The following is a 111,892-nucleotide window of genomic DNA, read 5'->3' as shown; positions in this document are numbered from 1 at the left end:
CAATCAGGCGCTTGCGGCTTGCACCCAGCAGGATGGGGCAGCCGAGACCGTGCAACAGCGCAAGGCCGTTGATCAGCGCGAGATTGTCCGACAGCGATTTGCCAAAGCCGATGCCGGGATCGACGATGATCCGCGACCGGTCGACCCCGCCCGCGACGACCGCCGCAATCCGCGCCTCCAGCCAGTCGAACACCTCGACCAGCACATCGTGATAGCCCACCCCGCCATGGCCGCCCTTGGCCGGATCGGGCGAATGCATCAGCACGACTGGGCAGCCCGCCTTCGCCACCACCTCCAGCGCGCGATCGTCCCACAAAAGCGCGGCGACATCGTTGACGATCGCCGCCCCTGCGCCCAGCGCCGCCTCCATCACCGCCGCCTTGCGCGTGTCGATCGAAACGAGCGTTCCGCTGCGCGCGAGGCGTTCGATCACCGGCACGACACGCGCGATCTCATCGCCTTCCCACACCGTCGCGGCCCCGGGCCGGGTCGATTCGCCGCCAACGTCGATCAGCGCGGCACCGGCCTCCGCCATCGCCACACCCGCACTGGCGGCGGCGGCCGGATCGTCATGCACCGCACCGCCGTCCGAAAAACTGTCGGGCGTCACGTTGAGGATGCCCGCGACCAGCGGCTGGTCAAAGCGCAACGTCCGCTCGCCCAGCACCAGCGGCGGGCGCGGCGCGGTGATCGCGGCGTGGAGCGAGGCAGCGCGCTCGTCGCGCAGCAACGGGCCAAGCTCGGCCACGGGCACGGTGCGCCGCCGCCCCCCCTCGATCACTTCATAAGCGGAGAACCACAGCATCCCGCCCGCCAGCCGCGCGACCTCGCCGTCGCGATCAACCGGGGTGTCGACGAACTGGATCGGGCGGAGGTGGAGGGTCATGGTACGTCACCCCGGACTTGTTCCGGGGTCCACCGTGGTGCCATCCCCGCGCGATGTTCTTTGCGGCACCGTGGATGCCGGAACAAGTCCGGCATGACGGTTTGCGCTTAAGGCTGCGTCGCCAGCAGATAGGTCTGGCGCAGCACGTCGATCGGTTTCAGCCCCTCGGGCGTTTCATAATGCCAGAAGGTCCAGCCGTTGCACGCAGGTGCATTCTGCAGCGTCGAGCCCAATTTGTGGATCGAGCCGACCGCGCCGCATACGCTTTCCAGGCTGCCATCGGCGCGCACCAGCGCGCGGTGCTTGCGCTTGGCATCGCACAGCACATGGCCGGCCGTCAGATACCCATTTTCGACCAGCACACCGAACGCGACCTTCGGTGCGGCCTTGGGGCTTTGCATCGTCTTCAGCGACGATTCGTCGAGCGGCAGCGCCGCAGCGATGCGTTCGCGCGCGGCGGCGATATAGTCGTCCTCGCGCTCGATCCCGATCCAGCGCCGCCCGAGACGCTTGGCCACCGCACCGGTCGTGCCGGTGCCGAAGAACGGATCGAGCACCACGTCGCCGGGCTTGGTGCAGGCAAGCAGGATGCGATAGATCAGCGCCTCGGGCTTCTGCGTCGGATGAACCTTGACCCCGTCCTTCTTCAACCGCTCCTGCCCGCCGCACACCGGAAATTCCCAGTCGCTGCGCATCTGCAATTCGTCGTTCAGCGTCTTCATGCTGCGATAGTTGAAGGTGTATTTGGCCTTTTCGCCCATCGACGCCCAGATCAGCGTCTCATGCGCGTTGGTGAAGCGCGTGCCCTTGAAATTGGGCATCGGATTGGCCTTGCGCCACACAATGTCGTTGAGGATCCAATAGCCGAGATCCTGGATCGCAGCACCGACCTTGAAGATGTTGTGATAGCTGCCGATCACCCAGATCGCGCCATTGTCCTTCAGGATGCGCTTGGCCTCGACCAGCCATTCGCGCGTGAACTTGTCATAGGCGCTGAGCGAATCGAACTTGTCCCATGCGTCGGTCACCGCATCGACATGGCTGCCATCGGGCCGCGACAGATCACCGCCGAGCTGCAAATTGTACGGCGGATCGGCGAAGATCAGATCGACCGATTTGGCCGGCAGCGCGCGCATCGCGGCGATGCAATCCCCCTGCAGGATCTGGTCGAGCGGCAGCTCGGCCATCGGCGCGCGTGGCCCCGTGTCGGGCTTCGTCCCGACCCTGATCTTTTCCAAAACGCCCATCATGCCCGCCTTTATTCGCTGTCGCGCGCATCCCTGCGAATGTGGGGACTCCCGTCAAGCGAACATTGGTTAACGAAAACCTCTGCCAAATCGTTAACAAGACGGAACATTTCGGGAAGCTGGCCAGATGTTGAGTCCAGAGTTATCCACAGGCCCAACCGCTGGGGTGTCGCCGCGAGGACTCACTTGCTAGAAAAAAGATGGCCCCGGAACGAATTCGGGGCCGCGATCACACCAACAACGTTTCGCGCGCGCGATACGCCGCCGCGACGGGTGCAAAGCTGCGGCGGTGGAGCGGGCACGGCCCATGCTCGCGCAGCGCGCGCAAATGGTCGGGCGCGCCATAGCCCTTGTTGCTGTGCCAGCCATAATGCGGATGCGCGTCGGCATGCGCGAGCATGATCGTGTCGCGCGTGTGCTTGGCGATGATCGAGGCGGCGGCGATCGACAGGCTGATCGAATCGCCCTTCACGATCGGCGTCGCGGCAAAGCCCCATTTGGGCAAGCGATTGCCATCCACCAGCACATGCCCCGGCGCACAGCCGAGCGCCTCCACCGCCAGCGTCATCGCCTTCATCGTCGCCCAATAGATGTTGAGCGTGTCGATTTCCTCGGCCTCGACAATGCCGATTCCCACGATCGCGCAGGCGCGCAACCGGTCATGCAGGCGCGCGCGGTCGGCATGGGCGAGCTTCTTCGAATCGTCGATCCCGCGCGGGATGCCTTTGGGCGGCAGGATAACGGCAGCCGCCACTACCGGCCCGGCCAGCGGCCCGCGCCCGGCCTCATCCACCCCAGCGACGGGCGCAAGGCAGAGCTTTTCGTGTTTCAGGCTAGGCATTGCGCAAGCGCCATGGCGGATAGCGGCGGTTCTCGCCAGCCTGGTAGAGGCACACCGCATTGCCCGCCGGATCGCGCAGCCGCGCTTCGCGCCAGCCCCAGGGCTGGTCGGTCGGCGGCTGATCGAACACCAGCCCCGCCGCCTGCAAGCGCGCGACCTCGGCGTCGAGATCGGTGCATTCGAAAAACACCGTCGGTTCCGCGTACTGCTCGATCGAAAGCGTTGCGCCGCCGGGTGCTTCGAAGCGCGCATAATGCGCGTCCTCGGTGGCAACGATCTGGGTGAGGCCGAGCGTGCGGTAGAAATCGCACGAGGCGGCATAATCGGCCAGGCCGAGCGTGATCTGATTGAGCCGCCGCTCGGGCCCGAGATCCAGCCGGACGTTCTGATGCCCCATCGGCCCATGTCCACCGCCAAGGCCGGGGGCCTCGTGGAGCGCGAGGCGAACGAACTGGCGCGCGCCAGCAACCGCTGCGGTTAGCGACTGCCCCTTTGCCAGCAAGGTCGCGATCGCCGAGGCGAGCGTGCACCCGGTGCCGTGCGTGCTGCGGGTTTCGATCCGCGCGGCAGACCAGGACGCGACCTCGCCTTGGGGGCCGATCAAGCGATCAACGATCTCGTCCCCTTCGCCATGCCCGCCTTTGATGAGCAAAAATCCCTCTCCCAGCGGGAGAGGGAAGGGGCCCGCGCCAAAGGCGTGGGAAGGGTGAGGGTCCGCCGCAGCGTCCACATCACCCTCACCCTTCCGCCGCTCCGCGGCTCCCTCCCTCTCCCGCTGGGAGAGGGATTTTTGCAGTGCCTCCAATTCCGGCAAATTCGGCGTCACCACGGTAGCAATCCGCATCAGCCGCTCGAACGCCGCAATCGTATCGGCGTCGGCCAGCACATCACCGCTGGTCGCGACCATCACCGGATCGAACACCACCGGGGCGTCGATCTTCTCCAGCACATCCGCCACCGCATGTGCCGTCTCGGCCGACCCGATCATCCCAATCTTCACCGCATCGATCCCAATGTCCGGCACACACGATTCGATCTGCGCGATCACCATTTCGGTCGGCACCGGCAGCACCGCCTGCACGCCCAGCGTATTCTGCGCGGTGATCGCGGTGATCGCGGTCATCGCGTGGCCGCCGAGCATCGTCACGGTCTTGATATCGGCCTGGATGCCAGCACCGCCACCCGAATCCGAGCCTGCGATGATCAGGATGCGCGCGACAAAGCGCCCCTCCCGCTGGCGGGAGGGGTTGGGGGAGGGGCTGTCTTGGTCGGGAAGGTTCGTCACATGCCCTCCCCTAACCCCTCCCGCGAGCGGGAGGGGAATTAAACCGGCGCACGGTGCTCGCCGGGTGGCGCGCCAGCGCGTCATCGACGCGCGCAGGACGGTCCATCAATTCGCCGCGGCAATTGGGGCAGCGATCATCGAGCGCCTCGGCGCATTCGGCGCAGAAGGTGCATTCGAACGAGCAAATGAACGCGCCCGCTTCATCGGCGGGCAAGTCCACGCCGCAGCGTTCGCAATCGGGGCGCATTTCGAGCATCAGCCGGCCGCCACGCGCATGGCGTCGCAAATGCGATCGACCACCGCCTCGACCTGCGCCGGGTCATCGCCCTCGGCCATCACGCGGATAACGGGCTCGGTGCCAGACGGGCGGATCACGAGCCGCCCCTTGCCCTTCAGTTCAGCCTCAGCCTCGGCGATCACCGCCTTCACCGCCTCGGCTTCCAGCGGCTTGCCACCTGCGAACCGCACATTCTTCAGCAATTGCGGCAATGGCTCAAAGCGGTGCAGCAGCTCGCTCGCCGGTGCGCCTGCCCATACCAGTTCGGCGAGGATCTGCAGCGCCGCGACCAGGCCGTCACCGGTCGTCGCATAATCGGACAGGATGATATGCCCCGATTGCTCACCACCGACATTATAGCCCTGCGCGCGCATCGCCTCGAGCACATGGCGATCACCGACCGCGGTCCGGACCAGGCCAATGCCTTGCGCGGCGAGGTGCCGCTCAAGCCCGAGGTTGGACATGACCGTCGCGACCAGGCCGCCATTCTTCAACCGCCCGCTGCGCGCCCAGCCACTGGCGATCGTCGCCATCAACTGGTCGCCATCGACGACATGCCCCTTTTCGTCGACCACGATCAGCCGGTCGGCATCGCCGTCGAGCGCGATGCCGAGCTGCGCGCCGCTCGCCACCACCGTCTCGCACAAGGTCTGCGGCGCGGTCGAGCCGACGCCGTCATTGATGTTCCGGCCATTGGGCGTCACGCCGATCGCAACGACATCGGCCCCCAATTCCCACAAGGCAGTCGGCGCCACGCGATACGCCGCGCCATTGGCGCAATCGACGACGATACGCATGCCGTCGAGCCGCAGATTTTCGGGAAAGGTCGATTTGGCGAAATGGATATATCGACCCTGCGCGTCGTCCACGCGCCGCGCGCGGCCGATTTCGGCAGCGGGCGACAGCGCGATCTCACCATCGATCAACGCCTCGATCGCCGTTTCGTCAGCATCGGACAGCTTATAGCCATCGGGACCGAACAATTTGATGCCATTGTCGAAGAACGGATTGTGGCTGGCGGAAATCATCACGCCGAGATCGGCGCGCATCGACTGGGTCAGCATCGCCACCGCCGGCGTCGGCATCGGGCCCAAGAGCACAACGTCCATACCAACGCTGGTGAAGCCCGCCACCATCGCCGATTCGAGCATATAACCCGACAGGCGCGTGTCCTTGCCGATCACCACGCGGTGCTTGTGGTCGCCGCGGCGGAAATGCGCGCCGGCTGCCATGCCGACCTGCATTGCCATCGCCGCGGTCATCGGGGCTTTGTTGGTCAGACCACGAATCCCATCGGTGCCGAAATATTTTCTTGCCATCAGCCCTCATCCATTGGGTTATGCCCGTATCTTCAGAGGTGCCTGATAGCGCCGCTTACGGATAAGGGCGAGTATGTCTGCAACGTTGAATAGCCCGTCGACACGGATCCTCGTGTCGCTGGGCGCTGGATTACTCCTTGGCATCGCTTTTGCCACCTGGCTGCCGGCGGCGGTGCCCGGAGCGACCGCAGTGGCGCAACCGATCGGCTCGGCCTGGCTCAACGCGCTGCAAATGACGGTGATTCCGCTGGTCTTCTCGCTTTTGGTCACCGGCATCGCGTCGACCGCCGAGGCGGCACGCAGCGGCGCAGTCGCGGCGCGCGCGATCAGCATCATTCTGGTGGTGATGGTCAGCAGCGCGGTCGCGGCGGCGCTGCTGACCCCGCTGTTCCTCGGCCTGGTGCCGATGCCCGCCGCCTCTGCCGCCGCCTTGCGCGGCGCGCTGGTGAATGTCGGCCCGCCCGGCGCGGTGCCGCCGCTCGGTGAGTTTCTGGCGGGCATGGTGCCCAATAACGTCATCGCCGCCGCCGCCAATGGCGGCTTCCTGTCGCTGATTCTGTTCGCGTTGATCTTCGCCTTTGCCCTGACCCGCATCGACGCCACGGGCCGCACCGCGTTGCTGACCTTCTTTTCGGCGATCCGCGACGCGATGCTGGTGATGATCGGCTGGATCATCTGGATCGCGCCGATCGGCGTGTTTGCACTCGCCCTGACGGTCGCCGCCAAGACGGGTACGGCGGCGGTCGGCGCGCTGTTCCACTATATCGTGACGGTGTCCTCGGTCGGAATCGTGGTCAGCCTGTTTGCGGTGCCCGTTGCCGTCTGGGGTGGCGGCATCGCGCTGGGGCGGTTCGTACGCGCTTCGCTGCCGGTGCTGGCGGTCGCGCTCAGCACGCAATCCTCGCTCGCCAGCTTGCCCGCGATGCTGCGCAGTTCGGAGGAAATGGACGTGCCGGTCGCCACCTCGGGCGTGGTGCTGCCGCTTGCCGTTGCGATGATGCGCGCGACCGGCCCGGCGATGAACCTGGCGGTCGCCATCTATGTCGCGGCATGGTTCGGCGTGCCGCTGACCTTCGCGACGCTCGCCGCCGCCACCGTGGTCGCCGTGCTCACCTCGCTTGGCTCGGTCAGCTTGCCCGGGCAAATCAGCTTCATTAGCGCAATCGCGCCGATCGCGGTGACCCTCGGCGTGCCCGTCGCCCCGCTTGGGCTGCTGGTCGCGGTCGAGACGATGCCGGATATTTTCCGAACCCTTGGGAACGTCATCTTCGATCTGGCGGTTACGCTGACCGTGGCAGCGCGGGGTGACAAGGTCCCGCTTTCCGCCGCCGACACCTTGCTGCAGGAACACCACTCATGAAATATCGCACGCTTGGGCCCGATCTCACGGTTTCCGCGCTTGGCCTCGGCTGCATGCCGATGGCGGGCGTCGGTGCCAATATGTACGGCGCTGCGAACGAAGCCGAGAGCATCGCCACCATCCACCGCGCGATCGAGCTGGGCGTGACGCTGTTCGACACCGCCGAAGTCTACGGCCCGCTCATCAACGAGGAACTGGTCGGCCGCGCCATCCGCGGCAAGCGCGACCGCCTGGTGATCGCGACCAAATTCGGCTTCCGCTTTGGCGACGATGGCAAGGTATCTGGCGTCGACAGCACCCCCGCCAACATCCGCCGCGCGTGCGAAGGCTCGCTCCAGCGGCTCGGCATCGACACGATCGACCTGTTCTACCAGCACCGCGTCGATCCGAACGTGCCGATCGAAGACACCGTCGGCGCGATGGCCGAGCTGGTGCGCGAGGGCAAGTTGCGCTTCCTCGGCCTGTCCGAAGCGAGCGCCGCCACGCTGCGCAAAGCTGCGGCAGTGCATCCGATCGCGGCGCTGCAATCCGAATATTCGCTGTGGGAGCGCGATATCGAGGAAGAGATCCTGCCCACGTGCCGCGAGCTCGGCACCGGTTTCGTGCCCTACAGCCCGCTCGGGCGCGGTTTCCTGACGGGTCAGATCACGTCGCGCGATGACCTGCCCGAGGGCGATTATCGCCGCAACGACCCGCGCTATTCGGAAGAGAATTTCGCGGAAAACCTCAAGATCGTCGATGTCGTCAAGCGGATCGCCGCCGCCCACGGCGTCAGCGGCGCGCAGGTCGCGCTCGCCTGGTTGCTGGCACAAGGCGACGATGTCGTGCCGATCCCGGGTTCCAAGCGCCGCGCGACGCTCGAGGACAGCATGGCGGCAGTGGAGGTCAGCTTAACCGCCGAAGACCTGACCGCGCTCGATCGCGCCGCGCCGCGCGGCGGCACGGCGGGGCCGCGTTATGGCGGCCCGATGATGAAGATGGTCCGGCTCTAGCGATAGACCCAGTGCCACAGCCCCACCGCCACCCCGGCGATGGGAAGGTGCGCCCAGGTCGCGGCCAGCCAGATCACCACCCCGCCCGCAAGATCATGCGGGCGGAAGCCGCCGAAGCGCGCGCGCCCCCGCGCGATGGCGAGGAACGGCCAATAGCTCGTCTTGCGCTCCCAATCGCGCCACAGCTCGGGTTGCAGCGCTTCCTTCTTGCGGTCCTGCAACGCCGCGCCAACCAGCGAGAGCACGATAATCGCCACCGCGACGATGATGTTGGCGGCGATCGGATAGACCGCGATGTGGCACAGCCCCCACAAAGCGAACGCCCACAGCATCGGGTGGCGGGTGATGCTGAACACCCCGCGCGCCGTGGCGGGCGCGGCGGCAACCGGTGGCCCGGGCAACGCGGGATTGCCGAGCAGCGATCCCATCAGCAGCACGCTCGCCAGCAGCATCACCAGCGTGACAGGGCCCCAAATCCCCTCGCCCACCGCCCATAGCGGCGCGGTGGCGGGGGCGGCACGATAGGCATGGGCCAGCCAGCCGAGCGTGGCGAAGGCGACCAGCGCGTAGATCCCCATGAACCCATTCGCACCGACCGCCTTGACGATCGGGCTGCGCAGCGGATGCGACAGCAGGAAATGCGTCCCCACAAACGCCACCGCTGCCGCGGCCACCTGTTCCAGACCGTCCACTCGCGCTTCTCCCCGCTTATTTGACTCCGTTCATCCACTTCTTCAGCGGCCACGACAAGAGCAACAGCAGCACGCCGAGCCCGATCGCCACTTCAGCGATCGTCGTGAACACGCCGACATAGGTGTCGAGGCTGACCTTGAGGTTGGTCACCTGGCCGCCGACCGTGTCGACGCTGGCGAATTGGGCGATCACGCCCGCCACATATTGCGCGACCGAGATCGACAGGAACCACACCCCCATCATCAAGCCGACCACGCGCGCGATCGACAATTTGGTGATCATTGAGAGACCAACCGGCGAGATGCACAATTCCGCCAGCGAATGGATCACATAAAGCCCGGCCAGCCACCACAGGCCGACCTTGAAGTCCGGCCCGACGAAGCGCGTGCCCAGCACCAGGAACAGGAAGCCCGCACCCACACCCATCAGCGCGATCGCGAACTTGAGCGGGATCGACGGCTCCAGATTGCGCTTGGCCAGCGCCCCCCACAACACGCTCATCACCGGCGCCAGCAGCATGATCGCGATCGAGTTGAAATTCTGCGTCTGCGGTGCGGACAGCGAGAACAGCCCGAACACGCTGAGGTTGGTGTTGCGGTCGGCGAACAGCGTCAGGCTCGATCCGGCCTGCTCGAACAGCGTCCAGAAGATCACGTTGAAGGTGACCAGCACCATCGCCGCCATCATCATCTGGAATTCGGTGCGGTTGCCCGCGAACCACGACCAGAGGATGATGCCCGGAACCGAAACGAGGAAGGTGCCGAACAGCAATTTGCCCATCACCGACAGCGATTCGAGATAGCCGATAAAGCCCGATCCCGCGACCGGCGGCTCGGCCGCCATCAGATTGACGAACAACAGATAGAAGACCGGCACCGCCAGCAACGCGCAGCAATAGATGAGCAGCGCCGGGTCGCGGCCGGTGCGCGCCGGCGGATTGCCGACATCGCTCAGCCGCCCGCCATGGAAGCTGATCATCGCCCACGACACCAGCATCACCACGCCGGCAAAACCAAGGCCGATCGGCCAGCCGAACATGTCGGCCAGGATCGGACAGAGGATCTGCCCGAGGAACGAGCCGGTGTTGATCCCCATATAGAAAATCGTGAAACCCGAATCGCGGCGGCGGTCGCCCTGCGCATAGAGTTCGCCGACCATCGTCGAGATATTCGGCTTGAAGAAGCCGTTGCCCATCGAGATGAGCGACAAGGCGATCAGCAGCACCATCGTCAGCACCGGGTCGCGATCGGCACCATCGCTATAATGGCCAGCCGCCACGCTGCGCGCGACGCTGCCATCGGCGGCGAGCAGCGCCAGGCTGCCATCGTCATTGCCGCGGATCTTCAGCTTGCGGGTGCCATCGACGACGTAGCGCGCTTCCTTGGGGTCGCTGCTCGGCGCATCGCGGAAACGCTCGACCACGACCTCATACCGCTGACCGTCGATCACCGCATAAGGCTTGGCCGGTTGCCCACCGAAGGCGAGCGTGAAATAGCCGATCGCCATGATCAGCGCGCCGAAGCGCACCGCGCGTTTCGATCCGAGATATTGGTCCGCCAGGAACCCGCCGACCAGCGGGGTGAGATAGACCAAGGCGGTATAGCCGCCATAAAGCCCGGTCGAGGCGCGATCGCCGAGCACGAAATGCTTGGTCAGGTAAATGGTGAGCAGCGCGCGCATGCCATAATAGCCGAAACGCTCCCACATTTCGGTGCCGAACAGCCAGAACAGCGGCTTGGGGTGGCCGAACCACGTTTTCCCATCGGCCGGATTCACATGCGAAATATCCGGCTCTCGCGGGGTATCCGCGGTCGGGGTGTCCACCATGTACGAAAGCTCCCTGAGATGCGTGGCGCCTGTATGGTCGGCCCCATTGGTTACCGCAGAGACTAACGCCAATCGCGGGTGTGTAAATATGCGAGCGTCGCGGCTATGGCACAGCCATGCTCAACGACCGCACCACTCCGCTCTCACTCCTCGCCACCCGCCGCTCGGGCCGCCCGCGCGATCTGGTCGCGCCCGGCCCCGATGCAGCGCAGCTCGACCAGATCCTGGAAATCGCCGCGCGCACGCCCGATCATGGCAAGATCGCCCCGTGGCGCTTCGTTGTGGTGGGGCCCGAACAGCGCGACACGCTCGCCACGGTGATCACCACCGCCTATCGCGCCGAACGCCCGCAGGCCGCCGCGACCGAGATCGCCGCGCTCGAACAGTTCGCGCAGCAGGCCCCCACGCTCGTCGTCCTGCTCTTCTCGCCGCGCACCGCCAGCCATATTCCTTTGTGGGAGCAGGAACTGTCGGTCGGTGCGGTCGGCATGAACCTGCTGCACGCCACGCATGCGCTGGGGTTTGCCGGCGGCTGGCTGACCGGCTGGCCGAGCTATTCGGACGCGGTGCGCGATGCGTTCGGCGCGGAGCCGGAACGGATCGCCGGATTCTTCTTTCTCGGCACGCCCGGCCGCCCGCTGGAAGAACGCCCCCGCCCCGATCTGAGCGCCATCATCACAAAGTGGGAGGGGTGAAGCACTGGACAAAAACGTCGCTTGCTGTATTAGGGTAGCATGACAGCCCTGAACAGCGAAGACAGCCCGGTCTACATCAAGCTGCGCGGCACCATTTCCGCGGCGATCCTGCGCGGGGACTTTCGCGCCGGCGACCAGCTTCCCTCGGTCCGCGCGCTTGCCGCCGAACATGGCGCCAACCCGCTGACCGTCGCCAAGGCCTATCAAAGCTTCCAGGACGATGGCTATGTCGAGGTGCGCCGCGGCGTCGGCATGTTCGTGCTGCCCGGCGCCGCCGAAAAGCTCCGCGCGGCCGAGCGCGAGCATTTCGTCAAGACCAGCTGGCCGCGCATCGCCGCGCATATCGATCTACTCGGGCTCGATGCCGCAGATCTGCTGGAGCGCGAAAAGGCCTGAGCGCCCACACTCCCTCCGTTCGCCCTGAGCCTGTCGAAGGGCACCTCTCCCCGCGCGAACGCTGCGCCTGTGGAGAGCGGGGCTTCGACAAGCTCAGCCCGAACGGATGAGGGGGAGTGCCCCGAACGGACCAGTGCGTTCGTCCGGACGGATCGGGGCCACCGCCTCGTCGGCTACGCCTCCACCACCCCCAGCGCCGCCACCTCCTCCGCGCTCAGCGCAATCCCGAACATCATGCTCAGCCGCATCCGGTAGACGCGCGGATCGGTGATCGTCGCTTGCGTTTCCTCGCCCCCGGCGCGGCGGCGGTAGCGCGCGTCGGTCAGCGACGCCAGGCCATTGGGCAGCACGACGCTGACCACGCCCATCTGGCGAAAACGACTTTCGGGCGCAGTCGACGTCCAATGGTTGCTGAGCGCGAGATCGACGGGATGCACCGGCACCGCCGCGAAGCTATATTGCGGTTGAAACCCGCTGCCGGTGCCGCGTCCATCGGTGGTCGCGGGGTCGCCGTCGCGCAGCAGCATCCAGCCATGTGCGTCACTCTGCTCGAGCCGGAAGGTCGCTCCATCGGGCGCGGTCACTTCTGCCCCGGCGATCAGCGGCATTGGCGGGGTATAGCTGCCGCCGAATCCGGCATCGGCAATCCATGTTTCCTCGCCGAGCGTGACGAGGCTGAAGGTGTGCGTCAGCGGCGGCACATCGCTCGCCCCCAGCCAGACCCGCGCGAGCACCGGGCTCGCGACGAAGCCCAACGCCGCCAGCGCATCGAGGAACAGCCGGTTATGCTCGAAACAATAGCCGCCGCGCCCCGCGGTCACCAATTTGGCGAACACCGAGTCACTGTCGATCGCGATCCCGCGCCCGAGCAGCACGTCGAGATTCTCGAACGGGATCGCCAGCCGGTGCGCGCGCTGCAGCGCCGCCAGACCGTAGGAATCGACGGTCGGGCGTGCTGGCAGGCGGATACGGGCGAGATAGGCGTCGAGATCGAAAGCAGCGTCGCTCATGCGGCAAATGCCTCGGCTGTGACCGAATAGAGCACATCCGCCTTTGCCATCGCCGCCGCCTTCAGCCCCAGCGCCTCGGGCACGATCTGCGCGACATAGAAGCGCGCGGCCGCCACCTTCATGCTGAGGTAAGCGCGGTCGCCCTCGGCGGTGGCGGCGATCCGGCCCGACCGCTCCATCAGCCAGCCGCACACCGCGACCGACAGCATCGTCAGGAAGGGATAGCTCGCGGCCAATTTGTCATCGGCCGACAGCCCCGCCATGCCGCGCCCAATCTCGTCGCACGTGTCGATCAGCGTGCGCAGCGCCACATCCTCGGCCTCGGCGCGCATATCGGCGATCAGGCGGGCGAACACCCCGCCATTGTCGAGCCCGAGCTTGCGCCCGACCAGATCGGCCGCCTGGATACCGTTGGTGCCTTCATAGATCGGGGTGATGCGCGCATCGCGGAAGAACTGCGCCGCGCCCGTCTCCTCGATATAACCCATGCCGCCATGCACCTGGATACCGAGGCTGGCGACTTCATTGCCGATGTCGGTGCCATGCGCCTTGGCGAGTGGGGTGAGGATATCGAGCCGCTCCTGCCCGCCCGCTTGGCCCAGCGTGGCGCGGTCGACCTGCGACGCGGCATAATAGACCAAGGCGCGCGCTGCCTGGGTCTGCGCCTTCATGCGCAGCAGCATGCGGCGCACATCGGGGTGCTCGACGATCTTGACCGGCTCGGCGTTGCCCGATCCGGCACGCGGCGATTGCACGCGATCGAGCGCATAGCCGACCGCCGCCTGCGTCGCCGCTTCCGCCACCTGCACGCCCTGCAAACCCACGTTGAGCCGGGCATTGTTCATCATCGTGAACATCGCGCGAATCCCGCCAAACTCGCCGCCGATCAGCTCGCCGATGCAGTCATCGTTGTCGCCAAAGCTCAGCACGCAAGTCGGCGAGGCGTGCAGCCCCATCTTATGCTCGATCGAAACGACGCGGACATCGTTGAAGGCCCCCGGCGTGCCATCGGCGTTCAGCCGATATTTGGGCACCAGGAACAAGGAAATCCCCTTGGTCCCGGCAGGCGCGCCCGGCGTGCGCGCGAGCACGAGGTGGACGATATTGGGGGCCATGTCATGGTCGCCGAACGAGATGTAGATTTTGGTGCCCTTGATGCTCCATTTGCCATCGCCGAGCGGCTTGGCCTGGGTGCGTAAAGCTCCGACGTCGGAGCCCGCCTGCGGCTCGGTCAAGTTCATCGTGCCGGTCCATTCCCCGGTGGCCAGGTGCGGCAGATACTGCGCCTGCTGTGCGGGGCTGCCATGATGCGCCAGCGCCTCGATCGCGCCGACCGTCAGCGTCGGGGCAAGCGCAAAGCCCATATTGGCGCTGCCGAGCGTATCGAGCACCGCGGTCTGGATCGCAAAGGGCAGGCCCTGCCCGCCGAATTCCTCTGGCACGCCGATCGTGCCCCAGCCACCCTCGACATAATCGTGATAGGCTTTCACGAAGCCCTCGGGCATCACCACGCCGTCGGGCGTCCATTTCGCCCCGACGGTGTCGCCCGTGCGCAGCAGCGGGGCCCATTCGCCTGCCGCGAGTTGCCCGACGCCCTCGAGCACGGCATCGACGACATCGTCGCTGGCGGCGGCGAAGCGCTCGGTCGCGGCGAGATCGGCAATGCCGACGACATGATCGAGCACGAAGCGCTGATCGGCGGTGGCGGGGGTGAACATCGAGCATCCTCTTATGCAACAGGCTTTGCCCGGCTATAGCCCGCGATGATGACCACGCCAAACCCGCCTTTTGCGACGCAGACCTTACGCTACGGCCCGGCTGCCATCGCCACCGCCGCCGCGCTGATCGCTGAGGGCCAGCCGGTCGCGATCCCGACCGAGACGGTCTACGGCCTCGCCGCCGACGCCACCGATTCGCACGCCGTCGCGCGGATCTACGCGGCGAAAGGGCGACCGAGCTTCAACCCGCTGATCGTGCATGTGCTCGATCTCGCAGCCGCGCAGGCGATCGCCACGTTCGATGAGACTGCGCTGGCGCTCGCGTCGGCGTTCTGGCCGGGGCCGCTGACTTTGGTGCTGCCGCTCCGCGCCGATGCCGGGATTGCCGCGCTGGTGACAGCCGGCCTGCCGACGATCGCGCTGCGCGTCCCGGCGCACCGCGCGATGCGCGCGCTGCTCGCCGCCACCGGAAAACCGCTCGCCGCGCCCTCGGCCAATGCCAGCGGCGCGATCAGCCCCACCCGCGCGGAGCATGTCGTCGCTAGCCTTGGCGGGCGTATCCCGCTGGTGGTGGACGACGGCGCGACCGAAGCGGGTCTGGAATCGACGATCGTGCTGGGACGCGAAGTCCTGCGCCCGGGGCCGATCACGGCGGAGGCGCTGGCGAGGGTTCTCGGAACCCTACCCACCCCGGACCACCACCCCGGCGAACGCCGGGGCCCAGAAGAGACGGCGGCAGCAGCGTGCGCAACGCCCGATAATGCCCCTTCCGTAGCTGGGCCCCGGCCTTCGCCGGGGTGGAAGGAAGGGGAAAGCCGCGAGATCACCGCCCCCGGCCAGCTCGCCAGCCATTACGCGCCGCGCAAGCCGCTCCGCCTGAACGCGACGAAAGCCGCTTCTGACGAATATCTCATCGGCTTCGGCCCCGCCGTCGGCATCGAGTCGCTCTCCCCCTCCGCCAATCTGACAGAAGCTGCCGCCAACCTGTTCGACGCACTCCACCGCGCCGACGCCAGCGACCGCGCGCGCATCGCAATCGCGCCGATTCCGAGCGAGGGCATCGGCACCGCCATCAACGACCGCCTGGGCCGCGCAGCGCATCGGGATTAGCCGAGCACTCTTTACGATTGCGAAACGATATCTATGATCGCGCGGACACAGTGGGGGGGCGCGCGATGAGCAACACGCAACGGGGTCTGGCGGAACTGATCGGCACTTTCTGGCTGGTGTTCGGTGGCTGCGGCAGCGCCATCCTCGCGGCCGGGTTTCCCACGCTCGGCATTGGGTTCGTTGGCGTGTCGCTTGCCTTCGGGCTGACCGTGCTGACGATGGCCTATTCGATCGGCCACATTTCAGGCTGTCACCTCAATCCGGCGGTAACGGTCGGATTGTGGGCTGGCGGGCGCTTCCCCGCCAAGGACATCCCGCTCTACGTCATTGCGCAAGTGGTCGGCGCGTGTCTGGCGGCATTGTTGTTGTGCGTGGTGGCCAGCGGCAAGGCCGGGTTCGATCCCGTCGCGAGCGGATTCGCCGCCAACGGCTTCGGCGATCATTCGCCCGGCGGCTATTCGCTGCTGGCCGGGCTTGTCATCGAAGTGGTGCTGACCTTCTTCTTTCTGCTCGTCATCATGGGATCGACCGATACGCGCGCGCCCGCCGGTTTCGCGCCGATTGCGATCGGCCTCGCGCTCACGCTGATCCACTTGATCAGCATTCCGGTCACCAACACCTCGGTCAACCCCGCGCGCAGCACCGGCCCGGCGCTGATCGTCGGCGGCTGGGCGCTGCAGCAGCTATGGCTGTTCTGGCTGGCACCGCTGGTCGGCGGCGCGTTTGGCGGCTTGGCCTATAAGGCGCTGGGTGCGGACTCGAAGACCAAACCGCCCATCTCTGGCGAGGCGCTCTAAGCCGCGACCGCCTTGGACCGCGCAGCGAAGCTCTTGCGCAGCTTGGCCAGCTTGGGCGGGATCACCGCCAGGCAATAGGGGTTCCGCTGGCCTTCGCCTTCCCAATATTGCTGGTGATAGTCCTCGGCCGGATACCATTCGCTCATCGGCTCGATCGTGGTGACGATCGGTGCAGGCCAGTCCGCCGCCGCACGCGCTTTGGCCGCCTCAGCCTCGGCGCGCTGCGCGTCATCCGCCGGGAAGATCGCCGAGCGATATTGCGTGCCGACGTCATTGCCCTGGCGGTTGAGCTGCGTCGGATCATGCGTTGCAAAGAACATGGCGAGAATGTCGCCGTAAGACACCTGATCGGTATCGAAGGTCACGCGGATCGCCTCGGCATGACCGGTATCGCCGCCGCACACCTGCTTATAGGTTGGGTTGGGCACGCTGCCGCCGATATAGCCGCTCTCGACGCGCTCGACGCCGATCACATCCTTGAACACCGCCTCGGTGCACCAGAAACATCCGCCTGCCAGGGTTGCGACTTCGCTTGCCATCATTCGCTCCTCGTTTAGGGCTGCAAGATAGGGACGCGGGGCCCGGACAAAAAGAGCGAGGGTAGAATGCTGGACGGATCGGTGCTGGTAACGGGCGGTGCGGGCTATATTGGCAGCCATGCGGTCTTGGCGTTGCTCGATGCGGGGCACCGCGTGGTGGTGTATGACAATCTCAGCACCGGCTTTGACTGGCTGGTCGACCCCCGTGCGACGCTGGTGCGCGGCGAGATCGAGGACGATGCGCACGTCCGCGCGACGATGCGCGACCATCAGGTTCAAGCGGTGATGCACTTTGCCGGATCGATCATCGTGCCCGAATCGGTCAGCAATCCGCTCAAATATTATCGCAACAACACCGTCGCCAGCCGCGCGCTGATCGAAAGCGCGGTCGTCTCGGGCGTCAAGCACTTCATCTTTTCCTCGACCGCCGCGACCTATGGCACGCCGGTACGCGTGCCGATCGCCGAGAGCGACCCGACCGTGCCGATCAACCCCTATGGCACTTCCAAGCTGATGACCGAAGCGATGCTGCGCGATGTCGCCGCCGCCCACCCGATCAACTATGCCGCCTTGCGCTATTTCAACGTCGCCGGGGCCGATCCGCAGCAGCGCGCCGGCCAATCGACCATCGGCGCCACCCACCTCATCAAGATCGCGGTCGAGGCGGCGCTGGGCAAGCGCGAGACGGTCGGGGTTTACGGCACCGATTATGACACGCCCGATGGCACTGGAGTGCGCGACTATATCCATGTCAGCGATCTGGCGGCCGCGCATGTCGCAGCACTCGACCTGCTGATCGCAGACCCCGCCAAGAGCCACACGCTCAATGCGGGCTATGGCAAGGGCTTCTCTGTGCTCGAAGTGCTCGACGCGGTCGACCGCGTCACCAACCACAAACTCAACCGCGTCATTGAGGGTCGCCGCGCGGGCGATGCGGGTGAACTGGTTGCCGACAATCGCGCGATCCTGGCAACGCTCGACTGGACGCCCCAGCGTGCCGATCTCGATCTCATCGTGCGCGATGCGCTGGCGTGGGAGCGCAAGCTGAGCGAACGCTAGATCGCCCGCGCGCACCTACGAATTTTTGGGGGTAGTCGCGTGCCCGTCCCCGACTTAGGCCAAGGTATGGAGATGCCGGGGAAAGACGCCTGTTGGGCGCTCACCGAAAAGGAAAAGCAGACGCTCCGCCTGATCGTGCGCGGTCACGACGCGAAGTCGGTCGCGCGCAGCCTTGGCCTGTCGGTGCATACGATCAACGAACGCCTGCGCGATGCGCGGCGGAAGATGGCGGTTTCGAGCAGCCGTGAGGCCGCGCGGCTGTTGCTCGACGCCGAAGGCGGCGCGGGGTTAGCGCACCCCGATTTCTTAGGGGACGCGCGAATCAGGGACGACGCGATCGACTCCCTCGACGATCAGGACGGCACGCCGGTGGTCGGCGCGGGGCGCACCTACCGCCCCTCCTCACGTCTGATCGGAGTCGTTCTCATGACGCTTGTCCTGTCCCTCCTGGCGCTGGTCGCGCTGCCGCAGAGCCCCACGACCGCGCCGCCAACCGCGACCACCGCACCGGCAAATGCAGAGGCGGTGGCGGCGGCGCTCAACTGGCTCGACCTTGTCGATCAGTATGACTGGGACGCAAGCTATCGCGGCACCGGCCCGGCGTTCCGCAAGCTCAACACGTTGCAGGTCTGGTCGCGGACGTCGCAGCGCGTTCGCGTGCCGCTTGGCGCGGTGATCTCGCGGGGAGTCGTCAGTGCGGAGGAGGTCCCGGCACCGCCGGCCGGCTATACGATGGTCAAGTTCCGCACCAGCTTCGCCAACAAGGCCGACGCGATCGAAACGGTCACGCTCGATCGCGTCGATGGCCGCTGGCAGATCGTTGGGGTGACGATCGGCTGAGCCCAGAGCCTGGGCGCTTGGTGCGCTCCCCCCTCCCGAACACGGGAGGGGGACGCCGCATCAGATCGCCTTGCTGATCCCGAACAGGAAGCCGCGGCGCGCGCCGAATTGCGGCGCGCCCACGCCGACGCCCGACCCGTCGCGGATTTCATACACGCGGTCGGCCACGTTGATGATGTCGGCGCGGATCGTCACGCCCGGGCCCTTGAACTCATGGCTCGCGGTCAGGTTGAACACGGCATAGGGCGTCAGCTTGCCGCCATTGGGCACGTCGCCATCCTTGCGCAGGCCCGAGCCGTAAATCATGCTGCCGCCCACGCGGCTGTCGCGCAGAAAGCCCTGATCGAACCGGTACGACACGCCCGCCGACCCGGTATAGGTCTGGTCGTGGTCGAGATAGATGTAGTTCTTGGCAATATAAGCGAGGTCATCGGGCGAGAAATTGAACTGGCCCGAGGCGATCGAAAACCCTTTGGCCTTGGCGTAAGAGAAATTGGCATAGGCCAGCAACGGGCCATGCTGATACGAAATATTGCCTTCGATCCCGTCGATCCGCCCGCGCGCATAATTGAACGGCGTCAGGATGATCGGCGCGCCGAACTGGCCTTCATCGACCAGATTCTTCGAACGCCGGTGATACGCGTCGATGCCGAGCGTGAACCGCCCGATCTTCTGTTCGGCACCGATGTCGAAATAGTCCTGCCGCTCGGCAAAGGGCACGGTGGCGAGCGGGGTGTTGACGCCATCGTCGCCGGGCGCCTGCGCGCTGGTAAAGCGGTATTTGAGCACGCTGGTGGTGGCGACGTTCGAGAACGGCGCAGGCGAGAAATAGCGCGCGTAGCCGGCATGAAGCGTGAGCCCCTTTGACGGTGTGAGCACGGCATTGATGCGCGGCGAGAACTGCGATTCGGAACGATAGCCGTCATAATGATCGAAGCGGCCGCCGAAATTGACGATCAGCGGCTCGGCGATCTTCCATTCGTCCTGCAGATAGACGCTATAGGTCATCTCGGTCTTGGCACCATTGTCGACGACCGTGATCGGCTGGCCGATTTGCGCGCCCGTGCCATCCACCGGGAACACCTGGCTCGAGGTCTGGCTGTTGCTGCGGTCGCGCGACACGATCACGCCGCCGCGCAGGGTGTGCGCATCGCTGGCGCGGTAGACGCCTTCGACTTGGCCGCCAAAGGTGAAGTCCTGCTTGAACGCCTTTTGCGCGATGCCGTTGAACAGCAATTCGCCGAGCGTGTCGGGCGTGTAGCGCAAGCTGGAATAGCGCGCGAACAGCGATGCCTGCAGCGTGACGGGTCCGGCATCGTGCAACAGGCTGGCGAGACCGAAGGCGGTGCGCTCGTGCTGCCGCTCATCGAGGGTGTCGCTGAGGAAATTGCTGACGCCGCCGACAGTATAGCCCTTGCTGGGCGTCAGGCCGCGCGGATTGGGAATCTGGAAGCTCTGGTCGGAATAGCCGCCCATGAACGACACGCGATTATTCTCGTTCAGCGTGTGGTCGACATAGACGAAGCCCTGATATTGGTTGGTCTCGTCATGCAGCGGGGTGCGGCCACCATCGACCGCCTCGATCCCGATATTGCTGTGCTTGTAGCTGCCGGTGACGAAATAATTGGTTTTGCCCGTTGAGCCGCCATAATCGAAGCTCGGCTGGATCGTGTCGTTGGTGCCACCATAAAGCGACACTTCGCCGCCATTTTTGAAGCCATTCTTGGTGGTGATGTCGATGATGCCCGCCGTACGCAGCCCATATTGCGCGGGCAGCGCGCCGGTGCGCAGATCGAACCGTTCGACCAGCCGCGGGCTCAGCGTCTGCCCGAATACGGCGACGCCTTCGGGCAGGATCGTGCCGTTGATGCGATATTGCAGGTTGTTATGGTCATCCCGCACGTGGAACTGGCCGCCGCCGTCCTGCACGACGCCCGGCAATTGCAGCAGGATCTGGTTGAGCTGCTGATTGTCCCCGCCGGGCAAAGCGCGGATCGTTTCGCTGGTGATGGTGTAGGTCGTCGCACCGAGGCTGGGCTGGATCGACGCGCGCGCGGCATCCAACCGCCCCGTCACGACGATATCCGGTCCGCTGTTGGTCTTGTCGGTCGCGGCACCCGGCGCATCCGCCGTCGCAGCCGGAGCGGCTACCGAATCGGCATAAGCGGTGGCGGGCACGAAAAACAGCAAAGCGGCGCTGGACAACAAGGTGGCTCGAAACATGCGGGGGACGGCCTTTCAGAGAACGATGCTGCAGCGCGATAGATGTTATGTAATACTATATCAAGACCAATTCGTCGTCTCCCGGAAACGATTCGGCCATGCAGGCGGGTGCGCCGGGCAAGATTGCTGGGCGATGAATGGAACGGCAGGTTTACGGCCGCCGAGCGCGGGTGTCCGCCCCCAATTTGCGGCCCAGCGCCCACCAGCCCAGCGCCCAAATCGTACCGAACACCCAACCGCCAACGACGTCGCTCGGCCAATGCACATGCAGATAGAGACGGCTGACCCCGATCAGCATCACCAGCACTGCCGTTGCCGCGAGAATATAGACACGCGCGGCGTGGCCATGCACCGTCTGCACCAGCAGCAACGCCAAGGTGAGGTAGACGATCGCGCTGTTGGCGGCATGGCCGCTCGGGAAGCTGGCCGAAGACACCGCAACGAGCCGTTCGTCGAGCGGCGGTCGCACCCGCGCCACCAGTCCCTTGATCAGCGTCACCACCATCGACCCCGACGCCGTTCCCACAACCACCAGCGCAAGCGTTACCCAGCGCCGCTGCACCGCGAGGAACCCGCCCGCCAGCACCACCGCCAGCAACAGCACCGTGCCGCCGCCCAGCGCCGTTATATCCACCATCATCTGGGTCATCATTGTCGCTCCCTGCGGGTGGAACGCCGCAGCTTGGCTTTGGGTCGCAGAGCGCCGTCAATCGCGCAGGACGAGCGCTTCGTCGAGATAGTCGAGCAGCGCGCGCACGCGCGGCGCAAGCCGGTCCTGCGCCGAATACAGCGCATGGATATCCTCGCCGTCGCCCGGATTATAAGCGGCCAACACTTCGACCAACCGCCCGCTTTGCAGGTCGCCCGCGACGTGAAACCGCGAGAGGCGCGCAATCCCGCCGCCGGCCACCGCCATCAAACGGACGACATCGCCCGAATTGCCGAGAAAGGCACTTTCAACCGCGCGATGCACCACGCGCTGCCCAAGCCGAAACGGCCAACCATCGATCGATCGCCGAAAACTGAACTGCAAGCAGCGATGCGCATCGAGATCGTCTGGCGTTTGCGGCATGCCATAATGCGCGAGATAGGACGGGCTGGCGACCAGCAGCATCTTGCTGTGCCCAAGTTTCTTCGCGCGCAACCGGGTGTCGCGCAGCGGCCCGATCCGGATCGCGATGTCGGCGCGTTCCTCCACCAGATCGACGAGTGCATCCGACAAAGCGAGATCGACCAGGACATGCGGATAGCGCGCCGTGAAGGCGGGCAGCAGCGGCAACAGGCACTGCGTTCCGAACGGCACCGATGCGTTGACGCGCAACGTTCCGCGCGGCTCCTGCGTCTCGCGCCCCAGCCCGCTTTCCACCTCAGCCATGTCGGCGACCAGTCGCGCCATGCGCTCGCGATAGCGTTCGCCTTGGGCGGTCAAGGCCAGCGAGCGTGTCGTCCGTCGCAGCAGCACGACCCCCCAGCCGCGCCTCCAGCCGCGCGACGCTGCGGCTGACCGCAGACGGCGTCAGACGCAGCTCTTTGGCCGCAGCCGCCAGGCTGCCCGCGCGCGCCGCCGCCAGGAAAATCTCGATATCGCCAAGCCGATTGTCCATCGGCTTTCATGATATCGAATCACTTCTGAAATGTAATCCTGCCTTCTAATCACGAATGGCCGGTCGCCTTATCTTCGCAGCCTCCAAGACAGCGCGAGGAAATTACGATGGACCTGCAACTGAACGGCAAAACCGCGATCGTAACGGGATCGACCGCCGGCATAGGCTTGGCGATCGCCAAACGGCTGGCGGCCGAAGGCGTCGAGGTCATCGTCAGCGGCCGCGATCAGGCCAAGCTCGATGCTGCCGTCACCGAAGTCGCCGCGCTCGGCACGGTGCGCGGCGTGCTCGCCGATGTCGCTACTGCCGAAGGGGCGGCCACGCTGATCGCCGCCGCGCCCGATGTCGATATTCTTGTCAACAATCTCGGCATTTACGAGGCCAAGCCCTTCGTCGAGGTGAGCGATGCGGAATGGCATCGCTTTTTCGAGGTCAATGTGGTCAGCGGCATCCGCCTTGCCCGGCAGTATTTCCCGCGCATGCTGGCGCGCGATTGGGGCCGCGTGATCTTCATCGCCAGCGAAAGCGGCCTGCTGCCCCCGGCCGAGATGATCCATTACGGCATGACCAAAACCGCGCAATTGTCGATTGCGCGCGGCCTGGCCGAGCAAACGCGCGGCACCGGGGTTACCGTGAACTCGGTGCTGCCGGGGCCGACCCGGTCGGAAGGGATCGTCGATTTCATCCAGTCGGTGGTCGAGAATAAGGACGCCTCGGCTGCCGAGCAGGAGGTCGAGTTCTTCGAAAAGCTGCGCCCGCTTTCGTTGATCCGCCGCTTGATCGAGGCCGACGAAATCGGCTCGATCGTGACCTATCTCGCCAGCCCGCTCGCCGCCGTCACCAACGGCGCGGCGATCCGCGCCGAGGGCGGGATCATTCCGACGATCGCCTAATGTCCAGCCCCGCTGCCGCCGGCGCTTTACCGTCGGCAGCGCGGGCAGCGGTGCGAGGAACGGCGACCGATCGCTGGGAATGGTGGGCCCGTCGGGACTCGAACCCGAGACCTACAGATTAAAAGTCCGTTGCTCTACCAACTGAGCTACGGGCCCACTCGGCGCTTGCGTTAGGAGCGCGTTCGGGCGCGGTCAACCCAGGGGTGCACGCTTGTGCAACCGCGCATGCAACTGGCGGATGCTCAGACCCGTCACCGGATCGCGCCAATCGGGGGCGATCGTGCGGAGCGGATCCAGCACGAAGCCGCGCTCCCGAAAGGCGATATGCGGCACGGTGAGCGCTGCCGTTCCCCACGAACCGCCCGACCACAGCACGATGTCGAGGTCGATCACCCGCGCGCCCCAGCGTGCCCCCCGCCGCCGCCCGAACGCGCGCTCGATCGCCTTCAGCCGCGCGAGCATCGCGGGCGGCGCGAGCGGGCTCTCCAGCAAGACCGCGGCATTGGCGAAGCGCCGGATCGAGGGCCCGAGCGGCGCGCTGGCGATGATCGGCGAGACCGCGACCACGCCCTCCAAAGCGGCGATCGCCGCGCGCACTTCGGCGACCGGGCCGCCATGGCGGCCGCGCCGGTTGGAGCCGAGCGCGATGGCATAGGTTGAGCTTTGCACCGAAACACGCCTATCGCACCTTGATGAACTTCGCACCCAGCCCCATCCCACAAACCGAACCCCCACGCGATTGCCCGCGCTGCCCGCGCCTCGTCGCCCTGCGCGAAAGCCTGCAGGCCGAGCATCCCGATTGGTGGAACGGCCCCGTCACCGCCTTTGGCGATCCCGCCGCCTGGCTCGGCATTATCGGCCTCGCGCCCGCACAATATGGCGCGAATCGCACCGGCCGCCCGTTCACCGGGGATCGCTCCGCGCCCTTGCTGTTCGGCACGCTCGCCAAATTCGGCCTCGCCAGCGGCGAGTATGAAGGCAAGCCCGACGATACGCTGGCGCTCGACGGCGCGATGATCCTCGACGCGGTCAAATGCCTGCCGCCCGAGAACAAGCCGACGCCCGAGGAAATCCGCACCTGCCGCCCCTTCCTGGAGGGGCAGGCGGCGGCCCTCCCGCACGCGCGCATCTTCGTCGCACTGGGCCAGACCGCGCATCAATCCGCGGTCAAGATGCTCGGCGGCAAGCTGCCCAAATGCCGCTTCGGCCACCTCGCCGAACACCGCATGCCCGATGGCCGCATCCTGATCGATAGCTATCACTGTTCCAGCTACAATCAGAATACCGGACGGCTGACGACCGAGATGTTCGAAGCAGTGTTCGCGCGGGCGCTCGAACTGCGGGACTCGCAGTAACGGCGTTTTGGGGTTAGGATGCCGCGTTCTGAACGGAGGCTTCCAATGCGGATTGTCCCTTTGATGGTGTTGGCACCCATGATGATCGCGGCTGCGCCCGACGCCAAAACGGCCGCGATCAAGCCGATGTGTCAACATTACGGTGCCATCGTGGCTGGTGGCCTCATGCCCACCGCCAGCATTCGCCCGCTCGGGCAAGAACCGCCCGCGCAGCAAATCGCGGCGGTGCTGCGCACGGTCGATGGCTGCCAGAAACCGTTGGTCGTGCGCGCCGAAGTGGGGACGCCGCGCCGCTGAAACCTTTCAGCCGAGGAAATTGCTCAGCACATCGGGGTGGAACGCCCAGCCGGCAAAGCCGCACACCCCCATGAACAGGCCGAAGCTGCCGAACACCCAACCGGCCACCAGCAACCATAAACTCTCGGCCAGCGCCGCGACCGCCGCCATGGAAATGGCGGTGGCGATCAGTGCCTCGCTGGCGTCAAACTGGTCGTCATGGACGTTGAGCGCGTCGTACCGATCGGCAAAGCCCTGCGCCTGCCTGGCGAGCACCGGCACTTCGGCGCGATATTTGGCGATGTCGCGGTCAAGACCGGCGATCGCGCTGGCCGCTGCCTCCCGCGCGGCGGGGGTGGTGGAGAGCACCACCAACTCGGCGCGCGCGGTTTCGTTGATGTGGATCTTGGTCTTGGTCGCTTGATACTGCGCCCAGTGATCGACCGAATCGGCTTTGGCCTGCGCCATGTTCTGGACGATGTTGCCGTCCTTGATGTTGCCCAGCCCCATGAACACCGACAGGATGACAACGGTCATCGCCACCCAGCGGTTGAGCCGCTTGTCCTTGGCTTCGGCGCTGACTTCGATTTCCATGAGGCAGGTCCTGACGCAAAAGCCTGTTTAGCAAGCCGTTCATTTCGAGCGTAGTCGAAAAACCTGGCACAGCGCTCGCCGCCTGTTTCTCGACTAGGCTCGAAACGAACGGAAGCGGGGGCGCGGCACCGCGCGATAACGGCGTACTGCTCCCTCAGATATCCTGCACCAACCGCCCATACAGCTCGGGCCGCCGGTCGCGGAAGAAGCCGAAGGCGGCGCGGTGGCGCTTGATGCGGTCGAGGTCGAGCGTGGCGGTGATCACGCCGGTTTCCTCGCGGCCCAGTTCGGCCAGGATGTCGCCGCGCTCATCGGTGATGAAGCTGGTGCCGTAGAAGGTCTGGCCATGCTCCACGCCAATGCGGTTGGCGGCAACCACGGGCACGACGTTGGACACCGCATGCCCAACCATCGCGCGGCGCCACAGCCGCGCGGTGTCGAGTGAGGTGTCATGCGGCTCGCTGCCGATCGCGGTCGGGAAGAACAACACTTGCGACCCCATCAGCATCAGCGCGCGCGCGGTTTCGGGATACCATTGGTCCCAGCAAATGCCGACGCCCAGCGTCGTCGCATCTGGCCCCGGCCACACCTTGAAGCCGGTATTGCCCGGCCGGAAATAGAATTTCTCCTCATAGCCCGGCCCATCGGGAATGTGGCTCTTGCGATACACGCCCTGCACCGCGCCATCGGGCCCGATCATCGCCAGCGAATTGTAATGGTGCGGGCCATCGGCCTCGAAGAAGCTGGTCGGGATCGTCACGCCCAGCTCGCGCGCGAGGCTCTGCATCGCCAGCACCGCCTTATGCTCGCCCACCGGTTTGGCGGTCGCGAACAGCCCTTCATCCTCGACCCGGCAAAAATATTCGCCCTCGAACAATTCGGGCGGCAGGATCACCTGCGCGCCCTTGCCCGCCGCCTCGCGCACGAGTTCGGAGACATGGGCGATGTTGGCGTCCAGATCGGACGTGAAGGCGAGCTGCAGCGCGGCGACGGTGATTTCGGTCATGCCGCGCCATATAGGGGAGCGCGCCGCCGGGTGCCACTGGCCAAACGCACCGCCGTCCTCGCTTCCATGCCCGCGACCTGTTAGCCCCTCGGCCATGCCAAACCCGCCCCACGGTCGCCCCGACGATACGCCCCCCGCGAGCATCCTGGCAGCACTCGGCCCCGGCCTGGTCACGGGTGCCGCCGATGACGATCCCAGCGGCATCGCCACCTACAGTCAGGTTGGCGCGCAATTCGGCTATGGCCTCGCCTGGACGATGCTGTTCAGTTACCCGCTGATGGCGGTGACGCAGGAGATCGCGGCGCGAATCGGCCTCGTCACCGGCGTCGGCATCGCGCAGAATCTGCGACGGCATTATTCTCACCAAGTGCTGCGCGCGGTCGTGCTGCTGCTGGTCATCGCCAATATCATCAACCTCGGGGCCGATCTGGGCGCGATGGGCGCGGCGTTGCGGCTGCTGCTCGGTGGGCCAGAGCAGCTTTATACGATCGGCTTCGGCATCATCTGCATCGCGCTCGAAACCTTCCTCAGTTACCCGCGCTACGCTTCGATCCTGAAATGGGCGACGCTGTCGCTGTTCGCCTATGTCGCGGTGGTGTTTGCGGCCCAGGTGCCATGGTCGGTCGCGCTGACCAGCACAGTGCTGCCCAAAATGACCTGGGATGCCGATCATGCGATGGCGCTGGTGGCGATCCTCGGCACCACCATCTCGCCTTATCTGTTCTTCTGGCAAAGCGGGCAGGAGGTGGAGGAAATGCACCGCCGGGGGGCCAAGCCGCTGTGCATCACCCCGCGCGCGGCCGGCCCCGAGCTCGCGCGCATCCGCAAGGACACGATCATCGGCATGGGCTTTTCCAACCTGATCGCGATCTTCATCATCTTCGCCACCGCCGCCACGCTCCACGCCCACGGCGTGACCGACATCAAGACCTCGTCGCAAGCAGCCGAAGCGCTGCGCCCGATCGCGGGCGTGTTCACTTTCGCGCTGTTCGCCGCCGGGATCATCGCGACGGGCATGCTCGCGGTGCCGGTGCTGGCGGGGTCGGCGGCGTATGGCGTGTCGGAAATGTTCGGCTGGACCACCGGCCTGCGCCGCAAACCGCGCGAGGCCGGTGCCTTTTACGCGACCATTGCGGCTGCCACTTTGGGCGGGGTCGCGCTCAACTTCACCGCGATCGACCCGATCAAGGCGCTCTATTGGAGTGCGGTCGTCAACGGCGTGCTCGCTGCACCGCTGATGGCGGTGATGATGCTGATCGCCACCAACCGCCGCATCATGGGCCGCCTGACGCTGCCCTGGGGGATGGTCGTGGTCGGCTGGCTCGCCACCGCCGTAATGGCGGTGGCGTCGCTGGCGTTTTTCGTGCTGCAATAAGGGCAGGCGGCAGGTTCACGCCTGCCCCACTCCCGTTCGGGCTGAGCCTGTCGAAGCCCTGCTCTCCACCGGCGCAGCGGTCGCGCGGGGAGAGGTGCCCTTCGACAGGCTCAGGGCGAACGGAGACGCGCTTACGCCGGCACTTGCTGCGAAATGCAGTGGAAGCTCCCGCCCCCGGTCAGGATCGCGTCGGCGCGCAGTCCCACCGCCGTGCGATCCGGGAACAGCGCCTGCACCGCCGCCACCGCTGCCGCATCATGGGGCGCGCCGTACAGCGGCACCACCACGGCGGCATTGCCTATATAGAAGTTCATATAGCTGGCGGGCACGATCTCGTCGTCGCGCAGCACCCGGCCGGGTGACGGGATCCGCACCACCGTAACGCCCTCCTTGGCGGCAGCCGCCTGGGCGGCGCGTTGATAGACGAGCCAATTGGGATCATTCTCCGCCGCTTCGGAGATGACCAGCACGCCCGGCGCGACGAAGCGCGCGAGGTTATCGACATGCCCGTCGGTATGATCGTGCATCAGCCCGTCGCCCAGCCACAGCACGTCGACCAGCCCGAGATCGTCGCGCAGGCGCTGCTCGATCTCGCTCTTGGTCAAGGACGGGTTGCGATTGGGGTTGAGCAGGCACTGCTCGGTCGTCACCACCAGCCCGGTGCCATCGCCATCGATCGCGCCGCCTTCCAGCACCCAGTCGCAGCTTTCGACCGGCAGTTTCTTGCGCGCCGCCAGCCGCCGCCCGATATCGTCGTCGCCCGGCAGATCATATTTGCCGCCCCAGCCGTTAAAGCCGAAATCGCGCGCGCTGCCATCCGACAGCACAATCGGGCCGGTGTCACGCAGCCAGATGTCGCCGAACGGCTCGACCACGATCGTCGCCACATCGCCCGCCAGCCGCTCGGCCGCCACCGCCGCCGCATCATTGGCAACGACCAGCAGCACGCGCTCGCCGCGTCCCCCGGCATGGACCGCGCGCGCGAACGCCGCCACTTCTTCCTGCGCGGGTTCGAGATCGGCTTCCCACAATTCGGGATGGCTCGGGAAACCGATCCAGACGGCTTTGTGCGGGGCCCATTCGGCGGGCGGCAAGGGACGGGTCATGCTTTACTTTCCTGCGGTGGCGCGGCTCTTGTCACGAATCGCGCGGAATTCGGCGGCCTTGTACCAGTTCGGCCAATCCGAACCATCCGCCAGCGCACGCCCCAGCCCATAATAAAGCTGGACGTCCTCGACCGCGCCCGACCAGTCCCATGCCGGATTATATTCGTCCTGCGGCTTGTGATAGCGATGCTCGATATAATCGAGCGTCGCGGCATGCCCCGCCGCCTCGCCGCCAACGCGCAGATCCTCGCCCGATTTGCCATAGAACATCGGCACGCCGAGCTTGGCGAAGCTGAAATGGTCGGAACGGAAATAGCTGCCGCGCTCGGGATTGGGTTCGGGCTTGACCACCCGGCCCTGCGCCTCGACCAGCGCCTTCATGCGGTCTTCCAGCTCGGATTTGCCCGCGCCCGTCACCACGAAATCCTTCGCGCGGCCAACGGTGTTAAGCCCGTCCATATTCACGCCGCCAACGGTCTGCGCGATCGGGTAGATCGGGTGCTGCGCATAATAACGCGACCCCAGCAGCCCGCATTCCTCGCAGGTGACCGACAGGAACACGAGCGAGCGCCGCGCCGGCCCTGCCTTGGCATTGGCCTCGGCCAGCGCGACCAGCCCGGCGACCCCGCTCGCATTGTCGAGCGCGCCATTGCAAATGTCATCGCCATTGACCGCATCGCAATGGCCGAGATGGTCCCAATGCGCGGTGTAATAGACATAGTCGTTGGGTGCCGTCGTACCGGCCAAGATGCCGATCACATTCTTCGATGCCTGCCGCTTGATCGCGTTGTCGAACGACACCGAGGCGGTGACGCCCAGCGGAACCGCCTTGAAGCCCTTGACCTTGGCCGCCGCGTTCAGCGCATCGAAATCCTGGCCCGCGCTCGCGAACAGCTCGCGCGCCTTGGCCAATTGCATCCAGCCGATCGCCTGGCTCTGGTCGGCATGGTCGCCCGCTTCGTCCAGCTCCAGTTGCGGCCCGGTCCAGCTCGATTGCACCACACCCCAGCCATAAGCCGCAGGTGCCGTCTCGTGCACGATGATCGCAGCCGCAGCCCCGTGGCGCGCAGCTTCTTCGAACTTGTAGGGCCAGCGGCCATAATAGGTCATCGCGCGCCCCTCGAAGAGGCCCTGGTTGGTTGGCGTCTGCCAGTCGGGATCGTTGACCAGGATCAGGACGGTCTTGCCCTTCACATCGACGCCCGCATAATCATCCCAGCCGCGCTCGGGCGCGGTGATGCCGTAACCGACGAATACGACCGGGCTGTCCTTGATCGCGATCCTTGGCGTCACGCGATAGGTGGCGATCACAACATCGCTGCGATAGGCGAGGCTGACCGGGGCCTTGCCGCCAGTGAAATTGAGCGGCGTCACATTCTTCGCGGTCAGTTCGACCAGCGGGACATCCTGAAACCACCCGCCATTGTTGCCGGGCTTGAGCCCCGCCGCCTTGAAGCGCTCGACAATATAGTCGGTCGCCTTGGTCTCCCCCGCCGTGGTCGGCTTGCGGCCTTCAAACGCATCGGAGGAGAGCGTCTTGGTCACGTCCTTCAGTGTCTCGACGCTGATCGCGGGCGGTGCCGCGTCACGGGCCCACACGGGGTTTGCCGCTGTCAGCAAACCAAGAGTGAGGGCAAGGGTCGGTATCGCGCGCATCGGCCATCATCCTGTCGCTAGGGTGGCCACCTTTTGGCAGGCGCAGTGCGCGTGCGCAACCAAGCGCGGTGCCGCGTTGCATCGCCCCTAAAAGTGCGTATCACTCTGCAAAAAGGGGAAAAGCATGAACCGATATCTGCTGGGGACCGCGCTGGCCGTTTGCCTCGCCACACCGTTGCTGCCCGCCATCGCCGCCGCCCCCTCCCCCGTCAGCGATGCGGCGACGCGCTTCGGCGCGCGCGAAGACATTCAGCAGGTCAGCCTTTCGCCCAGCGGCACGGCGATCGCCTATATCGCGGCCATTGAAGGGCACGGTGCCGGCTTGTTCGTGGTGTCGGTCGCCGACGGAGTGCCAAAGCCCATACTCGCGTCCAGCGGCAATCCCGACCGGCTGACCGCCTGCAAATGGTCGACCGACACGCGGCTGATCTGCGGGATCTACATGATCCTCGACACCGGGCTGACCCATGGCGGCTTCAATGGCTATACCCGCCTCGTCGCGGTCGACAGCGATGGCAAGAATTTGAAGGTGCTCAGCGCGCGGACCAATGAGCGGTCGCTCGGGGTCGCCTTTGGCGGGGGCGACGTGATCGACTGGAATGGCGGCGCACCCGGCACGGTGCTGGTCACGCGCAGCTATGTGCCGGAAGCAACCACCGGATCGCTGATCGCAGAGAGTCGCGAAGGTGTGGGCGTCGACCGGATCGACACCGTCTCGCTGCGGCGCGCAAACGTCGAGCCACCCAATGACGATGCCGTCGATTATATCAGCGACGGGTACGGTGCCGTCCGCATCATGGGCAAGCGCCTCAAGCTCAACACCGGCTATAACAGCGATACGATCCTCTATTCGTATCGCAAGTCCGGCGACCGCACCTGGCTGCCGCTCGGCACACTCAAAACGACGGGCGGCGTGCTGTCGGGCTTCAATCCTTATGCGGTCGATCGCGACCACAACCTTGTCTACGGCTTCGACACCAAGGATGGGCGCAGAGCGCTGTACACGATCGCGCTCGACGGCAGCCTGACGCGCACGTTGGTGGTCGACCGCCCTGATGTCGATATCGACGACGTGATCCGCATCGGACGCCAGAACCGCGTGGTCGGCGCAAGCTTCGTCACCGACAAGCGGCAAAGCCTTTTCTTCGACCCTGAGCTGAAAAAGCTGGCCGCCTCGCTGTCGCGCGCCTTACCCGGCCTGCCGCTGGTCACGTTCGTCGATGCCAGCGCCGACGAAAGCAAGCTGCTGCTGTTCGCGGGCAGCGACGTCGATCCTGGCCATTACTATCTGTACGACAAGACGACGCGCCACCTAGCCGAGGCCTTTCCCGCGCGCGCCGCGCTCGCCAAGACCACACTCGCCAGCGTCAAATCGATCACTTTCACCGCCGCCGACGGCACCCAGATTCCGGCCTATCTTACGCTGCCACCCGGCAGCACGGGCAAGAACCTGCCAACGATCGTGATGCCGCACGGTGGCCCCGAAGCGCGCGACGAATGGAACTTCGACTGGCTGTCGCAATTCTTCGCCAATCGCGGCTATGCCGTGCTCCAGCCCAATTATCGCGGGTCGACCGGCTACGGCATCGCCTGGTTCAAGGAAAATGGCTTCAAATCGTGGCGCACCGCGATCGGCGACGTCAACGATAGCGGCCGCTGGCTGATCAAGCAGGGCATTGCCGATCCTGCCAAGCTGGCAATCGTCGGCTGGTCCTATGGCGGCTACGCCGCGCTACAATCGGCGGTGCTCGACCCAAGCCTGTTCAAGGCGATCGTCGCCGTCGCGCCCGTTACCGATCTGGAGACGCTGCGGCAGGAGTGGCACGATTATACCGACTTTACCGAACAGGATGCGCGGATCGGCAAGGGGCCGCATGTTCGCGAAGGCTCCCCGGCGCAAAATGCAGCGCGGATCACCGCGCCCGTGCTGCTGTTCCACGGCGACCGCGACCAGAATGTCGGCATCGGCGAATCACGGCTAATGGCGAGTCGCCTGAAAGCAGCGGGCAAGTCGGTCGAGCTGGTCGAGTTCCACGCGCTCGACCACCAGCTCAACGACAGCAATGCGCGCGCCAAAATGCTCGACAAGGCAGACGGCTTCCTGCGCTCCACCCTGGCGCTGCCGCCCGCAAACTGAAAAGGGCGGCCCGTTGCCGGGCCGCCCTTTTACAGTCTCGATCAGGATCGAACGATCAGCGCGAATAGAATTCGACGACCAGGTTCGGTTCCATCTTCACCGGATAGGGCACTTCGTCGAGCGTCGGAACGCGCGTGAAGGTGACCTTGGCCGCGCCGTCCGGAGCGACATAATCGGGAATTTCGCGCTCGGCGAGCTGCTGCGCTTCGAGCACCAGCGCCATTTCCTTGGCCTTGGTGCCGAGCGTGATCTCGTCACCGACGAAGCAGCGACGCGATGCGATGTTGCACTTCACACCGTTGACGCGGACATGGCCGTGCGAAACGAGCTGACGCGCAGCCCACACGGTCGGCGCGAACTTGGCGCGATAGACGATCATGTCGAGACGCTGCTCGAGCAGGCCGATCAGATTCTGGCCGGTATCGCCCTTCATGCGTGCGGCTTCGGTGTAGCAAGCGCGGAACTGCTTCTCGGTCACGTCGCCATAATAGCCCTTGAGCTTCTGCTTGGCGCGCAGCTGGATGCCGAAGTCGCTGACCTTGCCCTTGCGGCGCTGGCCGTGCTGGCCGGGGCCGTATTCACGCTTGTTGACGGGCGATTTGGGGCGACCCCAAATATTCTCGCCCATGCGGCGATCGAGCTTGTACTTTGCGGATGAACGCTTCGACATGAGATATTCCTTGGCAAATGCTTCGTGACAAGACCGCCTGCCTGCGCCTGCGATCGATACCCGGTATCGCTCTATCCGAACCTGTAAGGGATGCGGGCAGGGCCACCACTTCACCGGGGTGTGGGGCCAAATGCGAAGGCGGGCGGTTAGCGGCACCGGTCGCATGAGTCAAGCTGGACAGGCGCGCCGCGGCTCGCCAAGGGGGAGCGCATGACGAACGCGATCCTCCCCGGCCCCGCTTGCACCAATATGGCGGAGGTCCGCGCCGGCGTCGACCATGTCGACCGCGCGCTGATCGCGCTGCTCGCCCAGCGCTTTGCCTATATGGACGCAGCGGCGCGGATCAAACCCGAACGCGGCGCAGTGCGTGACGAGGGGCGCAAGGCGCAAGTCATCGCCAATGCCTGCGCCGAGGCGCGCGCCGCAGGGATTCCCGAGAGCGTCATCGCCGATCTGTGGGAACGCCTGGTCGAGGCGTCGATCGCCTATGAACTGGTGGCGTTCGATCGGCGCTGACGGGCCACACCGCTCAAAGCACCCGGCACGTTCATCAGCGAACCGGCGATCGGAATGCCAATCGCCCTCCGTTCCCGAGTTTTAACGTCCCAAAACGCCAGCCATATGTTCGCTGCCGGCCGCATCGCGCTCCCATTCCTCTGCCGTTTTACAGATGCTGGCGCGCACGCGCGACGTGGTTGTCGGCTCCGAACGGCAAATTTTGCGCGGCTTGGGCGGCTTGCCGGGCTTTGCCGTCGGCGTAGGAGTCGACGACGTTCCCTCAGCGGAGGTTTGCGCAAGCACCGGGGACGCAACAAGCGCGATGGCAGCGATCATCGAGGCAGAACGGACCAGCATGAAGATCTCCGACGTGAGCGATGCGCCGGTGTAACCAGCCCGCAAGATGCCGTCAAAGCAGAATAATCTGTGCCGCGCGCTTACCTTCCCCGCGGCTGTTTCCCTGCCAGCGCGCTGAGGACGCCGCGCACGGTGCGCACTTCCTGCGCCGACCAGCCGGGCTTGGTCAGCAAGGTGCGCAAGGTGCGCCGCGTCACCGGCGTGCGTTCGGGCGGGAAGAAGAAATCGGTCTCGGCGAGCATCGCATCCAGTTGTGCGATCATCCCGTCCAGCTCTTCCTGCAATGCCGGCGGCGGCAGATCGACGTGCGGCGGGCTCGCCAGGCGTTCGGCCTTCGACCATTCATAGGCGATGAGGATCACCGCTTGGGCCAGGTTGAGCGAGCCGAATTCCGGGTTGATCGGCACGGTGATGATGGTCCGCGCCAGCGCGATATCGTCGGTTTCCAGCCCCGAACGCTCCGGCCCGAACAAAATCGCCGATCGGCCCGGACCGGCATGGATCGCGCGCGCCGCCCCCTCGGGCGTTACCACCGGCTTGGTCACGCCGCGTTTGCGCACCGTGGTCGCATAGACATGCGCGCAGTCGGCCACGGCCTCGGACACGGTTTCGAACACCTGCGCCTCTTCCAGCACGACATCGGCACCGCTCGCGGCGGGGCCTGCGCTGGGGTTGGGCCAGCCGTCGCGCGGGGACACCAGCCGCATCTCGACCAGCCCGAAATTGAGCATGGCGCGCGCGGCCTTGCCGATATTTTCACCAAGCTGTGGGCGGACGAGAACGAGCACGGGCGGTGGAATGATCGCAGGCGTGCTCACCCCTTGCCGACCTCGCTCACCGTACCGGCAAATTCCTCGAAATCGCGGGCTTCGCGGAAATCCTTATAAACGCTGGCAAAGCGAATATAGGCGACCGAATCGAGGCCCTTCAGCCCCTCCATCACCATTTCCCCGATCTTGCCCGAGCGCACTTCATTTTCGCCCAGCGTCTCGAGCTGGCGCTGAATGCCCGATACCAGCTTTTCGAGCTGCGCCGCCTCGATCGGGCGCTTGCGCGCAGCGATCGAGACCGACCGCAACAGCTTCTCACGATCGAACGGCTCGCGTTTGAAACCGCCGCCCGCATCCTCGCTCTTCAACACCGTCAATTCGCGCAGTTGAATGCGCTCGAACGTGGTGAAACGCGCGCCGCAGGCCTCGCATTGCCGCCGTCGCCGGATTGCGCCCGCATCTTCGGTCGGCCGCGAATCCTTTACCTGGCTGTCTTCATGGCCGCAGAACGGACAACGCAAATCACACCCCTTCCGGATAGATCGGGAAGCGCGCGCACAAAGCCAGCACGCGCTCACGCACATTGGCCTCGACCTGCGCATCGCCCTGCTCACCATTCTTGCGCAAACCATCCAGCACATCGGCGACCATATTGCCGATCTCGCGGAATTCGGCCGGACCAAAGCCGCGCGTCGTGCCCGCCGGGCTGCCGACGCGGATGCCGCTGGTCTTGGTGGGCGGCAGCGGATCGTTGGGGATGCCGTTCTTGTTGCAGGTGATGCCGGCGCGTTCCAGCGCTTCATCGGCATCCTTGCCGGTCACGCCGAGCGGGGTGAGGTCGATCAAAGCAAGATGCGTGTCGGTGCCGCCCGAAACGACTTCAGCACCGCGCTCCTTGAGCGTTGCCGCCAGCACCTTGGCATTTTCGATCACCGCGGCGATGTAGCTCTTATACCCCGGCTGCAGCGCCTCGCCGAAGGCGACCGCCTTCGCCGCGATCACGTGCATCAGCGGGCCGCCCTGCAGGCCCGGGAACACCGCCGAGTTGAGCTTCTTGCCCAGCGCCTCATCATCGCTGAGGATCATGCCGCCACGGGGCCCGCGCAGCGTCTTGTGCGTGGTGGTGGTGGCGATGTGCGCGTGCGGGAAGGGCGAGGGGTGCAGGCCCGCCGCGACCAGCCCGGCGAAATGCGCCATGTCGACCATGAAATAGGCACCGACCTCATCGGCAATCGCGCGGAACTTGGCGAAGTCGATTGCACGCGGATAAGCCGAGCCGCCCGCGATGATGAGCTTTGGCTGGTGCTCACGCGCCAGCTTCGCCACTTCGTCGAAATCGATCAAATGCGTGATCGGATCGACGCCGTACTGCACGGCATTGAACCACTTGCCCGACATCGCGGCGCGCGCGCCGTGCGTCAGGTGACCACCGGCATCGAGACTCATGCCCAGGATCGTCTCGCCCGGCTTGACCAGCGCCAGCAGCACTGCGCCATTGGCCTGCGCGCCCGAATGCGGCTGGACGTTGGCATAGGAACAGCCGAACAACTGCTTGGCGCGCTCGAGCGCCAGCGTCTCGACTTCGTCCGACGGGTGGCAGCCCTGATAATAACGCTTGCCCGGATAGCCTTCGGCATATTTGTTGGTGAAGACGCTGCCCTGCGCCTGCAGCACCGCCTTCGACACGATGTTTTCGCTCGCGATCAACTCGATCTGCGTCTGCTCGCGCGTCAACTCATGGCTGATCCCGCCGAACACCGCGGGGTCCGCTTCGGCCAGGCCGCGCGTGAAAAAGCCGTCGGGCTGGACGTCGTGAAGCTCTGTTGGATTGGTGCTCATGCCGGATTCCCACTCGTAACTGGCGCAAAGGACGGTGCGCCGAGCTTTTCGACGCGTGATTGATGGCGGCCACCGGCGAAATCGGTGGTCAGGAACGCGGTGACACAGGCCTTGGCCATATCCTCACCCGTCAGCCGCGCGCCGAGCGCGACGACATTGGCATCATTATGCTCGCGCGCAAGGGCGGCGGAGAGCGGTTCGGACACCAGCGCACAGCGCATCGCGAGATGGCGATTGACCGCGATCGAAATGCCGATGCCCGATCCGCACAGGGCAACGCCGCGCTCGGCGGCACCGGAAGCCACGGCCTCGGCCAGTTTGAAGCCGAAATCGGGATAATCGACGCGCGCATCGCTGTCCGGGCCGAGATCGAGCACGTCATGCCCCTCGGCGGCGAGCCATGCGGCAAGCGTGGCCTTTAACGCAAAGGCGGCGTGATCGGAGGCGATGGCGATGCGCAAAGCGGGCGCGCTCCCAAAAGGTGAAGCGGAATGGCGTGCCCTTAGCCAAGCCCGCGCGCGATTGCCACACCCAAGCGCACGTACCGACACAGCAATCGCACGCCGATATTGCCGTGGACCGCGCGCCAAGCTAGGCACTGCCCCCGTGACCGATCACCCGCTCGACGCTCCGGCCCCATCCGGCACGACCTCGCCAGAGGCGGCGGCGCGTGCGCGGCTGGTGGACGCGCTGGTGCGCACCGGCGAGGAGGACCGCGCCGCTTTTCGCGATCTCTATGCGCTCACCTCGGCGAAACTATTTGGCGTCTGCTACCGTATCTGCGGCGAAAGGCAGGCAGCGGAAGACGTGTTGCACGATGTGTATCTGACGATTTGGCGGCGCGCCGGTGCCTATGACCCGCTCCGCGCCAGCCCGATCACGTGGCTCGCCACGATCGCTCGCAACCGCGCGATCGACTGGCAGCGCGCGCAGAAGATCCGTCGCGCCACGCCGATCGAGGATGCGCCGCCGGTGATCGACACGGCCCCGCTGGCGAGCGAGACGATGTTGCAGGACGAAGCCAGCGACCTGTTGTACGGTTGCCTGCAAGGGCTGGAGGCGCGCCAGCGCGACGCGATCCGCACCGCCTTTTTCGACGGCGTAACCTATGCCGAGCTGGCCGAGCGCCAGTCGATCCCACTTGGCACGATGAAGAGCTGGGTGCGGCGCGGCCTCGCCAAATTGAAGGAGTGCCTTGAGGGATGAGCGACCTGCCCCCTCCTGAAGGCGTCGGCCCCGATGGTCTCGACGAAGCGCCGGACATGACGGCGGCTGAACTCGCGCTCGGTGTGCTGGATGGCGAGGAGCGCGCGGTCGCGCTCCGCCGCGTCCTCGCCGACCCCGATTTCGCGCGCGAGGTCGAGCGCTGGCGCGGGCATTTGGCACCGTGGTTCGACCAATGGCCCGCGATCAAAGCCCCCGATATTCTCGCACGCATTGAGCGCTCGCTCGATCAGGCACCGGCAGCACCGGTTGCAAGCCTGATCGCCAAGCCGCGCCCGCGGAGCGCGATCTGGCCCGGCGTGGCCGCCCTGTCGAGCATTGCGGCAGCGGCGTTGCTCATCGTGCTGGTCACCCGCCCGCTCGCGCCCCTATCGCCGCCGCAGCCCGCACCGTCAGTCGCGCCGCTCGCCCCCACGCTGGTCGCCTCGATCACGCCGGAGGGCAAAGGCACGCCGGTCACGGCGGTCTATGACAAGACTGCGGGGACGATCCGCTTGACCGAGGCGAGCCTGACCAGTGCCGACCATAGCGCGGAATTGTGGGTGATCCCGGCCGACGGCACGCCGCATTCGCTGGGGGTCTTGCGCACCCGGGGGGCGACCGCGCTGACGCTGCGCCCCGAAAACCGGCAGCGTATTGCGGCGGGCGCGGTGCTTGCCGTTACGGTCGAACCGGTCGGCGGGTCGCCGACTGGCCTGCCAACCGGCCCTGTCGTCGCCAAAGGCATTCTTTCGCGCGTCTGAGTGCATCCATCGAGCGGGCTGCCCCGTATCTCCGCCGCGTCCATGCCGGGCGCACCCGCAGGAGAAACGCTTATGACCCGCATCTTCCATACCGCGATCGCCGCCGCTGCCGTCGCGATGAGCGCAGGATCGCTCGCTTCCGCCCAGACCAACCCGATGGTCGGCGGTGCCGCCATGTATCCGACCAAGAACATCATCGAAAATGCCGTCAATTCGAAGGACCACACCACGCTGGTCGCCGCCGTCAAGGCCGCTGACCTGGTCGAGACGCTGTCTGGTCCAGGTCCGTTCACCGTCTTCGCCCCGACCAACGCCGCCTTCGCCAAGCTGCCCAAGGGCACGGTCGCGACCTTGCTGAAGCCGGAAAACAAGCCGACGCTGACCGCCGTGCTGACCTATCATGTCGTCCCCGGCCGGGTGACCGCCGCCGACATCGCTGCCGCCGCGCAGGCGCATGGCGGCAAGGCCACCTATACCACCGTCCAGGGCGGAACGCTGACCTTCGCCAAAGCCGGGCGCGGTTGGAGCATCACCGACGCCAAGGGCCATACCGGGCGGATCACCATCGCCAATGTGATGCAGTCCAACGGTGTGATCCATGTCATCGACACCGTGATGCTGCCGTAAAAATTCTGTGCAGCGTCGCATCCCGGCGCTGAGTTCGCGCGTATAATAGACTGTCCCCGTTCCGCAGGGGACACAAAGACCGCTCGCCGGGTCCCCTCCTTTGCGGCGAGTGGTTGCAAAAACAGACCTGCCGACGCCCCCCGCGTCGGCAGGTCCTTTTCATTTCGCCACAAGCGCGTCATGGAAGCGTCACCGGATCGTCGTAACGCACGGCTGCCGCCTGCGTCTTTTCCACAACGCGATGTCCGGCCGGAGAAGCTTGCCATGGCCCTTGCCATTCGACCGCCTCAGGATCGCCCCCGCAAGACCGCTGCAAAGAATCGCGCGGTTCGAAGCGCCGTGCATCAGCACAAACATCTCTCCAAGCAAGGGCTGCTCGAACGCGCCTTCACCTTCGCCTTTCGCGGCCTGGTCTATGCCCAGATCTGGGAAGATCCGGCGGTCGACATGGAAGCGCTGGCGATCACGCCGGATTCGCATGTCGTCACGATCGCCTCGGGCGGGTGCAACGTGCTGAGCTATCTCACCGCCAATCCGCGTGCGATCACCGCGGTCGACCTCAACACCGCGCACATCGCCCTCAACAAGCTGAAGCTGGTCGCGGCGCGGCATCTGCCGGATTACGATGCCTTTCACCGCTTCTTCGCCCAGGCCAATAGCCGCGCCAACGTGCTCGCCTATCGCACCTATATCCGCCCGCATCTCGACGAGACGACGCTGGCATATTGGGAAGGCCGCGACATCATCGGTCGGCGGCGGATCAGCGGTTTTGCCAAGAACGTCTACAAGCGCGGCCTGCTCGGCAATTTCATCGGCGTGGCGCATCTGCTCGCGCGGTTGAACGGGGTGAACCCCAAGATCCTGCTCAAGGCGCAGTCGATCGAGGAACAGCGCGAGATTTTCGACCGCGAATTCGCGCCCTTCTTCGACAAGGGCTTCGTCAAGTGGATCACCGACCAGCCCGCCTCGCTGTTCGGCCTCGGCATTCCGCCCGCGCAATATGAAGCGCTGGCCGGTGACGAGAAGATGGCGGTGGTGCTGCGCGAACGGCTCGAAAAGCTCGCTTGCGATTTCGACATCAAGGACAATTATTTCGCGTGGCAGGCCTTTGGCCGCGGCTATGGCCAGGGGCCGTCGGCACCGTTGCCGCCCTATCTCCAGCGCGAGCATTATGACGAAATCGTCGCTCGGGCATCGCGCATCGAGGTACGTCACACCAACTTTACCGATTATCTGCGCACGCACAGCGATGCCTCGCTCGACCGCTATATCCTGCTCGACGCGCAGGATTGGATGACCGACGAACAGTTGACCGATTTGTGGAGCGAAATCACCCGCACCGCCAAGCCCGGCGCGCGCGTGCTGTTCCGCACGGCGGGCGAGCCCAGCATCCTGCCCGGTCGCGTGCCCGATGCGATCCTGGGCAAATGGACGTACCGCGCCGAGGAGTCGCTCGATTACACCAAGCGCGACCGCTCCTCGATTTACGGCGGCGTTCATCTCTACGTGCTCGGATGAACGCAGCCTCGATCGACACGGGCCATGCCGGACATATGGATGCGATCTATCGGTCGCAGCGCCATATCTATGATCTGACCCGCAAATATTATCTGCTCGGGCGCGATGCGCTGATCGACGGCATCGCCCCGCCGCCCGGCGGCAGCGTGCTGGAAATCGGCTGCGGCACCGGGCGCAACTTGATCGCGGCGGCCCGGCGTTGGCCCGATGCGCGTTTCTACGGCATCGATATTTCGGAAGCGATGCTGCAGACGGCGCGCGCCAAGGTCGCCAAGGCAGGCCTTTCCGACCGGATCGTGCTCGCGCAAGGCGATGCCACCGCCTTCAACGCCGAGACGCTGTTCGGCACCGCGACCTTCGACCGCATCTTCCAGAGCTATACGCTGTCGATGATCCCCGGCTGGCATGAAGCGATCCGCGAAGCCGCGGTCAAACTCGCCCCGGCAGGGCGCCTCGATGTGGTCGATTTCGGGCAGCAGGAGGGATTGCCGGGCGCGTTCAAGACGCTGCTGTTCGCGTGGCTGGCAAAGTTCGACGTGGCACCGCGTGCCGCCTTGCAGCCGGCCTTGATCGAAATTGCCAGCGAGATTGGCGGCACGCCGCAATTTACCGCTTTATATCGCGGCTATGCCTGGTCGGGGCGCATCACCAGAGGTGCCGCCTGACACCGCCACCCCTGCCGCGCTGGCTGGGCCTGGCGGGGCTGCTACCGCAAATCGCCGTCGCTGCCGTGGTGCTCAGTGGTGACACCGCGCATCGCTTCAATGCGCTCGCGCTCGGCTATGCGTATGCAGCGATCATCCTCAGCTTTCTGGGTGGGATATGGTGGGGCATCGGTGCCAGCCACGCAAACCCGCCCGAATGGCTGTGGGTCGCTGCCGTCACGCCCTCGTTGATCGCCCTCGCCTCCGCCGTGCCATGGGCGCTGGGCGATCCGTGGCCGGGCCCGTCGCTGCTCGTTCTGGGCGTCGCGCTGATCGCGGCGCTCGCGGTCGACATCGCGCTGAACCGGCGCAAGCTGACGCCGCCGTGGTGGATGGGCCTGCGCCTTCCGTTATCGCTCGGGCTCGGCGGGCTGACGCTCCTGCTCGGGCTGTTCTAAACGGCAGGCGGTGGCCGCGCGCACGGCAGCAGGCCCGCGCGCGGCACCGAAAATTAGTGGTGAAACACCAGCCACAGCAGCAGAATGACCGGGATTGGAACACCCAGCAGCCACAAGATACACCCTTTACCCATGATACCGTCTCCCTGATGTGGGGGGCGTAACGGGTCAGCGGCGTCGCGGTTCCCGGTCGGGCGTCAGGCCGCCTTGCGCAATTCCAGGCGGCTCCAGATTTCGACCAGCGCCCCGGTCAGCTCGCGCATCATCGCTTCGTCATGCGCGGGGCCCGGGGTGAAGCGCAGCCGCTCGGTGCCGCGCGGCACGGTCGGGTAATTGATCGGCTGCACATACACGCCATATTCGGCGAGCAAGATGTCGCTGATTTTCTTGGCCTTGACCGGATCGCCCACCATCAGCGGCACGATGTGCGTGGTCGAGTTCATCACCGGCAAACCGGCCTCGGCGAACAGCGTCTTCAGCATCGTGGCGGCGGCTTGCTGGCCGTCGCGCTCGACGCTCGATGCCTTCAAATGCCGCACGCTCGCCAGCGCACCCGCCACCAGCACCGGCGACAAGGAGGTGGTGAAGATGAAGCCCGGCGCATAAGAGCGGATCACGTCGATGATCGTCTGGTCGGCGCTGATATAGCCGCCCATCACGCCGATCGCCTTGCCGAGCGTGCCCTCGATGATGGTCAGCCGATGCGCCACGCCATCGCGGTCCGAAATGCCGCCGCCGCGCGGGCCGTACATGCCGACCGCATGGACTTCGTCGAGATAGGTCAACGCATGATATGTATCGGCCAGATCGCAAATCTCGGCGATCGGCGACACGTCGCCATCCATCGAATAGACGCTTTCGAAGGCAATCAGCTTGGGTGCCGCCGGATCGGCCGCTGCGAGCAGTTGCTCGAGATGCGCCAGGTCGTTGTGACGGAAGACGTGCTTTTCGCAGCCCGAATTGCGGATGCCCGCGATCATCGAGGCATGGTTGAGTTCGTCCGAGAAGATGATGCAACCCGGCAGCACCTTGGCCAGCGTCGCCAGCGTGGCCTCGTTCGAGACATAGCCGCTGGTGAACAGCAATGCGCCTTCCTTGCCATGCAGATCGGCCAGTTCGCCTTCCAGATCGACATGATAATGCGTGTTGCCGCCGATATTGCGCGTGCCGCCTGAACCGGCACCGACATCGTGCAGCGCAAATTCCATCGCCGCGATCACATCCGGGTGCTGGCCCATCGCCAGATAATCGTTCGAACACCACACCGTGATCGGCTTGGGGCCGTTATGCCCGGCAAAACACCGCGCATTGGGGAAGGCCCCTTTGTTGCGCAGGATGTCGATAAAGACGCGATAACGCCCTTCGACATGCAGGCGGTCGATCGCCTGCGCGAAAATCCGGGAGTAATCGACCCCGGGATGCGGTGAGTCTACGTCCATATCCGGCCCCTACGCCTGCATCCCGCCGATTTCCAGTGACTTTCCCCGATCTAAGTGATGTTACGTATCACTCACAGAGCATCAAGTCGCGTGAGGCCGAAACCGGCGAGCGCCGGGGCCAGCCGATCGATTCCCGCGTCACGCGCGGTGAACACCGCCCGCCCCTCGCCCGGGCTATCCGGCCAGCTCTGCCCCTCGGTCAGATGCGCAATCCGCCGCGCGATTCCGGCGCTGCCATCGACGAAGCGCACCGGATGCGGTGCCGCCGCCGCCAGTTCGTCCACCACCAGCGGAAAATGCGTGCAGGCATTGACGATCGTATCGATGCGCGCGCCGCCCTTTTGCCCGAACAGCCCGTCCAGGATCGCGGCATAGCGTGCTGGATCGGTGGGTGCCCCGTGCAATTTGGCTTCGGCGAGTGCCACCAGCTCGGCCGAACCGTGGCGCAACACCGTGCAATCCCCGGCAAAGCGCGCGGCCAGATCATCGACATAAGGCTGGCGCACCGTGGCGTCGGTGCCGAGCACGCCGATCACGCGCGTCTGGCTGAGCAGCGCGGCGGGCTTGATCGCGGGCACGGTGCCGACCACCGGCAGATCGAGCGCCTCGCGTACCGTGGCCAGCGCAATCGTCGAGGCTGTGTTGCACGCGATCACGATCAGGCGCGGCTGATAGCGTTCGGCAAGCCGCCCGAGCAACGCGGGCACGCGCGCGGCGATCTCGCGCTCGGTCTTGGTCCCATAGGGAAAGCCCGCCGAATCCGCGACATAGACCACCGGCATCTGCGGCAGCCGCGCCCGCGCCGCGCCGAGCACCGACAAGCCGCCAACCCCGGAATCAAAAAACAACACGGGTCGCTGATCCATAACGCCCCCATAACGCGATCAGCGCATTTGACAAAACCGGCTTGATGGAGATTGTGGCGACGGGCCGTGTGCACGCTATGTTCACATCGACCAAAGGGGGATTTCACGTGCCGACCGACTATCTCTGGCAAGCACCAGCGGCGGCGCTGGTGCTCGGCTATCTGCTCGGGTCGATTCCGTTCGGGGTGCTGCTCACGCGCATGGCGGGCGCGGGCGACCTGCGCCAGATCGGGTCGGGCAATATCGGCGCGACCAACGTGCTGCGCACCGGGCGCAAGGGGCTGGCGGCGGCGACGCTGCTGCTCGATGCGGCGAAGGGCTTCGTCGCGGTGTGGATCGCCGATCACTATCTGGGCGAAACCGGTGTGGTTGCGGCGGCGGCGGTGTTCCTTGGCCACCTCTATCCGGTGTGGCTGCGCTTCCGTGGCGGCAAGGGCGTGGCCACGCTGCTCGGCGTGGTGCTGGCGCTGCATTGGCCGATTGGCCTGGTTTACGCGGTGGTGTGGATCGCGATGCTGGCGCTGCTGCGCATTTCCTCGTTTGCCGGCATGACGGCGGCGGTGACCGCGCCACTCAGCGCGGCCTTTCTCGGTCGGTTCGACCTGGTCCTGCTGCTGCTCGCGCTCGCTTTGCTCGTGCTGTGGAAGCACCGCGAGAATATCGATCGCCTGATCAGCGGCACCGAACCGCGCGTCGGCCGGAAACATGGCTGAAGCGGCGGATCACGCGCGCCGGGCAATCGCCCGCTTGCGCCTGATCCGTACCGCGCAGATCGGCCCGGTCACCTACGCCCAATTGATCACGCGCTTCGGCAGTGCCGAGGCCGCGCTCGACGCCGTGCCGCAACTCGCCGCGCGCGGCGGCGGGAAGCCGCCAGTGCTGGCACCGGTCGCGCTGGCCGAGCGCGAACTGGCGCTGGTGGCGCGACTCGGTGCGCGCCATCTGTTCCTTGACGACCCCGATTATCCGGCCTTGCTCGCTGAACTCGACGATGCGCCACCGGCCCTGATCGTGCGCGGGCAGACCGATCTGCTCGCGCGGCTTTCGATTGCGATGGTCGGCGCGCGCAATGCTTCCGCAGCGGCATGCCGCTTCGCGCGGCAGCTTGCCGCCGAACTCGGGCGCGAGGAGGTGAGCGTCGTCTCAGGCCTGGCGCGCGGCATCGACACCGCCGCGCATGTCGGATCGATCGAGACGGGGACGATCGCCGTGATCGCGGGGGGCATCGACGTCGTCTATCCCCCGGAGAACGCCGCGCTACAGGAGCGGATCGCCAGCGACGGCTTGCTCATCGCCGAGCAACCGCCCGGCACCGAGCCGCGCGCGCGCCACTTTCCCTATCGCAACCGCATCATCGCCGGGCTTTCGCTTGGCACCGTGGTGGTCGAGGCCGCGCCCAAATCGGGGTCGCTGATCACTGCGCGCCTTGCCGCCGAACTGGGCCGCGAGGTGATGGCGGTGCCGGGCAGCCCGCTCGATCCGCGTGCGCAAGGGTGCAACGGACTGATTCGCGACGGTGCGACGCTGGTGCAATCCGCCGCCGATGTGCTGGAAACGGTGAGCCCGATCGACCAGCGCATGGTCCGCACCAGCCGCGACGGCTTCCGCGCGCCTCCGCCCGAAGATGCGAGCGACGCCGAACGCCGCGACGTGTGCGATCTGCTCGGCCCGGTGCCCGTGGCGATCGACGAACTGATCCGCCAATCCGGCCATTCCCCCGCGATCGTGCAGACGGTGCTGCTCGAACTGGAACTGGCCGGGCGGTTGGAACGGCACGCCGGAGGGCGGGTGGCGTTGGTGTAAGCGCGTCGGCGGCTATTTTGCCGACACTGGTGGCTGCGAATCGGTTGGCAAAGTCAGCATCCGCGTCAACGCCTTCGGCATGGCAGCGCGCGCTTCGGTCTGTTTCGGCCGCCAGACAGTCTCCGCAACGAACTGCGGCGCATACCCCGGTGCCGACGGAACGGCATAGCTTTTGCCGATCGTGCCCGGCGCGTTCGGCACTTGCGGCAACGGCGTGTTACCCTGCGCCTTGAGGCCTGCCTGCATCTCCGACAGGCCGCCGCTGCACAGGATTTCGTCATTGGGGCGCAGCGCCGCCGTCGCCGCCTCGATCGACAGCGAGATTGTCCCGAGCTTCATCCGCTCGGCGCGCGGCAATGTCTTGATGTACGCGACCAATGCCGGGTTTTGTGCGGACAATTGCTCACGCCGGTGGCCCGCAGCGGTCACATCGGCGCATTTCGGCCCGTCGATCACGGTCAAATCCAGGCTGTACAGAAACATCATCGCTGCGGTCTGTTGCAGGCCCGCCCCGGTCTGCGGCGGCAATGATGCCCCCATGCGCCACAGGTCGTTCATATAGGCATAAGAGATAAGGAAGCCGGCACCGTCATAGATGCGCTTCTGTTCCCAGTTCATGTCGAGCAGAGTCTGTGGCGCGCTACGCTCGGAATGGAGCCGCGCGGCGAGCCGGGTCCAGTCGCGCTGGCCGAACATCGCGTCGAGCGCGCTGGCGTCGGTCGGCATCGGCTTCCCCGGAAGCGCCATGGTCGGGGCCAGGGCCGCGCGCAGCGTCGCCCCGTCCTGTTGCGGCGGGACGACCTGCTGCGCGGCTGCCGGGAGCGCCACGCCGAGAGAAATGCTCGCGACGAAAAGCGTCGCCAGCGTTTGGGATCGGGCCATCTCGCGCACTCCGCTTCATCCTCGCCGGGGCGCTTACCCCACTTGCGCGAGGGCGAGAAGGGCGGATAGGGCGAAACCCCGCCCAGGAGTGCTGCCTCTGCCCCGCTTGACGAGCCGCCCCAGACCCCGCCACCCTCGCGCGTACACGTAAGGACCTCGATCACCCCATGCAGCTTGTCATCGTCGAATCGCCCGCCAAGGCGAAGACCATCGAGAAATATCTGGGCAGCGATTACCGCGTCCTCGCCTCCTACGGCCATGTCCGCGACTTGCCGCCCAAGGATGGCTCGGTCGATCCCGAGGACGGGTTCGCGATGGAATGGGAAAATTACGCCGACAAGGCCAAGCAGTTGAAGGCGATCACCGATCTCGCCAAGACCGCCGACCGCCTGATCCTCGCGACCGACCCTGACCGCGAGGGCGAGGCGATCAGCTGGCACGTGCAGGAAGTGCTCCGCAACCGCAAGGCACTGCCCAAGGACGTGCAGCGCGTCACCTTCAACGCCATCACCAAGGCGACGGTGACCGAGGCGATGCAGCATCCGCGCGAGCTCGATACCGATTTGATCGACGCCTATCGCGCGCGCCGTGCGCTCGACTATCTCGTCGGCTTCACGCTCTCGCCGGTGCTGTGGCGCAAGCTGCCCGGTGCCAAGTCGGCGGGCCGTGTACAATCGGTCGCGCTGCGCCTGATCGTCAGCCGTGAGCGCGAGATCGAGGCGTTCCGCCCGCAGGAATATTGGTCGGTCGCCGCCGACATGGAGCATGATGGCACGCCGTTCCAGGCGCGGCTCGTGCAGTTCGAGGGCAAGAAGCTCGATCGCCTGTCGATCGGCGAGGAAGGCACCGCCAAGCGCGCCAAGGCCGCGGTCGAAAGCGGGCTGTTTACCGTCCAGACCGTCGAGGTGAAGCCCGCGACGCGCAACCCGCCACCGCCCTTCACCACCTCCACCCTACAGCAGGAGGCCTCGCGCAAGCTCGGCTTCTCCGCCGACCACACGATGCGGATCGCGCAGGGCCTCTATGAGGACGGCGCGATCACCTACATGCGGACCGATGGCGTGCAGATGGATTCGAGCGCGATCTCGGCCGCGCGCCATGCCGTCGCCGATCGCTATGATGCAAGCTACGTCCCCGACAAGCCGCGCGTCTACCAGACCAAGGCCAAGAACGCGCAGGAAGCGCATGAGGCGATCCGCCCGACCGATTTCAGCAAGGATAAGGCGGGCGGCGGCGACCATGCGCGGCTGTACGATCTGATCTGGAAGCGCGCGCTCGCCAGCCAGATGGCGTCGGCCCGGCTGGAGCGCACCACGGTCGAGCTGGCCGACGGCACGGGCGACACGGCACTGCGCGCCACCGGCCAGGTGATGCTCTTCCCCGGCTATCTCGCGCTGTACGAGGAAGGGTCGGACGACACGCAGGATGAAGACGCCAAGCGCCTGCCGCGCCTGCGCGAGGGCGATGCCCCGGCCAAATTGGGCGTCACCGCCGAACAGCATTTCACCCAGCCGCCGCCGCGCTTCTCGGAAGCGTCGCTGGTCAAGCGCCTCGAAGAACTGGGCATCGGGCGCCCGTCGACCTATGCCTCGATCATCAAGACGCTGAAGGACCGCGCCTATGTCCGCGTCGAGAAGAACCGCTTCTTCGCCGAGGAATCGGGCCGGTTGGTGACGGCGTTCCTCGAACGCTTCTTCGAGAAATATGTCGGCTATGATTTTACCGCCGGGCTCGAGGATGAGCTTGACGAAGTGTCGGGCGGCCGCGCGCAGTGGCAAGCCGTGCTCGAAGCCTTTTGGAAGGACTTCAAGCCGCGCACGGCGCAAGTGATGGAGCAAAAGCCGTCCGAAGTGACCGCCGAGCTCGATAAGTTCCTCGAACCCTATCTCTTCCCGGCCAAGGCCGATGGCAGCGATCCGCGGCTATGCCCGCTGTGCCACAAGGGCCAGCTCGCTTTGCGCGGCGGCAAGTTCGGCGCGTTCGTCGCCTGCTCCAACTATCCCGAATGCAAATATACCCGCCGCTTCGGCCAGCCCGGCGGCGAAGGCGAAGCCGACGCCACGCCCGAGACGCTCGGCAATGACCCGGAAAGCGGCTTGCCGGTCGAGCGCAAGTCGGGGCGGTTCGGCCCCTATATCCAAATCGGAGAGGGCGAGACGCGCAAGATGGCGTCGATCCCGAAAGATATTGGCGAGCTCGATCTCGAATGGGCGTTGAAACTGCTGTCGCTGCCGCGCACCATCGGCACGCACCCCGAAACCGGCGAACCCATCACGGCGGCCATCGGTCGCTATGGCCCGTATCTGAAGCATGCGGGCAAATATGCGCGGCTTAGCTCGACGGCGGATGTGTTCGAAACGGGCATGAACGCGGCGGTGGTGAAGCTGGCGGAAGCCGCCGCAGGCGGCGGGCGGCCGCAACGGGGGGCTCAGGCCCCGCTCAAGGTGCTGGGCCTGCATCCGCGTACCGAGGCCGAGATCAAGCTGATGGAGGGCCGCTACGGGGCCTATGTCACCGATGGCACGACCAATGCGACCTTGCCCAAATCGATCGAAAAGGATGCACTGACGCTCGAAGAGGCCGCGCAATTGATCGACGCGCGCGCAGCCGCGGCACCGCCCGCCAAGGGCAAGAAGAAGGCAGCGGCCAAAAAGCCCGCCGCAAAGACGGCTGCAAAGAAGCCTGCGGCCAAGAAACCGGCCGCGAAAAAGGCGGCACCCAAAAAGGCGGTCGCCGCAGAGTAATGGATCAGGCGGCGCGGCGCTGGGTGGACACCAGGAACGCCCGCGCCGCCGCCTGGGCCGTTGCGATTTCGCGCGCGGTCATGTCCTCGGCAATGTCGCGGCGGCAATCCTTGGCGATCTCGCTCCCCGCGACCGCGGCCAGGTTGAACCATTTGTGCGCCTCGATCAGGTCGACGCCGATCCCGGCGGAACCACTCGAATAGACCATGCCAAGGTCGAAACACGCATCGGCGTCCCCGCGCGCCGCGTCGGCGATTCGGCTGTCGATCAGGAACTGCGCATTCTTCAGGCTGCTGCCCATGCTCTTAACCCCCGTTAACCATCCCTACCGGCAACACCTTGCCGGATTGGGGTCAACAAAAGGTTAACGGCCATTAGGCATGATCGGCGGGCGGAATCGCGAGGTTATCGATCAGCCGGGTCGTGCCGATCCGCGCCGCTGCCAGCAAACGCCGCTCGCGGCTGGGGTCGGTCGCTGTGGCCAGCGTCGCGGCATCGACCAGTTCGACATAATCGACCGAGAATCCAGCGGTTACCAAGGCGTCGCGCGCGATTGCCAGCGCGCCTTCGGGATCATCGCCCCGCGCAATCGCCTTGGCCGCCACGCCGAGCGCGCGCGGCAAGGCCACCGCTGCCGCCCGCTGCGCCTCGTCCAGATAGATGTTGCGTGACGACAGCGCGAGCCCGTCATCATCGCGCTGCGTCGGCACGCCCTGGATCTCGATCCCGAAATCGAGATCGGCAACCATCCGCCGAATCACCGCGAGCTGCTGAAAATCCTTTTCGCCGAACAAGGCGATGTCGGGCCGGACTTGGTTGAACAATTTCGCGACGACCGTCGCCACCCCGTCGAAATGGCCGGGCCGCGATGCGCCATCGAGCCCCTCGCTCACCCCCGCCACCGAAATCGTGGTGGCGAACGCGTCGGGATACATCACCTCGACCGGCGGCATCCACAACAGGTCACAGCCCGCCTCGGTCAACAGCCGCGCATCCGCCGTCTCGCGCCGGGGATAGCGCGACAGGTCCTCATTCGGGCCGAATTGCCGTGGGTTGACGAAGATCGACGCCACCACCTTGCGGCCCGGCCGCTTCGCCGCCTCGATCAACGCGAGGTGCCCGGAATGCAGCGCCCCCATCGTCGGCACGAGCGCAATGCTCGCGCCTCCGCTGCGGAAATCGGCGATCCCAGAACGGAGCGCTTCGAGGGAACGGATGGTTTGCACGGATGTGTGGCCTTCGGTAAGGACGGGCGCGCCTTCTATGAGGCGTGATCCAACCGGACAAGACGGGAAGCAAACACGTTGGCGACTGCTGCGCGAAAGCCACACATTATAGTCTTCGCCAATGAAAAGGGCGGCACAGGCAAGTCGACCACCGCGGTGCATGTCGCGATCGCGCTGGCGGCGCGCGGCGCGCAGGTGTCGGCGCTCGATCTCGACCATCGCCAGCGCACGATGGGGCGTTATTTCGACAATCGTACCGCGACGATCAAGCGCACCGGTCGCGACTTGCCGATCCCGCGCCACACCACCCATGACGGCGAAAGCCTGGCACGCTTCACCGAAAGCTTCGATGCGCTGGCCGAGGGTGCGGACTTTCTGGTGATCGACACGCCCGGCCGCGATGATCGCTTCGCGCGCATGGCCTCCGCCCGCGCCGATACGCTGGTTACGCCGATGAACGACAGCTTCGTCGATTTCGATCTGATCGGCCAGGTCGATCCCGAAAGCTACAAGGTCACCCGCCCGAGCTTTTATGCCGAAATGATCTGGGAAGCGCGCAAGGCGCGCGCCAAGGCCGACGGCTCGACGATCGACTGGGTGGTGCTGCGCAACCGCGTCCAGCATATCGAGGCGCGCAACATGCGCCGTGTGTCCGAAGCGCTCGACCAGCTCGCCAAGCGCGTTGGCTTCCGCATCGTGCCGGGCCTTGGCGAACGCGTCATCTACCGCGAACTGTTCCCCAACGGCCTGACCATGCTCGATTCGGGCGAATTCGGTGCCATGGGGCTGGCGCACGTCGCCGCACGCCAGGAGTTGCGCGAGATGATGGGCGCGCTTGCGCTGCCGGAACCGGTCCCGCCGCTGTTCGCATAATGGGCAAGCTTCTTTTCTTTGCGGCGGTCCTGCTCGGTGGCTGGTGGCTGCTGCGCGCGCGACCGAAACCGACGCTGCGGCTCGACGAAGCCGAAGCGCGCGCCGTGCTCGGGGTGGCGGCCGATGCCGATGCGGCGGCGATTCGCGCGGCGCATCGGCGCTTGGTCGGCGCGGTCCATCCCGACCGAGGGGGCTCGGCCGATCTCACCCGGCGGATCAACGCCGCGCGCGATCTGCTGCTCCGACCCTAGACATTGAACTTTCGCGGGTTTCACCGATTAGGCACGCATCCAACCAACAGGAGCTACCATGACGCACCGTTTCGACCCGACGTCCCTGCGCGAATATGACATCCGCGGCATCGTCGGAAAAACGCTCGGCACCGCCGACGCCGACGTGATCGGTCGCGGTTTCGGCACGCGCGTGCGCCGCGCGGGCGGCACCCGTGTCGCGGTCGGCTATGACGGTCGCTTGTCCTCGCCCGAGCTTGAAGCGGCTTTGGTCGGCGGCCTCACCGCCGTCGGCGTGAATGTCGTGCGGATCGGCATGGGGCCGACGCCGATGCTCTATTATGCCGAGGCCACCCTAGAAGTGGATGGCGGCATCGAGATAACCGGCAGCCACAATCCCGCCGAGTATAATGGCTTCAAGATGGTGCTGCAGCACAAGCCGTTTTTCGGCGCCGACATTCAGGACTTGGGCCGCATGGCAGCGGAAGGCGATTGGGATGTCGTCGCCGATGAAGCCGACCGTGGCACCGTCTCCACCGCCGACATCGAGGACGATTATGTCGGTCGCCTCGTCGCGGGCTATGCCGGGGGCAGCTACAAGATCGGCTGGGACGCGGGCAATGGCGTGTCGGGCCCGATCATCGAGAAGCTGGTCAAGCTCCTGCCGGGTGAGCATCATTTGCTGTTCACCGATGTCGACGGCAATTTTCCCAACCATCATCCCGATCCTACCGATGAAAAGAACCTGACCGACCTGAAGCGGCTCGTCGCCGAGAAGCAGCTCGATTTCGGACTGGCTTTCGATGGCGATGGCGACCGGATCGGCGCGATCGACGGGCAAGGCCGCGTGATCTGGGGCGACCAGATTCTGTCCATTTTGGCCGAACCTGTGCTGAAGGAACTGCCTGGTGCGACGATCATCGCCGATGTGAAGGCCTCGCAAATGCTGTTCGACCGCGTGAGCGAGCTCGGCGGCACGCCGCTGATGTGGAAGACCGGCCACAGCCTGATCAAGATGAAGATGAAGGAAACCGACAGCCCGCTGGCGGGCGAGATGAGCGGCCACATCTTCTTCGCGCACGAATTTTACGGGTTCGACGACGCGCATTATGCCGCCGTCCGCCTGATCCGCGCAGCCCACATGATCGGCAAATCGATCACCGATTTGCGCGGCGCGATGCCGGCCCTGGTCAACACCCCCGAAATGCGCTTCCAAGTCGATGAAAGCCGCAAGTTCGCGGTGGTCGAGGAAGTGCTCGACCGGCTCGAAGCGGCTGGTGCCGACGTCAACCGCACCGATGGTGCCCGCGTCAACACCCCCGACGGCTGGTGGCTGCTGCGCGCCTCCAATACCCAGGACGTGCTCGTCGCGCGCGCCGAGGCGAAGGATCAGGCCGGGCTCGATCGGTTGCTCGGGATGATCGACGACCAGCTCGCATTGAGCGGCCTCGTCCGTGGGGAGCAGGCGGCGCACTGAGACAGTTGGTTCGCGCAGAGGCGCGGAGGACGCAGAGAAGAGGGTTTTCACGCGAAGGCGCGAAGCCACGAAGAGGGATTTTCCGCGAAGCGGTTTATCCACCCACTTGTCCGGCGCGTGCCGCCAGACACAGGGCGACTTCGCGCCTTCGCGCCTTCGCGCCTTCGCGTGAAAAATCCTTCTTCTCCTTCTCCGCGTCCTCTGCGCCTCCGCGCGAACAAACCCGTCTTCTTCGCTCGCAATCCGCAGCAGAACACGCCACCTAGTCCCAATGCCCCCGCCCGCCCCCCAGATCATCCGCGTCATCGACCTTGAAACCACCGGCGAGGCCCCGCCCGTCCACGGCGTGTGCGAAATCGGCTGGCAGGACGTCGCGCTCGGCCCCGATGGCCGGTGGGAAATCCACGGCGAGGGCGGCGCGCGGCTCGTTAATCCCGGTCGCCCGATCCCGCCGCTGACGCAAACGATCCATCATATCCTCGACGAACAGGTCGCCGATGCGCCGTTCTGGCATGATGTCGCGCGCGCGGTACTCGATCCCTATCCCAAGCGTGTCGCGCTCGCCGCGCATCGCTCGATCTATGAAGAGAAATTCTGCAGCCCGGCGCTGACGCGCAATGCTCCGTGGATCTGCACCTGGAAATGCGCGTTGCGGCTATGGCCCGACAGCCCGACCTTCTCCAACCAGATGCTGCGCTACTGGCGCAAGCCCGAGGGGCTGATCCACGAACGCGGCCTGCCAGCGCACCGCGCCTTTCCCGATGCCTATGTCACCGCCTTCCACTTGCGCGACATGCTCAACGCGGTCGGCATCGACCAGTTGCTCGCTTGGTCGAGCCTGCCCGGTTTGCTGCCGCGCGTGCGTCAGGGTCCAGATCGCGGCAAGGAATGGAGCGAGGCGAGCGACGAAACCATCGCCACCATGCTCGAAGATCGCGACGAGGATGTCCGCTTCACCGCCGAAACCGAACGCGCGCGCCGCCGCGCAGCCTAACCGCTTGATCTAAGTCAACACGCAGTCACTGGTATTCCCGGCACCGCGTGCTTAGGGCAGCCGCTATGTTCGAACGCATCGTGCTGGGATTTGGTGTTAGCGAAGGGCGCATGCAGCGCTTTTTGCTGGCCTGCATGGGGCTGGGCTTCGCGGCGCTGGTTGCAGTGGGCATTGCGGCGGGCTGGTCGACCGCGCGCAACGAAGGCCATACGCGCGATGTCAACCACACCTATGAAGTCGAACTCGCGATCGACCGTGCGCGCATCCTGATTGAACAAAGCGAAACCTCGCGCCGCGGCTTCGTGCTGACGGGCGAGCACGTGTATCTCGACACCTATCGCACCAGCATGGTGGCCTTGCCCACGCTGTTGACGCGGATCGCGACGCTGACGCGCGACAATCCCCGCCAGCAACGCACGATCGCGAGCTTACGTCAGATGATCGCTGAGCTGGCGGAACAGCGCGAGCGCACGATTGCGGTAACGCTGCGGGGTGACCAGGTCGCTGCGCGAACGCTGTTCAGGGAAGAAACCAGCGCACGCCGGATGCGCGCCGTTCGAAAACTGGCGGATGCCATGGTCGCCGAGGAGCAACGCTTGCTCGCCATCCGCGATGCCGAGCAGCAGGCCAGCGTCCGCGTCTTTTATGCGACGCTCGCGCTCGCCGGGCTGTTGCTGGTGCTGGTCGCCTTGGTCTCGCTGCTGACCGTACGACGCTACACCCGCGATCTCGCCGCGTCGCGCGACAGCTTGCGCGATTTCGCCGATACGCTGGAGGATCTGGTCAACGAACGCACCGCCGACCTGACTCGCGCCAATGACGAGATTCAGCGTTTCGCCTATATCGTCAGCCACGATCTGCGCAGCCCGCTGGTCAATGTGATGGGCTTTACCGCCGAACTGGAAAGCGCAACCGCCACAATCGGCGCATTGATCGATCGCGCCGAGGCGCGCGCGCCCGACATCGTCACGCCGGACGACCGCCTCGCCGCGCGCGAGGATTTGCCCGAGGCGATCAAGTTCATCCGCACCTCGACGCAGAAAATGGACCGGCTGATCAACGCCATCCTGAAATTGTCGCGCGAAGGGCGGCGCGTCATCGCGCCCGAGCCGCTCGACCTCGACACGATGGTCGATACGATCGGCGCGAGCCTGACCCAGCAACTCGACCATCGCGGCGCGACGCTCACGATCGCGCGCCCGCTCCCAGCGATCGTCAGCGACCGCCTTGCGATCGAGCAGATCCTGTCTAACCTGATCGAAAACGCGGTGAAATATCTCAGCCCCGATCGTGCGGGGCAGATCACGGTGCGCGGTCGGCGCGAGGGGCAGCGCGTTACGATCGAGGTCGAGGACAATGGCCGCGGCATCGCCGCCAGCGATCATCAACGCGTGTTCGACCTGTTCCGCCGCTCGGGCAACCAGGACCAACCGGGCGAAGGAATCGGTCTGGCCCATGTCCGTGCCTTGGCGTATCGCTTGGGCGGCGTGATCGAAATGGCGTCGGAACTGGGCCAGGGCACCACCTTCCGGCTCAACCTGCCGGCCAAGCTCGACACGACCAACGCCGATACGCGGGAAAGCGGAACATGAACGACCACCAGAGCGTCAGCATCATCATGATCGAGGATGATGAAGGCCATGCGCGCCTGATCGAAAAGAACATCCGCCGTGCGGGCATCCTCAACCACATCACCCATTTCACCGACGGCACCACCGCGCTCGACTATCTGTTCAACGCGGCCGCCGGACCGCAGCGCAACGGCCCGGCGCTGGTGCTGCTCGATCTCAACCTGCCCGACATGAGCGGGACCGATATTCTGGCCAAGATCAAGGCCGCCGACGGCCCGCTGCGCCGCACGCCCGTCGTGGTGCTGACGACGACCGACGACAAGGTCGAGATTCAGCGCTGCTACGATCTTGGTTGCAACGTCTACATCACCAAACCGGTCAATTACGAAAGCTTCGCCCAGGCGATCCGCCAGCTTGGCTTGTTCCTGTCGGTGATTCAGGTCCCCGAGACCGAGGGGTGAACCGAACCGCCCCACCTGCGGTCCTGTATATCGATGACGATGCGGGGTTGCGGCGGCTCGCCGCCCGCACGCTCGCGCGGCACGGCTATGCGGTGACGGTTGCCGAAGGCGGCGCAGAGGGCGTCGCGCTGGCGCGCAGCCAGCCCTTCGACCTGATCGCCGTCGACCATTATATGCCCGGCATGGACGGGCTGGAAACGCTCGAGCAGCTCCACACGCTGCCGGTGATGCCGCCGGTGGTCTATGTCACCGGTTCCGAGGAAGGCCGCATCGCGGTGGCCGCGCTGAAGGCCGGGGCCGCCGATTATGTGGTGAAGACCGTCGGCGTCGATTTCTTCGATTTGCTCGCCAGCGCCTTCGCGCAGGTGCTCGAACGCGCCGCGCTCGAACGCGGCAAGGCCGCCGCCGAGGACCAGCTCCGCGCTAGCAACGCCCGGCTCGAGGCGCTGCTGCGCGAGGTCAACCACCGCGTCGCCAACAGCCTGCAACTCGTCTCGGCGATGGTGCGGATGCAGGCGACCGCGCTCGACGATGACAATGCGCGCCTCGCGCTCGAAGACACGCAGCGCCGCATTACCGCGATCGCGCAAGTCCACCGCCGCCTCTATACCAGCAACGATGTCGAGCAGGTCGACATGCGCGAATATCTCGGTGCGCTGGTCGATGAACTGGGCGAGACCTGGTCGACCCCGGCCGCGCCGCGCACGCTACGCCTCGCCGCCGAGCCGATCCGCCTGTCGACCGATCGCGCGGTGTCGCTCGGCGTGATCGTCACCGAACTGGTCAGCAACGCCTGCAAATATGCTTATCCCACTAATGGCGGCGAAGTGCGCGTATCGCTCCACGGCGATGGCGATGCGCATTTCCGGCTGGAGGTCGAAGATGACGGCATCGGCATGGTCGCCGACGCCGCGCCGCGCGGCACCGGCGTCGGCACCAAACTGATCCGCGCGATGGCGCAGAGCCTGCAGACCATCATCGAATATGACACCAGCGCGCGCAGCGGCGTCCGCGCGACGCTGCGCGCCGCGCTCGACTGAGGTCGCTCAGCGCCGCTTACGGAATTTGTAGACGAACTGGTCGGTATGGCCGCGAATGGCGGGGTCAAAGACATTGCCGCTATGGTCGTCGGCGGGGTTGCGCAACACGTCGCTTTCACCGACGAATTCGAAACCGGCCTTGACAACTTCGGCCTTTACCGCAGCAGGGTCGATCCGGTGTTTGGTGGACGTGCCAGTGATGCCCGTGCCCGCCGCGTCGGCATGGTCGATCACGATATAGCTGCCACCCGGCTTCAGCGCTTTCAGCACTTCGGCATTAAACTGGTCGAGCGCGGCTTCGCCGCCATTATTGGCGATGTCGTGATAATTCTGGACTGTCCACACAAGGTCCACGGGTTCCGAGGCCGCGACAATCCCCGACGTCAGCACCTTCGCGGTGAGGTTGGGCAGATGGCGCGCGTCGAGCGCCGCTTCCGCCTTGGCGGCACGGTCTGCGGCCGCCGCCGGCCAAATGGCATAGACATGCCCGGCCTTGCCAACGACGCCTGTGAAGATGCGCGTCCAATAACCGCCACCAGGCAGGAAATCGATCACCTCGTCGCCCGGTCCGACGCCAGAAAAGGCCAGCACCTCGGCGGCCTTGCGCCGCGCGTCATCGCCCGCCTGATCGGCGCGCTCGGCATTGGCGAGCCCGGCGGCGACGGCCCGTTGCGTCTCTTTCGGCGAATGCTTGGAGGCGGGCTCAACCGCTGCCACTGCGGCCGTGGCAACCAGCGCCGTCATCGCCAACCCTGTCAAAACACCGCGCATGCTGTTTCCCCTCACCGTTTGCGCAAAGCTACGCCAACAGCCCACCCCGAGTCACGCGAAAGCGCGGTGCCGCGCTTACTCCGGACCGTCCCGGTCGGTGACGACACCGGACCAGCCGCCGCCCATCGCCTGATAGAGCTGGACGCGCGCCGCCAACGCATCGCTGCGCGTCTGGATCAGCGCCAATTGCGCGCCGAGCAACCCGCGTTGCGCATCGAGCTGTTCGAGATAGGGGGAATAGCCTTCGCGGTAGCGATTCGTCGCCAAGCGCAACCCCTCGGCGAGCGCAGCGCGTTGCCGCTCGCCCAGCGCGACTTGCTCGTCCAAGCGCCGCACCGCCGCTAGCGCATCCTCGACATCGCGAAACGCCGCCAAAGCGACGCGGCGATAGGCGAACGCCGCCTGATCGCGCTGCGCACCCGCCGCGTCAGCCTGCGCCGTCAAGCGCCCGCCCTGGAAGAGCGGGGCAAGGATGCTCCCCCCCGCCGACCAGACCGTGATCGGATTGGCGAGCAGCGTCGAGAACACCACCCCCGCCGACCCGCTCAGCCGCAATTGCGGCAGAAACCGCTTGCGCGCCGCCGCCAGCGAACTGTCGCTCGCGGCGAGTTGATATTCGGCCTGCGCGACATCGGGGCGGCGGCGCAGCAGCTCCGAAGGGAGACCATCGGGCACTGGCGGTGCCGCCAGTCGATCGAGCGCCGCGCCACGCGCGGTCGCCGCCGGCAGCGCGCCGGTCAGCACGCTCAGCGCATCCTCGGCGCGCGCAATCGCCAACTGGATTTGCGGCACGATCTGCGCGGTCGCGTCATATTCGGCCTGCGCCTGTTGCAGCTCGAGCTTCGGCGAATAGCCGTGATCGACCCGCGACCGCGCGATCCGCAGCGATTCCGCGCGCGCCGCCAGGGTCGATCGCGCGACCTCGAGGCGGGCATCTAACCCGCGCAGCGTGAGATATCCGCTGGCCGTCGCCCCCGCGATCGACAAGCGTACCGCATCACGCGCCGCCGCGCTCGCCAGATAGGCATCGCGCGCGGCCGAGCGCTGATCGGCCAGGCGGCCAAACAGATCGACCTCATAGGCAGCTTGCACCTTCGGTTCCCCGGCCGTCTGCTTCTCCGGCTGGCCAAACGCATCGACCTCGCGCGTGCGCGCACCGCTGAGACTGGCATCGAGCGTCGGCAGCATCTGGGACCGGGCGACCGCGACATTGGCGCGCGCCTCGCGCACGCGTGCCACCGCAACGCCGATGTCGGGATTGTTGGCCAGCGCGCGCTCGACCAGATCGGTCAGCACCGGATCGCCAAAACCCTGCCACCATGCCTGATCGAGCGGCGCGACCGCGTCCGTCTCGGTGCGCCACGCCGGTGCCGGGGCAAGCGGTGCCACCGCCGCCGTCTTCACCGTCGGCCCGGCACAGGCCGAGAGCGACAGGGCCAGCAGCACCGCTGCGCGGCGGCTCATCGCCGGGGCGTCCCGTCGGTATCGATGCTGACGACGACCGACATGCCCGGCCGCAACCGCGCCGCCAGCGCCTGTCCCGGATCGATCGCCACGCGCACCGCAATCCGCTGCGCCACCTTGACGAAATTGCCGGTGGCATTGTCGGGCTTCAACACCGAAAATTCCGATCCTGCCGCCGGGGACAGGCTTTCGACATGGCCGGTGAGGCTCGCATTGCCCAGCGCATCGACACGGAATGTGGCGCGTTGGCCGGGCACCATGCGATGCGTCTGCGCTTCCTTGAAATTGGCGACGACCCATACGCTGTGCGGCACCAGGAACAGCAATTGCGTGCCCGCCGTGACATAGGCACCCTGGCGCACGCCGATTTCGGACACTTGCCCGTCGGTCGGCGCGCGGATGATGGTGTTGTCGAGGTCGATCTGCGCGAGCCGCAATTGCGCCTTGGCGGCATCGACCGCCGCTTCCAGCCCGCTCCGCCCGACCGCGACCGTGCGGACATCCTGCGTACCGATCGCCCGACCGGCCTGCGCCTGCTGCACCGCTGCGCGCGCCGCCAGCAGGGTCGCGCGGGTCTGGTCGAACTCACGGGTCGAGATCGATCCGTCGGCAACCAGCGCCTGCGCGCGCTTCATGTCGGCCTCGGCGCGCGTCAATTGCGCCTTCGCATTCTCGATCCCGGCGTCCTGGCTCAGGATCGCGACTTCGCGCGACCGCCGCGCTTGCGCGGAATTGGCCAGCGCCGCTTCCTGCGCCGCGACATTGGCCTGCGCCTGCGCCACGCGGGCGCGATAAATGCGCTCGTCGATCGTCGCCAGTACCTGCCCCGCCTTCACCTCGGCGAAATCCTGCACCGGCACGCTCATCACATAGCCGCTCACCTGCGGGCTGATGATCGTCACGCGGCCGCGCACATAGGCGTTGTCGGTCTCCTCGGCCCAGCCCGCAAACGGCGGCAATTGCCATGCATAGAGGATGATGACGATCGCCAGCACCGCCAGCGCCACGATGGTGATGGTCGCCGGGCGCGATTTGACCGGCGGGGCCCAGCCGCGCGGGGCCGCGACTTGCGGATCGGGGGTGGCGGGGGTCGGTGTCGGTGGTGGAGTGTCGCTCATCTCATTGCCCCTGGTGACCCTGAGCTGCCTGGATCTGTCTTTGTTGCAACAGCAGAATCGGTGATATCTCGCCGCGCCGCCGGATCGACCAGCGGATCGCATAACCCCACACCGCCGTCAGCGCGGCCAACACGCCGACCAGCAGGAAGACGTCGTTAAACGCCAGAATATTGGCCTCGCGCGCCACCTGTTGCGCCAGCAGCGCGGCCCCTTCGGCGCTGCGCAAGGCCGGGTCGCCAACCACCCCGGCAACCCGGCCCGCCCCGGCGCGCAGCCGCGCCGCAACCAGCGGGTCGGTCGCCACGATATGCTGCACCAGCGTGTTCGAATGAAATTTCTCGCGTATCACCTGAAAGGTCGACAGCAATGCCGTGCCGACCAGCCCGCCGACGCTCTGGCTAAGGCTGAACAGCACGACGAAGCTGACGAAATTGCGTCCCCCGGCGAGCAAGGTGCGCGCGATCCCGATCACCATCGCTTGCCCGAGGAACAGCAGCGAGGCGAAGCCGATCATCGCCTGGCTGAGATACAGGTTGCTCGGTCGAGTGAGGTTGGTCGCATCCGAATCCATGAACGCCGCGATCGCCACCAGCACGACCGCAATCGTGATCGGCCGCGTCACGTTGTGCGGATCGAACGTGAACACCGCCACCGCCAACCCGGCGATCGACGCGACCACGACGATCAGATTGAGCGTCACCATCTGATCATTGATCAGCCCGACCGCGTTGAGCAGCCCGACCGACCCGAACGCCTGTTCCGACAACAATACGCGCACCGAGGCCGCAATCGCCATCAGCCGCAGCATCTCGCGCGTGCCGAGCCAGCGCGTGTTGATCAGCGGGCTGGCGCGGTGATGCTCGACGATCAGCGCCGCCGCGACCAGCGCGACGCTCGCCGCCAGAGCCCAGCCCATCCAGGCGCGCTCGGTCCACCATTCGATCCGCCCCTCGGACAGCACCGCGATCAGCAACCACAATCCGGGGGCCAGCAAGGCGAAGGTGAGGAAGTCGAGCGGCTCGAACGCCTTGCTGCGCTCGCTCGGCGGCAAGGGCAGCGCCATCACCGCCGCCAGCGTGGCCAGTGCGAGGGCCAGTTCGAACCAATACAAATGGTGCCAATCGCCCGATTCGAGCAACCGCGGCGACAGCGCGCGCGCCAGCGGCATCGCCAGTTGCGGGATGCTGATGCCCATCATCACCCCGGTCAGGCGGCGTGCAGCGGGCATCGATTGCATCAGATACAGCAGCGTCAGCGTCGACAGGCCGCTCGCGGCGATCCCGCTCATCGCGCGCACCGCAACCGAGGTCCAGAAACCATGGACGAACAAATGCATCAGCGTGGTCGCGGCATAGGCCAGCAGCATGTAGCGAATGAACGGCTGCAGGCCGAATTGCTGGCGATATTTCACCAGCAGCAAATTCGCGGTGACGTTGGTCATGTAATAGGCCGCCGTCAGCCACGCGCTCTCATTGGTGTTGAGCCCGAGCGTGCCTTGCGCGAAGTTGAGGTTGACCTGGACCAGCGCATTGCCAAGCCCGCCGGTAATGCCGATCAGGCATCCGACCGCGAAATAGCCGATATGGCGCGACAGCGGATGTTCCGGATTGGCGGGCGAGCCGGGCAGCGTCGGGCGCTCATTGGGTTTGAAGACGTATTCCGCCACGTCTCGTCTTGCTCCCTGCCCGATCGCTCGCTCAAACACCCGCCGCACGGCGCGGGTTCCGCCTCTCAAACGTCCAGATTGGCGACGCTCAGCGCGTTCTCCTGGATGAATTCGCGCCGCGGCTCGACCACATCGCCCATCAGCCGCGTGAAGATCTCGTCGGCGACATCGGCCTGTTCGATCTCGACGCGCAGCATCGAGCGGTTCTGCGGGTCGAGCGTGGTTTCCCACAATTGCTCCGCATTCATTTCGCCCAGGCCCTTATAGCGCTGGATCGCGAGCCCCTTGCGCCCCGCCGCCAGAATCGCCTCGAGCAATTGCGATGGCCGCGCGACCATCGTGCTGCCCTTCGCCGGGGCGACCGTTGCCTGCGCTACGGGTTCCTCGTCGGCCGCATCCGCTGCGGCATCGGCTTCGGCCTGGACCGCCGCTGCGGCCTTGCTCGACACGATCCGCGCGGTCTGTTCGTAGGCCTCTTGCTGCTCGACCGCGAGCGCATGGAGCTTGCGCGCCTCGGCCGAGCCCAGGAACGCGCCCTCGATCGTGTGGCGATCGGTCACGCCGCGCCACACGCGCTCGACATGGAAGCCGCTATCGTCGGCAAGCCGCGCCGACCAGCGCGCCTCAGGGTCGCCGGCATCGAGCCCGCGCACCACTTGCACCACCACCGCACGCCGCGCCTCGGGGTCGAGCGCCGGATCGAGCGCACCACCCATCGCCAGCGCCTCGACGATCGTCGGCTCATAGCGCCGCGGCACATAGCGCATCAGCGTGCGCATCCGCCGCGCATGGTCGACGAGCGAGCGCAGATCGGCACCCGAGCGCGATCCGCCAGCACTTTCCAGCACCGTGCTCGACACGCCATTCTCGACCAGATATTCGTCGAGCGCGTTATCGTCCTTGAGGTACACCTCGGAGCGCCCGCGCGTCGCCTTATACAGCGGCGGCTGCGCGATATAGAGGTGCCCGTTGGTGATGATGTCGGGCATCTGGCGATAGAAGAAGGTCAGCAACAGCGTGCGGATATGCGCGCCGTCCACGTCTGCGTCGGTCATGATGACGATCTTGTGGTAGCGCAGCTTTTCCACGTTGAAATCGTCGCGGCCGATGCCGGTGCCCATCGCCTGGATCAGCGTGCCGATTTCCTTGGACGACAGCATCCGGTCGAAGCGCGCGCGCTCGACGTTCAGGATCTTGCCGCGCAGCGGGAGGATCGCCTGGAAATGCCGGTCGCGGCCCTGCTTGGCCGAACCGCCAGCCGAATCGCCCTCGACCAGGAACAGTTCGGACTTGGCCGGATCGCGCTCCTGGCAATCCGCCAGCTTGCCCGGCAGCGAGGCGATGTCCATCACGCCCTTGCGCCGCGTCAGCTCGCGCGCCTTCTTGGCGGCTTCGCGGGCGGCGGCGGCATCGATGATCTTGGCGACGATCGCCTTGCCATGCGCCGGATTCTCCTCGAGCCATTCGGCGAGCTTGTCGGCCATCAGGCTTTCGAGCGGCTGGCGCACTTCGGACGAGACGAGCTTGTCCTTGGTCTGGCTGCTGAACTTCGGGTCGGGCAGCTTGACCGAAACGATCGCGGTCAACCCCTCGCGCATGTCGTCGCCGGTCAGCGTGACCTTCTCCTTCTTCAGGAGCCCCGACTTCTCGGCATAATTGTTGAGCGTGCGCGTCATCGCCGCGCGGAACGCCGCCATGTGCGTACCGCCGTCGCGCTGCGGGATGTTGTTGGTGAAGGCGAGGACGTTCTCGTAATAGGAGTCGTTCCACTCCAGCGCGACGTCGATCGTCACGTCGTCGCGCGTGCCCGCGATCGCCACCGGCTCGGGCATCAGCGGGATCTTGTTGCGATCGAGATATTTCACGAACGCAGCGATGCCGCCCTCATAATAAAGCTCGACCGTCTTCACCTCTTCGTGGCGCGCATCGTTGAGATACAGCCGCACGCCCGAATTGAGGAACGCCAGCTCGCGATAGCGATGCTCGAGTTTGTCGAAATCGAATTCGGTGATCTTGAAGGTGGCCGGGCTCGGGAAGAACGTAACGCGCGTGCCCTTGCGCCCCGGCGCGGGGCCGACGACCTTGAGCGGCGCCACCGCATCCCCGAACGCGAAGCGCATGTAATGCTCCTGCCCGTCGCGCCAGATCGTCAGATCGAGCCATTCGGACAGCGCATTCACCACCGACACGCCGACGCCGTGCAGACCGCCCGACACCTTGTATGCGTTATCGTCGGACGTGTTCTCGAACTTACCACCGGCATGGAGCTGGGTCATGATGACCTCGGCTGCCGAAACGCCTTCCTCGGTGTGGATGCCGGTCGGAATGCCGCGGCCATTGTCCTCGACCGACACCGATCCATCGGCGTTCAGCGTAATGTCGATCCGGTCGCAATGCCCGGCCAGAGCCTCGTCGATCGCATTGTCCGACACCTCGAACACCATGTGGTGGAGGCCGGAGCCATCGTCGGTATCGCCGATATACATGCCGGGGCGTTTGCGCACCGCGTCAAGGCCTTTGAGCACCTTGATCGAGTCCGCGCCATAATCGTTGGTATTGGGGTCTTCTGCCATGCCAAGCCTATAGGGTCGCGGGCACGAAAACGGAAGCAAAATGGCGCTTCCCGGCCCGGGACGCGCAGAGCCCCGGGCCGGATACGGCTATTTTTCGGTAATGAAGGGCAATTGCCCGCTCCCGGCGCTATAGGTCGGCAGCTTGCCGTCCCATTTCTCGATCGCGCGCTGGCGCAGGATCGCGGGGTTGGCGCGCAACGCATCGCCTTCGATCTGCGAGGCCTTGGCCTTGCCCTCGGCATCGGCAATGCGCGCATCGGCATTGGCCTTGACCGTCGCCACGTTGGCCTGCGCCGCAAGCGCCGCCTGTTCATTGGCGATCTTGGTGTTGATCTGGCTCAGCACTTGGTCGGGCACGCGGATGTTCGACGCCCAATAGAGCTGCTCGACATGCAGCCCGACCGGCTCAAAATAGCGCGCGACATCGCGCTGCACTGCCGACAGCAACGCCGCCTTTTTGGGCCCGTAAATCTCCTCGATCCCCAGCCCGGCCGCTTCCTCGTTCAACGCGCTGCGCACCGCATTGCGCAGCGGCCCGGCGACGATCCCGGCCATGTCGATCCGGTATTTCTGGAACAGGATCGGCGCCTTCACCGGATCGACGCGATACGCGACCGACACGTCCGCCGACAGGTTGAGCCCGTTGCGATCCTGGAACGGAAATTCCTCATCGCTCTGGCTCTGCTCGGTCGAGGATTTGGTCCAGGCATAGGTCGAGGTGTAGATCGGATATTCATAGATGTTGGTGCCGACCGGCGTGAAATACCAGCCCACGCCCAGCGCATGGTCGGACACGCCCGCCGAACTGCCGAAATTGCTCACCTTGATGCCGACATGCCCCGGCTCGACCCGGCTGCACGAACTCATCGGCACGATCGCAATCAGCGGGATCACCAGCAGCGGCACGAAACGAACGAACTTAGTCATGGTCCTTGTCCAGCAAGAGGAGAGTGAATTCGCGCGTCAGCGCGGTGACCGACAGAAAGCCTGCCACCAAAGCAACGAGCGCGATCACCGCGGCCGCGGCATCCGCCGCGTCGCTGTGCAAATTGAACAGCGTCGGGATGACGAACGCGAAACAGGCCAGCTCGCACACGAGCAGCCCTGCGCAGCGCAAGCCGAAGCCGACGAGCCACAGATCCAGCGATTTCATGAAAGAGCTTTGCCCCGGAACGCCCCCGATAGGATGCCGGGGCCGCAGCGCTTCATCGGAAGCGCAAGGGGGAATATCTGCCTGTTACGGGTGCGACACAATGGCAATCGGGATGCACGGCGTGCAATCGTGGATGCGGCGGGTGCAGGGTGTGTCAACGCGCCCACTAAAGGCAATAGTTCAAATATTTAGTAGAGACCTCGTCCGATCCGCTGCTATGGTCGGCAATGATATGGTCTGGGGGCAGGCCGCAAATTTGGGGGTATGAATGCGAAACCGTGGAACGTGGCTGTGCTCGGTTGCGATTCTCTGCCTGTCTGGATGCGGCGGCAGCGACGGCGGTCCGCAAAGCGCCGGAAGTACACCCGCTACGCCTGCCCCACCGCCAACCAATGCGTCGCTTACGAATCTTCAATACAGTCAGTCCTTCGTGAATGACGCCGCATCGGCAACGGTCGCGCTCGATCTCACGACAAAAACCGGACTTTCGGGCAGCAGCAGCGGAAGCACGCTGACGATCAGTTACGATGCCAAAAGCCAAGGCTATACGGTGTCGGTGGATGGCCGCAGCCAGACCTTCACGCCAGCGGATATTAAGGCCGATTCCACCAACGCCCAGACCGAAACCCTGTATCAGAAGACCGACGGCACCAACCGCGATTATCTGACGCTGGTGAAGGTCCCCTTCACCAGCACTCAGGCCACACAATATGTCGGTTTGGGCTTCTGGCAGCGCAATGTCGTGACCGGCACGCGCCAGGACACAAATTACGCGACCTTCACTTATGGTTTGCCAAGCGACGCCGCCGCCGTGCCGCGCACCGGTACCGCCGCCTTTCGTATCGATGCGTTCGGCTTCGTATCGAAGCCCGGGCAAGAACCGCTTTCGTTTCAAGGGCAGGGAACGTTCAGCGTGGATTTCGCGGCGGGTGTGTTTTCAGCGCAAACCTACAATACCGAAACGGGGTTGGTCACCGGTCACGGAATCGTGGGGGGCGGCATCGACTTGATCGCGGCCGGGCACCTCACCTCGGGCAACGGTTTTTCCGGCAACGCCTTGTATGAGGGGCAATATGGCAGCGCGGGCGGCACGCTGAACGGTCGCTTCTACGGTCCAACGGCCCAGGAATTGGGGGCAAGCTTCAACGGCCAGGGCACCGATGGATTCGCCGTCGCCGGTTCCTTCACCGGCCAGCGCGATACAAGCGCGACAGTGGCCAACCTCACATTGACGAACCTAACGCAGCCGCAGCTCTTCTACACGCAGTTCGGCTATGGCTTGGTCGGCCAGCTGAATCAGCAAAACGCTGAAACCTTTACCTATTCTCCGCCGACCTCAGACCTAAATGGTGGTCAGTTCACCCTCGCCGACAAGGTTGCGAGCAGCAAGGCGAACTTCACCACCTACCGCAAGACCTTCACCGGTTCCTTCGAAAGTCAGGACGTAACGCTCGAACTGTACAAACCCGGCGCGCAAAATAGCGAGCTGGCGCTGACCTATGCCAGCTTCGGCCACTGGGCCACCAAGACGCGCTTCGGGGTCGGCACGGCACCGGTCGATCAATATTTTGCCTACGGGCTTTCGACCCCCGCGCGGCTGCTGTCGGGCAAAACCGGCACGGGCCATTATGCTGGCGTTGTATACGGCACCGCTGCGGCAACTGCGGCGCGCTACGATGTGAAGGGTTCGTCGCAATTCGACGTGGATTTCAGCAAGCAAAGCTATTCGGGCGCACTGGCAATGACCGGCACCCCGACCAATGGCGGCACTGCGGTCGACTTTGGAAGCTTCGATTTCGCCGGGAAACTGGGCTATTCCGCAACAAGCACCGCTAACATCACGCGCAGTGGTGTGGCGGTTGGCCAGATCAGCCCGCAATTCTACGGGCCGGACGGCGAGGAAATTGCCGGACCGTTCTCGTTGCAGAGCCCGGCGAACAGCGCCGCCGGTTATGCCACCATCACCGGCGTGGCGGCAGCCAAGCGGCAGTGATGGCTGGCTTGACGCTGGCGCTCGCAGCGCCAGCGGCGGTGGCGGTGGCCGGTCAGACCGCGCCGCCCACGACCCATTTGCAGGACTTATCCGCGATCGACGTCTTCGGCCTCGCCGACCGCGCGCGCGCAGCCGGCCGGATCGACGATGCCACCGGCTTCTATGACGCGCTGGCGCATGATCCCAACGCCGATGTCCGCGCGGAAGCACGGTTTCGCAAAGGGATGATGCTTGCCGATCTTCGGCGCTACCGCGAGGCGGCGCTTGCCTTCCGTGCCGTGCTTGACGAACAACCCAAAGCCGCGCGTGCGCGGCTCGAGCTGGCGCGCATGCTGGCCGCGCTTGGTGACGAACGCGCTGCCCGCCGCGAACTCCGCCAGGCGCAAGCCACGGGCCTGCCGGGCTCAGTTGCCGCAGCGGTAGGACAGTTCGATCAAATCCTGCGCTCCCACAAGCGCTTCGGCGGGTCGTTCGAACTGGCGCTGGCACCCGACTCCAACGTCAATCGTGCAACGCAGGTGCGGACGCTCGATACCATCATCGCGCCGCTGACGCTCTCGAACGACGCCCGCGCGCAATCTGGCGTCGGGCTACGCCTGGCTGGACAAGGGTATGCCCGCCTCGGTTTAGCGGATGGCCTCGCACTGGTTCCACGCCTCTCCACGCTGGCAAATCTATACCGCGCATCCCAGTTTAACGACATTTCCGGAACTGCGTTGATCGGCTTCGAATGGCAGCGTCAGAAAGACCGGTTCAGCCCGTCCATTGGCCGAACATGGCGCTGGTATGGCGGCGCGCTCTACGCGCACACAGATGCGGTATCGCTCGACTGGCTGCACATCCTCGGTCGCCGTGCGCAATTGGTCGTCAGCGGGAGCGCAAGCAAGGCGACGTACCGGCGCAATGATCTGCAAGACGGCGCGATCGGCGATCTTAACGTGTCGATTGAACGCGCTTTGTCAGCCAAAGCTGGCGCAAGCATCGGCGTTTCGATCACACGGCAAACCGCCCGTGATCCGGGATACGCCACGAAAGCGGCAGGCGTTTCAGCGCTCGGCTGGCGCGAACTCGGCCAGACGACCGTGTTCGTTTCGGGAGGATTGCGGCGAACCGAGGGCGATGCCGCCCTCTTCCTGTTCGGCGACCGGCGCCGCGAATGGTTGATGACAGCACGCGCAGGGGCAACCTTCCGGCAACTTAAAATCGGTGCTTTCTCCCCTTATATTCGGGTCAGCTATGAGCGGAATGCCTCCAGCTTGCAGCTTTACCAATACGCACGCACCGCCAGCGAAGTCGGCATCACTCGCGCGTTCTGAACCGTCGGTATGCGCCACCAATTCTGTCCTACAAGCGCCGCCTTTGCTATACCGGCCCTGTGCTTTGACAAAACCGCTCCCGCCCAGCTCCACACCACATCCCAAGCGTTTTTACCCTAACTTTCCCCTAACCTTCCGCCGCTCACCTCACCCGCCCGCCCCAAGCGTCAGCCGCACCGCCGCCGCATCAAGCTCCGCAAACAACGCGGGCTCGGTGCCGGTCATCCACACTTGCCCCGTCCCCGCCAGCCGCTCGAACAGCGCGGCGCGGCGCACGGGATCGAGATGCGCGGCCACTTCGTCGAGCAGCAGGATCGGTGGCGCGCCGGTGCGTTCCGCCACCAGCCCGGCATGGGCGAGGATCAGCCCAAGCAGCAGCGCCTTCTGTTCGCCGGTCGAGCACAAGGCCGCCGCTTGCCCCTTGCCGAGATGCGTCACCGCCAGATCGCTGCGATGCGGCCCGACCAGCGCGCGGCCCGCCGCCGCATCGCGCGCGCGGCTCTGCGCCAGGTCGGTGGCGAGCGTCGCGCCACCGCCGGTCCACCCTTCGAGGCGAAGCCCGGCGCGCGCAAACGGCCCTTCGGGCTGATCGGCCAGCCGTTCGCCAAGTGACGCCACCGTTGCGCGCCGTGCCGCGTCGATCGCCGCGCCGTGTTCGGCCATTTGCGCCTCCAGCGCGGCCAACCAGTCGCGGTCGGGCGGGCCCTCCTCCCCCAGCAGACGGTTGCGCGCGCGCATCGCCGCTTCGTAGCGATTGGCATGGACGGCGTGACCGGGGCTGAGCGCCAGCGTCAGCCGGTCGAGAAAACGCCGCCGCTCGCCCGCCGGCTCGACGAACAGCCGGTCCATCGCCGGGGTCAGCCACAGCACCGTCAGCCACTCCGCCAGCGCCGTCGCCGCCACCGCCGCGCCTTGCACGCGCACGATCCGGCGTTCGGGCGCGGCGGCTTGGGTCCCCGTAGCGATCGCCACGTCGCCGACCAGCTCCGCTGCCACGCCGAAGCCGCCGCGCCCGCTTTGCCGCGCCATTTCGCCGAGACTCGCGCGGCGCAAACCCCGCCCCGGTGCCAGCAGCGACACGGCTTCGAGCACATTGGTCTTGCCCGCGCCATTTTCGCCGGTCAGCACGACAAAGCCCGGCCCCGGCGCGATCGCCAGATCGGCATGGTTGCGGAAATCGGTCAGGACCAGGCGCGTCAGCATCGCATCCGCTCTACCCTGTCGCACAGCTTTCGCAATTTCCGCGCAGCTTTCAGGAACCAAGGCGGCGCTGATGCGCTGCCGCGCCGAAGGAGACCGTCGATGCGCTTGCCCCTGATCACCCCCGCCGACCTGACCGAGCAGCAAAAGCCGCTTTATGAGGATATGAAGGCGGGCATCGCCTCCAATTTCAACGTGTTCAAGACGGTCGATGCCGATGGCGCGCTGATCGGCCCGTGGAATCCCTGGCTACATGAACCCGTGATCGGCAAGGCGGTGTGGGAGCTGACCAAGGCGATGACCGCGCAAGCGACGCTCGACGACAAGCCGCGCCAGATCGCCATTCTGGTGTGCGGCGCGCATTTCGATGCCGCTTACGAGATCTATGCGCATATCGCGGTGGCAGAGCACGAGCAGATGTCGCCGCAGCGGCTGTCGGAGCTGTGCGCCAACATCAAGCCGCGCGACCTCTCGGCGCAAGAAAGCGTCGCCTATGATGTCGCTTTCGCGCTGGTCAATGGCGGCGTCCTGCCCGAGCCGTGCTACCGCCTCGCGGTCGACACGTTCGGCCAGCATGGCACCAATGAACTGATCTATCTGGTCGGGCTGTATGCACTGGTGTCGATGACGCTCAACGGCTTCAACGTGCCGGTGCCCGAGCGCGAATAACGTCGATTTTTCTTAAAGAGCGATCCCCGAACGTCCGTTCGGGCAGAGCCTGTCGAAGCCCCGCCCCCGGTCAAGCGAGCCCATCGCCTGCGGCGGAGCCCTTTGACAGGCTCAGGGCGAACGGGGATGGGGAACGAGTCGTTTGAACGAGATCGTGACCGAATCAGGCGGCAGCCGGGGCCGCGTCCGCGCGCCGCTGGCTGAGGTAGGAGGCCATTTCCGGCCCCAGCTCGCGCTGCGCCTTCAGATAGGCGGTCGGCGTCGCGATCCCCAAGCGCGCGCGCGCCGTATCGATCGGCTCCGCCAGCAGCGCCTCATAATCCTCGCCCGAAAGCCACTGCGCGCGGCGGCCATGGCGATAGCCTTCCCACACCGCGCGGGCGAACAGCGTGTTGCCGGTCGCCTTCAAACTCTTCAGCGCCGCTGCCACCGCGATGAACGCCCAGCCGAGCCCGCCGACCTGCGCATAACTGAACGCGACCAAGCACGCCTCGCCCAGCGATTCGTCGGCTTTATAGCCGGTCAGCACATGCCAGATGTCATGCGTGTCGCGCACACGGCGGCCGAACCACGCATAGGGATGCTGGACCTGATCTTCGCTGATCACCTTGCTGACCGCGACCAGCCCGTCGGCGGAATAGCCCGTCGTCTCGAGGAAATGGCGATAGGCGGCACCAACCGTGCCGGGCGCGAAGCGCGCAACGAACGCCGGATCGGAGAAGCGCGCCGCCAGCTCGACTTGCTCCGAAGCGAGCCGCCCGCCCTGCGTGGTCGCGATCAGCCGCGCATAGTTCATTGGCGCATTGCCGACGTTCAGCGCGCGCATGATGCGGAACACTTGTGTCGTGTCATCGCCATTGGCGAGCAGCTTGCGAATGGCGTCGAACGCCGTACGCCAGTCGCGACGCCCGGTCGTACCCGGAAAAGGCGGAAGCTTGGCCATCGATTCGATCCTTGCTGACACGAGTGTCAATAAAGAATGACGGGCTGCGCGTCAATGCAGACTCATATTAGGTGCCGTATCCACTCTACGAGGCCGAGCGCAGCCGCCGCGAGCGCAAAAAATAACATAGCAACACCGACGCCTTCGATCAGAGCGGACAGGTAAAATGCAACGACCTTATGTCGAAAAGCTCTAAGGATGTTCCACAGGGAAAGGTAACCGTAAAATCGGTAACCCGTCGGCTCACGAGTTACAAAGTACGCCCCCACCGGTATGATCGGCAGCCAAAGCGCCGTCACAAAATATAGCTTCAAATATGCAGCCCCAAAGTCCGGCTCTCTTAGCCATCCGTACAGACCAAACCCGAACCCATTCATCCTGTAGAGAGGAGGCGCACTCTCTATTGGACTGACAAAATCCAGCCACGTCTTCGATACCGGATGAGATTGAGGCACGGGTGGTCTTAGAGAATCAAAGCGACCAGCCCAAACGTTTCGCGACCGCTCAGATTCTCGCGGCCCCTCCATATCAAACCCGCATCGGCATCAGCACATACAAAGCGGCCGATTTGTCATTCTCGCGGATCAGCGTCGGTGCGGCGGCGTCGGCCAGATGCACTTCGATCGTGTCGCCCTGAAGCTGGCCGAGAATATCGAGCAAATAGCGGCTGTTGAAGCCGATCTCGAAGCCCATCGAGGTATATTCGCCCGGCACTTCTTCCGCCGCCGTGCCGTTTTCGGGGCTGGTCACCGACAGGATGATCTTGTCACGGTCGAGCGCCATCTTCACCGCGCGCGTCTTTTCGGTCGCGATCGTGCTGACGCGGTCAACGCCCTCTTCGAAGCTGCGCGGATCGATCTTGAGGATCTTGTCATTGCCCGTCGGGATGACGCGCGAATAATCGGGAAAGGTGCCGTCGATCAGCTTGGATGTGAGCAGCGCCTGGCCCAGATCGAAGCGGATCTTGGTCGCCGACATCGACACGCCGACCGACCCATCGACTTCGTCGAGCAGCTTGCGCAGTTCGGCCACGCACTTCCGCGGAATGATGATGTCAGGCATACCCTCGGCCCCTTCCGGGCGCGGCATGGTGATGCGCGCCAGACGGTGGCCGTCGGTGGCGGCAGCCTTCAGCACCGGCAGCGGGTCTTCCGACACGTGCCAGAAAATGCCGTTCAGATAATAGCGCGTTTCCTCGGTCGAAATCGCGAAGCGCGTCTTGTCGATGATCTGCTTGAGCGTCTCGGCGGGCAGTTCGAACGACACTGGCAGTTCGCCCTCGGCGATCACCGGGAAATCGTCGCGCGGCAGCGTGCCGAGCTGGAATTTGGCGCGCCCGGCCATGATCGTCAGCTTGCCGTCAGCGGCGGCGAGCGAAACCTGGCTGCCTTCGGGCAGCTTGCGGCAAATGTCGAACAGCGTGTGCGCCGACACCGTGGTCGACCCCGGCTGATCAACTGCGGCCGCGACCGTCTCGTTGATTTGCAAGTCCAGGTCGGTCGCCATCAGCTTGAGGCCGCCCTCGGCGGTCGCCTCGATCAGCACGTTGGAGAGGATCGGAATGGTGTTGCGCCGTTCCACCACCGATTGGACGTGGCTCAAGCCCTTCAACAGAGTCGCCCGTTCGATCGTCGCCTTCATGTCGTTCCCCCGGGCCCAACGCCCACTTCACTCCCGCCGGACGCGCACGCGTCGGGGGCAATTCGCCGTGTCTCTTTCCTTAAACATAAAAGGGGCCGGGGCAAGCGCCCCGACCCCCGTTTTACGCCTGCAAACAGGCAGCTTGCATCAGAAGCGGACACCCAGCCCGGCAACGACCTGATGACGGTCGGTGTCGACGCTGAAATTGTTGGTGTTGCCGCCATTGGCATATTCCAGCCGCGCATCGCCATAGTTGGAATAGCGATATTCGAGCTTGGCATAGGTGGTGCGGCCGATCTTCTGCTCGACACCCGCGCCAACGCGGTAGCCATCGAGGTTATAGTGCGCCCCGGTTGTGGTGGTGCCGTTGTTCGCGGTCAGATCGAGGCGATCATTGGTGTAACCACCCTTGGCGTAGATCAACGTCTTCGGCGCGACGACATAACCGATGCGGGCACCGGCATACAGATCGCGGCCCTGCTTGACGCGGCCATAGCCGAGCGCGGCGGCGCTGGTCGGCGCGTTGCTGACATCGCCGGTCGAGCCGGTAACTTCGCCTTCGGCACCGATCACGAAGCGGTTGAGCGCCACGTCATAGCCGAAATCGCCACCATAGGTCAGGCCGTCGGCCTTGCGATCGCTGCTGATGCTGGAATTGGGACCGCGGCCCGGCTGCAGCTTGTCATAGCCGAGGATGACGCCGACGCGCGGGCCGGTGAAGGTCGCGTCGTCGCGCGCCGGCGGTGGGCCGTCCTGAGCGAAGGCGGGGGCGGCCAGGCCGAGGCCGAAAGCGGCGGCGGTGGCGGTGAGGGCTAGCTTACGCATTGGGGTAACTCCGTTGGTACATCCCACTGATACTGTGTGGGGAACCCTCAAATAGGCAGCCCGGCCGAGAGTTGCATGAACCTCAGACAACGAGGAAAACCGTTGCTTTTGCGTCACACGGGGTTGAAAGGCAGGCCATGGATTCCAACGCCCAGATGCCGCCACGAAAGGGCCGCGATTTCATCGCCCGCCACGGCGAAACGGTGTTCAATGTGGTCGGGCGGTTGCAGGGCGACCATGCTCACACCCCGCTGACCCGCGCCGGTTTTGCCCAGGCCGAGGAAATGGGGCGGGCGCTGCGGAAAAATCTCGGGACCAAACCGGCACTGACGCTATGGGCCTCCCCCACCGGACGCGCGCTGCAGACGCTCGCGGTGATCGCCGAGCATCTCGACCTCGACTGGCACAAGGCGCAGACCGATTCGCGGCTGGTCGAAATCGAGACAGGCGCTTGGGGCGGGCGCTATTATGCCGATCTGGCCGCCGAGGGCGCGCGCGTGGTCGATCGGACGGCGGGGCTGCTGTTTCCAGCGCCCGATGGCGAAACCTATCCCGAGATTGCGGCGCGCGTATCAGGCTGGCTGGCGGACACGGCCGATGACGACGGCGACCGGCTCGTCATCATGCACGGCATTTCCAGCCGGGTGCTGCGCGGGGTGATGACGGGCGCGGCGGACGTGCCCGGTTTCGACGCCCCCGCCGCGCCGGGATTGCCACAAGGGTCGGTGGTGATGATCGATCGCGGGATCGAAAGCGTGGTGCATCTCGGCCTCGGGCACGCGCCTGCATGATGCGGCGGGTGGCGGTTTTGCTGGTCCTGCTCGCCGCTCCTGCCGCCGCACGCGAATCGCTCGGCGTGTTCGATCGCTGGGGGGCCTTTACCGATCCGTCTCCGCTGCGCTGCTACGCGATTGCCGCCCCGGCGCAGTCGGGCGGGGCGTCCGCCTGGCGACCGTTCGCCAGCATCGCCACCTGGCCGGGGCAAGGCGTGCGCAACCAGCTCCACATCCGTCTCAGCCGCGAACGCAACCCGCAATCGCGCGTCACGCTGTCGGTGGGCGAGCGGCGCTTCGATCTGGTCGCGGGCAATGCCGATGCCTGGGCCCCCGATGCGCGCACCGACGCCACGATCGTCACCGCGATTCGCTCCAGTCGCAGCATGAGTGTCGAGACGCTCGCCAAAAGCGGCGCGCCGTTCGCCGATGTCTATGCGCTGCGCGGGGCCGCCACCGCGATCGACGCAGCGTCGCTGGGGTGCCTCAGGCGCTGATATAGCCGCGCAAGCCCGCGACCAGATGATCGAAGGTCGCGCGGATCCTGGCAACGCTGCGCAGATCCTCATGCGTGACGACCCAGGTTTCCAGCGCCACCGCCACGGTATCGGGCAACACCCGCACCAGCTCGGGGTCGCGCATGGCCAGCCCGATCTGGCAAAAGCCTATCCCCAAGCCCGCGCGAATCGCCGCAAGCTGGGCGAGGTCATGATCGCTGCGAAAGCCGAAGCGCTCGAGATCGATCGGCCAGCCTTGCGCGCGCATTCCGCGCAGGATGGCATTGTCATGCTCGACGCCGATGATGCGATGCTGCGCGAGCTCGGCAATGCTGTGCGGCACGCCGTGTTCGGCCAGATAGTCGCGCCGTGCATGCAGGCCGAGCGGCACATCGCCGATGCGCTGCGCAACCAGCGCCTCCTGCGTCGGGCGGACCATGCGCACCGCGATATCCGCCTCGCGGCGCAGGACGTCTTCGTTGCGATTGGTCGGCGACAAGTCGATCATCAGCCCTGGATGCGCGCGCTGTAACCCCGCGAGGATCGGCGGCAGCACTTCGACCGCGATGATCTCGCTCGCCGAAATGCGCACGCGCCCGGCGACCTCGGCCGAAACGCTCGCTGCACGGACGAAGGCGGCGGCGGCATGGTCCATCGCCTCGGCATGGCCGGCCACGGCCCGCCCGGCCTCGGTCGGTTGCAGGCCACCGGGCGTGCGGGTGAACAGCGCTGCCCCCGTCGCCACCTCCAGTTCGGCAATCCGTCGCCGCACCGTCGGCTGCGCAATGTCGAGCAGCCGCGCCGCCCCCGACAGGCTCCCCGTCCGCAGCACGGCGAGAAAGGCGCGCTGGCGTTCCCAGTCGATCGAGTCGATGCTCATCCTTTTTGTATAGGCTGCCTGCCAGTTCCTGACAATTTTCGACACCCGCTCGTGCGCGTATCTCAGGGGCATCGCAACAGGAGGCGCAGATGACCGACAAAACGGCTTTGATCTTGGGTGCCAATGGCGGCGTCGGTGGGGAAACCGCGCGGGCGCTGGTCGCGCAGGGCTGGCAAGTCCGCGCGCTGACACGGACACCACGAGCGCCGCAGCAGGGCTTTAGCTGGATCGACGGCGATGCGCTGGACGCCGCTGCGGTGTTGAATGCAGCGCGCGGCGTCGATGCGATCGTCCATGCCGTCAACCCGCCCGGCTATCGCAACTGGAACACGCTGGTATTGCCGATGCTCGACAACAGCATCGCCGCCGCCGAGGCTGTCGGCGCGCGGCTCGCTTTGCCGGGGACGATCTACAATTACGACGTTCGCACCATCACCGTCGCCAAGGTCGATTCACCGCAGCAGCCGGTGACGCGCAAAGGCGCGATCCGCGTCGCGATGGAGCAGCGCATCGAAGCCGCCTGCCGCCGCGGAATGCGTGGCCTCATCCTGCGCGCGGGCGATTATTTCGGCCCGCGCCCCGGCGGCAGCTGGCTGTCGCAGGGCATGGTCACGCCGGGCAAGCCGGTGCGATCGATCCTCTATCCCGGTGACCGCGGAGTCGGGCATAGCTGGGCCTATCTGCCCGATGTCGGCGAAACCTTCGCCCGCCTGCTTGAGCGCGACGCCACGCTGCCCGCCTTCGCGCGCTTTCATTTCGCGGGCTATTACGATCCTGACGGCACGCTCTTCCCCGATGCGATCCGCCATGCTGTCGGCGACCCCGCGCTGCCGCTGCGGCGGATGCCCTGGGCGCTGCTCCCGCTGATCGCGCCGTTCAACGCGACGATGCGCGAATTGATCGAGATGCGCCCCTTCTGGCGCCACCCGCTCGCGCTCGACAATCGCGACTTGGTGGCGACGCTGGGCGCGGAACCGCACACCCCACTCGACCAGGCAATGGCCACGACGCTGCACGCGCTGGGCTGCTTGCCGCACGAAAACCGGCGGGAGTAGAAAAAGCGGGCATTTTAGCCTATGTGCCCCGGATGCAGACAGCTCCAGCCCTCTCCATGCCCATTCCGGGGCATATCGATCCCGTACCCGTGCCACGCGCGCTGGTGCCGCGCAGCGACGGGCGAATCGATTTGCTCGGCCTGTCCAAGGCCGATCTGCGGATGGCGCTGGAGACCTCGCAGCTCGACCCCAAACAGGCGAAATTGCGCGCCAAGCAATTGTGGCACTGGATCTACAATCGCGGCGTCACCGATTTTGCGCTGATGACCGACATTTCCAAGGCGATGCAGCCGTGGCTGGAACAGCGTTTCACGATCAGCCGCCCGCAAGTGGTCGAAGCGCAAGTGTCGACCGACGGCACGCGCAAATGGCTGCTGCGCACCGATGACGGCAATGATTATGAGATGGTGTTCATCCCCGACGCCGATCGCGGCACGCTGTGCGTGTCGAGCCAGGTCGGCTGCACGCTCAACTGCCGCTTCTGCCACACCGGCACGATGCGGCTGGTGCGCAACCTGACGCCGGGCGAGATCGTCGGCCAGGTGATGCTCGCGCGCGATGCGCTGGGCGAATGGCCGAGCCAGCCCGAGGGGCGGATGCTCACCAACATCGTGATGATGGGCATGGGCGAGCCGCTCTACAATTTCGACAATGTCCGCGATGGCCTGAAGATCGTGATGGATGGCGACGGCATCGGCCTGTCGCGCCGCCGCATCACGCTGTCGACCAGCGGCGTGGTGCCGCTGATGGCGCGCGCGGGCGAGGAAATCTCGGTCAACCTCGCCGTGTCGCTCCACGCCGTCACCAACGAGATCCGCGACGAGATCGTGCCGATCAACCGCAAATATAAGCTCGAGCAGGTGTTGCAGGCGTGCGCCGATTATCCGGGCGCCAACAATGCGCGGCGCATCACTTTCGAATATGTCATGCTGAAGGACAAGAATGACAGCGACGCCGATGCGCGCGAGCTGGTGCGCCTGCTGAAGAAATATGATCTGCCCGCCAAGGTGAACCTGATCCCGTTCAACCCCTGGCCCGGCGCGCCCTATGAATGTTCGACGCCCGAGCGGATCAAAGCCTTCTCCAACATCGTGTTCGATGCCGGCATCAGCGCACCGGTGCGCACCCCGCGCGGCCGTGACATCGATGCCGCCTGCGGGCAGTTGAAGACCGCGAGCGAAAAGAAGACGCGCGCCGAACTCGACCGGCTGGCCGAGGAAAAGCAGGCGGCGCTGGGCTGACCGCCCTGTGTTCCTGCGAAGGCGGGAGCACAGCGGCACCTTGTCTGCCTTCGCCGCGCGCGCCACAAGTCGCGACGGCGGAATGTGCGGCACGGTGGATGCCGGGACAAAGCCCGGCATGACGGAAGCACCGTGGATCTGACGACAATCGGCTTATCGGCAGGGGCTGGCATTCTGGGTGGCGCGATGAACGCGCTGGCGGGTGGCGGCACCTTCGCCACGCTGCCCGCGCTGATCGCGCTCGGCCTGCCCGCCAACACCGCCAACGCCACCTCCAACCTCGCTTTGCTGCCGGGGGCTGCGACCAGCGCCTGGGCGTTTCGCGACGAATTGCAGCCGATCGGCGGCGTCCGCATCCGCTTGCTCGCCGCGATCACCTTTGGCGGCGGGCTGGCCGGCAGCGCGCTGCTGTGGGCAACGCCGACGCATGTGTTCGACTTGCTGATCCCGTGGCTGCTGCTGTTCGCCTTCGTCGTCATCACCTTCGGCAAGCGCGCCGCCGATGCGTTGCACAGCCGCGTCACCATCACGCCGCATGTGCTGATCGTCGTGCAGGCGGCGCTCGGCATTTACGGCGGCTATTTCGGCGGCGGGGTCGGGTTGATGACCACCGCCGTCTATGGCCTGCTTGCAAACGTCTCGCCGCGCGCCCTGTTCGCGCCGCGCACCTTGATGCTGGCGATCGCCAATGCCGCGGCCGCGATCGTGTTCATCGCGGCCGGGCTGATCGCCTGGGCCGCGTGTCTGCCGATGCTGGTCGGCGCGGTCCTTGGCGGCTGGATCGGCGCGCATATCGGCAAGCGCTTGCCACACGGCGTGGTGCGCATCTGGACCTTGTTCGTCACCGGCGCGACCACTTTGGTGTTTTTCTGGCGCGCCTATTTCTGAAGCGCGAGCAAGGCCGCGACGATCTTGCCGTCATCCTGCTCGTCGATGGTCGCTTTATAGGCGCCGCGCATCTTGGTCACTTCGGCCTGCCATTGCTCGGGCTTGAGCTTGGGCTGCGCGAGGATCAAATCGGGCGAATGGCACGCCGTGCAGTTGACCGTCACGATGTCGGCGCTGGCGGGCAGCGTCACCGTCTCATCGGGCAAAGTGATGCTTTGCGAGGTCAGCGCGATCGGCGCGCCCGTGCCGCCACCGCGCAGCGACTCGGGCGTGGCATAGCGTTCGCACCCCGCCAGCAGCGCGACCGCCGCCAGCGCAACGATCGTTCCAAGCCGCCGCATCATGCCTGCGTTACCTTCATCGTCTCGATGCTGTTGCGCATATAGCCGCCGGGGTTCCAGATCGGATCAAAGCGTTGCGTTGCGCCGCTGGTGTTGGTGGTGCGCACCGCCACCGTCTGCGCGCCCGGCGGCACTGACGCCGCCCAGCGCCGGAAACCATAGCGCCCCGCATCGTGCCCAAGCTGCGCCGCGTGCCAGCTCTTGCCGCCATCGATCGACCACTCGACCTTGGCCACGCCCGCATCCCCGCCCAGCGCGATCCCGCGCACGCCGCCCGCATCGGCGCGGGTGAAGAAGGCGCGCGGCAGCATCCGTCCGATCGGGACGGTCGGGAAGTCCTTGGCCCCAGGCACCACGCTCGCACGCGGCGTCGCCGGGATGCGATAGGCCTTGTCCATCCAATAGCCGGTATCGGGCGCCGAGAGCACAGTGATGCGGTCGAGCGCCTTGACCCAATAGGTCGAGAACCAGCCCGGCACGATCAGCCGCAGTGGAAAGCCGTTGAGCAAGGGCAATTGCGTGCCGTTCATACCATACGCCACGATCACCTCGTCGGCGCGCGCATGGTCGATCGTCAGCGACTTGGCGAACCACGGCGCATCACCCGGCGGACGGTCGAGCCCGGCAAACTGCACTTGCACCGCCCCCGGCGCGACGCCCGCACGCTCCAGCAAGTCGCGCAAGCGCACGCCGGTCCACAGCGCATTGCCGATCGCGCCATTGCCCCATTGCGCGCCGGGCACGCGCGGGCCGAACAGCCCCCGTGAATTGCCCGAGCACTGATTGACCGCCGCGATCTCGACTTGCGGCAGCGCCTGCACTTGCTTGAGGCTTAGCGACAAAGGCCGATTGACCGCGCCACCGACCTGCAACCGGAAGGCGTCGACATCGACCGACAACGGAATGTCGGCATAATGCCAGCGCACGAAGAAGCGATCGTTGGGGGTGAAGGTCGATGCGCCCAATTCCCCGTCAAACGCCGCCATCGGGGTTTCGAGCAGCGGCGCGCGCGCGCGCTGCAGGATCATGCCGCGCTTGCCCGGAAAGGCATCGGTCAGCGGACGGCGGCCATCCCCTTGCGAAAACCCAAGATCGACCAGCAACTGCGCCCAGAGCGGGCTGCTCGCCAGCGCCCCCGCGCCGAGCGTCAGCGCACTGCGCCGCGCGATCGGCTGGCGCAGCCACTCAGCCATGCGGCACCGCAATCGGCGCAAAGCGCGCGACTTGCTGCCCGACCAGCGAGAGCTGCTCGATCACGGCGGGATCGCTCGCGCCGCCCTCGGCATCGAATTTGGTCAATTGCGTGTTGACTGCGGCGGCGAACGGCGTCGGCCAGCCGCGCAGCGCATGAACGATCGAGCGCAGTGCCGCGATCGTGCTGCCCGTCGCCTGCCAGCCATAGGCCGTCGCGATCAGCCCGACCGGCATGTCGGCCAGATACGGGCGATGCGGATCGCGCGCGGTTTCCTCCAGCAAATCGAGCGCATTCTTGACCACGCCCGAAATGCTGCCGTGATAGCCGGGCGAGGCGATGATCAGCGCCGACGCCTGCCGCACGGTGTCGACGAAGTCGCGTTCCTGCGCGGTGCGCGTCGTCGCCTTCGGGTCATAAAGCGGGAGCTGCGCCATATCGGCCCCGCCGAACATGCGCGTGCGAAACCCCTCGCGCGCCGCCGCCTCCAGCGCGATCGCCAGCGCGCGCTCGGTCGAGGAGACGCCGCCGATCGTGCCGCCAATCCCGACGACAAGGGGCAGATCGGACGCGGAATCGGCCATCGGGGACATCTTTCGGATCAGGACGGCACGCGGCCGCGGTCCGCGTTCGATAGCGCTCGCGCGCGCCGGGCTCAATCGCGAACTCGCGCGCCGAGCGCTGCCCCTCGCGCGCTGCGCGCCACACTGCTACATCCGACACCGATGCGTGACCCTTGCTTGCACGATCTGTTTTATATGAATAACACACGCTTTCGGTGTAGCGGGATCTAGTCCATGCGTTCCTATCCCTTCGATCCGGCCGATCGGCCGCAGCGCGCGGACGATGCGCTCGAACTGACCGGCGGTATGCCGCCGCCCGAACGCCCTGCGCCGCGCGGTGACCCGCTCGATGGCGATGAGGACGCGTATGGCGCAGAGGGATATGCGGCCGACCTGTCGACGATACAGCGGCCCAGCCGGCTGCGCTGGGTCATGCGCGGGATCGCGGCGCTGATCGTATTGTTCGTGTTCGCGGTCGGCTGGCTTGCGGTGACGGCACCTTTGTCGAAATCGCTGCAACCGCCGACCCCGCCGAGCATCACGCTGCTCGCCGATGACGGCACGCCGATCGCGCGGCGCGGTGCGATTCTGGGCGCGCCGGTCGATGCCGCCAAGCTGCCCAAAAACGTGACCAACGCCTTCCTCGCAATCGAGGATCGGCGCTTCCGCACGCATTGGGGGATCGATCCGCGCGGCATCACCCGCGCCTTCTTCCACAACATCACCTCCAAGGGGCGCGATCAGGGCGGCAGCACGATCACGCAGCAGCTCGCCAAGAACGCCTTTCTCGATTCGGATCGCACCGCCGCGCGCAAAATCCGCGAAGTGATGATCGCCTTCTGGCTGGAGGCGTGGCTGACCAAGGACCAGATCCTGTCGCGCTATCTGTCCAACGTCTATTTCGGCGACAACGTTTATGGCCTGCGCGCCGCCGCGCGGCATTATTTCGGGCGGACGCCGGAAAATCTGTCGATCGGCCAGGCGGCGATGCTGGCCGGGCTGGTCAAGGCCCCGTCCAAGCTCGCCCCCACCATCAATTTGAAGGGCGCGCGCGATCGAGCCGCCCTGGTCGTCGCGGCGATGGTCGATGCCGGTTTCCTCGATAAAGCCGACGCCGCTGAAGTCCGTCCAGCGCGACCGATTGCCGATCATACCCAGGTGCTGCCCAACGGCACCTATTTCGCCGATTGGGTGCTGCCCGAGGCGCGCGACCGGGCGGGCGAGATCGCGACCGAGACGACCGTGCAGACCACGCTCGACCGCCGCCTGCAACGCGCCGCCGAACATGCAGTGCGGCGTGCGGGCTTGCGCCAGGCACAAGTCGCCTTGGTCGCGATGCGCCCCGATGGCCGCGTCGTCGCGATGGTCGGCGGCAAATCCTATGCCGACAGCCCGTTCAACCGCGCGACGCAGGCCCAGCGCCAGCCGGGCTCCGCCTTCAAGCTGTTCGTCTATCTGGCCGCCATGCGCCACGGCATGACGCCGGATTCGGTGATCGACGACAAGCCCGTCACCATCGCCAATTGGTCGCCCAAGAACGCCGATGGCCGCTATCTCGGGCCGATTACGCTGCGCCAGGCGTTTGCGCGCTCGTCCAACGTAGCGGCGGCACGGATCACCCAACAAGTCGGCGTCGCCAATGTCATCCAGGCGGCGCGCGATCTTGGCGTCACCTCGCCCATCCCCAATGAAGCGACGATCGCGCTCGGAACGTCGAGCATGTCGCTGCTCGAACTGACCTCGGCCTATGCCGCGATCCTGGCCGAGCGTTATCCGGTCCACGCGCACGGGCTAGAGGCCGCTCCGGCGGAGCACGGCATCATGGCTGCGCTGACCGATCGCACGCGCGCGCTCGACGGCACGATCCATGACGAGATGCTCGATTTGCTCTCCGCCTCGGCCGAAACCGGCACCGGGCGCGCCGCGGCTTTGTCGGTCAAAACCTATGGCAAGACCGGCACCACGCAGGACAGCCGCGATGCCTTGTTCGTCGGCTTCGCCAATGGCCTCGTGGTCGGCGTTTGGGTCGGCAATGACGACAACACCCCCAATGCCGGGCTTTCCGGTGGCGGCATTCCGGCGCGGGTGTGGCGCGACTTCATGCAGACCGCGCTTGGCGTCGGCCCCGCCGCCGCGCCCGAGCCGGTCGAAGAGGTCGATCCCGATGCGGGCAATTCGCTGGGCGACGCGCTCGAAAACTTCCTCGATCCCAGCACGATTCCGCCGGTCGAGGGTGAAATTCCGGGCGTCGGGCGGATCCGCTTGCGCAATGGTGAAATCGACTTCGCGCCCAGCCGCCCCGACCGGCGCGACCGCCGCCGCGACGCCCCCGAAGACCGCGCGCCGCGCCGCGACCAGAGCGATCCGAGCGACGGCCAATAGCGCCGGTTGACGCCGGGCAAACGCACCCGCATTGCTAGGCGATGCGCTTCTTCTCCGACAACGCCGCCCCCGTCCATCCAAGCGTCATGGCCGCCATGGCCGACGCCAATGTGCTCGACACCGCCTATGACGGCGACGGCTGGAGCAAACAGCTCGACGCGCGCTTTTCGGACCTGTTCGAAACCCCGGTGCGCGCCTTGTGGGTGCCCTCGGGCACCGCGGCCAATTGCCTCGCGCTCGCCGCTCTGTGCCCGCCCCACGGTGCGATCGTGTGCCACCGCGACGCGCATATCCAGAATGACGAAGCCGGCGCGCCCGAATTCTACACGCACGGCGCCAAATTGCTGCTGGCCGAGGGCGAGGGTGCCAAGCTGGCGCCCGAGACGATCGCCGCCGTGCTCGATGCGACGCGCAACGACGTGCACCAGGTGCAACCGCATGCCATCTCGATCACCAACGCCACCGAATATGGGCTGGTCTATTCCCCCAATGACGTCGCCGCGATTGGCCATCTCGCGCGCGAACGCGGGCTCGGCCTGCATATGGATGGCGCGCGCTTCGCCAATGCCGTCGCGCATCTCGGCTGCGCGCCCGCCGACGTGACATGGCGTGCCGGGGTCGATGCGTTGAGCTTCGGCTTCGTCAAGAATGGCGGGATGAGCGCCGAGGCGCTGATCTTCTTCAAGCCAGAGCTTGCCGCCGCGACGCTCTATCGCCGCAAGCGCGCCGGGCTCCTGCTGTCCAAGGGCCGCTATCTCGCCGCGCAACTGCTGGCGATGCTCGACGGCAATCTGTGGCTCGATCTGGCCCGGGGTGCCAATGCCGGGGCGGCCTTGCTGGCGCAGGCCGCAGGGGATCGCCTGGTCAATCCGGTCGAGGCGAACGAAGTGTTCCTGCGCGTCACCGCCGCCGAAGCCGAGAAACTGCGCGCGCTCGGTTTCGATTTCTATGATTGGGGTCCCGGCGAAGCGCGGCTGGTGATTTCGTGGAACCAGCGGCCCGAGGACATCCGCCCGCTGGCCGACGCGATCGCAACGCTTTGAGCGACGCGCCGCCCCCCAATTCCAGCCGCCTCGCGATCCTGATCCCCTTCGGCATCGTCACGCTGATCTGGGGATCGACCTGGCTGGTCATTCGCGGGCAATTGGGCGTGGTCCCGCCAAGCTGGTCGGTCACCTATCGCTTCCTCGTCGCGGGCCTCGTGATGCTCGGCTATGCCACGCTGCGGGGAGAACGCATCCGGCTCGATGGGCGCGGCTGGGGCTTTGCCGCCTTGCTCGGGCTGATGCAATTCTGCCTCAACTTCAACTTCGTCTATCGCGCCGAGGCGCATATCGCCTCCGGGCTGGTGGCGGTGGTGTTCGCGCTGATGCTGCTGCCCAACGCCTTGTTCGGGCGGATTTTCCTCGGCCAGCGGCTCGGGCGGCAATTGCTTGTCGGGGTCGGCGTGGCGATGATCGGGGTCACCTTGCTGTTCCTGCGCGAGATAAGGATCGATCCGCATGGCCCCGGCGAAGTGCTGACCGGGATCGGCTTCACCACGCTTGCCATCTTCTCCGCCTCGACCGCCAATGTCATGCAGGGCACACGCACCGCGCGCGCCTATCCGATGATCCCGATGCTGGGCGTGGCGATGTTGCTCGGCGCAGGCTTCGATGCCACCTTTGCCTGGGTGACGACCGGGCCACCGGTGATCGAGCCGACTTTGCCCTATCTCGCCGCCACGCTCTATCTCGGCGTGTTCGCCTCGGCGATCGCCTTCCCGCTCTATTTCGGCGTGATCCGCGTGATCGGCCCGGCCAAGGCGGCCTATTCGGGCGTGCTCGTCCCCGTCATCGCCATGTGCCTGTCGACGCTGTTCGAGGGCTATCGCTGGTCGCCGCTCACCGGCGCGGGCGCGGCCTTGGTGATCGGCGGGCTCATCATCGCGCTGAGGGCGCGCAGACCCGCGCGGTAATCGGGGTAAAGCGGGGTCCAGCCGAGCACGCGCTTGGCCTTGCCGTTCGCCACCCGCCGATTCTCGGCATAGAAACCGCGCGCCATCGGCGACAGCGCGTCGAGGGACACGATCGACGGAGGGACCATGCCCAGCATCCGCGCTGCATATTCCACCACCGCATTCTGGCTCGCCGGGCAATCGTCGGCGATATTGTAGGCGCCCGCCGGGGCATCGAACCCGGCGATCACGCCGCTCACGATGTCATCGACATGGGCGCGGCTGAACACCTGCCCGGGCGCGATGACGCGGTGTGCGCTCCCACTGGCGACACGATCGAGCGGAGAGCGGCCGGGGCCATAGATGCCGGGCAAGCGAAACACGCGCGCGCCGCGCGCCTGCCAGGCGGCATCGGCCTCGGCGCGCGCGTTGCGTCGACCATGGCCGATCGGTGCGGATTCATCGACCCAGGCACCGCAGGTATCGCCATAGACCCCGGTCGAGGAGAGATAGCCGAGCCAGGAGCGCGTCGCCGCCAGCGCCTCGCCATAGCGCGTCAGCACCGGGTCAACCTCGCCCGCAGGCGGAACCGAAGACAGGATATGCGTCGCCACGCCGAGTTCCAGCGCAACCGCCGCGGCATCCTCGAAGCGAATCGTGCCGTCGCGCCCATCGCGCGTGGTGCCCACCACCACCCCGCCCGCGCCCCGCACCCGCGCCGCCAGCGCTTGTGCGGTATAGCCAAGCCCGAAGATCAGCAGCCGCACATCACTTCGCCCCATAGCCATTGTACAGCAACCCGAAAAAATCGCCCTTGTTCCAGCGCGGCCGCGCATCGCCATCGGCAATCGCGCGCGCGATCGCATAATTGGCATCGACGAAGCGGATCCCCTGCGCCCAGTCGATCGGCTGCGACAGGTCATCGGCGGGCTGGTGATAGCGATGCGCGAAGAACTCCGCCGTCGCCGCTTTGCCCGGCCCCTTCTGCCCCGGCCACAGGAACACCGAGGGCACGCCCTGCTGGACGAAGCGATAATGATCGGAGCGCACGAAAATGCCCTGCGCCGGATCGGGATCGGGCGACATCGTCACCCCCAAGGTTCCCACCGCCTGCGCCACGATCGGCCCCAGCGTCGATCGATCCGCCCCGAACACCGTCATGTCTTCAAAGGCATAAGACAGGATCGGCATGTCGAGATTGACGTCGGCGACGATGCTGGAGATCGGCACGGTCGGATGCTTGGCGAAATACTCCGATCCGACCAGCCCCTTCTCCTCCGCCGTCACCGCCAGGAACAGGATCGAGCGGCGCGGGCGCTTGCCCGAGGCCTTGAAGCGTTTCGCCTCCTCGATCAGCGAGGCGATGCCGACGGCATTGTCCTCCGCGCCATTATAGATCGTGTCGCCCTTCGCATCGGGCCGCCCGACGCCGAGATGGTCGAGATGCGCCGACAGCACGACCACCTCTTTGGCGAGCTTGGGGTCGCTGCCCGGCAGCATCCCGGCGACATTGCCGCTGCTCATTGGCTCGAACGCGGTCTTCAGCGATACCGCCATGCTGACCCCCAGCCGCTCCGCGCGGAAGACGGCCTCGCGGTCGGCCGCGCTTTTGACGATGTCGCTCCACGGCGTCGCCCCGCCCGCGAACAGCTTGGCCGCCCCGGTCGCGCTCAGCGTCGCCAGCACCGGCGCACCGACGGTCTCGCCCGTGCCATTCGCGCGCGCCCAGGTCGTGCGCGGCCGGTCGAAGCCCGCCCCGCTCCCCGGCAAGGGGCCCCGCGTCAGCACCACCACGCCGACCGCGCCATGCTGCGCCGCGATCACCGCCTTGGTCGCCACGCTCTGGAAATGCGCGCGTTCCTCGCTTTGGAAACTGTTCGGCGCGCCCGCGAACAGCGCGACGATCTTGCCGCGCACATCGACCCCGGCATAATCGTCGCGGCGATAATTGGGCGCGACCAGCCCATAACCGACGAACACCACCGGCGCATCGAGCGCGGTCTGCGCGGCACTCGCCACCGCGCCCGGCACATAGTCCTCGCCAAAGACCAGCGTGCGCGGGCCAGCGCCCGCACCGGTCAGCACGACATCGCCCTTGTCGGCAGCGCGATAGGTGACCAGCGGCACTTTCTGGATATAGCTGCCCGCATCCCCCGCCGGCTTCAGCCCGGCGGCAAAGAATTGCGCGGCGACATATTCGGCGGCGATCCTATATTCGGCGCTGCCCGCCTCGCGCCCGCGCAGCGCGTCGGAGGCAAGGAACAGGACGTGCGCCTTCATCGCCGCCTGATCGTCGGGCAGCGGTGCCTCCTGCGCAAACCCCGCGCTTGCGCTTGCCAGCGCGATCAAGCCCGCCATCCAGATCTTCATCGTCATCCTTTCCAGTCTCGCCCCGCTACCACAGCGATTCGGGCGCGCAAATCGGGCGATTTCGGTGGCACCACACCGCCACGAGTCCTACATCTCGGGGAATGCTCGACATCCAGACCAGCTCCGCCCAGCCGACGGCTACACCGCATGTAACGCGCCGCGAGGATTATACCGCACCCGACTGGCTGGTGCCCGAGATCGCGCTGGACTTCGCGCTCGATCCCGCCGCCACCCGCGTGAAGGCCACTCTGCACGTGCAGCGCAGCGATGCGCATGACCGGCCCTTGCGGCTCGACGGGGCCGGGCAGACGCTGCTGTCGGTCAGCGTCGACGGGGTCGCGGTCAATGACTGGACGATCGAGGGCGAAACGCTGGTGCTGCCGCTCACGGGCTCGGCGCATGTCGTCGAAACCGAAGTCGAGATCGCGCCCGAGCGCAACACGCAGTTGATGGGGCTGTACGCCTCGGGCGGCAACCTCTGCACGCAGTGCGAGGCCGAGGGTTTCCGCCGCATCACCTATTTCCCCGACCGGCCCGACGTGCTCAGCCGCTATCAGGTGCGGATGACCGCGGACAAGGCCCGCTATCCGGTGCTGCTCGCCAATGGCGACCCGATCGCCGCGGGCGACTTGCCCGACGGGCGGCATTGGGCCGAGTGGCGCGATCCCTTCCCCAAGCCGTGCTATTTGTTCGCGCTGGTGGCGGGCGATCTCGCGGTCAATCGCGGCAGCTTCACCACCATGTCGGGGCGCGAAGTCGCGCTCGGCATCTGGGTGCGCGCCGCCGACGTGCCGCGCACCGACCATGCGCTCGCCGCGCTCAAAGCCGCGATGGCGTGGGATGAGCAGACCTATGGCCGCGAATATGATCTCGACGTGTTCAACATCGTCGCGGTCGACGATTTCAACTTCGGCGCGATGGAGAATAAGGGGCTGAACATCTTCAACAGCCGCTACATCCTCGCCGACCCCGACACCGCGACCGATTACGATTATGACGGCATCGCCGCCGTCGTCGCGCACGAATATTTCCACAATTGGTCGGGCAACCGCGTCACCTGCCGCGACTGGTTCCAATTATCGTTGAAAGAAGGCTTCACCGTCTATCGCGACCAATGCTTCTCGGCCGATCAGGGCTCGGCGGCGGTCAAACGGATCGAGGATGTGCGGGGCCTGCGCGCGGCGCAATTCCCCGAGGATGCCGGGCCGCTCGCCCACCCGATCCGCCCCGATTCCTATCAGGAAATCTCCAACTTCTACACCGCCACCATCTATAACAAGGGCGCCGAGATCATCCGGATGCTGGCGACGATGCTGGGGGCGCAGGCCTTCCGCGCCGGCACCGACCTGTATTTCGATCGCTTCGATGGCACCGCTGCCACCTGCGAGGATTTCGTCGCCTCGCTCGAAGACGCGAGCGGCACCGACCTGACGCAGTTCCGCCGCTGGTATTCGCAGGCGGGCACGCCGCGCATCACCGCGTCGCTGCTGCATCATAAAGGCTCAGGCCGCGCCGAACTGGTGCTGGCGCAGAACACGCCCCCGACGCCGGGCCAGACCGTCAAGCAACCGGTCGTGCTGCCACTGCGGATAAAATTGTTCGGGGCCGACAGCGCACAGCCCTATGCGCCCGAGCAGACCGTGCTGCTGACCGAGGCGGAACACCGTATCGTGTTCGAGGATGTGCGCGAACGCCCGATCCTGTCGATCAATCGCGGCTTCTCGGCCCCGGCGATCCTCGAAACCGATCGCAGCGCCGCCGATCTCGCCTTCCTCGCCGCGCAGGATGACGATCCCTTCGCGCGCTATGAGGCGTTGCAGCAACTTATGCTCGACACGCTGGTGGAAAGTGCCGGTGGTGCCCGCGTCGATCACGCAGCCGTGATCGCGGCGATTGGCGGCACGCTCGCCAACCCGCAGCTCGACCGCGCGTTCGTCGCAGAAGCCGTGCTGCTGCCGTCGGAAAGCTTCATCGGCGACCAGATGGCGGTGGTCGATCCCGAGGCGATCTTCCGCGCGCGCGAAACGCTGCGCCGCGATATCGGGCGTGCGCTCGAAGCGTCCTGGCGCGCGGCCTATGATGGCGCGCGCGCCACCACCACCGGTTATGTCTATTCGCCCGAGGCCAAGGGGCTGCGGCGCCTCAAATCGGTGGCCTTGGGCTATATTGCGGCATCGGGTGCGGCCGATGCGGGAGCGCTTGCGTTCGCGCAATTCGAAGCCGCCGACAACATGACCGACCGGCAAAGCGCCTTGACCACATTGGTCGCGGGCGATTCGGCGCAGCGCACGCCTGCGCTCGACATCTTCTACAATCGCTACAGCGACAATGCGCTGGTGCTCGACAAATGGTTCTCGGTGCAGGCGATGGCCCCGCGCGACGATACCGGCGCGGTGGTCGCCGAACTCGCGCAGCACCGCGACTTCACGCTGTCCAACCCCAATCGCGCACGCGCGCTGATCGGTGCCTTCGGGGTCAACCAGCGCGCGTTCAACGCTGCCGACGGATCGGGCTACCGCTTCCTCGCCGACCAGTTGATCGCGCTCGATCGCTTGAACCCGCAGACCGCCGCCAAGCTGATTCCACCGCTCGGCCGCTGGAAGCGATTCGACAGCAACCGCGCCGCGCTGATGCGCGCCGAGCTCGAACGGATCGTGGCGGTGCCGGGCTTATCGAAGGATATGGCGGAGCAAGCGTCGCGCAGCCTGGACGGTTGAGGCGCGCGCACGCACCCGCTGCCCCTCACTCGTCCTCGGCGAGCGCCGCCGCCAGGGCGGTGCGGACCGCCAGCACAGCATCGCGCGCCCCGCTATCGATCGCTTGGCTGCGCGGCAGGACGGGCTTGCTCTCGGCCAACAACGCCTTTTGCACGCCGCGAATCGTATAGCCGTCCTGCTCCAGCATCGCGGCGATGCGGCGGACCAGCGCCACATCCTCGGGGCGGTAATAGCGACGGTTGCCAGCGCGTTGGAGCGGCCGCAGCTGTGGGAAACGGGTTTCCCAATAACGCAGAATATGCTGCGGCAGCCCGGTTTCCCGCGACAATTCGCCAATCGTGCGATACGCGCCCGCCGCTTTGCCGCCCGACTCCGCTGCTGCAGGAGCGTCGGCGTTCGCGGGCGGGACCGCCACGGTCAGCGTCAGTCAGCGTCGACGATGCGATCGCGCATCATCTGGCTGGCGCGAAAGGTGAGGACACGGCGCGGCGCGATCGGCACTTCGATGCCGGTCTTGGGATTTCGACCGACGCGCTCGCCCTTGTCGCGCAGCACGAAGGTGCCAAAGCCCGAAATCTTGACGTTGTCGCCCTTGGCCAGCGCACCGCACATATGGCCAAGAATCTGCTCGACCAGCTTGGACGAATCCGCCCGCGACAGGCCAACACTATTGTGAAGCGCCTCGGCCAGATCGGCCCGGGTCAACGTTCCTACTGATGCCATTCCTTTTCCCTCCCCGTAGAATGGTAGAGAACCGACCTAACACACAGAAGTGGTTGACTGAAAGTACTAGTTAGTTCCTCGTAACAAGGGATTAGAAGCGAATGACGGCGGCACCCCAGGTGAAGCCGCCCCCCATCGCTTCCAGCACGATCAAATCGCCATGCTTGATCCGTCCGTCCTTGACCGCCGTGTCGAGCGCCAGCGGAACCGAGGCGGCCGAGGTGTTGGCATGCTGGTCGACCGTGACGACGACTTTGTCGGGCGACAGATTGAGCTTGCGCGCAGTCGCATCAAGGATGCGGGCATTGGCCTGATGCGGCACCAGCCAGTCGACATCGCCCGCCGAAAGCCCGGCCACGGCCAGCGTCTCGGTCATCACCGAAGCGAGATTGACGACGGCGTGGCGAAACACCTCGCGCCCCTTCATCCTCACCTTGCCGACGGTGCCGGTGGTCGAAGGGCCGCCATCGACATACAGCAGTTCGTTATGGCGGCCATCGGCGTGCAGCCGCACCGCCAGGATTCCGCGTGCGCCGGTGTCCTGCGCCTCCAGCACAACCGCGCCCGCGCCATCGCCGAACAGCACGCACGTCGCGCGGTCTTCCCAGTCGAGGATCCGGCTGAAGGTCTCCGCACCGATCACCAGCGCGCGCTTGGCGGCACCGCTGCGCAACATGGCGTCGGCAACCTGGAGCGCGTAGAGAAAGCCCGAACAGACGGCAGCGACATCGAAGGCGACGCAATCATCGATGCCGAGCATCGCCTGCACCTTGGTCGCGCTGGCCGGGAAGGTCTGGTCCGGGGTGGCCGTGGCCAGCACGATCAAATCGATGTCCTGCGCCGAAAGGCCGGCCGAGCCCAGCGCCGCGCGGCACGCATCGGCGGCGAGCGTGGCGGTGGTTTCATCAGGGCCGGCAATGTGGCGGAAACGGATGCCGGTGCGCTCGACGATCCATTCGTCCGACGTATCGACGGTTTCGGCAAGCTCGGCATTGGACACACGCCGCGTCGGCAGCGCCGATCCGGTGCCGATAATCACGCTGTGCATCATGCCGCCTTTTTCTCGAAATCGCCGAGATCTTCCGCGATTCGCCGCGTCAGATCATCGCGCACCATCTTTGCCGCCGCCGCAATCGCAGTCGCCACGCCGACTTCATTGGCACCGCCGTGGCTTTTGACGACCAGCCCGTTAAGCCCCAGAAAAACGGCACCATTGTGGTTATTCGGGTCGAGATGATGGCGCAGCAATTCGGTTGCGGGCCGCGAGATGAGGAAACCGATCTTCGAGCGGACCGAGGAACGGAACGCGCGCTTCAGCAGATCCGCGACGAAACGCGCAGTGCCCTCCGCCGTTTTCAGCGCGATATTGCCCGAAAAACCATCGCACACGATCACGTCGACATCGCCGCGCGACAATTTGTCGCCTTCGATGAAGCCGGTAAATTCCAGTGGAAGATGCGCGGCGGCGCGCAGCGCGGTGGCGGCATCACGAATCGTCTCGGTGCCCTTCTGGTCCTCGCTGCCGATGTTGAGCAGCGCGACTCGCGGGCGGGCGAGATCCAGCGTGGTGCGCGCATAGGCCGCGCCCATCACCGCAAACTGGATAAGGTTGCGCGAATCGCATTCGGTATTGGCACCGAGATCGAGCACGACCGTGTCATTGTCGCCCAGCGACGGCATCAGCCCGGCCAGTGCCGGGCGGTCGATCCCTGGGATCATGCGCAGCGACAGCTTCGACATCGCCATCAGCGCGCCGGTATTGCCCGCCGACACGCACGCGGCGGCGCGACCCTGCTTCACCATGTCGATCGCGATGCCCATCGACGTCGTCTTGGCGCGGCGAATCGCCTGGCTCGGCTTGTCGCTCGAACCGACAACGCCGGGCGCGTGGACGATTTCGGAATGGGCGGTGAGATTGGGGTGATTTTTTAGCCCATCATGGATCGCCGCCTCATCCCCGACCAGGATGAAACGCATATCCTCAAACCGGCGACGCGCACGCGCCACCCCGGCGAGCATCACCGCCAGCCCTTCGTCGCCACCCATCGCATCGATCGCGATCCGGGAGCTGTTCGTCACGCTTGCCGCCCCCTGTTCACTGTCCGAGCGTTGCGTCAGGTCAGCCTTCGACCGAAACGATCTCACGACCGTTATAATGGCCGCACGACGGGCACAGATTGTGGGGACGCTTCAGTTCGCCGCAATTCGGGCATTCCTGGAACGACGCGACGGTCAGCGAATCGTGCGAACGACGCATGCCGCGCTTGGACGGCGTGGTTTTTCTTTTGGGGACGGCCATTTCGGCGAAACCTTATGCTTGTCTGACAGGTGCGATACGCCCGGTTCGGGCTCTCCGCAACCAACGCCTGAGGTTGGCCGCGCAAGCGGCACCGATGCCAGACAAATCGCGAAGATGGCGGCCTATAGCGATTCTGCGCGGCGTTGCAAGCTCAGGGAATGAATGCCAAGGCCGCATCACCCGGTTTACCGGACTTTCTGGGGGAGAAGAACGATGAGTTCGATCATGTTGCCGATCACAGTGATGACAGCAGGTGCCGCCGCCCTGCTCAATTTGTGGCTCGCCATGCGCACCGGTTCGATCCGTAAAGCGGCCAAAATCGACATCGGGGATGGCGGCAACGCCCAACTGATTCGCCGGATGCGCGCCCATGCCAATTTCGTCGAATATACGCCCTTTATCGTGATCCTGATCGGCCTGATCGAATTCACTACCGGCACATCATTGTGGCTGTGGGCGGTGAGCGGCGTATTCCTGCTCGGCCGAGTCGGCCATGCGCTTGGCATGGACGGGCTGCCTGGCGGACGGATGGCCGGGACCATCATCACCTTCCTGCTGCTGCTCGGCCTGGGCGGCTATGCGGTGGTGCTGCCCTATCTGCCACACGCAGCAACCAGCGTGACCGCCCCGAGCGCGGTCCGCGCGGGCTGAGCCTCAGGCGGCGAGCGCCGCGTCGCTGACGAACATGTTGGTGCGGCGCTCATGCGCGAAACTGCTGGCTGGGCCGTGCCCGGGGATGAAGGTGGTATCGTCGCCCAGCGGCCACAATTTGGTGACGACCGAGTCGAGCAATTGCGGATGGTTGCCGCGCGGAAAGTCGGTGCGACCGACCGATCCGGCGAACAACACGTCGCCGACCAGCGCCAATTTGGAGGGCGCGTGGTGGAAGACGACGTGGCCCGGCGTGTGGCCAGGCGTTTCATAGACATCGAGCACCAGATTGCCGACGGTGACGGTGTCGCCCTCGACCAGCCAGCGATCGGGCTCGAAATTGACGCCGGTGATGCCGTATTGCGCACCACTTTCGGACAGGGTCGAGGTGAGAAAACGATCCTCCTCATGCGGCCCCTCGATCGCGACGCCGAGCTGTTCGGCGAGCGGCTTGGCCTCGCCGCAATGGTCGATATGGCCGTGGGTGAGGAGGATCTTCTCCACCGTCACCTTGTGCTGCGCGGCGGCGGCGAGCAGCTTGGGCAAGTCGCCACCCGGGTCGACGAACGCCCCGCGCATCGTCGCGGTACACCAGAGCAAGGTGCAATTCTGTTGCAGCGGCGTCACCGGGATGATCGTGGCGCGGAGCGGCGGCTGGGGGGGCTGAGCGGTCATACCCCCTGAAATACGGTGAGTGCGGCGGAAAACCAAGCGCGCGAAAACCAAGGGTTGCCGACAGGGGCGTCGCCGGGGCATTTGTTACACGACATTATGCAAATGCAACCGCCCAACCCGCTTGTACTGCGGAGCCCGTTCGTCCTGCTGGACGACGCGCGCGATGGCGGCGCGGCGGCGCGGCTCTATTGCGATCCGGTGCGACTCGTCACGGCGCGATCGGTGTCCGAAGTCCGCCCGGCGCTGGAGGCGCTGCGCGCCGCGCGGGCTGGCGGGCTGCAGGCCGCCGGATTCCTGTCCTATGAAGCCGGAGCCGCGTTCGAGTCGGTCGCAGGTGCCGAGCCGGACGAGGCCGCCGCTCCTTTGCTGTGGTTCGGCCTGTTCGAGCGCTACACCGAAATCGCCGCCGACGCGGTGCCGACAATGTTGCCCGATCCGGAGGGGGCGTGGATCGGTGCGCCCGAACCTGCGATCGACCGCGCGACCTATGATGCGCATTTCGCCGCCGTACAGGCGCGCATCGTCGCCGGGGACCTGTACCAGGCCAATCTCACCTATCGCGCGCACGCCCGCATCCTCGGCGATCCTTTGTCGCTGTACGCGCGCCTGCGCAGGGCGGCGCGCGCCGGGTTTGGCGCGCTGATCGATACCGGGGCGGAGCGGATCCTCTCGCTTTCGCCAGAACTGTTCTTTTCGCTGGAAGGCGACACGCTGCTGTGTCGGCCGATGAAGGGCACGGCGCGGCGCGGCGATAGTGCCGATGCCGACCGCGCGATTGCCGCGGCGCTGGTCGACGACCCCAAGCAGCGCGCCGAAAATTTGATGATCGTGGACTTGATGCGCAACGATCTGGCGCGCGTTGCCCGCGCCGGCTCGGTCGCGGTGCCGCGTTTGTTCGAGGTGGAAAGCTATCCGACGGTGCATCAATTGGTCTCAACCGTCACCGCGACGATCGCGCCCGACACCGACGGGGTCGACGTGCTGGCGGCGCTGTTTCCGTGCGGATCGATCACGGGCGCACCCAAGATCGCAGCAATGGAGGCGATCGCCGCGATCGAAGGGCGCGCGCGCGGGCTTTATACTGGCGCGATCGGCCGGTTCGATGCGGATGGCGATGCCATGTTCAACGTCGCGATTCGCACGCTGACGCTGCCGTATGGCGCAGAGCACGCCCGCTTTGGCGCGGGCGGTGGCATCGTCGCCGATTCGGTCGCGGCCGAAGAATGGGATGAAGCGCGCGCCAAGACCGACTTCCTCACCCGCGACGCGCGCGCGTTCGACCTGATCGAAACGATGGCGTTCGACCCCGAACACGGCGTCTTGCGGCTGGACCGCCACCTCCGGCGGCTTGCGGCGAGTGCGCAGGCGTTCGGCTTCGCGTTCGACCGGCACGGCACGCGCAATGAGCTGCAGGCGGCAACCTTCCGCCTGCGGACGCGGCGCAAGGTCCGCCTGGTGCTGGCACCAAGCGGCGCGGTCGCGATCGAAATCGCCGAAATGCCCCCCGCTCCGGATCGACCTGTCTCGGTCGCGGTGGTTCCCTTGCCGGTAACGCCCGCCGATTTTCGCCTGCGCCACAAGACCAGCGACCGTGCCTTTTATGATCAGGCGCGTATTGCGGCGGGCAGCGATGAAGTGGCGTTCGTGCGCCCCGACGGACGGCTGACCGAGGGGAGTTTCACCTCGCTGTTCGTGCCACGTGGGGATGTCCTCGTAACGCCGCCGCTGGAGGACGGACTGTTACCGGGGGTGTTGCGCGCCGACCTGCTGGCGCAGGGGCGAGCGATCGAGGGTGTGCTGACCGAGGCTGATCTGGCGCATGAATTTTTCGTCGGCAACGCCCTGCGCGGACTGATTCGTGCGCGACACACGGTTGCGGCAACGCCGCTAGCGGGATAAGCGCTCGCGCGAGTTCCCCGCCGCCACGGCTTTTTCCCAAGGCTCTTTCTTATGCATCCTTCCGCCGCGCTCGCCCGCATCAAGCCATCGCCGACGCTGGCGATCACCACGCGCGTGCAGGAATTGAAGCGCGCAGGCGTCGACGTGATCGGCCTGGGCGCGGGCGAGCCCGATTTCGACACGCCCGATTTCGTGAAGGAAGCCGCGATCAAGGCGATTCGCGACGGCCAGACCAAATATACCAATGTCGACGGCACGCCCGAGTTGAAGGCGGCGATCGTCGCCAAATTCGCGCGCGACAATGGCCTGAGCTATACGCCCGACCAGATCAGCGTGAATGTCGGCGGCAAGCACACTTTGTTCAACGCAATCGTCGCCACGGTCGATGTCGGCGACGAAGTGATCGTGCCCGCGCCCTATTGGGTGAGTTATCCCGATGTCGTGCTGTTCGCGGGCGGCACGCCGGTGTTCGTCGCGGCCGGGCCGGAGCAGGGTTACAAATTGCGTCCCGAGCAGCTTGAGGCCGCGATCACCCCGCGCACCAAATGGGTGATCCTCAATTCGCCGTCCAACCCGACCGGGGCCGCCTATAGCGCCGCCGAGTTGAAGGCGCTGGGCGAAGTGCTGGAGCGCCACCCGCATGTGTGGATCTTCGCCGACGATATGTATGAGCATATCCTGTATGACGGCTTCGAATTCACCACGATCGCGCAAGTGTGCCCGTCGCTGTATGAGCGCACGCTGACGGTCAATGGCTGCTCCAAAGCCTATGCGATGACCGGCTGGCGCATCGGTTATGCAGGCGGCGCGTCGTGGCTGATCAAGGCGATGTCCAAGCTGCAGTCGCAATCGACCAGCAACCCGTGCTCGATCGCGCAGGCCGCCGCCGTTGCGGCGCTCAATGGCGACCAGAGCTTCCTCAAGGACCGTGCCGCCGCCTTCCAGGTGCGGCGCGATCTGGTCGTGTCGATGCTGAACGCGGCCGAGGGCATCACCTGCCCGAAGCCGGAGGGGGCGTTCTACGTCTATCCCGAATTCTCGGCCTTGATCGGCAAGACCACCCCCTCGGGCAAGCTGATCGACAGCGACGAAGCGTTCGTTGCCTATCTGCTCGACGATGCCAAGGTCGCCGCGGTGCAGGGGGGGGCGTTTGGCCTGTCGCCAGCGATGCGCATTTCCTATGCGACCTCCGATGCGCTGCTGCGCGAAGCCTGCGAACGCATCCAGACGGCCTGCGCAAACGTACGGTGAGCCATTGGTTCAGCTTTTAGCAACGATTGGTTGCTGAAAAGCCTCTTGCGAAACGATTGGACAATGCCGATTTGCTGCGTCGCAGCGATCGGCATGGAGCCGACCGCGAAAGGGTCTACAATGCGCAGCGTTTTGAAGTCGGGTTTCTTGTGGCAGTTTGCGGGTGGTTTCGCCTTGGGCGCGATCGCGCTGGTAACGCTGCACCCGACCGAAGGCGCGCGGGCAACCACCCCGACCGAGGCAAAGGCCGCCGCTACGCGCTGATCGTCGGCTCGGTCGCCGGATCGTCGTCGCGCGCGTCCGGCATAGGCGTCGAATCACCCCCGCTCTTCTGCCGATAGCGCCGCGCGAGCAGCGCGGCCCCGAGCAGAAATCCGCCCGGCACCAGCACCACCGCCGCCGCCAGCCCAATCCGGTTCCAGTTCGTGTCTTTGCGGTCCATCCGGAGCGCTTAGACGATCATGCCAGATCCGCTGTCACAAAATCGGCGCAGCGTTCGCCGATCATGATCGAAGGCGCGTTGGTGTTGCCCGAGATGAGCTTGGGCATGACCGAGGCATCGGCCACGTACAGCCCCTCGACGCCACGCACGCGCAACCGCGGATCGCACACTGCGGCGTCATCCGATCCCATGCGCGCGGTCCCGACCGGGTGGTACACCGTATCGGCGCGCGCGCGGATCAGCCGCTCCAGCGCATCATCGTCGCTCAAATCGATCGGGTAGCGGTCGCGGCCCTTATGGTTGCTGAGCGGCGCGGTCTCGAGAATGCGGTACATCGCGCGCACGCCGCGCTTCATCACCTCCATATCGCGCGAATCGCTGAAAAAGGCGGGGTCGATCAGCGGCGCGGCGCGCGCATCAACCGAGGCGAGGCGCACCGTGCCGTGGCTTTCGGGCCGGAGCACGCAGACGTGACAGGAAAAGCCATGTCCCGGCACCTTGGTGCGGCCATGATCCTCAAGCGCCGCGATCACGAAATGCAGTTGCACGTCGGGGGCGGGCGCATCGGGCGTCACCGTCAGGAACGCCCCCGCCTCGGCAAAGGGCGTTGTCATCATGCCCTGCCGCTTGCGCAACCATTGGAAAAACGCGCTGCCCATCGCCAACGTGCCCTTGAGCGACGAACCGACAAAGTCCGTTCCCGGCGTCTCGAACGCCGCGACATAATCGATATGGTCCTGCAAATTGGACCCGACCGCAGGCCGGTCGACGCGCACCGCGACACCCTTTTCGCGCAAATGCGCGCCGGGACCGATCCCCGACAGCATCAGCAATTGCGCGGTCCCGAACACGCCGCCCGCCAGAATGACGCCGCGCCGCGCGCGAATCACTTTCGATTGGCCATCCTGCAAATAGGCGACGCCCCACACGCGCCCCTCATCAAACAGGACGCGCTCGGCGGTGACGCCGGTCAGGATATGCAGATCGGGATTGGCCGGGCGATCCCCCAGATAAGCGCGCGCCGAGGTCCAGCGCTCGCCATTCTTCTGCGTCACCTGATACAGGCCAATGCCTTCCTGCCGCTCGCCATTGAAATCCATGTTGCGCGGGATTTGCAGGCTCGCCCCCGCTTCGATGAAATCGAGGCTGCCGGGATTGGCGAATTTCTGGTCGCTCACCCACAAGGGCCCGTCACCACCATGATAGGCATCGCCGCGCCGCACATTGTGCTCGCTGCGTTTGAACCAGGGCAGCACCTCGTCATATGACCAGCCCGGACACCCCATCGCCGCCCAATTGTCATAGTCCCAGCGATTGCCGCGAATATAGATCATCGCGTTGATCGCGCTCGACCCGCCCAGCCCCTTGCCGCGCGGCTGATGCCCACGCCGACCGTTCAGCCCGGCTTGCGGCACGGTTTCGTAGTTCCAGTTGGTCTTGTCGGTCTGAAAAGCGAGGAAGGCCGGAATGCGCGTGCGCAACCCCGTGTTGCGCCCGCCCGCCTCGAGCAAGGCGACCGAGAATTTGCCGCCTTCGCTCAGCCGCCCGGCCGCCGCCGCTCCGCCAGATCCGCCCCCGACGACGACGATGTCGGCTTCTTCCATTCGACCTCTCCCCACCCTGGTACTTTAGCGTACCCCGTCTGTGTTTTTTCCGTCTGCCATGCCGTCCAAGCGTACGCGCCACTGCGCCTTGATCGTCTCCGACGTGTCGCGGCTGCCATCATGGCTCCACCCCGGCGGCATCACCAGATAGCCGAGCTTGGCACGAAGCCCGGGCGCGCGCCACACATCCTGTGCGATGCCGATCCATTCATGGAACGCCGCCCATAACAGGTTGAAGCTGCCGAGATTCTTGACGATGCCATAGTGGGGCCGGTCATCGGCGCGCTCGGGTTCGAAGGTGCCGAACATCTTGTCCCACACGATGAACACCCCGGCATAATTGGTGTCGAGATAGCGCGGGTTGGTCGCGTGGTGCGCGCGGTGGTGCGACGGCGTGTTCATCACCGCCTCGAACCAGCCGGGCATGCGGTCGATCACCTCGGTGTGGATCCAGAATTGGTAGATCAGGTTCAGCCCCGCCACGAAGAAGATCATCGCCGGAGGAAAGCCGATCAGGAACAGCGGCAGGCGGAAGATGAACCCCATCGAAACAAAGCCGGTCCAGGTCTGCCGGAGCGCGGTCGACAGATTATAATGCTGGCTCGAATGATGGATGACATGGCTCGCCCAGAACCAGCGCACGCGGTGCGCCGAGCGGTGGAAGACGTAATAGGACAGATCGTCGAGGACGAAGGCGAGCACGAACCAATACCATTGGTAGCCAATGTCGAAGAGCCGGAACTGCCACACCCACAATGCCATCGCATACACCAGCCCGACCGACAGCGCACCCGCAAGGGTGCTGCCCAGCCCGAGCAGGAGCGAGGTCAGCGTATCGCGCGGTTCATAGCGGGTGCGGTCGCGCAGCCGCGCCACCACCATCTCGACCAGCACCAGCGCAATGAAGCCGGGCACAGCATAAGGGACAGGATCGGGCAGCTCCATGGATGCTACTTACACCCTTGTCAGCACCCCTTTGTCAATGCAGCGTGACGACCACATCGCGCGGTCGCCCGGCCGAGGCTTCGATCGCGCGCACCTCGGCGTCGGTCACGCCGAACAGCAGCACGCTGCCGAACAGCCGCTCGCCCGTTTCGATCCGCACGCCCTCAATGCCCTGGCTGAGCGCGAGCGGCGCGATCAGGCGACGCGCGGCGATCCGGGCACCGTGGCGCTTGAGCACCGCGATGGTGCCATTGCCCGCCACCAGCCCCGCGCCGCCATCTGTGCCGATCACCGCATCATGCGCGACAAACCCCGCTAGCATTTGCTCGGCGGTTTCGCGGGCTTGCGCCACGCTCGCAATCCGGCTCTCGCCCAGCCGCAGCCAGCGCGCGATCAGCGCGAGCGCGATCACGCCCGCAAAACTATAGCCGAGTTGCGTCCAGCTCATGCCGCCGTGGAAAGCGCATCGAGCAACGGCCGCAGACCGGTCAGATCATAGCCCGCCGCTGCCGCCTTCGCCATTGCCGCATCGGGATGCGCCCCCGCCTTCACCGCCGCCAGCGCCCACAAATTGCACGAGCGCGTGCCCGATCGGCAATACGCCAGCACCGGTCCCGTCGCCTCGGCCAACACCGCCGCCATCGCATCGATTTGCGGGTGCGAGAAACCGGCATGAGTGATGGGGATGGCAGTATAGCCAAGCCCGGCAGCCGCAGCGGCGGCGGCGATTGCGTCACCGGTCGGCTGGCCGACATCCTCGCCATCGGGGCGGTTGTTGACGATGGCGGTGAAGCCGGCTGCGGCGAGATCCGCCAGATCCTCGCGCGAAATCTGCGGCGCAACGGAGATGGTGGCGTCAATGGTGCGAAGTGTGGTCATGCCCTAAGCTTAGCCAAGCAACCGCTCACGTATCCAGCGTAATCTCGTCCCAAGGCTGTTCGGCATGATAGATTAGCCAGTTCAGCGCCTGGTGCCGTTCCATCGCGACATCATCGCTCAATCCTGCGGGTGGTGGAAGAGCGTTGATCCGGGCATCGACCAATGCCCAGCGATAAGAATAGATCAAATCCGCTTGGTCCAAGATTTCCGCAGTCGATCGCAAATGCACCTTGGCCAGCAACTCGGCACGATCGTGCTCGTCGAGAATGCGTGCAATCGCGGCGGCATCGCACTGGTCGCGCGGCGGGCCCAGATGATCGACCAAGCCCAGCGCCCAGAACAAGGTGTTAGCGGCTTCATAGCGCCAAATGCTGACCGCGCGTTGCTTCTCGGTCGGCGCTGGATTTTTCAGAAAACGCGCTTCCTCTGGCGACAACCACTTCGTCAGAGCATAGCGTCGAATCAGTCGTTCGATCTGCGCCTGCTCGAGGCCCTCGCCCTTCAGCGCGACAAGGGTGGTCGCCACGGCGCGCATTGTCACGTCTTCCCGCGACGGCAGCACGACTTCGCGCTCGGACTCAATAACCGGAAGCGTCGCGTTGATGGGAACCCCCTGCGCGCGCATCACCGCGTTGGATCGCGTCCGTCGCGCTTGCGCATCCTCTCCCGCACGAACACCTGGAGACGAATCACCCGCCGTCGGGTGCCCGATTCGGGCCGCCCCGATCTCCGCAGCGAATGCGCCACCGCTAATCGAGAGTGCCGTGATAAAGACGAGAAGGCGCTTCATGGCGTCCGTCGTATCACCGCCAGAAACGCCTCGCCATAGGCCTCCAGCTTGCGCGTGCCGACACCCGTAATCCGCCCCATTGCCGCGAGGGACGCGGGGCGCAGCGTCGCCATTTCGCGCAGCACCGAATCGTGGAAGATCACATAAGGCGGCACGCTCGCTTCCAGTGCGAGTTCGCGGCGCTTGGTGCGCAGCGCCTCGAACAGGGGATCGCCGCTCGGGTTGAGCTGCGCGCCGGTCCCGCCGCGCGTCCGCCGCGTGCGCTTGGGCGGCACGATCAGATCGACGCGCTCGCCTTCCTTCAGAATGCCGCGCGCGCCGGGCCCGAACTCCAGCCCGCCAAAGTCGTTGGCGCGGAGCGCGTCGCGCAGCAACAGCGCGCGCCCGACCGGCTTGATCAGCGCCGCTTCCTCCGGCGAAGACGCGATGCCGAACACGCCGAGCGATTCATGCCCGTTCATCAGGCTGCGCTCGCTCGACTGTCCCATCAGAACCTGTTCGATATAGCCCGCGCCAAAGCTCTGCCCTGTGCGAAACACCGCGGAGAGGAATTTCCTCGCCACCTCCGTCGCGTCGACCGCCGCCGGAGGGTTGAGGCAATTGTCGCAATTCCCGCACGTATCGGGGCTGTCATCGCCGAAATGCTTGAGCAGGATCTTGCGCCGGCACCCCGCCGTCTCGGCCAGCGCGCCCAAGGCCGCCAGCCGCTGCCGCTCGCCCGGCTGGCGTGCGGGTTCGACCTCGCCAATCCGCTGCCGCGCGCGCGCGAAATCCTCCGCCCCCCAGAACAGATGCGCCACCGCCGGGTCGCCATCGCGCCCCGCGCGGCCCGTTTCCTGATAATAGGCCTCGATCGACTTTGGCAGCCCGGCATGCGCGACGAAGCGCACATCGGGCTTGTCGATGCCCATGCCGAACGCAACCGTCGCGCACATCACCATGTCTTCGCTCGCCACGAAATCGGCCTGGTTGCGCGCGCGCACCGCTGGGTCGAGCCCGGCATGATAAGCCCGCGTCGGCCGTCCGGTCTTGGCCAGCGCCTCGGCCATCTTCTCGGTGCCAGCCCGACTCTGGACATAGACGATGCCCGCCCCCGGCGTTTCCGCGATCAGATCGGCGATCTGGCGCGTGGCATTGTCCTTGGGGCTGATGCGGTACTGGATATTGGGCCGGTCGAACCCGGCGACGATCATCCCGTCGTGCGGAATGCCGAGCTGGTCGAGAATGTCGGCGCGGGTATGCGCGTCGGCGGTCGCGGTCAGCGCGAGCCGCGGCACCTCGGGAAAGGCATCGAGCAACGGGCGCAGCAAACGGTAATCGGGGCGGAAGTCATGCCCCCATTCGGACACGCAATGCGCCTCGTCGATCGCGAACAGCGCGAGCGGCGCCTGCCCCAGCAAATCGCGAAAGCTGCCACTCGAGGCGCGTTCGGGCGCGACATAGAGCAAATCGAGCTCACCGCGCCGGAAACGCGCGATCGTCTCCATCTGGTCGGTATCGACCGAGGTCAGCGTCGCCGCGCTGATCCCGATCGCAGTCGCCGCGCGTAACTGATCGTGCATCAGCGCGATCAGCGGCGACACCACGACGCAGGTGCCGGGAAGGGCGAGTGCCGGAAGCTGATAGCAGAGCGACTTGCCCGCCCCCGTCGGCATCACCGCCAGCGTGTTCTGCCCGGCCAGCACGCGCTCCACCACCGATCCCTGCACCCCGCGAAAGGCGGGAAAGCCGAAGGTCGATTGCAATATGGGGAGGGGGTCGAGCGTCATGCCCCGATCTAGCGTGCCCCGCCCCGAAGCGTAAGGGGCACACCCACGCAATTAACCGGGCGCTCACAATCCGGTCGTAAACTCACCGCATCCCGAAACCCGGACCGGCTGGGGGTGCCGTGCACGCGACAATGACGATGGTTTGGGACGGTATCGGCTGGCTTGTCGGCTATTGGGCGAATCAACTCGGCGGAACCTTCTTCGGCACGGGGTCGACACTGTCGATTTTCGGGCTGGTGGTGACGGTGCTGATCGCCGCGTTCCTGGCGGTGCCGCGCGGGCGGCGGGCGATGCCCCGGCTGGCTGTGTGGCGGCGCGCGCTATTCCCCCGCCGGATCTTCTCCAGCGCCTCGGGCCGCGCCGATCTGTGGTGGTTCGCATTCAGCCTGTTCGGCTATGGGCTGCTGTTCGGCTGGGCAGTGCTGTCGAGCGTGCAGATCGCCGCGCTGCTGCGCGGCATGATCGGCCCGGTCGCGCCGCTCGGCCTACCGCCGATGGTGGCGGGCGCGGTGCTGACGCTGTTGCTCTACCTCGCTTATGAATTCGCCTATTGGCTCGACCATTATCTCAGCCACGCCGTCCCGCTGCTGTGGCAGTTCCATGCGGTGCACCATTCGGCCGAAAGCCTGTCGCTGTTGACGACTTTTCGCGTCCATCCGGTCGACACGCTCGTCTTCGCCAATATCACCGCCATCATGATCGGGGTAACCCAAGGACTGGCCGGTCCGCTGCTGGGGGAACCGCGCGGCGTGACGATCAGCGGCGTCAATGCCCTGACGATGATCGGCGCGATCACGCTCACGCATGTGCAGCATTCGCATCTGTGGGTGACGTTCGGCCCGCGCTGGGGCCGGTGGCTGCTGAGCCCGGCGCACCACCAGATCCACCATTCGATCGACGTGCGGCACCACAATCGCAATTTCGGCAATACCTGTGCGGTGTTCGACAGGCTGTTCGGCACCTTGTACCTGCCCGCCGCACGCCGCGAGCCACTGCGCTTTGGCGTGGAAGGGGGCGGCGCGCGGCCGCATGGCTGGCGCACTGCGCTATTCGCGCCTTTCGGCAAGGCCTGGGCGCTGCGGCCGCGCACCCTACGCCCCCTTGCGCAACCCGATCCACCCCGTGCAAATGCGGGACATGGACACCGTTATCGACAACAAAGCTGAGGCCGAATTCGAACTGACCGTCGGCGGCAAGCGCGCCGTCGCGGCCTATCAGATGGAGGGGGATACGATCGTCTTCACCCACACGATCGTGCCCAAGGCGCTGGAGGGCCGCGGCGTCGGCTCCAAGCTGATCCGCGCCGCGCTCGATTCAGCGCGCGACCGGGGCCTGAAGGTCATCCCGCAATGCCCGTTCGTCGCGGCCTATATCGAGAAGCATCCGGAATATCGCGAATTGCTGAAGTAAAAGCGCTGCCTCTCCCCGTTCGTTTCGAGCGAAGTCGAGAAACCAGGCACAGCGCTTGCGGCTGTTTCTCGACTACGCTCGAAACGAACGGAGAATTCGGGAGGATCCGCCGCGCGTCTCGCCCCTACTCCGCCGCCACCGACTCCTCCGCCCGCTCTTGCGCCTGGCGGTTCCACATTTCCGCGTACAGCCCGTTCTTGCGCAGCAGCACCGCATGGCTGCCGCGCTCGACCACGCGCCCGGCTTCCAGCACGACGATCTCGTCGGCATGGACCACGGTCGACAGGCGGTGCGCGATCACGATCGTGGTGCGGCCGCGTTCGATTGCCTGCAGCGTGTCGAGGATCTCGCCCTCGGTGCGGCTGTCGAGCGCGCTGGTCGCTTCGTCCAGGATCAGCACCGGCGGGTTCTTGAGCAGGGTCCGCGCGATCGCCACGCGCTGCTTCTCGCCGCCCGACAGCTTTAGCCCGCGCTCGCCGACACGCGTCGCATAGCCCTCGGGCTGACGCTCGATGAACCCCGCAATCGCCGCCCCGCGCGCGGCGGCCTCGATCTCGGCCTGCCCGGCCCCTTCGCGGCCATAGGCGATGTTGTAGCCGATCGTGTCGTTGAACAGCACGGTATCCTGCGGCACGATGCCGATCGCCGAGCGCAGCGACGCTTGCGTCACCTGCGCGATGTCCTGCCCGTCGATGGTGATGCGCCCGCCGGTCAGATCGTAGAAGCGGAACATCAGCCGCGCGAGCGTCGATTTGCCCGCGCCCGACGGACCGACCACCGCCAGCGTCTTGCCCGCCGGAATATCCAAGTCGATGCCCTTCAGGATCGGCATCCCCGCATCATAACCGAAGCGCACATCCTCGAAGCGGACATGCCCGCGCGCCACCAGCAGCGGCGTGGCAGCGGGTGCATCGACCACCTCCGATTGCGTATCGATCAGGTCGAACATGGCGCCCATGTCGATCACGCCCTGGCGGATCGTGCGATAGACCATGCCGAGCAGATCGAGCGGGCGGAACAGTTGCGACAGCAATGTGGACACGAACACCACGTCGCCTGCCGAGAACTTGCCGCCGCCCCAGCCCCAGGCGACGAACGCCATCCCGCCGCCGAGCATCAGATTGGTGATCAGCGCCTGCCCGACGTTGAGCCATGCCAGCGAATTTTCGGAAATGACCGCAGCATTGGCATAGGCCGCCATCGCCGCGTCATAGCGCTTGCCCTCGCGCTCCTCCGCCCCGAAATATTTGACCGTCTCGAAATTGAGCAGCGAATCGACCGCATGGCTGACAGCACCCGTGTCGAGATCGTTCATCCGCGTGCGCAGAGCCGCGCGCCAGTCGGTCACCATCCGGGTGAACCAGATATAGGCGACCACCATTACCATCGTCGCCGCGACCAGCCCCCAGCCGAAGCTCGAACGGAAGATGTTGAGCACCAGCAGCAGTTCCAGCACCGTCGGCGCGATGTTGAACAGCATGAAATACAGCATCGTATCGATGCTCTTGGTGCCGCGCTCGACCACCTTGGTCACCGCACCCGTGCGCCGCTCCAGATGGAAGCGCAGGCTGAGCTGGTGGAGGTGGCGGAACACGCTCGCCGCCAGCCGCCGCGTCGCATCCTGCCCGACGCGCTCGAACACCGCATTGCGCAGATTGTCGAACAGCGTCGTCGCGAAGCGCGCACCGGCATAGCCGAGCACCAGCGCGATCACGATCCACATGGCCGAGCGCTCCCCTTGCGCCATGCGGTCGACCGCCCATTTCAGCGTATAGGCGCTGACATAGACCTGGGTGACCTTGGACACCGCGACCAGCAGCATCGCCGCTACGATCCGCAGCCGCAGCATCGGCGCATCGGCCGGCCACAGATAGGGCAGGAAGCGCTTGAGCGTCGGCAGCATGGGCCGTTCGGGCGCGGTCGAGGAGGTGGCGGTATCGGGGGGCATGTTTCCCTCATGTAAGCGCAGTCAAGCGGTATCCCAAGCGCTTCATGGAACAAGCAAGGCGTCTCGTCGGTTTTACAGGCGAACGGAGACGATCATGGAACCGCTGTTCTACGTCATGGCGATCATGGGTTGCGGCGACGGCAGCACCGCCTGCCAGCAGGCCCGCGTCGAGCCCGCGCATTACCAATCGATCCGCGCCTGCCAGATGGCGATGCCCGCCGCCTTGGCGCGCAACAGCGATATCGATTACCCCGTCGTCACCGCCTCGTGCCGCGCGACCGGCGCGCGCCTGGCCCAGGCCACCCCGCGCACGCCGCGCGGATGATTCCCAGCACGCGCGGCGCGTGATAGGCTCGTGCTTCGCAAGCGGGGCCGATTTTCATGCGTAAACTCTTTGCCGTCGCCGCCGGGTCGCTGGTCGCGTTCGCGCTGGTTGCCCTGTTCGATTTCATCGGCAGCGCGCTCTATCCCGTATCGGGCGACATCAATGCCGCCGATCCAGCGACGCTGGCCGCGCTCATCGCCAGCATTCCCCTGCCCGCCAAACTGCTGATGGTCGCGGGCTGGCTGGCCGCGCCGCTCGGCGGTGCCTGGCTCGCCTTGCGCATTGCCGACGGACATTGGGTCGGCTGGGTGGTGACCCTGGTGTTTCTGGCGGCGGGCCTGGTCAATCAGGCGATGCTGCCGCATCCGCTGTGGATGCAGGTGTGCGCGGTAGTGATGCCGCTGCTCGGCGGCTGGCTGGCGCAAAAGCTGCACCACAAGCCCTATCCCGGCGAACCCTTGCTCGGCTGAATCAGCGCGGCCGCGTCCACAGCGCGGGGTCGCGCGGCTGCGGCGGGTAGAGCCTCGCGCGCTGCCGCGCCTCGCGCCATGCGCGCACGATGAAACCGATCTTGGCGAGGCCCGAGGTGCTCACCCGCCGGTCCCAGGCGCGCGCGCCGAGCGCCGCCACCTTGCGCCCGATCGCCCCATAAATCCCCGCCGCCGCCAGCACCGCCCAGGCCGAGCGGAAGGCGAGGGCCGGGGTGCCAAGCCGCGCGCTCGCCTCATAGCGCGCCGCCAGCCTGCCCAGCCGCTCGCCCAACTGCCCGAGCCGTTCGCGATGCTGTGGCTCAAGCAGGTCGTCCGCTGGAATCTCCAGCTCCTCCAGCCACGCTTGCGGCACATAACACCGCCCGGCGCGCGCATCCTCGGCCACGTCGCGCGCGATATTGGCGAGCTGGAACGCCAGCCCGAGATCGCACGCGCGGTCGAGCGTCGCCTCGTCATCGGCGGGCACGCCCATCGCCAGCGCCATCATGCAACCAACCGCGCCCGCGACATGATAGCAATATCGATACAGATCCTGCTCGGTCTGCGGCCGCCACCCTTGCGCGTCGAGCGCGAAGCCTGCGATCAGGTCGCGCGCCAGCGCCGGGGGCAACGCCGTCTCGGCGGCAAAGATCCGCAGCGCATCGAACGCCGGGGCCCCCACCACGATCCCGGCCAGCGCCGCCTCGGTCAGCGCCGAGATTTCGGCGAGCCGCGCCGGGCCGTCGCTGACCCCGGTCATGTCGTGGCCATGGTCCTGTCCGTCGGCAATGTCGTCGCACGCGCGGCACCAGGCATAAAGCAGCCACGCCCGTTCGCGCGTCTTCGGCGCGAACAAACGGCTGGCCGCGGCAAAGCTCTTCGATCCGCGCGCGATCGATTCCTGCGCGGTCGCGACGATCGCATCGCGCGAAGGCGCAGCCGCGCTCAAAGGTCGCGCGCGCCAATCTTGGTGATCGTCTCGATCGGCTCGTGGCTGCCCATTTGCGCCAGCAGCCCGTCAAGCGCGCTGTCGATCAGCAGGATCCCGGCATGTTGCGGCCGCAGGAAACCGACGCTCGCCATATGGTGATAGAAAGCGATCAGATGGTCATAATAGCCCGCGACATTGAGCAGCCCGACCGGCTTGGCGTGATAGCCGATCTGCGCCCAGCTCAGCGCCTCCCACAATTCGTCCATCGTGCCGGTGCCGCCGGGGAGATTGATGAAACCGTCGGACAGGTCGGTAAACGCCTGTTTGCGCTGGTGCATCGTGCCGACGACATGGAGTTCGGTGAGGCCCTGATGCGCCACCTCGGCATCGACCAAAGCCTGCGGGATGATGCCGATCACTTCGCCGCCCGCGGCCATCGCCGCATCGGCCACCGCGCCCATCAGCCCCAACCGACCGCCGCCGTAGACGAGACCGATGCCGCGCTCGGCCAGCGTCCGGCCAACCTCTTTCGCGCACGCGATATACACCGGGTCCGCCGGCGTCGCCGATCCGCAATACACCGCCAGACGCTTCATGACGGGCTCCCCTCCCTGGAAGGGAGGGGCTGGGGGTGGGTGGGGTGA

General features: G+C 65.8%; 112 protein-coding genes, 1 tRNA gene and 1 pseudogene (1 of these 114 running past the window's edge). 50 read left to right on the top strand and 64 right to left on the bottom strand.

Annotated elements, in window-relative coordinates; genetic code table 11:
• The 6 genes from folP to glmM form a co-directional block, all read right to left on the bottom strand.
• On the bottom strand, positions 1 to 886 hold the 5' portion of the coding sequence (gene folP / locus ON00_RS12520) for a dihydropteroate synthase (protein WP_010406216.1). The gene continues 173 nt to the left of window position 1, outside the view; 886 of the gene's 1,059 nt are visible here — the first part of the coding sequence; the start codon lies at positions 884 to 886; its stop codon lies beyond the left edge, outside the window.
• Between the two features lie 107 nt (positions 887 to 993).
• Positions 994 to 2,133, bottom strand: coding sequence for a site-specific DNA-methyltransferase (locus ON00_RS12515; RefSeq protein ID WP_029622796.1), 1,140 nt, complete (start codon positions 2,131 to 2,133; stop codon positions 994 to 996).
• 229 nt (positions 2,134 to 2,362) lie between these two features.
• The gene (locus tag ON00_RS12510; protein WP_010406213.1) at positions 2,363 to 2,974 is read right to left on the bottom strand and encodes a ribonuclease HII; all 612 of its coding nucleotides are present in this window, start codon (positions 2,972 to 2,974) and stop codon (positions 2,363 to 2,365) included.
• On the bottom strand, positions 2,967 to 4,259 hold the full coding sequence (locus ON00_RS12505; RefSeq protein WP_010406211.1) for a bifunctional hydroxymethylpyrimidine kinase/phosphomethylpyrimidine kinase: 1,293 nt from the start codon (positions 4,257 to 4,259) through the stop codon (positions 2,967 to 2,969). The genes ON00_RS12510 and ON00_RS12505 overlap by 8 nt, the downstream gene beginning before the upstream one ends.
• 10 nt (positions 4,260 to 4,269) lie before the next feature.
• Entirely contained in the window at positions 4,270 to 4,515 is a 246-nt protein-coding gene (locus ON00_RS12500) for a DUF1272 domain-containing protein (RefSeq protein WP_010406210.1), read from the bottom strand.
• Positions 4,515 to 5,855 carry a phosphoglucosamine mutase gene (gene glmM / locus ON00_RS12495; protein ID WP_010406207.1) on the bottom strand — a complete coding sequence of 447 codons (1,341 nt, stop codon included), beginning with the start codon at positions 5,853 to 5,855 and terminating at the stop codon, positions 4,515 to 4,517. Before glmM ends, ON00_RS12500 begins: the two co-directional genes overlap by 1 nt.
• A 73-nt stretch (positions 5,856 to 5,928) precedes the next feature.
• On the opposite strand from glmM, the gene ON00_RS12490 reads away from it, so the two are divergent.
• Together ON00_RS12490 and ON00_RS12485 are read left to right on the top strand one after the other, a co-directional pair.
• The gene (locus tag ON00_RS12490; RefSeq protein WP_010406205.1) at positions 5,929 to 7,215 is read left to right on the top strand and encodes a dicarboxylate/amino acid:cation symporter; all 1,287 of its coding nucleotides are present in this window, start codon (positions 5,929 to 5,931) and stop codon (positions 7,213 to 7,215) included.
• A complete protein-coding gene (locus ON00_RS12485; protein WP_010406203.1) occupies positions 7,212 to 8,207 on the top strand; it encodes an aldo/keto reductase in 996 nt (331 codons plus the stop codon). Before ON00_RS12490 ends, ON00_RS12485 begins: the two co-directional genes overlap by 4 nt.
• Here the strand turns inward: ON00_RS12485 and ON00_RS12480 are convergent.
• Both ON00_RS12480 and ON00_RS12475 read right to left on the bottom strand, forming a co-directional pair.
• Positions 8,204 to 8,899 (bottom strand): NnrU family protein, encoded by a 696-nt coding sequence (locus ON00_RS12480; RefSeq protein ID WP_010406201.1) that lies wholly within the window; start codon positions 8,897 to 8,899, stop codon positions 8,204 to 8,206. The two genes, ON00_RS12485 and ON00_RS12480, sit on opposite strands and share 4 nt — an antisense overlap.
• Before the next feature lie 16 nt (positions 8,900 to 8,915).
• Positions 8,916 to 10,727, bottom strand: coding sequence for a peptide MFS transporter (locus ON00_RS12475; RefSeq protein WP_010406199.1), 1,812 nt, complete (start codon positions 10,725 to 10,727; stop codon positions 8,916 to 8,918).
• A gap of 116 nt (positions 10,728 to 10,843) precedes the next feature.
• Here ON00_RS12475 and ON00_RS12470 point away from each other — a divergent pair, with 116 nt between their 5' ends.
• Both ON00_RS12470 and ON00_RS12465 read left to right on the top strand, forming a co-directional pair.
• Positions 10,844 to 11,422 carry a nitroreductase family protein gene (locus tag ON00_RS12470; RefSeq protein ID WP_010406197.1) on the top strand — a complete coding sequence of 193 codons (579 nt, stop codon included), beginning with the start codon at positions 10,844 to 10,846 and terminating at the stop codon, positions 11,420 to 11,422.
• 39 nt (positions 11,423 to 11,461) lie between these two features.
• Positions 11,462 to 11,818 carry a GntR family transcriptional regulator gene (locus tag ON00_RS12465; protein WP_010406195.1) on the top strand — a complete coding sequence of 119 codons (357 nt, stop codon included), beginning with the start codon at positions 11,462 to 11,464 and terminating at the stop codon, positions 11,816 to 11,818.
• 173 nt (positions 11,819 to 11,991) lie between these two features.
• Here ON00_RS12465 and ON00_RS12460 read toward each other — a convergent pair whose 3' ends face one another.
• Together ON00_RS12460 and ON00_RS12455 are read right to left on the bottom strand one after the other, a co-directional pair.
• Positions 11,992 to 12,828, bottom strand: a complete 837-nt coding sequence (locus tag ON00_RS12460; protein ID WP_010406193.1) for an arylamine N-acetyltransferase family protein — start codon at positions 12,826 to 12,828, stop codon at positions 11,992 to 11,994.
• A complete protein-coding gene (locus ON00_RS12455) occupies positions 12,825 to 14,546 on the bottom strand; it encodes an acyl-CoA dehydrogenase family protein (protein ID WP_010406192.1) in 1,722 nt (573 codons plus the stop codon). Before ON00_RS12455 ends, ON00_RS12460 begins: the two co-directional genes overlap by 4 nt.
• Positions 14,547 to 14,591: 45 nt before the next feature.
• Between ON00_RS12455 and ON00_RS12450 the strand changes: the two genes are divergently transcribed.
• Positions 14,592 to 15,656, top strand: coding sequence for an L-threonylcarbamoyladenylate synthase (locus ON00_RS12450; protein ID WP_010406190.1), 1,065 nt, complete (start codon positions 14,592 to 14,594; stop codon positions 15,654 to 15,656).
• 65 nt (positions 15,657 to 15,721) lie between these two features.
• Entirely contained in the window at positions 15,722 to 16,453 is a 732-nt protein-coding gene (gene aqpZ, locus ON00_RS12445) for an aquaporin Z (protein WP_029622790.1), read from the top strand.
• Here aqpZ and msrA read toward each other — a convergent pair.
• Positions 16,450 to 16,992, bottom strand: a complete 543-nt coding sequence (gene msrA, locus ON00_RS12440; RefSeq protein ID WP_010406186.1) for a peptide-methionine (S)-S-oxide reductase MsrA — start codon at positions 16,990 to 16,992, stop codon at positions 16,450 to 16,452. The genes aqpZ and msrA overlap by 4 nt on opposite strands.
• Before the next feature lie 66 nt (positions 16,993 to 17,058).
• Here msrA and galE point away from each other — a divergent pair, with 66 nt between their 5' ends.
• Both galE and ON00_RS12430 read left to right on the top strand, forming a co-directional pair.
• On the top strand, positions 17,059 to 18,051 hold the full coding sequence (galE, locus tag ON00_RS12435; protein ID WP_010406183.1) for a UDP-glucose 4-epimerase GalE: 993 nt from the start codon (positions 17,059 to 17,061) through the stop codon (positions 18,049 to 18,051).
• A gap of 72 nt (positions 18,052 to 18,123) precedes the next feature.
• Positions 18,124 to 18,891, top strand: coding sequence for a helix-turn-helix domain-containing protein (locus ON00_RS12430; RefSeq protein WP_010406181.1), 768 nt, complete (start codon positions 18,124 to 18,126; stop codon positions 18,889 to 18,891).
• A gap of 60 nt (positions 18,892 to 18,951) precedes the next feature.
• Here the strand turns inward: ON00_RS12430 and ON00_RS12425 are convergent, their stop codons facing one another.
• The 3 genes and pseudogenes from ON00_RS12425 to ON00_RS12415 all read right to left on the bottom strand — a co-directional run bounded on the left by ON00_RS12425 (position 18,952) and on the right by ON00_RS12415 (position 22,718).
• Entirely contained in the window at positions 18,952 to 21,114 is a 2,163-nt protein-coding gene (locus ON00_RS12425) for a TonB-dependent receptor (protein WP_010406179.1), read from the bottom strand.
• 151 nt (positions 21,115 to 21,265) lie between these two features.
• Positions 21,266 to 21,763 carry a phosphatase PAP2 family protein gene (locus tag ON00_RS12420; RefSeq protein WP_010406177.1) on the bottom strand — a complete coding sequence of 166 codons (498 nt, stop codon included), beginning with the start codon at positions 21,761 to 21,763 and terminating at the stop codon, positions 21,266 to 21,268.
• Positions 21,764 to 21,820: 57 nt separating this feature from the next.
• Positions 21,821 to 22,718, bottom strand: a pseudogene (locus ON00_RS12415) (LysR substrate-binding domain-containing protein).
• A 107-nt stretch (positions 22,719 to 22,825) separates the two neighbouring features.
• On the opposite strand from ON00_RS12415, the gene ON00_RS12410 reads away from it, so the two are divergent.
• Complete coding sequence (locus tag ON00_RS12410; protein WP_010406174.1) at positions 22,826 to 23,611, top strand: SDR family NAD(P)-dependent oxidoreductase; 786 nt, start codon at positions 22,826 to 22,828, stop codon at positions 23,609 to 23,611.
• A gap of 80 nt (positions 23,612 to 23,691) precedes the next feature.
• On the opposite strand, the gene ON00_RS12405 is transcribed toward ON00_RS12410, so the two are convergent.
• Positions 23,692 to 23,767: transfer RNA gene (locus ON00_RS12405), tRNA-Lys, on the bottom strand.
• Between the two features lie 36 nt (positions 23,768 to 23,803).
• Positions 23,804 to 24,280: a 2-amino-4-hydroxy-6-hydroxymethyldihydropteridine diphosphokinase gene (folK, locus tag ON00_RS12400; RefSeq protein WP_010406173.1), complete on the bottom strand. Its 477-nt coding sequence runs from the start codon at positions 24,278 to 24,280 to the stop codon at positions 23,804 to 23,806.
• 23 nt (positions 24,281 to 24,303) lie between these two features.
• On the opposite strand from folK, the gene ON00_RS12395 reads away from it, so the two are divergent.
• Together ON00_RS12395 and ON00_RS12390 are read left to right on the top strand one after the other, a co-directional pair.
• Complete coding sequence (locus tag ON00_RS12395; protein WP_029622786.1) at positions 24,304 to 24,966, top strand: uracil-DNA glycosylase; 663 nt, start codon at positions 24,304 to 24,306, stop codon at positions 24,964 to 24,966.
• A gap of 45 nt (positions 24,967 to 25,011) precedes the next feature.
• Entirely contained in the window at positions 25,012 to 25,263 is a 252-nt protein-coding gene (locus ON00_RS12390; RefSeq protein ID WP_010406168.1) for a hypothetical protein, read from the top strand.
• Between the two features lie 6 nt (positions 25,264 to 25,269).
• Here ON00_RS12390 and ON00_RS12385 read toward each other — a convergent pair whose 3' ends face one another.
• Both ON00_RS12385 and aguB read right to left on the bottom strand, forming a co-directional pair.
• Positions 25,270 to 25,836: a DUF4337 domain-containing protein gene (locus ON00_RS12385; protein WP_010406166.1), complete on the bottom strand. Its 567-nt coding sequence runs from the start codon at positions 25,834 to 25,836 to the stop codon at positions 25,270 to 25,272.
• 154 nt (positions 25,837 to 25,990) lie between these two features.
• The gene (gene aguB / locus ON00_RS12380) at positions 25,991 to 26,842 is read right to left on the bottom strand and encodes an N-carbamoylputrescine amidase (protein ID WP_010406163.1); all 852 of its coding nucleotides are present in this window, start codon (positions 26,840 to 26,842) and stop codon (positions 25,991 to 25,993) included.
• A 94-nt stretch (positions 26,843 to 26,936) separates the two neighbouring features.
• On the opposite strand from aguB, the gene ON00_RS12375 reads away from it, so the two are divergent.
• Positions 26,937 to 28,217, top strand: coding sequence for an NRAMP family divalent metal transporter (locus ON00_RS12375; RefSeq protein ID WP_010406161.1), 1,281 nt, complete (start codon positions 26,937 to 26,939; stop codon positions 28,215 to 28,217).
• Between the two features lie 131 nt (positions 28,218 to 28,348).
• Here ON00_RS12375 and ON00_RS12370 read toward each other — a convergent pair whose 3' ends face one another.
• Entirely contained in the window at positions 28,349 to 29,323 is a 975-nt protein-coding gene (locus ON00_RS12370; RefSeq protein ID WP_010406159.1) for an agmatine deiminase family protein, read from the bottom strand.
• 3 nt (positions 29,324 to 29,326) lie between these two features.
• Complete coding sequence (locus ON00_RS12365; protein ID WP_010406158.1) at positions 29,327 to 30,979, bottom strand: M28 family metallopeptidase; 1,653 nt, start codon at positions 30,977 to 30,979, stop codon at positions 29,327 to 29,329.
• 124 nt (positions 30,980 to 31,103) lie between these two features.
• On the opposite strand from ON00_RS12365, the gene ON00_RS12360 reads away from it, so the two are divergent.
• Positions 31,104 to 33,116: an alpha/beta hydrolase family protein gene (locus ON00_RS12360; protein WP_010406156.1), complete on the top strand. Its 2,013-nt coding sequence runs from the start codon at positions 31,104 to 31,106 to the stop codon at positions 33,114 to 33,116.
• A 55-nt stretch (positions 33,117 to 33,171) separates the two neighbouring features.
• Here the strand turns inward: ON00_RS12360 and rpsD are convergent, their stop codons facing one another.
• Positions 33,172 to 33,786 carry a 30S ribosomal protein S4 gene (gene rpsD, locus ON00_RS12355; RefSeq protein WP_010406153.1) on the bottom strand — a complete coding sequence of 205 codons (615 nt, stop codon included), beginning with the start codon at positions 33,784 to 33,786 and terminating at the stop codon, positions 33,172 to 33,174.
• A gap of 210 nt (positions 33,787 to 33,996) precedes the next feature.
• On the opposite strand from rpsD, the gene ON00_RS12350 reads away from it, so the two are divergent.
• A complete protein-coding gene (locus ON00_RS12350) occupies positions 33,997 to 34,302 on the top strand; it encodes a chorismate mutase (RefSeq protein ID WP_010406151.1) in 306 nt (101 codons plus the stop codon).
• A gap of 81 nt (positions 34,303 to 34,383) precedes the next feature.
• Here the strand turns inward: ON00_RS12350 and ON00_RS20600 are convergent, their stop codons facing one another.
• The 5 genes from ON00_RS20600 to rpiB all read right to left on the bottom strand — a co-directional run bounded on the left by ON00_RS20600 (position 34,384) and on the right by rpiB (position 37,711).
• The gene (locus ON00_RS20600; RefSeq protein ID WP_154651323.1) at positions 34,384 to 34,641 is read right to left on the bottom strand and encodes a hypothetical protein; all 258 of its coding nucleotides are present in this window, start codon (positions 34,639 to 34,641) and stop codon (positions 34,384 to 34,386) included.
• An 80-nt stretch (positions 34,642 to 34,721) separates the two neighbouring features.
• Positions 34,722 to 35,459 carry an RNA methyltransferase gene (locus ON00_RS12340; RefSeq protein ID WP_010406146.1) on the bottom strand — a complete coding sequence of 246 codons (738 nt, stop codon included), beginning with the start codon at positions 35,457 to 35,459 and terminating at the stop codon, positions 34,722 to 34,724.
• Positions 35,456 to 35,932: a transcriptional regulator NrdR gene (gene nrdR, locus ON00_RS12335; protein ID WP_010406145.1), complete on the bottom strand. Its 477-nt coding sequence runs from the start codon at positions 35,930 to 35,932 to the stop codon at positions 35,456 to 35,458. Before nrdR ends, ON00_RS12340 begins: the two co-directional genes overlap by 4 nt.
• A gap of 1 nt (position 35,933) precedes the next feature.
• Positions 35,934 to 37,250 carry a serine hydroxymethyltransferase gene (gene glyA, locus ON00_RS12330; RefSeq protein ID WP_010406144.1) on the bottom strand — a complete coding sequence of 439 codons (1,317 nt, stop codon included), beginning with the start codon at positions 37,248 to 37,250 and terminating at the stop codon, positions 35,934 to 35,936.
• Positions 37,247 to 37,711, bottom strand: a complete 465-nt coding sequence (gene rpiB / locus ON00_RS12325; protein ID WP_010406143.1) for a ribose 5-phosphate isomerase B — start codon at positions 37,709 to 37,711, stop codon at positions 37,247 to 37,249. The genes glyA and rpiB overlap by 4 nt, the downstream gene beginning before the upstream one ends.
• Positions 37,712 to 37,856: 145 nt before the next feature.
• Here rpiB and ON00_RS12320 point away from each other — a divergent pair, with 145 nt between their 5' ends.
• The 6 genes from ON00_RS12320 to ON00_RS12295 all read left to right on the top strand — a co-directional run bounded on the left by ON00_RS12320 (position 37,857) and on the right by ON00_RS12295 (position 42,464).
• Positions 37,857 to 38,456, top strand: a complete 600-nt coding sequence (locus ON00_RS12320) for a sigma-70 family RNA polymerase sigma factor (RefSeq protein ID WP_010406142.1) — start codon at positions 37,857 to 37,859, stop codon at positions 38,454 to 38,456.
• A complete protein-coding gene (locus ON00_RS12315) occupies positions 38,453 to 39,217 on the top strand; it encodes an anti-sigma factor (RefSeq protein WP_010406141.1) in 765 nt (254 codons plus the stop codon). The genes ON00_RS12320 and ON00_RS12315 overlap by 4 nt, the downstream gene beginning before the upstream one ends.
• Positions 39,218 to 39,289: 72 nt before the next feature.
• Positions 39,290 to 39,844: a fasciclin domain-containing protein gene (locus ON00_RS12310; protein WP_010406140.1), complete on the top strand. Its 555-nt coding sequence runs from the start codon at positions 39,290 to 39,292 to the stop codon at positions 39,842 to 39,844.
• Between the two features lie 264 nt (positions 39,845 to 40,108).
• Positions 40,109 to 41,362 carry a BtaA family protein gene (locus ON00_RS12305; protein ID WP_010406138.1) on the top strand — a complete coding sequence of 418 codons (1,254 nt, stop codon included), beginning with the start codon at positions 40,109 to 40,111 and terminating at the stop codon, positions 41,360 to 41,362.
• Positions 41,359 to 42,027: a class I SAM-dependent methyltransferase gene (locus ON00_RS12300; protein ID WP_010406137.1), complete on the top strand. Its 669-nt coding sequence runs from the start codon at positions 41,359 to 41,361 to the stop codon at positions 42,025 to 42,027. Before ON00_RS12305 ends, ON00_RS12300 begins: the two co-directional genes overlap by 4 nt.
• Positions 41,967 to 42,464, top strand: a complete 498-nt coding sequence (locus ON00_RS12295; RefSeq protein ID WP_342626517.1) for a DUF3429 domain-containing protein — start codon at positions 41,967 to 41,969, stop codon at positions 42,462 to 42,464. Before ON00_RS12300 ends, ON00_RS12295 begins: the two co-directional genes overlap by 61 nt.
• Before the next feature lie 197 nt (positions 42,465 to 42,661).
• On the opposite strand, the gene hemA is transcribed toward ON00_RS12295, so the two are convergent.
• Positions 42,662 to 43,903 (bottom strand): 5-aminolevulinate synthase, encoded by a 1,242-nt coding sequence (gene hemA, locus ON00_RS12290; RefSeq protein WP_010406135.1) that lies wholly within the window; start codon positions 43,901 to 43,903, stop codon positions 42,662 to 42,664.
• Between the two features lie 71 nt (positions 43,904 to 43,974).
• A complete protein-coding gene (murI, locus tag ON00_RS12285) occupies positions 43,975 to 44,769 on the bottom strand; it encodes a glutamate racemase (protein WP_029622782.1) in 795 nt (264 codons plus the stop codon).
• Positions 44,770 to 44,876: 107 nt separating this feature from the next.
• Between murI and plsY the strand changes: the two genes are divergently transcribed.
• Together plsY and dprA are read left to right on the top strand one after the other, a co-directional pair.
• A complete protein-coding gene (gene plsY / locus ON00_RS12280) occupies positions 44,877 to 45,482 on the top strand; it encodes a glycerol-3-phosphate 1-O-acyltransferase PlsY (RefSeq protein ID WP_029622780.1) in 606 nt (201 codons plus the stop codon).
• Entirely contained in the window at positions 45,475 to 46,572 is a 1,098-nt protein-coding gene (dprA, locus tag ON00_RS12275; protein ID WP_010406130.1) for a DNA-processing protein DprA, read from the top strand. The genes plsY and dprA overlap by 8 nt, the downstream gene beginning before the upstream one ends.
• Before the next feature lie 12 nt (positions 46,573 to 46,584).
• Here dprA and ON00_RS12270 read toward each other — a convergent pair whose 3' ends face one another.
• Positions 46,585 to 47,454, bottom strand: coding sequence for a hypothetical protein (locus tag ON00_RS12270; RefSeq protein ID WP_010406128.1), 870 nt, complete (start codon positions 47,452 to 47,454; stop codon positions 46,585 to 46,587).
• A 167-nt stretch (positions 47,455 to 47,621) separates the two neighbouring features.
• Between ON00_RS12270 and topA the strand changes: the two genes are divergently transcribed.
• Positions 47,622 to 50,198, top strand: coding sequence for a type I DNA topoisomerase (gene topA, locus ON00_RS12265; RefSeq protein WP_010406126.1), 2,577 nt, complete (start codon positions 47,622 to 47,624; stop codon positions 50,196 to 50,198).
• 4 nt (positions 50,199 to 50,202) lie between these two features.
• On the opposite strand, the gene ON00_RS12260 is transcribed toward topA, so the two are convergent.
• Entirely contained in the window at positions 50,203 to 50,499 is a 297-nt protein-coding gene (locus tag ON00_RS12260) for an SEL1-like repeat protein (RefSeq protein ID WP_010406124.1), read from the bottom strand.
• Positions 50,500 to 50,572: 73 nt separating this feature from the next.
• On the bottom strand, positions 50,573 to 51,424 hold the full coding sequence (panC, locus tag ON00_RS12255) for a pantoate--beta-alanine ligase (RefSeq protein WP_010406122.1): 852 nt from the start codon (positions 51,422 to 51,424) through the stop codon (positions 50,573 to 50,575).
• Between the two features lie 78 nt (positions 51,425 to 51,502).
• Between panC and ON00_RS12250 the strand changes: the two genes are divergently transcribed.
• From ON00_RS12250 to ON00_RS12220, 7 genes are all read left to right on the top strand, one after another.
• On the top strand, positions 51,503 to 52,297 hold the full coding sequence (locus tag ON00_RS12250) for a division plane positioning ATPase MipZ (protein WP_010406120.1): 795 nt from the start codon (positions 51,503 to 51,505) through the stop codon (positions 52,295 to 52,297).
• Positions 52,297 to 52,548 (top strand): molecular chaperone DnaJ, encoded by a 252-nt coding sequence (locus tag ON00_RS12245; RefSeq protein ID WP_010406117.1) that lies wholly within the window; start codon positions 52,297 to 52,299, stop codon positions 52,546 to 52,548. Before ON00_RS12250 ends, ON00_RS12245 begins: the two co-directional genes overlap by 1 nt.
• A 58-nt stretch (positions 52,549 to 52,606) precedes the next feature.
• Complete coding sequence (gene pgmG / locus ON00_RS12240) at positions 52,607 to 54,004, top strand: phosphoglucomutase/phosphomannomutase PgmG (protein ID WP_010406115.1); 1,398 nt, start codon at positions 52,607 to 52,609, stop codon at positions 54,002 to 54,004.
• A gap of 271 nt (positions 54,005 to 54,275) precedes the next feature.
• Positions 54,276 to 54,998: a 3'-5' exonuclease gene (locus tag ON00_RS12235; protein WP_010406113.1), complete on the top strand. Its 723-nt coding sequence runs from the start codon at positions 54,276 to 54,278 to the stop codon at positions 54,996 to 54,998.
• Between the two features lie 65 nt (positions 54,999 to 55,063).
• Positions 55,064 to 56,590, top strand: coding sequence for a sensor histidine kinase (locus ON00_RS12230; protein WP_010406111.1), 1,527 nt, complete (start codon positions 55,064 to 55,066; stop codon positions 56,588 to 56,590).
• Complete coding sequence (locus ON00_RS12225; RefSeq protein WP_010406110.1) at positions 56,587 to 57,030, top strand: response regulator; 444 nt, start codon at positions 56,587 to 56,589, stop codon at positions 57,028 to 57,030. Before ON00_RS12230 ends, ON00_RS12225 begins: the two co-directional genes overlap by 4 nt.
• The gene (locus ON00_RS12220) at positions 57,027 to 58,070 is read left to right on the top strand and encodes a sensor histidine kinase (protein WP_010406106.1); all 1,044 of its coding nucleotides are present in this window, start codon (positions 57,027 to 57,029) and stop codon (positions 58,068 to 58,070) included. The genes ON00_RS12225 and ON00_RS12220 overlap by 4 nt, the downstream gene beginning before the upstream one ends.
• 6 nt (positions 58,071 to 58,076) lie before the next feature.
• Here ON00_RS12220 and ON00_RS12215 read toward each other — a convergent pair whose 3' ends face one another.
• The 7 genes from ON00_RS12215 to ON00_RS12185 all read right to left on the bottom strand — a co-directional run bounded on the left by ON00_RS12215 (position 58,077) and on the right by ON00_RS12185 (position 66,815).
• Entirely contained in the window at positions 58,077 to 58,841 is a 765-nt protein-coding gene (locus tag ON00_RS12215) for a class I SAM-dependent methyltransferase (protein WP_010406105.1), read from the bottom strand.
• 75 nt (positions 58,842 to 58,916) lie between these two features.
• Positions 58,917 to 60,305, bottom strand: coding sequence for an efflux transporter outer membrane subunit (locus tag ON00_RS12210; RefSeq protein ID WP_010406104.1), 1,389 nt, complete (start codon positions 60,303 to 60,305; stop codon positions 58,917 to 58,919).
• Positions 60,302 to 61,423 (bottom strand): HlyD family secretion protein, encoded by a 1,122-nt coding sequence (locus ON00_RS12205; protein ID WP_010406103.1) that lies wholly within the window; start codon positions 61,421 to 61,423, stop codon positions 60,302 to 60,304. Before ON00_RS12205 ends, ON00_RS12210 begins: the two co-directional genes overlap by 4 nt.
• Position 61,424: 1 nt before the next feature.
• A complete protein-coding gene (locus ON00_RS12200) occupies positions 61,425 to 63,089 on the bottom strand; it encodes an efflux MFS transporter permease (RefSeq protein ID WP_010406101.1) in 1,665 nt (554 codons plus the stop codon).
• 65 nt (positions 63,090 to 63,154) lie between these two features.
• Positions 63,155 to 65,662: a DNA topoisomerase (ATP-hydrolyzing) subunit B gene (gyrB, locus tag ON00_RS12195; RefSeq protein ID WP_010406099.1), complete on the bottom strand. Its 2,508-nt coding sequence runs from the start codon at positions 65,660 to 65,662 to the stop codon at positions 63,155 to 63,157.
• An 87-nt stretch (positions 65,663 to 65,749) separates the two neighbouring features.
• Positions 65,750 to 66,589, bottom strand: coding sequence for an SPFH domain-containing protein (locus ON00_RS12190; protein WP_010406098.1), 840 nt, complete (start codon positions 66,587 to 66,589; stop codon positions 65,750 to 65,752).
• Positions 66,582 to 66,815: a hypothetical protein gene (locus ON00_RS12185; RefSeq protein ID WP_010406096.1), complete on the bottom strand. Its 234-nt coding sequence runs from the start codon at positions 66,813 to 66,815 to the stop codon at positions 66,582 to 66,584. The genes ON00_RS12190 and ON00_RS12185 overlap by 8 nt, the downstream gene beginning before the upstream one ends.
• Positions 66,816 to 67,245: 430 nt before the next feature.
• Here ON00_RS12185 and ON00_RS12180 point away from each other — a divergent pair, with 430 nt between their 5' ends.
• The gene (locus tag ON00_RS12180) at positions 67,246 to 68,808 is read left to right on the top strand and encodes a transferrin-binding protein-like solute binding protein (RefSeq protein ID WP_010406094.1); all 1,563 of its coding nucleotides are present in this window, start codon (positions 67,246 to 67,248) and stop codon (positions 68,806 to 68,808) included.
• Positions 68,808 to 70,124 (top strand): surface lipoprotein assembly modifier, encoded by a 1,317-nt coding sequence (locus ON00_RS12175; protein ID WP_010406093.1) that lies wholly within the window; start codon positions 68,808 to 68,810, stop codon positions 70,122 to 70,124. The genes ON00_RS12180 and ON00_RS12175 overlap by 1 nt, the downstream gene beginning before the upstream one ends.
• 147 nt (positions 70,125 to 70,271) lie before the next feature.
• Here the strand turns inward: ON00_RS12175 and recF are convergent, their stop codons facing one another.
• The gene (recF, locus tag ON00_RS12170) at positions 70,272 to 71,327 is read right to left on the bottom strand and encodes a DNA replication/repair protein RecF (RefSeq protein WP_010406091.1); all 1,056 of its coding nucleotides are present in this window, start codon (positions 71,325 to 71,327) and stop codon (positions 70,272 to 70,274) included.
• Between the two features lie 99 nt (positions 71,328 to 71,426).
• Here recF and ON00_RS12165 point away from each other — a divergent pair, with 99 nt between their 5' ends.
• The gene (locus ON00_RS12165) at positions 71,427 to 71,993 is read left to right on the top strand and encodes a carboxymuconolactone decarboxylase family protein (protein WP_010406090.1); all 567 of its coding nucleotides are present in this window, start codon (positions 71,427 to 71,429) and stop codon (positions 71,991 to 71,993) included.
• A 163-nt stretch (positions 71,994 to 72,156) separates the two neighbouring features.
• On the opposite strand, the gene ON00_RS12160 is transcribed toward ON00_RS12165, so the two are convergent.
• The 3 genes from ON00_RS12160 to ON00_RS12145 form a co-directional block, all read right to left on the bottom strand.
• On the bottom strand, positions 72,157 to 72,936 hold the full coding sequence (locus ON00_RS12160; RefSeq protein ID WP_010406088.1) for a Coq4 family protein: 780 nt from the start codon (positions 72,934 to 72,936) through the stop codon (positions 72,157 to 72,159).
• Positions 72,937 to 73,464: 528 nt separating this feature from the next.
• The gene (gene dnaN / locus ON00_RS12150) at positions 73,465 to 74,577 is read right to left on the bottom strand and encodes a DNA polymerase III subunit beta (RefSeq protein ID WP_010406085.1); all 1,113 of its coding nucleotides are present in this window, start codon (positions 74,575 to 74,577) and stop codon (positions 73,465 to 73,467) included.
• A gap of 147 nt (positions 74,578 to 74,724) precedes the next feature.
• Complete coding sequence (locus tag ON00_RS12145) at positions 74,725 to 75,402, bottom strand: outer membrane protein (protein ID WP_010406084.1); 678 nt, start codon at positions 75,400 to 75,402, stop codon at positions 74,725 to 74,727.
• A gap of 137 nt (positions 75,403 to 75,539) precedes the next feature.
• Between ON00_RS12145 and ON00_RS12140 the strand changes: the two genes are divergently transcribed.
• Complete coding sequence (locus ON00_RS12140; RefSeq protein ID WP_010406083.1) at positions 75,540 to 76,193, top strand: histidine phosphatase family protein; 654 nt, start codon at positions 75,540 to 75,542, stop codon at positions 76,191 to 76,193.
• Positions 76,190 to 76,672 carry a hypothetical protein gene (locus ON00_RS12135; protein WP_010406080.1) on the top strand — a complete coding sequence of 161 codons (483 nt, stop codon included), beginning with the start codon at positions 76,190 to 76,192 and terminating at the stop codon, positions 76,670 to 76,672. Before ON00_RS12140 ends, ON00_RS12135 begins: the two co-directional genes overlap by 4 nt.
• Here ON00_RS12135 and ON00_RS12130 read toward each other — a convergent pair.
• A complete protein-coding gene (locus ON00_RS12130; RefSeq protein WP_010406078.1) occupies positions 76,662 to 77,552 on the bottom strand; it encodes a LysR family transcriptional regulator in 891 nt (296 codons plus the stop codon). The two genes, ON00_RS12135 and ON00_RS12130, sit on opposite strands and share 11 nt — an antisense overlap.
• A gap of 89 nt (positions 77,553 to 77,641) precedes the next feature.
• Here ON00_RS12130 and ON00_RS12125 point away from each other — a divergent pair, with 89 nt between their 5' ends.
• From ON00_RS12125 to ON00_RS12115, 3 genes are all read left to right on the top strand, one after another.
• Entirely contained in the window at positions 77,642 to 78,607 is a 966-nt protein-coding gene (locus ON00_RS12125) for an NAD(P)H-binding protein (RefSeq protein WP_010406076.1), read from the top strand.
• Between the two features lie 32 nt (positions 78,608 to 78,639).
• A complete protein-coding gene (gene rlmN, locus ON00_RS12120; RefSeq protein WP_029622772.1) occupies positions 78,640 to 79,848 on the top strand; it encodes a dual-specificity RNA methyltransferase RlmN in 1,209 nt (402 codons plus the stop codon).
• A 132-nt stretch (positions 79,849 to 79,980) separates the two neighbouring features.
• Positions 79,981 to 80,736: a sulfite exporter TauE/SafE family protein gene (locus tag ON00_RS12115; RefSeq protein ID WP_010406072.1), complete on the top strand. Its 756-nt coding sequence runs from the start codon at positions 79,981 to 79,983 to the stop codon at positions 80,734 to 80,736.
• On the opposite strand, the gene ON00_RS12110 is transcribed toward ON00_RS12115, so the two are convergent.
• Genes ON00_RS12110 through ON00_RS12100 form a run of 3 tightly spaced genes read right to left on the bottom strand, consistent with a single transcriptional unit; the run spans position 80,727 to position 82,853 of the window.
• Positions 80,727 to 81,080 carry a hypothetical protein gene (locus tag ON00_RS12110; protein ID WP_010406070.1) on the bottom strand — a complete coding sequence of 118 codons (354 nt, stop codon included), beginning with the start codon at positions 81,078 to 81,080 and terminating at the stop codon, positions 80,727 to 80,729. The genes ON00_RS12115 and ON00_RS12110 overlap by 10 nt on opposite strands.
• Positions 81,077 to 82,270: a molybdopterin-dependent oxidoreductase gene (locus ON00_RS12105; protein WP_010406068.1), complete on the bottom strand. Its 1,194-nt coding sequence runs from the start codon at positions 82,268 to 82,270 to the stop codon at positions 81,077 to 81,079. Before ON00_RS12105 ends, ON00_RS12110 begins: the two co-directional genes overlap by 4 nt.
• A complete protein-coding gene (locus ON00_RS12100; RefSeq protein WP_010406066.1) occupies positions 82,263 to 82,853 on the bottom strand; it encodes an NADPH-dependent FMN reductase in 591 nt (196 codons plus the stop codon). Before ON00_RS12100 ends, ON00_RS12105 begins: the two co-directional genes overlap by 8 nt.
• A 213-nt stretch (positions 82,854 to 83,066) precedes the next feature.
• Here ON00_RS12100 and ON00_RS12095 point away from each other — a divergent pair, with 213 nt between their 5' ends.
• From ON00_RS12095 to ON00_RS12085, 3 genes are read left to right on the top strand one after another with little or no spacing between them, the layout of a single operon-like run.
• Positions 83,067 to 85,214: a transglycosylase domain-containing protein gene (locus ON00_RS12095; RefSeq protein ID WP_010406065.1), complete on the top strand. Its 2,148-nt coding sequence runs from the start codon at positions 83,067 to 83,069 to the stop codon at positions 85,212 to 85,214.
• Between the two features lie 41 nt (positions 85,215 to 85,255).
• Complete coding sequence (locus ON00_RS12090) at positions 85,256 to 86,257, top strand: threonine aldolase family protein (RefSeq protein WP_010406063.1); 1,002 nt, start codon at positions 85,256 to 85,258, stop codon at positions 86,255 to 86,257.
• Positions 86,254 to 87,171 (top strand): DMT family transporter, encoded by a 918-nt coding sequence (locus ON00_RS12085; protein ID WP_010406061.1) that lies wholly within the window; start codon positions 86,254 to 86,256, stop codon positions 87,169 to 87,171. Before ON00_RS12090 ends, ON00_RS12085 begins: the two co-directional genes overlap by 4 nt.
• Here ON00_RS12085 and ON00_RS12080 read toward each other — a convergent pair.
• Positions 87,081 to 87,917: a Rossmann-fold NAD(P)-binding domain-containing protein gene (locus tag ON00_RS12080; RefSeq protein ID WP_010406059.1), complete on the bottom strand. Its 837-nt coding sequence runs from the start codon at positions 87,915 to 87,917 to the stop codon at positions 87,081 to 87,083. The two genes, ON00_RS12085 and ON00_RS12080, sit on opposite strands and share 91 nt — an antisense overlap.
• A gap of 1 nt (position 87,918) precedes the next feature.
• Complete coding sequence (locus ON00_RS12075; RefSeq protein WP_010406057.1) at positions 87,919 to 89,526, bottom strand: M28 family metallopeptidase; 1,608 nt, start codon at positions 89,524 to 89,526, stop codon at positions 87,919 to 87,921.
• Between the two features lie 95 nt (positions 89,527 to 89,621).
• On the opposite strand from ON00_RS12075, the gene pepN reads away from it, so the two are divergent.
• The gene (gene pepN / locus ON00_RS12070) at positions 89,622 to 92,237 is read left to right on the top strand and encodes an aminopeptidase N (protein ID WP_010406055.1); all 2,616 of its coding nucleotides are present in this window, start codon (positions 89,622 to 89,624) and stop codon (positions 92,235 to 92,237) included.
• Between the two features lie 25 nt (positions 92,238 to 92,262).
• On the opposite strand, the gene ON00_RS12065 is transcribed toward pepN, so the two are convergent.
• The 5 genes from ON00_RS12065 to rpmF all read right to left on the bottom strand — a co-directional run bounded on the left by ON00_RS12065 (position 92,263) and on the right by rpmF (position 95,259).
• On the bottom strand, positions 92,263 to 92,652 hold the full coding sequence (locus ON00_RS12065) for a MerR family transcriptional regulator (RefSeq protein ID WP_010406051.1): 390 nt from the start codon (positions 92,650 to 92,652) through the stop codon (positions 92,263 to 92,265).
• A gap of 8 nt (positions 92,653 to 92,660) precedes the next feature.
• A complete protein-coding gene (locus tag ON00_RS12060; protein WP_029622769.1) occupies positions 92,661 to 92,960 on the bottom strand; it encodes an integration host factor subunit alpha in 300 nt (99 codons plus the stop codon).
• A gap of 91 nt (positions 92,961 to 93,051) precedes the next feature.
• A complete protein-coding gene (locus tag ON00_RS12055; protein ID WP_010406049.1) occupies positions 93,052 to 94,011 on the bottom strand; it encodes a beta-ketoacyl-ACP synthase III in 960 nt (319 codons plus the stop codon).
• Positions 94,008 to 95,039 carry a phosphate acyltransferase PlsX gene (gene plsX / locus ON00_RS12050; RefSeq protein WP_010406048.1) on the bottom strand — a complete coding sequence of 344 codons (1,032 nt, stop codon included), beginning with the start codon at positions 95,037 to 95,039 and terminating at the stop codon, positions 94,008 to 94,010. Before plsX ends, ON00_RS12055 begins: the two co-directional genes overlap by 4 nt.
• A gap of 40 nt (positions 95,040 to 95,079) precedes the next feature.
• Positions 95,080 to 95,259: a 50S ribosomal protein L32 gene (rpmF, locus tag ON00_RS12045; protein WP_010406047.1), complete on the bottom strand. Its 180-nt coding sequence runs from the start codon at positions 95,257 to 95,259 to the stop codon at positions 95,080 to 95,082.
• Positions 95,260 to 95,472: 213 nt separating this feature from the next.
• Here rpmF and ON00_RS12040 point away from each other — a divergent pair, with 213 nt between their 5' ends.
• The gene (locus ON00_RS12040) at positions 95,473 to 95,910 is read left to right on the top strand and encodes an MAPEG family protein (protein WP_010406046.1); all 438 of its coding nucleotides are present in this window, start codon (positions 95,473 to 95,475) and stop codon (positions 95,908 to 95,910) included.
• Between the two features lie 3 nt (positions 95,911 to 95,913).
• On the opposite strand, the gene ON00_RS12035 is transcribed toward ON00_RS12040, so the two are convergent.
• Positions 95,914 to 96,585: an MBL fold metallo-hydrolase gene (locus ON00_RS12035; protein WP_010406045.1), complete on the bottom strand. Its 672-nt coding sequence runs from the start codon at positions 96,583 to 96,585 to the stop codon at positions 95,914 to 95,916.
• A 96-nt stretch (positions 96,586 to 96,681) separates the two neighbouring features.
• Here ON00_RS12035 and pabB point away from each other — a divergent pair, with 96 nt between their 5' ends.
• From pabB to ON00_RS20905, 3 genes are all read left to right on the top strand, one after another.
• On the top strand, positions 96,682 to 98,484 hold the full coding sequence (gene pabB, locus ON00_RS12030) for an aminodeoxychorismate synthase component I (RefSeq protein ID WP_010406044.1): 1,803 nt from the start codon (positions 96,682 to 96,684) through the stop codon (positions 98,482 to 98,484).
• 51 nt (positions 98,485 to 98,535) lie between these two features.
• A complete protein-coding gene (locus tag ON00_RS12025; RefSeq protein WP_010406042.1) occupies positions 98,536 to 99,735 on the top strand; it encodes a pyridoxal phosphate-dependent aminotransferase in 1,200 nt (399 codons plus the stop codon).
• A 120-nt stretch (positions 99,736 to 99,855) separates the two neighbouring features.
• Positions 99,856 to 99,999 (top strand): hypothetical protein, encoded by a 144-nt coding sequence (locus ON00_RS20905; RefSeq protein ID WP_169313332.1) that lies wholly within the window; start codon positions 99,856 to 99,858, stop codon positions 99,997 to 99,999.
• Here the strand turns inward: ON00_RS20905 and ON00_RS12015 are convergent.
• Genes ON00_RS12015 through recQ form a run of 7 tightly spaced genes read right to left on the bottom strand, consistent with a single transcriptional unit; the run spans position 99,989 to position 106,164 of the window.
• Positions 99,989 to 100,177, bottom strand: a complete 189-nt coding sequence (locus ON00_RS12015; RefSeq protein ID WP_010406040.1) for a hypothetical protein — start codon at positions 100,175 to 100,177, stop codon at positions 99,989 to 99,991. The genes ON00_RS20905 and ON00_RS12015 overlap by 11 nt on opposite strands.
• A 17-nt stretch (positions 100,178 to 100,194) precedes the next feature.
• Positions 100,195 to 101,781 (bottom strand): GMC family oxidoreductase, encoded by a 1,587-nt coding sequence (locus ON00_RS12010; RefSeq protein WP_010406039.1) that lies wholly within the window; start codon positions 101,779 to 101,781, stop codon positions 100,195 to 100,197.
• A 24-nt stretch (positions 101,782 to 101,805) separates the two neighbouring features.
• Positions 101,806 to 102,726, bottom strand: coding sequence for a sterol desaturase family protein (locus ON00_RS12005; protein WP_010406038.1), 921 nt, complete (start codon positions 102,724 to 102,726; stop codon positions 101,806 to 101,808).
• A gap of 34 nt (positions 102,727 to 102,760) precedes the next feature.
• On the bottom strand, positions 102,761 to 103,174 hold the full coding sequence (locus tag ON00_RS12000) for an ABC transporter permease family protein (protein ID WP_010406037.1): 414 nt from the start codon (positions 103,172 to 103,174) through the stop codon (positions 102,761 to 102,763).
• On the bottom strand, positions 103,171 to 103,605 hold the full coding sequence (locus tag ON00_RS11995) for a protein tyrosine phosphatase family protein (RefSeq protein WP_010406036.1): 435 nt from the start codon (positions 103,603 to 103,605) through the stop codon (positions 103,171 to 103,173). Before ON00_RS11995 ends, ON00_RS12000 begins: the two co-directional genes overlap by 4 nt.
• A 25-nt stretch (positions 103,606 to 103,630) precedes the next feature.
• Entirely contained in the window at positions 103,631 to 104,395 is a 765-nt protein-coding gene (locus ON00_RS11990; RefSeq protein ID WP_083834102.1) for a DUF4272 domain-containing protein, read from the bottom strand.
• The gene (recQ, locus tag ON00_RS11985) at positions 104,392 to 106,164 is read right to left on the bottom strand and encodes a DNA helicase RecQ (protein WP_010406034.1); all 1,773 of its coding nucleotides are present in this window, start codon (positions 106,162 to 106,164) and stop codon (positions 104,392 to 104,394) included. The genes ON00_RS11990 and recQ overlap by 4 nt, the downstream gene beginning before the upstream one ends.
• 131 nt (positions 106,165 to 106,295) lie before the next feature.
• Between recQ and ON00_RS11980 the strand changes: the two genes are divergently transcribed.
• Both ON00_RS11980 and ON00_RS11975 read left to right on the top strand, forming a co-directional pair.
• A complete protein-coding gene (locus ON00_RS11980) occupies positions 106,296 to 107,330 on the top strand; it encodes a sterol desaturase family protein (protein WP_050810916.1) in 1,035 nt (344 codons plus the stop codon).
• Positions 107,302 to 107,574, top strand: coding sequence for a GNAT family N-acetyltransferase (locus tag ON00_RS11975; protein WP_010406032.1), 273 nt, complete (start codon positions 107,302 to 107,304; stop codon positions 107,572 to 107,574). The genes ON00_RS11980 and ON00_RS11975 overlap by 29 nt, the downstream gene beginning before the upstream one ends.
• Positions 107,575 to 107,698: 124 nt before the next feature.
• On the opposite strand, the gene ON00_RS11970 is transcribed toward ON00_RS11975, so the two are convergent.
• A complete protein-coding gene (locus ON00_RS11970) occupies positions 107,699 to 109,522 on the bottom strand; it encodes an ABCB family ABC transporter ATP-binding protein/permease (RefSeq protein ID WP_010406031.1) in 1,824 nt (607 codons plus the stop codon).
• A 94-nt stretch (positions 109,523 to 109,616) separates the two neighbouring features.
• Here ON00_RS11970 and ON00_RS11965 point away from each other — a divergent pair, with 94 nt between their 5' ends.
• Positions 109,617 to 109,847 (top strand): hypothetical protein, encoded by a 231-nt coding sequence (locus tag ON00_RS11965; protein ID WP_010406029.1) that lies wholly within the window; start codon positions 109,617 to 109,619, stop codon positions 109,845 to 109,847.
• A gap of 56 nt (positions 109,848 to 109,903) precedes the next feature.
• Positions 109,904 to 110,317 carry a hypothetical protein gene (locus ON00_RS11960; RefSeq protein ID WP_010406026.1) on the top strand — a complete coding sequence of 138 codons (414 nt, stop codon included), beginning with the start codon at positions 109,904 to 109,906 and terminating at the stop codon, positions 110,315 to 110,317.
• 1 nt (position 110,318) lies between these two features.
• On the opposite strand, the gene ON00_RS11955 is transcribed toward ON00_RS11960, so the two are convergent.
• Both ON00_RS11955 and ON00_RS11950 read right to left on the bottom strand, forming a co-directional pair.
• A complete protein-coding gene (locus ON00_RS11955) occupies positions 110,319 to 111,266 on the bottom strand; it encodes a phytoene/squalene synthase family protein (RefSeq protein ID WP_010406024.1) in 948 nt (315 codons plus the stop codon).
• Entirely contained in the window at positions 111,263 to 111,844 is a 582-nt protein-coding gene (locus ON00_RS11950; RefSeq protein WP_010406023.1) for an LOG family protein, read from the bottom strand. The genes ON00_RS11955 and ON00_RS11950 overlap by 4 nt, the downstream gene beginning before the upstream one ends.
• Positions 111,845 to 111,892: the final 48 nt, after the last annotated feature.

This window comes from Sphingomonas echinoides ATCC 14820 (genome assembly GCF_000241465.1).
In the GTDB taxonomy this organism is placed as follows: Bacteria; Pseudomonadota; Alphaproteobacteria; order Sphingomonadales; family Sphingomonadaceae; genus Sphingomonas; species Sphingomonas echinoides.
The sequence above is the reverse complement of the archived record's forward strand: the minus strand, read 5'-3'. Positions and strand labels throughout refer to the sequence as shown.

Bases quoted from the DNA above. Each gene is read 5' to 3' on its own strand.
- ON00_RS12515 (WP_029622796.1), bottom strand. From the start codon at position 2,133: ATGGGCGTTTTGGAAAAGATCAGGGTCGGGACGAAGCCCGACACGGGG.
- ON00_RS12510 (WP_010406213.1), bottom strand. From the start codon at position 2,974: ATGCCTAGCCTGAAACACGAAAAGCTCTGCCTTGCGCCCGTCGCTGGG.
- ON00_RS12500 (WP_010406210.1), bottom strand. From the start codon at position 4,515: ATGCTCGAAATGCGCCCCGATTGCGAACGCTGCGGCGTGGACTTGCCC.
- glmM (WP_010406207.1), bottom strand. From the start codon at position 5,855: ATGGCAAGAAAATATTTCGGCACCGATGGGATTCGTGGTCTGACCAAC.
- ON00_RS12490 (WP_010406205.1), top strand. From the start codon at position 5,929: ATGTCTGCAACGTTGAATAGCCCGTCGACACGGATCCTCGTGTCGCTG.
- ON00_RS12485 (WP_010406203.1), top strand. From the start codon at position 7,212: ATGAAATATCGCACGCTTGGGCCCGATCTCACGGTTTCCGCGCTTGGC.
- ON00_RS12475 (WP_010406199.1), bottom strand. From the start codon at position 10,727: ATGGTGGACACCCCGACCGCGGATACCCCGCGAGAGCCGGATATTTCG.
- ON00_RS12470 (WP_010406197.1), top strand. From the start codon at position 10,844: ATGCTCAACGACCGCACCACTCCGCTCTCACTCCTCGCCACCCGCCGC.
- ON00_RS12465 (WP_010406195.1), top strand. From the start codon at position 11,462: ATGACAGCCCTGAACAGCGAAGACAGCCCGGTCTACATCAAGCTGCGC.
- ON00_RS12460 (WP_010406193.1), bottom strand. From the start codon at position 12,828: ATGAGCGACGCTGCTTTCGATCTCGACGCCTATCTCGCCCGTATCCGC.
- ON00_RS12455 (WP_010406192.1), bottom strand. From the start codon at position 14,546: ATGTTCACCCCCGCCACCGCCGATCAGCGCTTCGTGCTCGATCATGTC.
- ON00_RS12450 (WP_010406190.1), top strand. From the start codon at position 14,592: ATGATGACCACGCCAAACCCGCCTTTTGCGACGCAGACCTTACGCTAC.
- aqpZ (WP_029622790.1), top strand. From the start codon at position 15,722: ATGAGCAACACGCAACGGGGTCTGGCGGAACTGATCGGCACTTTCTGG.
- msrA (WP_010406186.1), bottom strand. From the start codon at position 16,992: ATGGCAAGCGAAGTCGCAACCCTGGCAGGCGGATGTTTCTGGTGCACC.
- galE (WP_010406183.1), top strand. From the start codon at position 17,059: ATGCTGGACGGATCGGTGCTGGTAACGGGCGGTGCGGGCTATATTGGC.
- ON00_RS12430 (WP_010406181.1), top strand. From the start codon at position 18,124: ATGCCGGGGAAAGACGCCTGTTGGGCGCTCACCGAAAAGGAAAAGCAG.
- ON00_RS12425 (WP_010406179.1), bottom strand. From the start codon at position 21,114: ATGTTTCGAGCCACCTTGTTGTCCAGCGCCGCTTTGCTGTTTTTCGTG.
- ON00_RS12420 (WP_010406177.1), bottom strand. From the start codon at position 21,763: ATGACCCAGATGATGGTGGATATAACGGCGCTGGGCGGCGGCACGGTG.
- ON00_RS12410 (WP_010406174.1), top strand. From the start codon at position 22,826: ATGGACCTGCAACTGAACGGCAAAACCGCGATCGTAACGGGATCGACC.
- ON00_RS12395 (WP_029622786.1), top strand. From the start codon at position 24,304: ATGAACTTCGCACCCAGCCCCATCCCACAAACCGAACCCCCACGCGAT.
- ON00_RS12390 (WP_010406168.1), top strand. From the start codon at position 25,012: ATGCGGATTGTCCCTTTGATGGTGTTGGCACCCATGATGATCGCGGCT.
- ON00_RS12385 (WP_010406166.1), bottom strand. From the start codon at position 25,836: ATGGAAATCGAAGTCAGCGCCGAAGCCAAGGACAAGCGGCTCAACCGC.
- aguB (WP_010406163.1), bottom strand. From the start codon at position 26,842: ATGACCGAAATCACCGTCGCCGCGCTGCAGCTCGCCTTCACGTCCGAT.
- ON00_RS12375 (WP_010406161.1), top strand. From the start codon at position 26,937: ATGCCAAACCCGCCCCACGGTCGCCCCGACGATACGCCCCCCGCGAGC.
- ON00_RS12370 (WP_010406159.1), bottom strand. From the start codon at position 29,323: ATGACCCGTCCCTTGCCGCCCGCCGAATGGGCCCCGCACAAAGCCGTC.
- ON00_RS12365 (WP_010406158.1), bottom strand. From the start codon at position 30,979: ATGCGCGCGATACCGACCCTTGCCCTCACTCTTGGTTTGCTGACAGCG.
- ON00_RS12360 (WP_010406156.1), top strand. From the start codon at position 31,104: ATGAACCGATATCTGCTGGGGACCGCGCTGGCCGTTTGCCTCGCCACA.
- rpsD (WP_010406153.1), bottom strand. From the start codon at position 33,786: ATGTCGAAGCGTTCATCCGCAAAGTACAAGCTCGATCGCCGCATGGGC.
- ON00_RS12350 (WP_010406151.1), top strand. From the start codon at position 33,997: ATGACGAACGCGATCCTCCCCGGCCCCGCTTGCACCAATATGGCGGAG.
- ON00_RS20600 (WP_154651323.1), bottom strand. From the start codon at position 34,641: ATGCTGGTCCGTTCTGCCTCGATGATCGCTGCCATCGCGCTTGTTGCG.
- glyA (WP_010406144.1), bottom strand. From the start codon at position 37,250: ATGAGCACCAATCCAACAGAGCTTCACGACGTCCAGCCCGACGGCTTT.
- ON00_RS12315 (WP_010406141.1), top strand. From the start codon at position 38,453: ATGAGCGACCTGCCCCCTCCTGAAGGCGTCGGCCCCGATGGTCTCGAC.
- ON00_RS12310 (WP_010406140.1), top strand. From the start codon at position 39,290: ATGACCCGCATCTTCCATACCGCGATCGCCGCCGCTGCCGTCGCGATG.
- ON00_RS12305 (WP_010406138.1), top strand. From the start codon at position 40,109: ATGGCCCTTGCCATTCGACCGCCTCAGGATCGCCCCCGCAAGACCGCT.
- ON00_RS12300 (WP_010406137.1), top strand. From the start codon at position 41,359: ATGAACGCAGCCTCGATCGACACGGGCCATGCCGGACATATGGATGCG.
- hemA (WP_010406135.1), bottom strand. From the start codon at position 43,903: ATGGACGTAGACTCACCGCATCCCGGGGTCGATTACTCCCGGATTTTC.
- murI (WP_029622782.1), bottom strand. From the start codon at position 44,769: ATGGATCAGCGACCCGTGTTGTTTTTTGATTCCGGGGTTGGCGGCTTG.
- dprA (WP_010406130.1), top strand. From the start codon at position 45,475: ATGGCTGAAGCGGCGGATCACGCGCGCCGGGCAATCGCCCGCTTGCGC.
- ON00_RS12270 (WP_010406128.1), bottom strand. From the start codon at position 47,454: ATGGCCCGATCCCAAACGCTGGCGACGCTTTTCGTCGCGAGCATTTCT.
- topA (WP_010406126.1), top strand. From the start codon at position 47,622: ATGCAGCTTGTCATCGTCGAATCGCCCGCCAAGGCGAAGACCATCGAG.
- ON00_RS12260 (WP_010406124.1), bottom strand. From the start codon at position 50,499: ATGGGCAGCAGCCTGAAGAATGCGCAGTTCCTGATCGACAGCCGAATC.
- ON00_RS12245 (WP_010406117.1), top strand. From the start codon at position 52,297: ATGGGCAAGCTTCTTTTCTTTGCGGCGGTCCTGCTCGGTGGCTGGTGG.
- pgmG (WP_010406115.1), top strand. From the start codon at position 52,607: ATGACGCACCGTTTCGACCCGACGTCCCTGCGCGAATATGACATCCGC.
- ON00_RS12235 (WP_010406113.1), top strand. From the start codon at position 54,276: ATGCCCCCGCCCGCCCCCCAGATCATCCGCGTCATCGACCTTGAAACC.
- ON00_RS12230 (WP_010406111.1), top strand. From the start codon at position 55,064: ATGTTCGAACGCATCGTGCTGGGATTTGGTGTTAGCGAAGGGCGCATG.
- ON00_RS12225 (WP_010406110.1), top strand. From the start codon at position 56,587: ATGAACGACCACCAGAGCGTCAGCATCATCATGATCGAGGATGATGAA.
- ON00_RS12215 (WP_010406105.1), bottom strand. From the start codon at position 58,841: ATGCGCGGTGTTTTGACAGGGTTGGCGATGACGGCGCTGGTTGCCACG.
- ON00_RS12210 (WP_010406104.1), bottom strand. From the start codon at position 60,305: ATGAGCCGCCGCGCAGCGGTGCTGCTGGCCCTGTCGCTCTCGGCCTGT.
- ON00_RS12205 (WP_010406103.1), bottom strand. From the start codon at position 61,423: ATGAGCGACACTCCACCACCGACACCGACCCCCGCCACCCCCGATCCG.
- gyrB (WP_010406099.1), bottom strand. From the start codon at position 65,662: ATGGCAGAAGACCCCAATACCAACGATTATGGCGCGGACTCGATCAAG.
- ON00_RS12190 (WP_010406098.1), bottom strand. From the start codon at position 66,589: ATGACTAAGTTCGTTCGTTTCGTGCCGCTGCTGGTGATCCCGCTGATT.
- ON00_RS12185 (WP_010406096.1), bottom strand. From the start codon at position 66,815: ATGAAATCGCTGGATCTGTGGCTCGTCGGCTTCGGCTTGCGCTGCGCA.
- ON00_RS12175 (WP_010406093.1), top strand. From the start codon at position 68,808: ATGGCTGGCTTGACGCTGGCGCTCGCAGCGCCAGCGGCGGTGGCGGTG.
- recF (WP_010406091.1), bottom strand. From the start codon at position 71,327: ATGCTGACGCGCCTGGTCCTGACCGATTTCCGCAACCATGCCGATCTG.
- ON00_RS12165 (WP_010406090.1), top strand. From the start codon at position 71,427: ATGCGCTTGCCCCTGATCACCCCCGCCGACCTGACCGAGCAGCAAAAG.
- ON00_RS12160 (WP_010406088.1), bottom strand. From the start codon at position 72,936: ATGGCCAAGCTTCCGCCTTTTCCGGGTACGACCGGGCGTCGCGACTGG.
- dnaN (WP_010406085.1), bottom strand. From the start codon at position 74,577: ATGAAGGCGACGATCGAACGGGCGACTCTGTTGAAGGGCTTGAGCCAC.
- ON00_RS12145 (WP_010406084.1), bottom strand. From the start codon at position 75,402: ATGCGTAAGCTAGCCCTCACCGCCACCGCCGCCGCTTTCGGCCTCGGC.
- ON00_RS12140 (WP_010406083.1), top strand. From the start codon at position 75,540: ATGGATTCCAACGCCCAGATGCCGCCACGAAAGGGCCGCGATTTCATC.
- ON00_RS12135 (WP_010406080.1), top strand. From the start codon at position 76,190: ATGATGCGGCGGGTGGCGGTTTTGCTGGTCCTGCTCGCCGCTCCTGCC.
- ON00_RS12130 (WP_010406078.1), bottom strand. From the start codon at position 77,552: ATGAGCATCGACTCGATCGACTGGGAACGCCAGCGCGCCTTTCTCGCC.
- ON00_RS12125 (WP_010406076.1), top strand. From the start codon at position 77,642: ATGACCGACAAAACGGCTTTGATCTTGGGTGCCAATGGCGGCGTCGGT.
- rlmN (WP_029622772.1), top strand. From the start codon at position 78,640: ATGCAGACAGCTCCAGCCCTCTCCATGCCCATTCCGGGGCATATCGAT.
- ON00_RS12110 (WP_010406070.1), bottom strand. From the start codon at position 81,080: ATGATGCGGCGGCTTGGAACGATCGTTGCGCTGGCGGCGGTCGCGCTG.
- ON00_RS12105 (WP_010406068.1), bottom strand. From the start codon at position 82,270: ATGGCTGAGTGGCTGCGCCAGCCGATCGCGCGGCGCAGTGCGCTGACG.
- ON00_RS12100 (WP_010406066.1), bottom strand. From the start codon at position 82,853: ATGGCCGATTCCGCGTCCGATCTGCCCCTTGTCGTCGGGATTGGCGGC.
- ON00_RS12095 (WP_010406065.1), top strand. From the start codon at position 83,067: ATGCGTTCCTATCCCTTCGATCCGGCCGATCGGCCGCAGCGCGCGGAC.
- ON00_RS12090 (WP_010406063.1), top strand. From the start codon at position 85,256: ATGCGCTTCTTCTCCGACAACGCCGCCCCCGTCCATCCAAGCGTCATG.
- ON00_RS12075 (WP_010406057.1), bottom strand. From the start codon at position 89,526: ATGACGATGAAGATCTGGATGGCGGGCTTGATCGCGCTGGCAAGCGCA.
- pepN (WP_010406055.1), top strand. From the start codon at position 89,622: ATGCTCGACATCCAGACCAGCTCCGCCCAGCCGACGGCTACACCGCAT.
- ON00_RS12060 (WP_029622769.1), bottom strand. From the start codon at position 92,960: ATGGCATCAGTAGGAACGTTGACCCGGGCCGATCTGGCCGAGGCGCTT.
- ON00_RS12055 (WP_010406049.1), bottom strand. From the start codon at position 94,011: ATGATGCACAGCGTGATTATCGGCACCGGATCGGCGCTGCCGACGCGG.
- rpmF (WP_010406047.1), bottom strand. From the start codon at position 95,259: ATGGCCGTCCCCAAAAGAAAAACCACGCCGTCCAAGCGCGGCATGCGT.
- ON00_RS12040 (WP_010406046.1), top strand. From the start codon at position 95,473: ATGAGTTCGATCATGTTGCCGATCACAGTGATGACAGCAGGTGCCGCC.
- ON00_RS12035 (WP_010406045.1), bottom strand. From the start codon at position 96,585: ATGACCGCTCAGCCCCCCCAGCCGCCGCTCCGCGCCACGATCATCCCG.
- pabB (WP_010406044.1), top strand. From the start codon at position 96,682: ATGCAAATGCAACCGCCCAACCCGCTTGTACTGCGGAGCCCGTTCGTC.
- ON00_RS12025 (WP_010406042.1), top strand. From the start codon at position 98,536: ATGCATCCTTCCGCCGCGCTCGCCCGCATCAAGCCATCGCCGACGCTG.
- ON00_RS20905 (WP_169313332.1), top strand. From the start codon at position 99,856: ATGCGCAGCGTTTTGAAGTCGGGTTTCTTGTGGCAGTTTGCGGGTGGT.
- ON00_RS12015 (WP_010406040.1), bottom strand. From the start codon at position 100,177: ATGGACCGCAAAGACACGAACTGGAACCGGATTGGGCTGGCGGCGGCG.
- ON00_RS12010 (WP_010406039.1), bottom strand. From the start codon at position 101,781: ATGGAAGAAGCCGACATCGTCGTCGTCGGGGGCGGATCTGGCGGAGCG.
- ON00_RS12005 (WP_010406038.1), bottom strand. From the start codon at position 102,726: ATGGAGCTGCCCGATCCTGTCCCTTATGCTGTGCCCGGCTTCATTGCG.
- ON00_RS12000 (WP_010406037.1), bottom strand. From the start codon at position 103,174: ATGAGCTGGACGCAACTCGGCTATAGTTTTGCGGGCGTGATCGCGCTC.
- ON00_RS11995 (WP_010406036.1), bottom strand. From the start codon at position 103,605: ATGACCACACTTCGCACCATTGACGCCACCATCTCCGTTGCGCCGCAG.
- ON00_RS11990 (WP_083834102.1), bottom strand. From the start codon at position 104,395: ATGAAGCGCCTTCTCGTCTTTATCACGGCACTCTCGATTAGCGGTGGC.
- recQ (WP_010406034.1), bottom strand. From the start codon at position 106,164: ATGACGCTCGACCCCCTCCCCATATTGCAATCGACCTTCGGCTTTCCC.
- ON00_RS11980 (WP_050810916.1), top strand. From the start codon at position 106,296: ATGACGATGGTTTGGGACGGTATCGGCTGGCTTGTCGGCTATTGGGCG.
- ON00_RS11975 (WP_010406032.1), top strand. From the start codon at position 107,302: ATGGACACCGTTATCGACAACAAAGCTGAGGCCGAATTCGAACTGACC.
- ON00_RS11970 (WP_010406031.1), bottom strand. From the start codon at position 109,522: ATGCCCCCCGATACCGCCACCTCCTCGACCGCGCCCGAACGGCCCATG.
- ON00_RS11965 (WP_010406029.1), top strand. From the start codon at position 109,617: ATGGAACCGCTGTTCTACGTCATGGCGATCATGGGTTGCGGCGACGGC.
- ON00_RS11960 (WP_010406026.1), top strand. From the start codon at position 109,904: ATGCGTAAACTCTTTGCCGTCGCCGCCGGGTCGCTGGTCGCGTTCGCG.
- ON00_RS11950 (WP_010406023.1), bottom strand. From the start codon at position 111,844: ATGAAGCGTCTGGCGGTGTATTGCGGATCGGCGACGCCGGCGGACCCG.